Source organism: Streptomyces caatingaensis, from assembly GCF_001187435.1.
Lineage (GTDB): Bacteria > Actinomycetota > Actinomycetes > Streptomycetales > Streptomycetaceae > Streptomyces > Streptomyces caatingaensis.
The window spans coordinates 57672-172776 of record NZ_LFXA01000013.1 but is presented as its reverse complement, the minus strand read 5'-3'; the positions used below and the strand labels follow the sequence as shown (position 1 = coordinate 172776).

92 protein-coding genes and 4 pseudogenes (2 of these 96 only partly in view) are annotated in these 115105 nt (G+C 74.5%); 59 read left to right on the top strand and 37 right to left on the bottom strand.

Annotated elements, in window-relative coordinates; all coding sequences use genetic code 11:
- On the bottom strand, positions 1–1961 hold the 5' portion of the coding sequence (locus AC230_RS20110; RefSeq protein ID WP_078871421.1) for an MMPL family transporter. It extends 313 nt beyond the left edge of the window; the window shows 1961 of its 2274 coding nt (coding positions 1–1961); its start codon is at positions 1959–1961; the stop codon falls past the left edge of the window.
- Between the two features lie 117 nt (positions 1962–2078).
- Complete coding sequence (locus AC230_RS20105) at positions 2079–2708, bottom strand: TetR/AcrR family transcriptional regulator (RefSeq protein ID WP_078871419.1); 630 nt, start codon at positions 2706–2708, stop codon at positions 2079–2081.
- A gap of 81 nt (positions 2709–2789) precedes the next feature.
- On the opposite strand from AC230_RS20105, the gene AC230_RS20100 reads away from it, so the two are divergent.
- Both AC230_RS20100 and AC230_RS32670 read left to right on the top strand, forming a co-directional pair.
- Positions 2790–4004 carry an MFS transporter gene (locus AC230_RS20100; protein WP_049717688.1) on the top strand — a complete coding sequence of 405 codons (1215 nt, stop codon included), beginning with the start codon at positions 2790–2792 and terminating at the stop codon, positions 4002–4004.
- Positions 4001–5041, top strand: a complete 1041-nt coding sequence (locus AC230_RS32670) for a hypothetical protein (protein ID WP_049717687.1) — start codon at positions 4001–4003, stop codon at positions 5039–5041. The genes AC230_RS20100 and AC230_RS32670 overlap by 4 nt, the downstream gene beginning before the upstream one ends.
- A 9-nt stretch (positions 5042–5050) precedes the next feature.
- Here the strand turns inward: AC230_RS32670 and AC230_RS20090 are convergent, their stop codons facing one another.
- The 4 genes from AC230_RS20090 to AC230_RS20075 all read right to left on the bottom strand — a co-directional run bounded on the left by AC230_RS20090 (position 5051) and on the right by AC230_RS20075 (position 11907).
- Positions 5051–6331: an acyl-CoA dehydrogenase family protein gene (locus AC230_RS20090; protein ID WP_078871418.1), complete on the bottom strand. Its 1281-nt coding sequence runs from the start codon at positions 6329–6331 to the stop codon at positions 5051–5053.
- 87 nt (positions 6332–6418) lie between these two features.
- Positions 6419–8062 carry a class I adenylate-forming enzyme family protein gene (locus AC230_RS20085; protein WP_049717686.1) on the bottom strand — a complete coding sequence of 548 codons (1644 nt, stop codon included), beginning with the start codon at positions 8060–8062 and terminating at the stop codon, positions 6419–6421.
- Positions 8059–9906, bottom strand: a complete 1848-nt coding sequence (locus AC230_RS20080; RefSeq protein WP_053161289.1) for a CoA transferase — start codon at positions 9904–9906, stop codon at positions 8059–8061. Before AC230_RS20080 ends, AC230_RS20085 begins: the two co-directional genes overlap by 4 nt.
- A 294-nt stretch (positions 9907–10200) precedes the next feature.
- The gene (locus AC230_RS20075) at positions 10201–11907 is read right to left on the bottom strand and encodes an AMP-binding protein (RefSeq protein WP_049717685.1); all 1707 of its coding nucleotides are present in this window, start codon (positions 11905–11907) and stop codon (positions 10201–10203) included.
- Between the two features lie 381 nt (positions 11908–12288).
- Here AC230_RS20075 and AC230_RS20070 point away from each other — a divergent pair, with 381 nt between their 5' ends.
- The gene (locus AC230_RS20070) at positions 12289–13749 is read left to right on the top strand and encodes an MFS transporter (RefSeq protein WP_078871415.1); all 1461 of its coding nucleotides are present in this window, start codon (positions 12289–12291) and stop codon (positions 13747–13749) included.
- A 139-nt stretch (positions 13750–13888) separates the two neighbouring features.
- On the opposite strand, the gene AC230_RS20065 is transcribed toward AC230_RS20070, so the two are convergent.
- Both AC230_RS20065 and AC230_RS20060 read right to left on the bottom strand, forming a co-directional pair.
- A complete protein-coding gene (locus tag AC230_RS20065) occupies positions 13889–14638 on the bottom strand; it encodes a nucleotidyltransferase domain-containing protein (RefSeq protein WP_049717684.1) in 750 nt (249 codons plus the stop codon).
- Positions 14635–14865 carry a hypothetical protein gene (locus AC230_RS20060; protein WP_157868614.1) on the bottom strand — a complete coding sequence of 77 codons (231 nt, stop codon included), beginning with the start codon at positions 14863–14865 and terminating at the stop codon, positions 14635–14637. Before AC230_RS20060 ends, AC230_RS20065 begins: the two co-directional genes overlap by 4 nt.
- A gap of 72 nt (positions 14866–14937) precedes the next feature.
- Between AC230_RS20060 and AC230_RS20055 the strand changes: the two genes are divergently transcribed.
- Complete coding sequence (locus AC230_RS20055) at positions 14938–15396, top strand: phosphatase domain-containing protein (protein WP_049717682.1); 459 nt, start codon at positions 14938–14940, stop codon at positions 15394–15396.
- A gap of 202 nt (positions 15397–15598) precedes the next feature.
- Here AC230_RS20055 and AC230_RS20050 read toward each other — a convergent pair whose 3' ends face one another.
- Positions 15599–15937 (bottom strand): DUF6193 family natural product biosynthesis protein, encoded by a 339-nt coding sequence (locus AC230_RS20050; protein ID WP_078871414.1) that lies wholly within the window; start codon positions 15935–15937, stop codon positions 15599–15601.
- 61 nt (positions 15938–15998) lie between these two features.
- On the opposite strand from AC230_RS20050, the pseudogene AC230_RS20045 reads away from it, so the two are divergent.
- Positions 15999–17136 (top strand): annotated as a pseudogene (locus AC230_RS20045) (NADAR family protein).
- Positions 17137–17236: 100 nt separating this feature from the next.
- Here the strand turns inward: AC230_RS20045 and AC230_RS20040 are convergent.
- Positions 17237–18437 (bottom strand): annotated as a pseudogene (locus tag AC230_RS20040) (IS3 family transposase).
- A 40-nt stretch (positions 18438–18477) separates the two neighbouring features.
- Between AC230_RS20040 and AC230_RS20030 the strand changes: the two are divergent.
- A complete protein-coding gene (locus AC230_RS20030) occupies positions 18478–19116 on the top strand; it encodes a Tn3 family transposase (RefSeq protein ID WP_157868613.1) in 639 nt (212 codons plus the stop codon).
- A 75-nt stretch (positions 19117–19191) separates the two neighbouring features.
- Here AC230_RS20030 and AC230_RS20025 read toward each other — a convergent pair whose 3' ends face one another.
- Genes AC230_RS20025 through AC230_RS20005 form a run of 5 tightly spaced genes read right to left on the bottom strand, consistent with a single transcriptional unit; the run spans position 19192 to position 23719 of the window.
- Positions 19192–19713 (bottom strand): P-loop nucleotide/nucleoside kinase family protein, encoded by a 522-nt coding sequence (locus AC230_RS20025; RefSeq protein WP_241833297.1) that lies wholly within the window; start codon positions 19711–19713, stop codon positions 19192–19194.
- A gap of 58 nt (positions 19714–19771) precedes the next feature.
- Positions 19772–20638, bottom strand: a complete 867-nt coding sequence (locus AC230_RS20020; protein ID WP_049717680.1) for a hypothetical protein — start codon at positions 20636–20638, stop codon at positions 19772–19774.
- A complete protein-coding gene (locus AC230_RS20015; protein WP_049717679.1) occupies positions 20635–21864 on the bottom strand; it encodes a glycosyltransferase family protein in 1230 nt (409 codons plus the stop codon). Before AC230_RS20015 ends, AC230_RS20020 begins: the two co-directional genes overlap by 4 nt.
- The gene (locus AC230_RS20010; RefSeq protein ID WP_049717678.1) at positions 21861–22568 is read right to left on the bottom strand and encodes a hypothetical protein; all 708 of its coding nucleotides are present in this window, start codon (positions 22566–22568) and stop codon (positions 21861–21863) included. Before AC230_RS20010 ends, AC230_RS20015 begins: the two co-directional genes overlap by 4 nt.
- On the bottom strand, positions 22565–23719 hold the full coding sequence (locus AC230_RS20005; protein WP_049717677.1) for a glycosyltransferase: 1155 nt from the start codon (positions 23717–23719) through the stop codon (positions 22565–22567). The genes AC230_RS20010 and AC230_RS20005 overlap by 4 nt, the downstream gene beginning before the upstream one ends.
- A gap of 169 nt (positions 23720–23888) precedes the next feature.
- Between AC230_RS20005 and AC230_RS20000 the strand changes: the two genes are divergently transcribed.
- Complete coding sequence (locus AC230_RS20000; protein ID WP_241833296.1) at positions 23889–24839, top strand: helix-turn-helix domain-containing protein; 951 nt, start codon at positions 23889–23891, stop codon at positions 24837–24839.
- Positions 24836–25405, top strand: coding sequence for a peptide deformylase (locus tag AC230_RS19995; RefSeq protein ID WP_049717675.1), 570 nt, complete (start codon positions 24836–24838; stop codon positions 25403–25405). Before AC230_RS20000 ends, AC230_RS19995 begins: the two co-directional genes overlap by 4 nt.
- Before the next feature lie 541 nt (positions 25406–25946).
- Here AC230_RS19995 and AC230_RS19990 read toward each other — a convergent pair.
- A complete protein-coding gene (locus AC230_RS19990; protein ID WP_241833295.1) occupies positions 25947–26792 on the bottom strand; it encodes a recombinase family protein in 846 nt (281 codons plus the stop codon).
- Positions 26793–27108: 316 nt separating this feature from the next.
- Between AC230_RS19990 and AC230_RS19985 the strand changes: the two genes are divergently transcribed.
- The 6 genes from AC230_RS19985 (at position 27109) to AC230_RS19965 (ending at position 30763) form a co-directional block, all read left to right on the top strand.
- Positions 27109–27525 carry a hypothetical protein gene (locus AC230_RS19985; protein ID WP_053161287.1) on the top strand — a complete coding sequence of 139 codons (417 nt, stop codon included), beginning with the start codon at positions 27109–27111 and terminating at the stop codon, positions 27523–27525.
- A complete protein-coding gene (locus AC230_RS32665) occupies positions 27522–27743 on the top strand; it encodes a hypothetical protein (protein ID WP_157868612.1) in 222 nt (73 codons plus the stop codon). The genes AC230_RS19985 and AC230_RS32665 overlap by 4 nt, the downstream gene beginning before the upstream one ends.
- Positions 27744–28000: 257 nt before the next feature.
- Positions 28001–28549 carry a DJ-1/PfpI family protein gene (locus AC230_RS19980; protein WP_049717674.1) on the top strand — a complete coding sequence of 183 codons (549 nt, stop codon included), beginning with the start codon at positions 28001–28003 and terminating at the stop codon, positions 28547–28549.
- A 165-nt stretch (positions 28550–28714) separates the two neighbouring features.
- Positions 28715–29512: an aldo/keto reductase gene (locus AC230_RS19975; RefSeq protein ID WP_198535581.1), complete on the top strand. Its 798-nt coding sequence runs from the start codon at positions 28715–28717 to the stop codon at positions 29510–29512.
- Positions 29513–29549: 37 nt separating this feature from the next.
- Positions 29550–29882: a putative quinol monooxygenase gene (locus AC230_RS19970; protein WP_049717672.1), complete on the top strand. Its 333-nt coding sequence runs from the start codon at positions 29550–29552 to the stop codon at positions 29880–29882.
- 122 nt (positions 29883–30004) lie between these two features.
- Positions 30005–30763 (top strand): IclR family transcriptional regulator, encoded by a 759-nt coding sequence (locus AC230_RS19965; RefSeq protein WP_049717671.1) that lies wholly within the window; start codon positions 30005–30007, stop codon positions 30761–30763.
- A 41-nt stretch (positions 30764–30804) separates the two neighbouring features.
- Here AC230_RS19965 and AC230_RS19960 read toward each other — a convergent pair whose 3' ends face one another.
- Entirely contained in the window at positions 30805–32031 is a 1227-nt protein-coding gene (locus tag AC230_RS19960) for an MFS transporter (protein ID WP_049717670.1), read from the bottom strand.
- 150 nt (positions 32032–32181) lie between these two features.
- Between AC230_RS19960 and AC230_RS19955 the strand changes: the two genes are divergently transcribed.
- Complete coding sequence (locus AC230_RS19955) at positions 32182–32748, top strand: CGNR zinc finger domain-containing protein (RefSeq protein ID WP_049717669.1); 567 nt, start codon at positions 32182–32184, stop codon at positions 32746–32748.
- A gap of 47 nt (positions 32749–32795) precedes the next feature.
- On the opposite strand, the gene AC230_RS19950 is transcribed toward AC230_RS19955, so the two are convergent.
- Complete coding sequence (locus AC230_RS19950) at positions 32796–33098, bottom strand: hypothetical protein (protein ID WP_049717668.1); 303 nt, start codon at positions 33096–33098, stop codon at positions 32796–32798.
- Between the two features lie 374 nt (positions 33099–33472).
- Here AC230_RS19950 and argC point away from each other — a divergent pair, with 374 nt between their 5' ends.
- From argC to AC230_RS19875, 15 genes are all read left to right on the top strand, one after another.
- On the top strand, positions 33473–34498 hold the full coding sequence (argC, locus tag AC230_RS19945) for an N-acetyl-gamma-glutamyl-phosphate reductase (RefSeq protein WP_049717667.1): 1026 nt from the start codon (positions 33473–33475) through the stop codon (positions 34496–34498).
- On the top strand, positions 34495–35646 hold the full coding sequence (argJ, locus tag AC230_RS19940) for a bifunctional glutamate N-acetyltransferase/amino-acid acetyltransferase ArgJ (RefSeq protein WP_049717666.1): 1152 nt from the start codon (positions 34495–34497) through the stop codon (positions 35644–35646). The genes argC and argJ overlap by 4 nt, the downstream gene beginning before the upstream one ends.
- Positions 35643–36656 (top strand): acetylglutamate kinase, encoded by a 1014-nt coding sequence (argB, locus tag AC230_RS19935; protein ID WP_078871410.1) that lies wholly within the window; start codon positions 35643–35645, stop codon positions 36654–36656. Before argJ ends, argB begins: the two co-directional genes overlap by 4 nt.
- Positions 36653–37837 (top strand): acetylornithine transaminase, encoded by a 1185-nt coding sequence (locus AC230_RS19930; RefSeq protein WP_078871409.1) that lies wholly within the window; start codon positions 36653–36655, stop codon positions 37835–37837. The genes argB and AC230_RS19930 overlap by 4 nt, the downstream gene beginning before the upstream one ends.
- A 349-nt stretch (positions 37838–38186) precedes the next feature.
- Positions 38187–39545, top strand: a complete 1359-nt coding sequence (locus AC230_RS19925; RefSeq protein ID WP_049717665.1) for a lysine N(6)-hydroxylase/L-ornithine N(5)-oxygenase family protein — start codon at positions 38187–38189, stop codon at positions 39543–39545.
- Positions 39546–39580: 35 nt separating this feature from the next.
- A complete protein-coding gene (locus AC230_RS19920; protein ID WP_049717664.1) occupies positions 39581–39808 on the top strand; it encodes a phosphopantetheine-binding protein in 228 nt (75 codons plus the stop codon).
- Between the two features lie 33 nt (positions 39809–39841).
- A complete protein-coding gene (locus AC230_RS19915; protein ID WP_049717663.1) occupies positions 39842–40801 on the top strand; it encodes an ABC transporter substrate-binding protein in 960 nt (319 codons plus the stop codon).
- Between the two features lie 149 nt (positions 40802–40950).
- Positions 40951–53460 (top strand): non-ribosomal peptide synthetase, encoded by a 12510-nt coding sequence (locus tag AC230_RS19910; protein ID WP_198535572.1) that lies wholly within the window; start codon positions 40951–40953, stop codon positions 53458–53460.
- On the top strand, positions 53457–63197 hold the full coding sequence (locus tag AC230_RS19905) for a non-ribosomal peptide synthetase (RefSeq protein WP_049717661.1): 9741 nt from the start codon (positions 53457–53459) through the stop codon (positions 63195–63197). The genes AC230_RS19910 and AC230_RS19905 overlap by 4 nt, the downstream gene beginning before the upstream one ends.
- Before the next feature lie 71 nt (positions 63198–63268).
- On the top strand, positions 63269–63478 hold the full coding sequence (locus AC230_RS19900; protein WP_049717660.1) for an MbtH family protein: 210 nt from the start codon (positions 63269–63271) through the stop codon (positions 63476–63478).
- Between the two features lie 96 nt (positions 63479–63574).
- Positions 63575–65410 carry an ABC transporter ATP-binding protein gene (locus AC230_RS19895; RefSeq protein WP_053161283.1) on the top strand — a complete coding sequence of 612 codons (1836 nt, stop codon included), beginning with the start codon at positions 63575–63577 and terminating at the stop codon, positions 65408–65410.
- Complete coding sequence (locus AC230_RS19890) at positions 65403–67112, top strand: ABC transporter ATP-binding protein (protein ID WP_049717659.1); 1710 nt, start codon at positions 65403–65405, stop codon at positions 67110–67112. The genes AC230_RS19895 and AC230_RS19890 overlap by 8 nt, the downstream gene beginning before the upstream one ends.
- Before the next feature lie 150 nt (positions 67113–67262).
- On the top strand, positions 67263–68096 hold the full coding sequence (locus tag AC230_RS19885; RefSeq protein WP_049717658.1) for a siderophore-interacting protein: 834 nt from the start codon (positions 67263–67265) through the stop codon (positions 68094–68096).
- Positions 68093–69160: a FecCD family ABC transporter permease gene (locus AC230_RS19880; protein ID WP_049717657.1), complete on the top strand. Its 1068-nt coding sequence runs from the start codon at positions 68093–68095 to the stop codon at positions 69158–69160. The genes AC230_RS19885 and AC230_RS19880 overlap by 4 nt, the downstream gene beginning before the upstream one ends.
- On the top strand, positions 69157–70278 hold the full coding sequence (locus AC230_RS19875) for a FecCD family ABC transporter permease (RefSeq protein WP_422125609.1): 1122 nt from the start codon (positions 69157–69159) through the stop codon (positions 70276–70278). Before AC230_RS19880 ends, AC230_RS19875 begins: the two co-directional genes overlap by 4 nt.
- A gap of 174 nt (positions 70279–70452) precedes the next feature.
- On the opposite strand, the gene AC230_RS19870 is transcribed toward AC230_RS19875, so the two are convergent.
- Positions 70453–70962, bottom strand: a complete 510-nt coding sequence (locus AC230_RS19870) for a GNAT family N-acetyltransferase (RefSeq protein WP_049717656.1) — start codon at positions 70960–70962, stop codon at positions 70453–70455.
- Positions 70963–71104: 142 nt separating this feature from the next.
- On the opposite strand from AC230_RS19870, the gene AC230_RS19865 reads away from it, so the two are divergent.
- Positions 71105–72334 (top strand): GNAT family N-acetyltransferase, encoded by a 1230-nt coding sequence (locus AC230_RS19865; RefSeq protein WP_049717655.1) that lies wholly within the window; start codon positions 71105–71107, stop codon positions 72332–72334.
- Between the two features lie 74 nt (positions 72335–72408).
- On the opposite strand, the gene AC230_RS19860 is transcribed toward AC230_RS19865, so the two are convergent.
- Positions 72409–72627 (bottom strand): hypothetical protein, encoded by a 219-nt coding sequence (locus tag AC230_RS19860; protein WP_049717654.1) that lies wholly within the window; start codon positions 72625–72627, stop codon positions 72409–72411.
- A 179-nt stretch (positions 72628–72806) separates the two neighbouring features.
- Here AC230_RS19860 and AC230_RS19855 point away from each other — a divergent pair, with 179 nt between their 5' ends.
- Together AC230_RS19855 and AC230_RS19850 are read left to right on the top strand one after the other, a co-directional pair.
- On the top strand, positions 72807–74381 hold the full coding sequence (locus AC230_RS19855; RefSeq protein WP_078871405.1) for a mycolysin: 1575 nt from the start codon (positions 72807–72809) through the stop codon (positions 74379–74381).
- 110 nt (positions 74382–74491) lie between these two features.
- Positions 74492–75430, top strand: coding sequence for an aminoglycoside phosphotransferase family protein (locus AC230_RS19850; RefSeq protein WP_049717652.1), 939 nt, complete (start codon positions 74492–74494; stop codon positions 75428–75430).
- A 107-nt stretch (positions 75431–75537) separates the two neighbouring features.
- Here the strand turns inward: AC230_RS19850 and AC230_RS19845 are convergent, their stop codons facing one another.
- The 3 genes from AC230_RS19845 to AC230_RS19835 form a co-directional block, all read right to left on the bottom strand.
- Positions 75538–76404: an SAM-dependent methyltransferase gene (locus AC230_RS19845; RefSeq protein ID WP_049717651.1), complete on the bottom strand. Its 867-nt coding sequence runs from the start codon at positions 76402–76404 to the stop codon at positions 75538–75540.
- Positions 76405–76517: 113 nt separating this feature from the next.
- The gene (locus AC230_RS19840; protein WP_049717650.1) at positions 76518–77582 is read right to left on the bottom strand and encodes a chitinase; all 1065 of its coding nucleotides are present in this window, start codon (positions 77580–77582) and stop codon (positions 76518–76520) included.
- A 66-nt stretch (positions 77583–77648) separates the two neighbouring features.
- Positions 77649–78491, bottom strand: coding sequence for a helix-turn-helix transcriptional regulator (locus tag AC230_RS19835; RefSeq protein WP_049717649.1), 843 nt, complete (start codon positions 78489–78491; stop codon positions 77649–77651).
- A gap of 237 nt (positions 78492–78728) precedes the next feature.
- On the opposite strand from AC230_RS19835, the gene AC230_RS19830 reads away from it, so the two are divergent.
- The 3 genes from AC230_RS19830 to AC230_RS30395 all read left to right on the top strand — a co-directional run bounded on the left by AC230_RS19830 (position 78729) and on the right by AC230_RS30395 (position 81220).
- Entirely contained in the window at positions 78729–79700 is a 972-nt protein-coding gene (locus AC230_RS19830; RefSeq protein ID WP_198535571.1) for an MFS transporter, read from the top strand.
- The gene (locus tag AC230_RS33105) at positions 79679–80101 is read left to right on the top strand and encodes a hypothetical protein (protein ID WP_198535570.1); all 423 of its coding nucleotides are present in this window, start codon (positions 79679–79681) and stop codon (positions 80099–80101) included. Before AC230_RS19830 ends, AC230_RS33105 begins: the two co-directional genes overlap by 22 nt.
- A gap of 288 nt (positions 80102–80389) precedes the next feature.
- Positions 80390–81220 carry a helix-turn-helix transcriptional regulator gene (locus AC230_RS30395; RefSeq protein WP_206743351.1) on the top strand — a complete coding sequence of 277 codons (831 nt, stop codon included), beginning with the start codon at positions 80390–80392 and terminating at the stop codon, positions 81218–81220.
- A gap of 420 nt (positions 81221–81640) precedes the next feature.
- Here the strand turns inward: AC230_RS30395 and AC230_RS19820 are convergent, their stop codons facing one another.
- Together AC230_RS19820 and AC230_RS19815 are read right to left on the bottom strand one after the other, a co-directional pair.
- Positions 81641–81937: a DUF1330 domain-containing protein gene (locus AC230_RS19820; RefSeq protein WP_049717648.1), complete on the bottom strand. Its 297-nt coding sequence runs from the start codon at positions 81935–81937 to the stop codon at positions 81641–81643.
- A 150-nt stretch (positions 81938–82087) separates the two neighbouring features.
- Positions 82088–83103: pseudogene (locus tag AC230_RS19815) on the bottom strand (ABC transporter permease).
- 68 nt (positions 83104–83171) lie between these two features.
- Here AC230_RS19815 and AC230_RS19810 point away from each other — a divergent pair.
- Positions 83172–83978 carry an SDR family oxidoreductase gene (locus AC230_RS19810; protein ID WP_049717647.1) on the top strand — a complete coding sequence of 269 codons (807 nt, stop codon included), beginning with the start codon at positions 83172–83174 and terminating at the stop codon, positions 83976–83978.
- 27 nt (positions 83979–84005) lie between these two features.
- Here the strand turns inward: AC230_RS19810 and AC230_RS19805 are convergent, their stop codons facing one another.
- Complete coding sequence (locus AC230_RS19805) at positions 84006–84485, bottom strand: DUF5709 domain-containing protein (protein ID WP_049717646.1); 480 nt, start codon at positions 84483–84485, stop codon at positions 84006–84008.
- Positions 84486–84669: 184 nt separating this feature from the next.
- Between AC230_RS19805 and AC230_RS34700 the strand changes: the two genes are divergently transcribed.
- The 3 genes from AC230_RS34700 (at position 84670) to AC230_RS19790 (ending at position 88370) form a co-directional block, all read left to right on the top strand.
- Positions 84670–84972 (top strand): hypothetical protein, encoded by a 303-nt coding sequence (locus tag AC230_RS34700; protein ID WP_049717645.1) that lies wholly within the window; start codon positions 84670–84672, stop codon positions 84970–84972.
- Positions 84973–85011: 39 nt separating this feature from the next.
- On the top strand, positions 85012–85797 hold the full coding sequence (locus AC230_RS19795) for a 3-hydroxybutyrate dehydrogenase (RefSeq protein WP_049717644.1): 786 nt from the start codon (positions 85012–85014) through the stop codon (positions 85795–85797).
- 227 nt (positions 85798–86024) lie between these two features.
- Entirely contained in the window at positions 86025–88370 is a 2346-nt protein-coding gene (locus AC230_RS19790; protein WP_049717643.1) for a transketolase-like TK C-terminal-containing protein, read from the top strand.
- Positions 88371–88376: 6 nt separating this feature from the next.
- Here the strand turns inward: AC230_RS19790 and AC230_RS19785 are convergent, their stop codons facing one another.
- Entirely contained in the window at positions 88377–88871 is a 495-nt protein-coding gene (locus tag AC230_RS19785; RefSeq protein WP_049717642.1) for a DUF6314 family protein, read from the bottom strand.
- 81 nt (positions 88872–88952) lie between these two features.
- On the opposite strand from AC230_RS19785, the gene AC230_RS19780 reads away from it, so the two are divergent.
- Positions 88953–90053 carry a calcium:cation antiporter gene (locus tag AC230_RS19780; protein ID WP_049717641.1) on the top strand — a complete coding sequence of 367 codons (1101 nt, stop codon included), beginning with the start codon at positions 88953–88955 and terminating at the stop codon, positions 90051–90053.
- A gap of 144 nt (positions 90054–90197) precedes the next feature.
- Here the strand turns inward: AC230_RS19780 and AC230_RS19775 are convergent, their stop codons facing one another.
- Positions 90198–90671: an RrF2 family transcriptional regulator gene (locus tag AC230_RS19775; RefSeq protein ID WP_049717640.1), complete on the bottom strand. Its 474-nt coding sequence runs from the start codon at positions 90669–90671 to the stop codon at positions 90198–90200.
- Positions 90672–90782: 111 nt separating this feature from the next.
- Between AC230_RS19775 and AC230_RS19770 the strand changes: the two genes are divergently transcribed.
- Positions 90783–91526 carry an SDR family oxidoreductase gene (locus AC230_RS19770; RefSeq protein ID WP_049717639.1) on the top strand — a complete coding sequence of 248 codons (744 nt, stop codon included), beginning with the start codon at positions 90783–90785 and terminating at the stop codon, positions 91524–91526.
- Positions 91527–91533: 7 nt separating this feature from the next.
- Here the strand turns inward: AC230_RS19770 and AC230_RS19765 are convergent, their stop codons facing one another.
- The 4 genes from AC230_RS19765 to AC230_RS19750 all read right to left on the bottom strand — a co-directional run bounded on the left by AC230_RS19765 (position 91534) and on the right by AC230_RS19750 (position 94396).
- On the bottom strand, positions 91534–92718 hold the full coding sequence (locus AC230_RS19765) for a serine hydrolase domain-containing protein (RefSeq protein ID WP_338399814.1): 1185 nt from the start codon (positions 92716–92718) through the stop codon (positions 91534–91536).
- A 122-nt stretch (positions 92719–92840) separates the two neighbouring features.
- Positions 92841–93107, bottom strand: coding sequence for a GlsB/YeaQ/YmgE family stress response membrane protein (locus AC230_RS19760; protein ID WP_049717637.1), 267 nt, complete (start codon positions 93105–93107; stop codon positions 92841–92843).
- Positions 93108–93193: 86 nt separating this feature from the next.
- Positions 93194–93775, bottom strand: a complete 582-nt coding sequence (locus tag AC230_RS19755; protein ID WP_049717636.1) for a TerD family protein — start codon at positions 93773–93775, stop codon at positions 93194–93196.
- Positions 93776–93820: 45 nt separating this feature from the next.
- Positions 93821–94396: a TerD family protein gene (locus tag AC230_RS19750; protein ID WP_049717802.1), complete on the bottom strand. Its 576-nt coding sequence runs from the start codon at positions 94394–94396 to the stop codon at positions 93821–93823.
- A 179-nt stretch (positions 94397–94575) separates the two neighbouring features.
- Here AC230_RS19750 and AC230_RS19745 point away from each other — a divergent pair, with 179 nt between their 5' ends.
- The 7 genes from AC230_RS19745 (at position 94576) to AC230_RS19715 (ending at position 99755) form a co-directional block, all read left to right on the top strand.
- Positions 94576–94806 carry a hypothetical protein gene (locus AC230_RS19745; protein ID WP_049717635.1) on the top strand — a complete coding sequence of 77 codons (231 nt, stop codon included), beginning with the start codon at positions 94576–94578 and terminating at the stop codon, positions 94804–94806.
- A gap of 80 nt (positions 94807–94886) precedes the next feature.
- Positions 94887–96383 carry an LCP family protein gene (locus AC230_RS19740; RefSeq protein WP_049717634.1) on the top strand — a complete coding sequence of 499 codons (1497 nt, stop codon included), beginning with the start codon at positions 94887–94889 and terminating at the stop codon, positions 96381–96383.
- Between the two features lie 56 nt (positions 96384–96439).
- On the top strand, positions 96440–96787 hold the full coding sequence (locus tag AC230_RS19735; protein ID WP_049717633.1) for an ArsR/SmtB family transcription factor: 348 nt from the start codon (positions 96440–96442) through the stop codon (positions 96785–96787).
- A 328-nt stretch (positions 96788–97115) separates the two neighbouring features.
- Positions 97116–97982, top strand: a complete 867-nt coding sequence (locus tag AC230_RS32100; RefSeq protein WP_049717632.1) for a hypothetical protein — start codon at positions 97116–97118, stop codon at positions 97980–97982.
- Between the two features lie 65 nt (positions 97983–98047).
- Positions 98048–98854, top strand: a complete 807-nt coding sequence (locus AC230_RS19725) for an alpha/beta fold hydrolase (protein ID WP_049717631.1) — start codon at positions 98048–98050, stop codon at positions 98852–98854.
- A gap of 259 nt (positions 98855–99113) precedes the next feature.
- Entirely contained in the window at positions 99114–99389 is a 276-nt protein-coding gene (locus AC230_RS19720; protein WP_049717630.1) for a GlsB/YeaQ/YmgE family stress response membrane protein, read from the top strand.
- 114 nt (positions 99390–99503) lie between these two features.
- The gene (locus AC230_RS19715) at positions 99504–99755 is read left to right on the top strand and encodes a DUF5133 domain-containing protein (RefSeq protein ID WP_049717629.1); all 252 of its coding nucleotides are present in this window, start codon (positions 99504–99506) and stop codon (positions 99753–99755) included.
- A 235-nt stretch (positions 99756–99990) separates the two neighbouring features.
- On the opposite strand, the gene AC230_RS34350 is transcribed toward AC230_RS19715, so the two are convergent.
- Positions 99991–100116, bottom strand: coding sequence for a hypothetical protein (locus AC230_RS34350; RefSeq protein ID WP_277816920.1), 126 nt, complete (start codon positions 100114–100116; stop codon positions 99991–99993).
- Here AC230_RS34350 and AC230_RS19710 point away from each other — a divergent pair.
- Positions 100115–100873 carry a transglycosylase SLT domain-containing protein gene (locus AC230_RS19710; RefSeq protein ID WP_049717801.1) on the top strand — a complete coding sequence of 253 codons (759 nt, stop codon included), beginning with the start codon at positions 100115–100117 and terminating at the stop codon, positions 100871–100873. The two genes, AC230_RS34350 and AC230_RS19710, sit on opposite strands and share 2 nt — an antisense overlap.
- 198 nt (positions 100874–101071) lie before the next feature.
- Complete coding sequence (locus AC230_RS19705) at positions 101072–102544, top strand: NAD(P)/FAD-dependent oxidoreductase (RefSeq protein WP_107082190.1); 1473 nt, start codon at positions 101072–101074, stop codon at positions 102542–102544.
- A 10-nt stretch (positions 102545–102554) separates the two neighbouring features.
- Here the strand turns inward: AC230_RS19705 and AC230_RS19700 are convergent, their stop codons facing one another.
- From AC230_RS19700 to AC230_RS19690, 3 genes are all read right to left on the bottom strand, one after another.
- The gene (locus AC230_RS19700; RefSeq protein WP_241833294.1) at positions 102555–103574 is read right to left on the bottom strand and encodes an alpha/beta fold hydrolase; all 1020 of its coding nucleotides are present in this window, start codon (positions 103572–103574) and stop codon (positions 102555–102557) included.
- A gap of 86 nt (positions 103575–103660) precedes the next feature.
- On the bottom strand, positions 103661–105967 hold the full coding sequence (locus tag AC230_RS19695) for a collagenase (protein ID WP_049717627.1): 2307 nt from the start codon (positions 105965–105967) through the stop codon (positions 103661–103663).
- A 197-nt stretch (positions 105968–106164) separates the two neighbouring features.
- Positions 106165–106701 carry a hypothetical protein gene (locus AC230_RS19690; RefSeq protein WP_049717626.1) on the bottom strand — a complete coding sequence of 179 codons (537 nt, stop codon included), beginning with the start codon at positions 106699–106701 and terminating at the stop codon, positions 106165–106167.
- Positions 106702–106908: 207 nt separating this feature from the next.
- Between AC230_RS19690 and AC230_RS19685 the strand changes: the two genes are divergently transcribed.
- Genes AC230_RS19685 through AC230_RS19660 form a run of 7 tightly spaced genes read left to right on the top strand, consistent with a single transcriptional unit; the run spans position 106909 to position 113752 of the window.
- A complete protein-coding gene (locus AC230_RS19685) occupies positions 106909–108093 on the top strand; it encodes an NAD(P)/FAD-dependent oxidoreductase (protein ID WP_241833293.1) in 1185 nt (394 codons plus the stop codon).
- Positions 108068–108373, top strand: a complete 306-nt coding sequence (locus tag AC230_RS31270; protein ID WP_078871444.1) for a (2Fe-2S)-binding protein — start codon at positions 108068–108070, stop codon at positions 108371–108373. The genes AC230_RS19685 and AC230_RS31270 overlap by 26 nt, the downstream gene beginning before the upstream one ends.
- Positions 108354–109760 (top strand): NAD(P)/FAD-dependent oxidoreductase, encoded by a 1407-nt coding sequence (locus AC230_RS19680; protein ID WP_049717624.1) that lies wholly within the window; start codon positions 108354–108356, stop codon positions 109758–109760. The genes AC230_RS31270 and AC230_RS19680 overlap by 20 nt, the downstream gene beginning before the upstream one ends.
- Positions 109757–110665, top strand: a complete 909-nt coding sequence (locus tag AC230_RS19675; protein ID WP_049717623.1) for a dihydrodipicolinate synthase family protein — start codon at positions 109757–109759, stop codon at positions 110663–110665. The genes AC230_RS19680 and AC230_RS19675 overlap by 4 nt, the downstream gene beginning before the upstream one ends.
- Before the next feature lie 11 nt (positions 110666–110676).
- The gene (locus tag AC230_RS19670; RefSeq protein WP_049717622.1) at positions 110677–111678 is read left to right on the top strand and encodes a proline racemase family protein; all 1002 of its coding nucleotides are present in this window, start codon (positions 110677–110679) and stop codon (positions 111676–111678) included.
- A complete protein-coding gene (locus AC230_RS19665) occupies positions 111675–113048 on the top strand; it encodes an aldehyde dehydrogenase family protein (protein WP_049717621.1) in 1374 nt (457 codons plus the stop codon). The genes AC230_RS19670 and AC230_RS19665 overlap by 4 nt, the downstream gene beginning before the upstream one ends.
- A gap of 41 nt (positions 113049–113089) precedes the next feature.
- Entirely contained in the window at positions 113090–113752 is a 663-nt protein-coding gene (locus tag AC230_RS19660) for a GntR family transcriptional regulator (protein ID WP_049717620.1), read from the top strand.
- An 83-nt stretch (positions 113753–113835) separates the two neighbouring features.
- On the opposite strand, the pseudogene AC230_RS33845 reads toward AC230_RS19660, so the two are convergent.
- Positions 113836–113940: pseudogene (locus AC230_RS33845) on the bottom strand (nuclear transport factor 2 family protein); the annotation flags it as partial.
- A gap of 343 nt (positions 113941–114283) precedes the next feature.
- Here AC230_RS33845 and AC230_RS19655 point away from each other — a divergent pair.
- Positions 114284–115105 carry the start of an AfsR/SARP family transcriptional regulator gene (locus tag AC230_RS19655; protein WP_049717619.1) on the top strand. The gene runs 2103 nt beyond the window's last position, so only the first 822 of its 2925 coding nucleotides appear in the window; it begins with the start codon at positions 114284–114286; its stop codon lies off the right edge, out of view.

Sequence of the window (115105 nt, the reverse complement as noted above, 5' to 3'; positions counted from 1 at the left end):
AGCAGGAAGACGGTGTAGTCCATGGAGAGCCCGAAGGCCACGCAGAACATCAGCACCGGGACGGTGACCTCCAGCTGGCCGGTGTGGATGAAGTCCCCCACCAGCCACTTGAGATGACCGTCCTGGAAGACGTACACCATCGCCCCGAAGGAGGCCGTGAGACTGAGCGTGTTGAGCAGCAGCGCCTGGAACGGCACCACGAGGCTGCCGGTGAACAGGAACAGCAGCACCAGCAGGCTCAGGGCGATGACGGCGGCGGCGTAGGGGATGCGGTCCTTGAGGACGTCCTTGGTGTCCGCCAGCGCGGCCGCCTCACCGCCCACCAGCGCCGGGGCGGGCGGCGGGACGGCCCGGACCTGCTGCGCGTAGCGTTCCCCGGCGGGGGAGTTGGGGTTGACGTCGGAGACGACGTTCAGCCAGGCGCCCCGGGCGTCGGAGAAGGCCGCGGCCGCCGCCCCCGGCGGGGCCACCTGCCTGCCGCCGGCCCAGCTGCCGAGCGGTCCGTCGACCCGCACCGTGCCGTCGACCGCCGACAACCCGGCCATGTAGGAGCCCAGTTCCGTCGTGCGGCTCTTCGCCGGGAGGTCGGGCAGGACGACCGTCAGCGGGTCCGTGCCGGCCCCGGAGAAGTCCTTACGGATGGTGTCCGCGGCGGTCTGCGCCGGGGCGCCGGGCGGCAGGATGCGGTCGTCGGTCAGCCCGAAGCGGGCGTGCGCGAAGGGCAGCGCGAGGGCGACCAGCAGCACGGCGACACCGGCTCCGGCCAGGGCGGGCCGGCGCATCACCCGGGTCGCCAGCGTGTGCCAGGCGCCGCCCCGTTCGGGATCGGAGCCCGGTGTCCGGCGCCGCAGCCGCGCGAAGACGTCCAGCCGGTCGATCCGCCGTCCGATGACGGCCAGGACCGGTGGCAGGATCACCAGCGAGGTGACGGCCGCCAGGGTGACCACCGCGATGCCGGCGTACGCCAGCGACTCCAGGAACATCATCGGGAAGGCCAGCAGGGCGGCCAGCGAGAGGACGACGGTGAGCGCCGAGAACAGCACCGTCCGGCCGGCCGTGCGCAGCGCCTGCGCGATGGCCGCCGCGACGTCGAGGCCGCGCGCCAGCTCCTCGCGGTACCGGGTCACGATGAACAGGCTGTAGTCGACGGCGAGTCCGAAGCCCAGGGCCGTGGTGACGTTCATCGCGAAGAGCGACACGTCGGTGAAGGCGGCGAGCAGCCGCAGCACCGCGAGGGTGCACACGACCGAGACGATGCCCACGAGCAGCGGCAGCAGGGCGGCGACCAGGGAGCCGAAGGCGGCCAGCAGGATGACGAGGGTGAGCGGGGCGCCGATCAGCTCGGCCTTGGTCAGGTCCTCGTCGCTCTGCTTCTCGATCTGGTCGTTGATGACGGCCGTTCCCGTCGCCGTGACCCGGAACGGGCCCTGTGCGCCCCCGAGTTCGTCGACGAGCGTCCCGGAGCGGCGGTTGGCGGTGCTGTCGTCGCCGGAGAGCCGGACGAGGATCAGGGCGGAGCGGCCGTCCTTCGAGCGCAGGGCGGGATCCCGGCTCGTCCAGTACGACTCGGCGTGGCCCACCCCGGACAAGTGGCCGATGCGCTCGGTGAGTTCGCGCCCGGCCCGCGCGGCGGCCGCGTCGTCCACCGGCTGCCGCCCGGCGGCCAGGAGGACCATGTTCGGCGGGCCCGCGCCGAACCGCTCGTCGAGGATCTTCTCGGCGCGCGCCGAGTCGGAGCCGCGCGCCGTGTAACCGCCGCTCGACAGATCGCCGCCGGCCCCGGCCCCGAAGACGGCCGCCGCCGCGGTGATCACGGCGATGACCGCGAAGAGCGGGATCCGGCGGCGTATCAGGCGCCGGGCCAGGCCGGCGAGTCCGCGCGCGGGCGGCCCGGCCGCGGCCGGCGGGCCCGTGGCCGCGCCGTCGGCCGTGCGCGTGGGCTGCTGCGACTGGTTGGTCAAGGGTGCCCCCAAGAGTGTGGGTGGGGTGGGCGACCGGCCCCGGCCCGCCGTCCGGCGTCCGGGCGGTCCTCGTCGATTGTCCTCGGCGCCCGCTTCCCGCCGGCCGCGGCCCGTGGGTCACGCCTCGCCGAGCAGGTGGCGGCGGAGCCCCGCGTGGGTCCAGTCGGCCCACTCGTCCGGACTCCAGCCGCGCTCGCCGACCAGGAGCTGGTGGACCTCCGGGCCGAGCAGGGAGTAACTGATGTCGGTGGCCCGCTCGACGGTCAGGCCGGCCGGCAAGGAGCACTTCCCGGCGAGGGACGTGATCAACTGCCGCTGGACCTCGTAGCGCTGGGCCTTGTTCCGCTCCCACAGCGGGGCGATCTCCTCGTTGCCCTGCGCCGCGTTGCGCAGGACCTCCAGCAGCTCGCCCACCCGGCCGTAGATCTCCCGCGCGCCGTCCACCTGGTGGCGCAGGTGGACGCGCGGGTCCTCGGCGGCGACGGCGTCGCGGAACCACTGGCGCTCCACGGTCGGCACCGGCTCGTCGTCGCCCGCGACCCGGACGTCCAGCAGCTCCTTGAGGATGGTGACCTTGGTGCCGAACTTGAAGTACACGGTCTGCACCGCGACTTCGGCCTCGCGGGCTATCGCCTCGATCGTCGTCCCGTCGTAGCCGTGCGTGACGAAGAGCCGCAGCGAGGCGTCGAGCAGGCGCATGCGGGTCTCGTGCGAGCGTTGCCGGCGGACGCCAGTTTTTCCAGCCATGTATAGGACTACCGTTTCAATTACTAGAGTTGGCATCTAGAGTTTAGCAACACCTAGCGTTCTTCGGTGAGGAAGGCAAGCGTGGACACACAGGATCGTGCCGAGGCCGTCCGGCCGGACGGGGAGAAGGCGGGCGGGAAGAACGGGACGCGGGGACTGCTGCCGCTGGTCACCACGAGCATGGGCCTGTCGATGTTCGTGCTCTACGCCGTCGGCGCCCTGGGGCCCACGCTCCTGGCCGACCTCGGCATCTCGCGGTCCCAGCTCGGCTCGCTGACCGCCGTGGCGTTCGGCACCGCGTCCCTGCTCTCCCTGGTCAGCGGCCACCTCGCCGACGTCGTCGGCGGCCGCCGCGCGCTGCTGGCCCTGCTGCTGACGGTGGCACTGGCCTTCGCCGTGCTCGCGCTGGGCGACGGCTACGGCTGGCTCCTTGCGGGACTCGTCCTGGCCGGCGTCGCCCAGGCGTTCGCCAACCCCGCGACCAACCGCCTCATCGCGGCCCACCTCCCGCCCGAGCGGCGCGCGGCCGCCATCGGCGTCAAACAGTCCGGCGTGCAGCTCGGCGCCTTCGCCGCGGGGGCGCTCGTGCCCTCGCTGGCCGGGGCCACCTCCTGGCGCGTCACCCTCGCCCTGGTCGTCCCCGTGGCCCTCGCCACCGCCGTGCCCGCCCTGCTGCTGCCGCGCGAACGGCCCGCCGCGCCGGGCCCGTCGGGCCGGATCCTCCCCAAGCCCCCCGGCGCCGCCGCCCGTTGGCTCATCCTCTACTCGCTCGGCATCGGCACCGGCCTCGCCGCCCTCAACACCTACCTCCCGCTGTACGCCCACGAGGAACTCGGCATGGGGGAGCGGGTGTCGGGCACCCTGATCGCGGCCATCGGCGTCGCGGGCATCCTCGCCCGCGTGATGTGGACCCGGATGAGCGGCAGGCTGTCCGACATCGGCGTCCCCCTGATCGTCCTCGCGGCCGCCGCGGCCGCCTTCCTCGCCCTCGTCCCCGCCGCCACCGCGCTGCCCCCGCTGGTCTGGCCCGCCGCCATCGGCCTCGGCGGCTCCGCCGTGGCGGCGAACGCCGTCTCGATGGTCGCCGTCGTCCGCAGCCCCGCCTTCGGCGCCACCGGCCACGCCTCCGCCCTGGTCTCCATGGGCTTCTTCGGCGGCTTCGTCCTGGGCCCCCTCGGCTTCGGCCTGCTGGCCGACACGTCCGCCGGCTACACCGGGGGCTGGGCCCTCGCCGGAGCGGCCTTCCTGGTCTCGGTCGCGAGCGGCTGCCGGGTGCGCCGGGCGGTGGCGCGATGACGGAGGCGGCCGCCCCCGGCTTCGCGCGGGCCCGCGAAGCGGTGCTCGGACGGGTCGACGCCACCGCCGCCGCGGTGGGCGACCGCTTCCCGCTCCACGCCGGCCCCGCGGACGGACGCTGGACGACCACCCGCCGCGGCTCCTGGACCGGCGGCTTCTGGGCCGGACTCCTGTGGATCGCCGCGGAGGCGAGCGGGCACCCGGCGGACCTGCGACGCGCCCGGACCGTCACCGCCCGGCTCCTCGAACGGGCCCACGACGACACCGACACCCGCGCCATGACCTTCTGGTACGGAGCCGCCCAGGGCCGGCTGCGGTGCGGCGACCTCGACGCGGCGCGCGTCGCCCGCGCCGGAGCGGAGGCCCTCGCCGCGGCCGCCCACCCCCGCCACGGCGTCGTCCCCGCCGGTACGGCACTCGGACGCGGCGCCCGGGGCGCCAACGAGCTCACCGTCGACGCGGCCGCCGCCCTCGTCGCCCTGCTCGCCTGGGCCGGCCGGGAACAACTCGCCCGCCGCCAGGCCGACATGGTCCGCGACCGCTGCCTGGACCCCGGCGGCCGCGTCCGCGCCGCCGTGCCCCTCGACGGGCCGGCCCGGGACACGCCGCCGGGGGAGTGGGCGCGCGGCCAGGCGTGGGGCGTCCTCGCCCTCGCCACCGCCGCCCGCACCCTGCCCGGCGGCGACTACCGGCAGGCCGCCCTGCTCGCCGCGGACCACTGGCTCGACCGCACCGGCGAGGCCGTACCCCCCTGGAGCTTCCGCGACCCCGACGGCCCCCGCGACACCTCCGCCGCGGCCATCGCCGCCCAGGCCCTCCTCGACCTCGCCGGCATCACACCCGGGCCGCGGGGCGACTCCCTCGCCGGAGCGGCCACCGGCCTGCTGCACCGGCTGGTCTCCGGTCACCTGACCACGACCGGCAGGCTGCTGGACGGCTGCTACGACATGGCGTCCGGCACGGCCGTCGCCCACGAGCTCGTCTGGGGCGACCACTTCCTGCTCTCGGCCCTCCAGAGCCTCGCCGCGCGCCGGTGACCGGACGGCTCAGAAGACGTCCGCCTCCGCCTCCGGATCCCCCGCGTACCGCTTGAGCAGCCGCTTCGCCACCGTGTGGACGTGCAGCTCGTCCGGCCCGTCGTAGATCCGCGTGGCCCGGGCCCGCAGGTACATGCGGCTGAGCGGCGTGTCGTCCGTCAGCCCCTCGGCGCCGTGGATCTGCACGGCCCGGTCCAGCACCCGGCACAGGGCCCGCGACGCCAGCACCTTGGCCGTGGCGGCCTCCACGTACGCGCCCCGGCCGGCCCGCACGGCCGCCGCGGCCCGCAGCACCTGGCACCGGGCCGCCTGGATGTCCGTGTACGCGTCGAAGACGTGCTGTTGCAGCAACTGCTTGGCCGCGAGCGGCTCCTGGAACGCCGTGCGCCCGTGCAGCCGCCGGCACATCAAGCCGAACGCCCGCCGCGCCTGCCCCAGCCACTGCACGGCACGCAGCGTACGGCCGAGGTCCAGCCGCTCGCCCGCGACGGCGAACCCGGCACCCCGCCCGCCGATCATGTGGTCCTCCGGAACGCGTACGTCCTCGAAGCGGACCTCCCGGTGCCCGTCCTCCACGCCCAGCACCGGCAGCTCGCGCACCTGCCGGTACCCCGGCGTGCCCACCGGCACCACGAACATCGTGAACGCCTGGGAGTTGGGCACGCCCAGCGGTTCCGTACGGCACATGACCGTGATGAAGTCCGCCCGCGCGGCCCGCATGAACCACTTGCTCCCGCGGATCGTCCACCCGTCGCACGCCGGCCGGGCCCGGGTCGTCATCAGCGAGGGGTCCGAGCCCGCGCGGCCCGGCTCGGACATCCCGTAGCAGGGCGTGACCCGCCCCTCCAGGAGGCCGGGCAGATAGCGGTCGCGGACCGCGGGCCGCGCGTGCCGGTGCAGCATCAGGGCGTCCAGCAGGTGCTCCGACCCCAGGACGGCGGGGCCGAACTCGGACTCCCCCTCCGCCTCGCCGAGCGGGACGTAATCGGTCAACGGCAGCCCGCGCCCGCCGATCTCGGCCGGATGGGCCAGGCCCCACAGCCCCTCCGAGCGCGCCCGTTCGCGCAGCCGGCCGAGGGCCAGGCGCCCGGTATCGCCGCCGGCGAGCAGCACGGGCTCGGCGGGGATCACCTCGCGCCGCACGAACTCCCGCACGCGGTCGCGCAGGAGGCGCAGGTGTTCCGGCAGGCCGAAGGGGTCGGCGGCCGACTCCTGCGGCGGACCTGCCTGTTGGGGTGTGCGGGTCGTGCCGGCGGTCTCATGGGGCAGTCCGACGGGGAACGGTGTCATCGTGAACGCGTCCTTAGGGCGTGGGACAGGGGCTGGGGGAGGGAAGGTGCCGGGCCCCGGCGGGGGAATCCAGGGCCCGGCACCGGCTCAGGGCGTGCCGGCCGGCGCGGCGACCGAGGCACGCAGGGCGTGCTTGTCGACCTTGCCCGCCGGGCTGATCGGCAGCTCGTCGACGACCCGGAGCAGCTCGGGCAGCTTCGCCCGCTCCAGACCGCGCTCCTCGTAGAGATAGCGCCGCAACTCCTCCAGGTCCGGGGCCTGTTGTCCCGGAGTCCCGACCACCCACACGCAGACGCGTTCCCCGAGCGAGGGATCCGGGACCCCCAGGCAGACGGCGCTCTTGACGCCGGGATGGGTGTTGACGAGCTGCTCCACCTCGGCGGGGCTGATGTTCAGCCCGGCCCGGATGATGATCTCCTTCTTGCGGCCGGTGATGTTCAGCCGCCCGGCCGCGTCGATCCGCCCGAGGTCGCCGGTGCGCACCCAGCCGTCGGCGGTGCGGTAACGGCCGTCCAGCTCCGGCGCGTTGACGTAGCAGAGGGGACTCATCGGGCCCCTGGACCAGATCTCGCCCGTCTCCCCGGGCGCGGCCTCCCCGCCGTCCTCCCGCGTGATCCGGATGGTGGTCACGGCGGGGTTCGGGCGGCCCGCCGTCGTCTGCGCCGTCACCAGGTCGTCCTCCACCTGCGTATGGCAGTTGACGCCGTCCGCGGAGCCGTAGAGGTTGACGAACGCGCAGCCGAAGGCGCGGACGCAGTCCTCGACGGTCCGCGGGTCCACCCCGGCGCCGCCGCAGACGACCGCGGTCAGCGAGGACGTGTCCACACCGCCGTCCCGCAGCCGCGGATCGGCCAGCATCTCCTGGAACATCGTCGGCACGCCCATGATGTGGGTGGGCCGGTGCCGCCCGACCGCGGTGACCGCGGCGGCCGCGTCGAACCGCGGCAGCACCACCAGCGTGCCGCCGAGCACCGTGAGGGTCACGGACGTGCCGGTGGAGCCGAAGGACGACGCCAGCGGCACCAGGAACATGACGCGGGGCGGCTCCTGCCCGCGCACCAGCGAGCGCAGGAAGGCCCCGCGCCCGCCGGCCAGGGCGTTGTGCGAGTACGCCACCATCTTCGGCTCGGCCTCCGAACCGGAGGAGACGAGGACGCGGGCCGCCGCGTCGGGGTCGGGACGGAACGACGGGGCGAACGACGCGGGCGGATCCGCCGGCACGGCGTCCAGCGGACGCATGCCGGGCAGCGGCTCGCCGAGGACGAACACCTCGCGCAGGTCCGGGAGTTCGGGCCGCAGCCCGTCGAGCATGGCCCCGTAGTCGGTGCCGCCGGTGTGCCGGGTGACCACCGCGACGGCCGCCCGGGAACGGCGCAGCATGGCGAGGGTGTCCTGGCGGCGCCGGCCGACCGGGTACGGCAGGCACACCGCGCCGAGCGCGGCCACGGCCAGGTCGGTGGCGCAGGCCAGCCGCCCGTTGGCCAGGTTGACGGCCACCACGTCACCGGGCCGCGTGCCCGCCTCGGCCAGGGCGTGGGCCAGCGCCAGCGCCCGGCGGCGCAGTCCGGCGTACGTGACGACGCCCTCGCCGTCGATGACCGCCGGCCGGCCGGGGTGCGCGGCCACCCGCTCCTCGAACAGCTCGAAGAGGGTCTTCCCGGGATAGTTGCCCTCCCGCGTCCAGCGGGCGCGCAGGGCGGCGGGGACCAGATCGCGGAACGCGGAGCTCATGCCTCGAACCTCCAGGGAGCGGTGACGAAGACGCATTCGGCGCGGGTGAGCGCGGGGCGGGCGACGGCCGAGCGCTCCAGGTCGCGCACGTCGGTGACGACCTCGGTGGCCGTCACGCCGGCGGCCGCGAGCGTGCCGGCCCAGGACCTGGCGGAACGTTCCAGCAGGCGGGCGGCCACGGCGGCGCCCAGCGCGTCCGCCGGCAGCCCGGGGTCCAGGCCGAGCGCCCGGCACAGCCGGCCGACCGCGGTGTGCGAGGCGGCCGACACGGCCAGCCGGCCGTCCGCCGTGCGCCACGGCCCCGTCAGATCCGGAACGGCGGGCTTCGCGCACCCGGACCGCCCGTGCCGCGGACCCCCTTCCAGGGCCGCGTACTGGAGCACGGTCGTGGCGGACAGCAGCGAGGAGTCGACCCGCGCCCCGCGCCCGGTGCGCTCGCGCAGCAGCAGCCCCGCGAGCATGCCCTCGGCGGCCACCAGCCCGCCCAGGACGTCGATCAGGGTCATCAGCGACGGCCGGGGAGCCGCCTCACCGCCCATCGTGTGCGCGAGCCCGGAGTGCGCCTGGGCCATGAAGTCGGTGCCCAGCGGCGGGCGGGGGCCCAGCGCGTCCCCCCAGCCGGACGCGTGGGCGAACACCAGGCGGGGGTTGACGGCGGACAGCGCGTCGGAGTCCAGACCGAAGACGGCGGCCTTGCCCGGCGCCCAGTTGTGCAGGAAGGCGTCGGCCCCCCGCAGCAGGTCCACCACGGCCGCCCGGCCCTCCACCGCCTTGAGGTCGGCGTGCAGGACCCCCTTGCCCTTGTTCAGCGCGAGGAAGCGCGCCGAACAGTCCCCGGCCATCGGCGGCATGCCCCGCAGCGGGTCGCCGTCCGGCGGTTCCACCCGGATCACCTCCGCCCCGAGCAGGTGCAGGACGTGCGCGGCGAGCGGGGCCTGGACACGGCGCCCCGCCTCCACGACGGTGAGCCCCTCCAACGGCCGCTCGACGGAGGGCGGCCGGCCGCCGGCGGCGGTGCCGGTCCCGGCCGGGGAGACGGCGTACGGGGTGATCCGCCACGGGCCGGCCACCGCGCCGTCGGTGAACAGCCCCGGATCCAGGCGGCGTTCGGCCAGGGTGCGGATCCGGCACAGGCTCACCCCCGTGGCCTCCGCCGTGGCGGCGAGGTCAGCGAAATCGCGTGCGGCCACCGCCGCCGCCAGCGAACGCGGCAGCGGCGACACGGCCTTGGAGAAGCGCAGCATGAACGGCCGCCAGCCACGGCTGACATCCGCCGGCGGCACGCCCAGCGCGGACCAGAACGCCCGCCAGGGACCGGCGTCCAGCGTCTCGGCCTCGAACCACACACCGTCCCGGCTGCGGAACGGCGGACCGGCCGCCGGGTCGTCCGGGGGCAGCACCTCCTCCTCGTCACCCGTGGCCGCGGCCAGGTACTGGGAGACCGCCAGCAGCGCCGCGTGGACGACCGACGTCCCGACGCGCCGTACCTGGCCGCCGCGCTCGCGGGCGACGAGCGCGGCCAGCACCCCCTGGACGGCCAGGACCCCGGCGCACGCCGAGGCGTAGTCGAGCGGCAGCCGCACCGGCCCGCCCACGCGCCGGCCGTGCACCGCCATCACCCCGGTGGCGGCCTGGACGGACGTCTCGTCGTCCGGTCCTCCCGGCGCGGCGCCGCACGACCAGTCGACCCGGCAGCCCACCTCCGGGACGGAACCGCCGGGGAGGACCACCTCCAGCGTGGCCGGAGCGTCGCCGCCGCCCGGGCGCGCCTGCGCCCGGGCGCCCAGACAGGACAGGTGCCGCAGGGCCACGTCCAGCGCCCGCGACCGGCCAGCGTACAGCACCGTACAGCCGTCCAGAGGCCCGGATACGGGCCCGGTACCGGAGCACGCGTCCTTCGCCATAACCGCTTCTGCAAATACTTCGGAATGCGCTGTGCCGGTGTGCAAGGAAAACCCTCCGAAGGAATGGGACGGATACATGTCTTCGTTCGGAAAGAAATGCGGAAGCCGCAGCCCGCCGATGGCAGCCCTATGCCATGGAGTGCTGTCACCGGTGACACCGTGATGGCCGGTACGAAGAGCCGGCAAAGAGCCGTTCGGGGAAATCCCGGCCGCGGTGGCGGGCCGGCGCGGCGGTCAGCCGCGTGGCGGGCCGCCGGCCAGTTCCAGCGAGCCGTCCATGCGCAGCCGGCCGAGCCGGCCGGAGCGCAGGGGACCGTCCACGGCGCCGCGCACCCCGCCGCCCGCGCGCCGCGGCAGCGCGTGCGGGAGGGCGGCGCCCTCGGCGCACACCTCGCCGACCAGGCCGGGGGGCAGCGAGCGCCCCGCCGGATCGAGGACGCGCACACGGACGTTGGGGGAGGGCGGCCCGGCGTTCCACAGGGCGCGGCCCGCGTCCGCGGGGCCCACCTCCCGGGCGGCCCACGGCAGCGGACCGCCGTCCCCGCTGAACTCGGCGAACAGCCGGCTCCCCGGCCACCGGGCGAAGTGCCGCCCCACCAGATCGGCGGAGCAGGGCTCGCCGCAGAGGACCACGGATCCCGGGCCGCCCCCGGCCGCCGGCGGGAGGCCGTCGAGCAGCCGCCGGTACCGGCCCGGGGAGAGGACGGCGGCGGTCGTCCCCGTCCCCCCGCCCTCCGGCGCTCCGCCGGGCGGGGCGAGCGGCCGGCGGGGGCCGGCCCACCGCAGCTCCGCGCCGCAGGTGAACGCCCACCACAGCGCGGTCAGCGCGGCGGCGTCGGAGAGGTCGCCGGCGGTGACGACCCCGGCCGGCGGGTGGCCGGCGCGTGCGGTGCGCGAGGCCAGCGCCGAGGTCCACGCCGTGTGGGCCGACAGGGCCGCCCGGCCGTGACGGCCGCCGCCGGGGCCCACCAGCAGATACGCGGGCGCGGTGAAGTCGGGGGCGGGGAGCGCCGCTTCGGCGGGCGGGGCGCCGGGCGGCTCCGTCACGTCCAGGACGCGGCAGTGGCGCTCCCAGACCTCACGGCTCGCCGCCGCGCACAACGCCCGCCGCGCACCGGCGACTTCGGCGATCTCCCCGGCCTCCCCGGCGGTGACCCGGCCCACGGGGACGCACACCGCGCCCGCCTTGAGCACCGCCACGTGCCCGACGACGGCGCGCTCCACGTCGTCGCAGGCGACGACGACCGCCTCACCGGGCCGCACGCCGGAACCGGCCAGCCGCCGCGCCAGGCGCACGGCCTCCGCCTCGATCCGGCCGTAGGCCAGGCGGCGTTCCGCCGGGACGCCGCCCGTCCCCGCGGGCAGGACGAGGGCGGTCCGGCCGGGCGCCGCCCGCGCGATCCCGCCGCACGCCTGGTCCAGCGTGACGGACGGGATGGGGGCCAGGGTCCGCGCCCATAAGTCCAGGTCCGCCTCGTCCGTGGGGCAGGCCACCGGGACGTCCCCGACGGTGGCGTCCGGCCCGTAGGCATGCCGCAGCGCGTGCAGGAGCCGCTCGGCCTGGCGAGGGGAGCAGGAGGCGCGGAGCGTGAGGCCGCCCGCGCCGTCCCCGGTGACCTCCAGGCGTACCGTGGCGGGGAGTTCGGACGCCGGGGCCGGCGTGGCCACGGTGACGGGGCCCGCTCCGGTGGCCAGGCGGGCGCGGACGCGCAGCGCCGCCTCGCGCAGCGGGAGCCCGGCGGGGAACGCCCAGCGGACCGGGGCCCCGCCCCCGCGGCCGGCCTCCACCGTGGCGTCGGCGGTCTGACGGGACAGAGCGGCGAGCATCACCGCGAGGGCGATGTGCGACGGTTCGACGTCCCACTGCTCGGCGAGTGCGGCGAGGCGCCGCGCACCGTCGCCGGGCAGCTTCCTACAGTCCGTTTCGGCATCCCGCCTCATCGCGCGACCCCCCGGTATGTCGCTCTGCATGACGTTTGGTGCCTGCACGCGCTGTTCTTCGGTGTTTTACGCGGATAGTGGTACGTACCAAAAAGACCGTGCCCCCATGCGGATAACTGAATCCTCACTCCGGCGTTCGAAACAGTCAAGAAATTTACAAGTGCGAATAAAATAAGTCCGATTCCGGTTGACGCGCGTCGGCGCGCCCCGTCGGCCGGTGCCGTAGCCCTCGGCGCGGTCCCCCGGTGCGGCCCCCGGCGCTTGAATAGTGGCTCACTCTAGTGACAGACTCTAGACCCTGACTCGGACAAGTCCCGGACGGGTACCGGGACGCGTCCCGGTACCGTCCCGGGTACTCCCGGGCGAGGGGAGGGTGGGGCCGTGGCGGCCGTGCTGCGGGGCAGAAGAGGTGTGCTGTTGCTGCTCACCTCGGTGGAGCTCGTGGTGTTCCTGGACGTGTCGATCGTCAACGTCGCGCTGCCCGCCATCGGCGCGGGCCTGGGGCTCACCGTCGTCGGGCTCGCCTGGGTGGGCACCGCCTACCAAGTGACCTTCGGCGGCTTCCAGTTGGGGGCCGGGCGGGCGACCGACATCCTCGGACGCCGCCGCCTCTTCCGGGCGGGACTCACCGTCTTCACCCTGGGATCCCTGCTCGCCGGGCTCGCCGGATGGGCGTGGCTGCTCATCGCCGCGCGCGCCCTGCAGGGCGTCGGCGCGGCGATCCTCGTCCCCGCCGAACTCTCCCTGCTCGCCGCCTCCTTCACCGAACCCGCCGCCTACCGCAGGGCCTTCGGCTGGTGGAGCGCGATGGGGGCCGTCGGCGCGGCCGGCGGTGTCGTCCTCGGCGGACTCATCGTCCAACTGCTCAGCTGGCACTGGATCTTCCTGATCAACGTGCCGATCGGCGTCGCCGGACTGCTGTTCAGCGGGCGGCTGCTGCCCGCCGACGCGCCGGCGACCACGCCCGCCGCCCGGCTCGACCTGCCCGGCATCGTCACCGGCACCGGCTCCCTCCTGCTGCTGGTGTACGTCGTCACGGTCGCCGCCGAGGGGGACCTCGGCCCCGTCACGGCCGGGCTCGGCGCGGCCGGAGTCGTCCTCGGCGCGGCCTTCCTCTGGATCGAGACGCGCTCCCGTGACCCGCTGCTGCCCTTCCGGTTCTTCCGCGACCTCGACGTCACCGGATCCACGCTGGCCAGTGTCATCGTCGGCGCGGCCCACGTCCCGGCCTTCGTCTTCCTCGCCCTCTACTTCCAGGAGGTCCAGGGCTACAGCGCCCTCAAGAGCGGGCTCGCCGTCCTGCCCATCGCCGCCGTGAACCTGGCGGTGTCACGCCTGGCCGTGCCCGCCGCGCTCGCCAAGTGGGGCCCGCGCGTGGTCCTCACGGCCGGGATGGCGCTGCTCGCCACCGGCTTGGTGCTCTTCGGGATGCTCCCGGCCGGCGGCTCCTTCGTGACCGACTACCTTCCCGGCGCCCTGATCTTCGCCGTCGGACTCCCGGCGGTCTTCGTCGGATCCACCATGCCCGCGGTGAAGGCCGTGGCCGACCACGAGACCGGCGTCGTCTCCGCCGTCGTCAACACCGCCCAGCGCGTGGGCGCCGGCCTCGGGGTCGCCCTCCTCGCCGCCCTCGCCGACGAACGCGCCGACGCCGTCGGCGGACCCCGCCGCGGCGCCCTCAACGAGGGCTACCACCTCGCCTTCCTCGGCGCCGCCGCCCTCGCGGCCCTCGGCGTCCTCATCGGCCTGTGGCTCGTCCTCCGGGGGCGCTCTGAGGGGGCGGTGGCGGAGGGGGAGGAGGGGGAGGACCGGGAGGGGGCGGTCGACGCGACGTCGGCGTGAGGGGACGGGGGCGGGGGACGGGGACGGGCCGAACGGCCGGCTCTTCAGGTACCGAACGGCCGGTGCCTCGGGCGCCGGAAGGCCGGCTCCTCAGCTACTTGAACGGCCCGTGCCTCGGGCGCCGGAAGTCCGGCGCTCCTCAGACCGCGCCCGCGAAGAGCTCCTCCGCCGCGTCCAGGGCCCGGTCCAGCGACGACACCTCGGCCCGCATCCCGGTCACGATCGCGTCGAGGCCACGCAACCCCGCCCGCTCCAGCAGCCGCTTCTCGTTGGTGACCCACTCACCCCGCCCGGCGAGCACCGCGTGGGCCGTCTCCGCCGCCGCGACGGCCAACGCCCCGGCGAGCTCGGTGACGAGGCCGCGCGCGGCATAGGCGGCCCGCGCGTACCGCAGCGTCAGCGTCGCCCGCTCGCGCCACACCGGCGGCGCGGCGGCGCGCAACGCCTCGGGGAACCCGGGCCGGGGGAGGGAACCGCGCAGCACCTCGTTGAGCGCGAGCTCCGCGACGACCAAGTAGCTGGGAATACCGGCGAGATGGAACATCAGGGGCTCCCAGTGGAAGCGCCCCTCCCGCGCCTCGGCGAGCTCGTGCTCGACGACGTCCAGGTCACGGTAGTGGACGTCGAGCCGCCGCCCGTCGACGGTGAACCAGCCGCCCCCGTTGAAGACGCCCCCGCCCCAGCCGCCGATCTCCGACGCCTCGCCCTCCCAGCCGACGGCGCGCAGGTCGTCCGGGTCGAAGCCGCCCCGGTAGTACAGGGCCACGTCCCAGTCGCTGGCCGCGGTGTGCGTGCCCTGGGCGCGCGACCCGCCGAGGGCCACGGCCTGGACGGACGGCAGGCCGGCGAGCCGGCCGGCGACGTGGCCGAGAAATTCCGCGTCGTTCATGCGAGGACCAATCGGTACGGAAACAAGCTGAGTCCGGGGCGCGGGAAGAGCCGCTTGCCGGGCTCGGCCGCCAGGTCCTCGTCCTCCATGCGTTCGAGTCCGCGGTGGATCCGCTGCGGACCGGCCGTCCAGAAGCCGGCGACCGGCGCCCCGAACTGCTCGGCGAGGTCGCATCCGGAGGCCCCGCCCTCCAGGAGCGCGACCATGACCGCGTCACGAAGAGCCATGCGCTCCAACGTAGCACTGCGCCGATCAGCAGAGCGGGGCGGCGGGGAACGGCGTTCGACTACGGTGGGCGCATGACCGTCACCTGGGACGAGGGCGCCCCCGGCGTCATGCAACTGCCCTCCGGCCGGCGCGTCCGCGGCCGCGCCCTGAGCCGCCCGCTGCCCGCCGGCCCCGAACCCGCCTTCGCCCTCCACCTCCTCGGCAAGCAGCCACCCCAAGTCCCCTGGGACGCCCGCTGGTTGCGCTGGCCCGACTTCCGGCTGCCCGCCGACGGCCGGCAGGCCCGCGCGCTCCTGCACGAGGCCTGGCGACGGGCCGCGACCGAACGCGTCGAACTCGCCTGCGGCGGCGGGCGCGGCAGGACGGGAACAGCACTCGCCTGCCTCGCCGTCCTGGACGGCGTCCCGGCCGCGGAGGCCGTCGCCTACGTCCGCCGGCACTACGACCGGCGCGCGGTCGAGACGCCCTGGCAGAAGCGGTACGTCCGCCGGTTCCCGGCCGACGGGTCGGTCGCCGGTCCCCGGCCCTAGGATCACCCGCGCCCGGGACCGGTCACGGCACACTCCCGCCCCCCGCCCGGGAGCGGGGCACCTCGGAGCGCCCACGCCGGACGGGACGGTGTTCCGCCCCGGCGCCATGGCGGCGGGCGCGGTGGCGGTGCGCTGCCGCTCAGCCCTTCGCCCTTTCATAGGCGGCCAGTTCGTGGGCGTTGCCCACGAAGAGCGGGCCGCTCTACGCGGGCAGCCGTTCGACGACCACGGCGACAGCGGCCTGGGCGCTGTCCGTCTCGGCGATCCGCGGGCAGACCCGCGTCGGTCCCTCGACCCAGTAACCGCCGGACGCCCCCGGGCAGATGTAGGGGAGGTCCCAGGTCGGAGGGAATTCCGTGCACCTGCTGAAGTGCAGCTCCCACATGCCTGTCCACGGACGGAGCCGACGCAACCGCGGCTCGGCGTATGCCACCCGTGCCAACTCGGCTAACCGGTCGCGGAACGGGATCCCCTTCGGCCCGACGGGCTGGTCGGCGAGGGTCAGGATCTTCTGCCAGGCGGCTTCGACACTGCTGTTCATTCTGTGATGATGCCGGGGAGGGGAGGTGGGAGGCCAGGGACGACCGGGGCACAATCACGGAATGATCAACAACCGGATCACCTACCGGACGGCGGATGGCACCCGCATACCCGGAACCTGGCGGCACGCCTTCATCCGCAACGGTGGGACGTTCTTCCTCACCGACCTCGTCATGTACGCCGACGGCCTGATCGACTGCTGGGGCCTGGTCACCCTCGAGGAATTCGAGCGGAAGCTGCGCTGCGGCTGGGTGGCCACCGAAATCCCCGAGGGCGCCCGGGCGTCGGCCGGTAACCTGGCCGCCTGGAAGTTCGGTGAGCCGAGCACACGGCTCACCCCCGAGCTGATGATCGCCGAGGTGCGGGACACCATCGAGCGGCTGAACGGCCGTCCCGATTCGGCCGCGCGGTGCCGGGCCGCCGTCGACGTGTTCCTCGCCGACCGGACCGAAGAGAACCGCGCCGCCGTACGTGCCGCCTACCTGGCCGTCCCGGAGACCCGGCGCCGGTACGTGCTGAGCGACATGGACCGCAAGGACTGGCCGCTCAAGGTGCTGGTCGCCGGGCCGGGGGCGGTGGTCGAGGGCTGGTGGACGGGGAAGCCCGTCTCGCAGGAGGACTACGACCAGGCCGTCGCGTACTTCGAGAAGCGGGCCCGGTCGGCCGCCGAGGCGTCCTCGCGGGTCCCTGCCGACGGGCCCGCGACACCGTACGCACCGGCGATCCACCTATACCAGTCGTATCCGCAGGAGCGTCGGGACGACCCGGGCACGGTGGGCCTGCGCAACGACTACCCTGCCCCCGTCGACTTCGACGGCAGCACCTACACGTCAGTGGCCCACGCCTATTGGGCCCTGTCGGTCACCGATCCCGCCGTGCGGGCCGCCGTCGCCGCGGCGGACACCTCGTCCGATGCCTGCGCACTTGCCGCCGGGGCCACCCGGCGCGAAGGCTGGGAACAGGCCCGCACGGCCGTCATGACCGCTCTCCTGCGCGCCAAGTACACGCAGCACCCCGACTTGGCGGAGATCCTGCTACGGCACCGGTGACGCGACTCTCGTCTACGACGACGCCGACTCCGCCTTCTGGGGCGACAAGGCTGGCCGGGGCCGCAACTGGACCGGGCGGCTGCTCGAACTCGTCCGCTCCGAACTGCACGCCCGGCGGGCCGGTGTTGGGTCGCATGCGGCATTTCAGTAGGCAACGGCTTGACCTGGGCACTGAAGCGCAGCGTTTTGTTCAGTTGGACAGACTTGTCTCGTCCGGGGTTTGGTCCCTGGCCCTTGATCGTGGACACGGGTTATGCGGCTGAGGCCAGCGTAGTTGATGGTGTGTCGAGTGTGTGTTCGTAGGTGATGGGGCTGCGGTGTCCGAGGGCGGTGTGGCGCCGGACGGTGTTGTAGCGGTGCAGCCACCGGAACAGGGTGAGCCGGGCTTCGCGCTCGTCGGCGAAAGCCCGCCGTCCTTGCAGGGTCTCGTGTTTGCAGGTCGCGTTGAAGGACTCCGCGAGGGCGTTGTCCGCGCTGCTGCCGACCGCGCTCATGGACTGGATCACGCCGGCCTGGCGGCAGGCCGCGGCGAAGGACCGGGCCGTGTACTGGGCTCCGTGATCGGTATGCAGCACCGCGTCGCGCAGGGTGCGGCGGGTCCGCCGGGCGGCGGCCAGGGCGTCGGTGACGAGTTCGGTGCGGATGTGGTCGGCCAGGGCCCAGCCGGCCGGGCGACGGGATGCCAGGTCGATGACGGTCGCGAGGTAGAGGAACTTTCCGCTGGTCAGAGGGATGTGGGTGATGTCCCCGACGTACTTCGTGTTCGGCGATCTGGCGGTGAAGTCCCGGCCGATCAGGTCCGGGGCCTTCGCGGCGGCCGGGTCGGGGACGGTGGTGCGATGACGGCGCCGCAGGCGCAGGCCCGCCAGGCCGATGGACCGCATCACACGGGCGACACGCTTGTGGTTCACGCGCCCGCCGCCGTCCTCACGCAGTTCAGCGGTGCTCCTCGGGACGCCGTGGGTGCCGTCGGAATCCCGGTGGGCCCGGCGTATTCGCGCCGCGAGCTGGGCGTCCGCGGTCTGCCGGGCGGCCCGGGCGGGAGCGGTGGAGCGCCAGTAGTAGAAGCTCGAACGGGCGATGCCCAGGATCCGGCACAACCGCTTGACGCCGTATCGGCGCTGGTGGTCCTCAACGAACTGGCAGCGGTTCACCAGCGCGTCTCCCCGGCGAAATACTTCGCGGCCCTCCGCAGGATCTCGCGTTCCTCCTCCAGCTCACGGATCCGCTTGCGCGCGGCGGCGAGCTCGGCCTCGAGCGGGGACTGCGGCACCGGGGCCGTCTCGCCCCGTCCCCGGGGCCGGCCCGCGCCGGCCGCCCGGATCCAGTTCCGCAGCGTCCCGGGTTGATGCCCAGGTCAGCGGCGACCTGCTTGATCGTTGCCCCGGGACGGGACCGGAAGAGCTCGACCGCGTCCCGCTTGAACTCGGCCGGATAGTGCTTCATGACCACGACATGTCCGTTCTCAGACCCTCAAGATCTACTGTCTCGAGTGTCCGAGATCCGGGGTCAAGGCCCCTTCGACATGAGCGCGGACTACGGGCCGCTGGAGCCGGTCTCCCGGCACCGGGTGCAGGCCGAGCGGATCCGGGCGCACTGGGAGGACATGCTCCGTGTCGCCGGGTCGTTGCAGACCGGGAAGGTGCGGGCGTACGACCTGCTGCGGATGATGATGGCCAGCGGCGACCGCATGACCGGCCTGGGGGACGCGTTCGCCCGCTACGGGCGCATCTTCAAGACCCTCCACCTGCTCCAGTTCCTCGACTCCGAGGCATACCGGCGCATGATCGGCGTCCAGCTCAACATCGGCGAAGGCCGCCACTCACTGGGCCGGCGGATCTTCTTCGGACGGCTCGGCGAGCTCCGCCACGGCTACCGCGACGGCATGGAAGACCAGCTCGGCGCCCACGGCCTTGCCCTCAACGCCGTGGTCTGGTGGAACACGCTCTACATCGACGCGGCGGTCAAGAAGCTGGAGGCCGGGGGCGTCACCATCTCTCCCGAGATCCGCTCACGCCTGTCCCCGCTGGTCCACGAGCACATCAACTTCCACGGCCGCTACCCCATCATCCGTTTCCACAGCAACGGGGCCCTGCGGCCCCTGCGGGAGCCGGGCGAGGCCGAGGAGTAAGGGGACGGGTACACCCTGGGCGGGGGCCGTCGCACTCCCCGTCCATGGCACCGGCAGCGTACGGACAGTGGCCCGTCAGGCGACGGCCGGGAGCACGGCGCCGGGGTCGCCGGTGTAGACGACGGCGTGCTCGTCGGGCGCCGGGGGTTCGAAGCGGGCGAAGAAGTCGTCCAGCGCCTCGGGACTGACGGTGAGGGCGTTGGCGTCTTCACGCTGGTTGCGGTCGGCCAGGCGCCGCAGGAGCTCGTCCCGGTCGACTGGCAGGTAGATCAGCCGCCACCGGCCACCGGCGGCCTCGACGAGCTTCTTCCAGGCGTCGCGGTCTTCGCGCAGCCACAGGCCGTGGTCCAGGACGACGTCGCCCCCGGCGGCCAGGTGCTCGGCGAGCCGGCGGCGGATCGCCTCGACGACGGGGCGTTCGCGCTCGAAGTAGGTGTCCTCGGGGTAGTCGATGCCGTAGCGGCCGTGGAGGCGGTGGACCTCCTCGTCCACGGACAGCCGGACCATCCCCCGGTCGGCGAGGGCGCGGGCGAGCATGGTCTTGCCGGAGCCGGTGATGCCCACCAGCAGCACCGCCGTCGGCGCGCGCTCCGTCACGTCCGCCTCTCCCTTCCCAGCTGGTCCCACGGTGTCCATTCTTGCCGACCGGGACCGGCTACCGGTGGCTGTTCGCGGCGGGTGGCCGCCATCGGGTGACGATGGTCCGGGCCTCAGCCGCCCACCCGGCCGGCGGGCCGTCGAGGGTGACGCGGCGGAAGCCGAGGCGGGGGTCGGCGACGTCGATCCGGCCGTGGTGCCGGCCGGTGTGCTCCAGCAGCCGTCCGGCCTCGTCCCGTACGGCCGGGGTGTGCTCGGCCCAGGCGCCGGAGGTGAAGTTCTCGACCCGGCGGCGGAGGTCGTCCAGGACGCCCGCGCGCCATTTGAAGTGGTGCACGCAGGCCAGCGTGCCGTGGTCGGGCCTGTGGCCGGGGGCCCGGTGGTTGCCGGACGCCACGGAAACCTCGGACCGGGCGAGGACAATCTTGCGGGGGTCGCCGTGCAGGAGCCGGTGGGTGAGGTGCCCGCCGAGGGGAAACGCGCGGTCCAGCCCGGTCTCCGCCTGCCAGTGGGCAAGGCGGCCGTCGGGGGCGACGCGGTCGAGCATCAGCCCGCCCACCACCGGCCGACCTGCCGTCTCCGCCGCGGCGATCACCTCTGTGAGTGGGGCGGGGTAGGTGTGGAGCTCGTCGGAGTCGGCGAGCAGGTGCCAGCCGGGCCCGGCCTGCTCGCGCAGGGTGTCCCGGAGCTGGGTGTTGGTGTGCTCGTGCCACGGACCGGTGCTGACCGTCGCAGGGGGGACGCCGAGCCCTGCGGCGGTGGCCAGCAGCTGGTCCCGCCAAGGGGCGGGGGTGTGGTCGGGGAAGTGGAAGGCGAGGCGGAAGTCGGTGATGCCGAGCGCGCGGTAGTGGGCGGTCCAGGCGGTCAGCAGGGCCGGTTCCACGGGGCCGATCACCGCGACCAGCACGGGCGGGGCGGGTGTCATCGCGACTCCTCGATGAGGCGGGTGTAGGTGGTGGTGAGGAAGACGGCCTGCTCGGCCGCCGTGGCCATGCCCACCGCCTCCGGGGCCCCCGGCCCGGGCCGCTCGGGCGGCCCGGAGGCGAGGCTGTCGAGGATGGTGGCGAGGGCGGCGGGGTCGCCGGCCGGGAACAGCCGGGCCCACGGCTGCCCGGCGATCCTGCTGGTGAGGGCGGGGTCGTGGTCGGAGACGAGAAGGGGGACGCCGAGGCGGGCGGCGTCCATGACCAGCCCGGACTCCTTGCCGACCCCGGGGCGGCGGGTGACCAGGGCCGCGTCGGCAGCGGCGTAGACCAGGCGGAGAACCTGCTCGCCGACCGGTCCGGGCACGGTGTGGAGGCGGACCCGCGGGAGCTGGTGCCAGCGGGCCAGCACCTTCTCGTCGAGCGGGGTGCCGGTGACCAGCAGGTGCAGCGGCCGGGTGAGCCGGGCGAGGGCGGCGTCGACGGTGGCGATGTCCTTGTAGGGCCACCAGCCGCCGACCAGGCACACCGCCGCAGCGTCGGCCGGGATGCCAAAGGCGGTACGGGCGCCGTCCCGCTCGGCCCCGGTGAGCCGGCGGCCGTCGTCGACCGCGAACGCCCGTGCCTCCCGGGCAACGCACGGGAAGGCGTCGGTGAACTGGTCCCGGACGGCCTCCGTCGGGTACAGCGCGATCACCCGCCGCTCGCCGCGGCGGGCGAGTCGCCCGAGGAGCCGCACGGGGGCGTCCTCGGTGGTGATGGCTTCGTGGATGAACCGCAGGTGGGGCTGTCCGCCGAGGAGAGCGGCGGCGCCGTGCAGGGCCTCGCTCGCGCTGAGCACCACCACTGCCCCCGGCTCCTGGACCAGGTGCCGGGCCGTCCGCAGACAGGCGGCCTCGGTCAGGCACCGGGCGATCAGCGTGACCTGGTGCGGAGATCGTCGCACCGCTAGCGGCCACCGGCGAGAAGCGAACGCCTTCTGCCCGGCCGCCGAGACGGCGGTCGCCCACTGGGCGGCGGCCAGCAGCACGGCCGCGGCCGGTCCCCGGGCGCCGGTGACCAGGTGGGCGCCGGCCTGGCGGAGCGGGGCGGGGTCGGCGGCGCCGTACGGGGCGATGACCACGCTGCCGGGCCTGGCGGCGACGAGCGCGGCGAGGGTGCGCGGGTGGTGCCCGCCGAGCCGGTGGGCACCCGGCTCGATGACCACCAGCGGACGATCGGCGGTCATCCGGCGACCGCCTGCTCGCCGTGCGCGGCCGTGAACCGGTCCTTCAGCCACGCGGGATCGTTGAGCGCGTCGAACCGGGCCGTGTCCCGTGCGGCCTGGCGGGCAAAGGCGATGCCGTCGCAGGCGCCGGCCGCCGCGTAGGTGGCGAAGTCGCCCTCGCGGCTGGCCGTCCAGGCGTCGAGGCGGGCCTGGGCGTCGGCATCGGCCATGCCGTACTCGCTGCCGCGTGCAAGCATCGCGCACTCCCGGAAACCGGCCTTCCAGGCGTGGTACGGGCTCTGGTTGAACTGGGTCGTCCCGGCCGTGACCTCGCAGAACTCCACCTTGCCCGGGAGGGCTGCGAGGACGTCGACGGCCTCGCCCATCTCCCGCAAGGCCGACCGCCGGATGAGCTTGAGCCCGCCGTAGCCGTAGGTCAGGCCGTTGACCGGGTTGACCGCCCGCCATACCCGCATCGAGATGCCGTCGGCCAGCGGCTGCACGTCGGCGGTGGGGAAGCGGGTGTCGATGGAGAAGTCGCCGTCGGCGAGGAAGAACTGCTCGGTGTCGGCCAGCTCGGCGCACAGCCGGTAGGCCCGGCGCATGCCCCGCACGCCGTGCAGACGCTTGACCGTGCCGCCCAGCACGCGGCCCAGGCGTCGGTGCAGGGCGTTGGCCATCGGCTCGTCGTAGGACAGCAGCACGGCGTCGAACGCGCTGGTCATGCGATGGCCTCCAGGTAGCGGGCGGCCACGGCGGCCGGGGCGAAGTCGGCGGTGGAGGCGTGGGCGCGCTTGGCGTGCACCCGGTAGAACTCCGCGTCGGTGGCCAGCCGGCAGGCGATCTGGACGGCCTGGTCGTCGGTGTCGAAGAGCAGGTCGTCGTCGATGTGCTCGGCCAGCCATCCGGTGCGCGGGGCGATGACCGGCAGGCCCATCCCCTGGCAGTCCACCACCGACATCGACCACGGGCACCCGGGCCGGAAGGGCGCGATGCCGAAGTGGGCGCCGGCCAGCAGGTTCCGGTAGCGCACCCGGTCGCCGCGGTCCGAGGCGATGGTGACGCCGTCGAGGGTGGCGAGTTCGTCGCGGTGGCGTTCGGGGCTGGGGTCGAGGCGGACGCGCTCGGGGCTGCGGGTGCCGAAGAGGTCCATCACCGTCAGCTCCACCGGCGCCTCGGCGACCAAGTGCTGGGCGAGCTGGGTGAAGCGGGCGGTGCCGTAGTGCGCGTAGAGGCGGTGGTTGTAGACCGCCGTCGCGCGGCCGTCCGGCGGCAGGTTGTCGGCGGGGTCGCGGACCAGGCGCTCGTCCCTGGGGGCGGGCACGACGTGCAGCTTCTCGGCGAGTTCCACGCCCGTACGGTCGGCGGCCGCCGTGGTCCAGGACGCGGCCGTGGCGGAGTGGACGAGGACGCGGTCGCAGGCGGCGAGGCCGGCGGCGAAGGACAGCAGAACACTCCGGCCGAGGCCACCGTCGTCGAGGGACGGGTCGAGCTCCAGGTCGCCGTCGTCGGTGAAGGAGAAGGGAAGGTAGTGGCAGTACCCGGCGATCCGTGCGTCCGTCCCGGCTTCGAGGAGGGCGGCGCGGATCGCGGGGGCGGCCTCGATCTGGTTGGCCACCACCACCTCCGGCCGGACCCGGCGCACGAGCGCCACGAGCTCGTCGAGGCCGGGGTCGAGGCGGGCCCGGTACTTCGTGGACGGCGAGACCGTCGGCGCGAAGCCCACCCGCTCATCCCCGGCGGGGGCCGGGGCAGCCACGGTCACGTCCACCCCGGCGTCAGCCAGGGCCGGGCTGAGGAGGTCGGCGAAGGTGAAGCCGGAGTCGGCCGAGAGCCGTCCGGGGTTGGAGATGTTCAGCAGATACAGCAGCCGCACGGCGGTCTCCCTCCCGCCGGGCCCGCGGTCGTCCGGGCCGGTTGAAGGGAAGAAAACCGGGGCCGGGAACGGTGACGGGATGGTGAACTGACCTCACTCACGGTTCACTCACGTTCGTCATCAACCAGCCAGCCGGGCGGGGGCCTTGATGGAGGAACAGCACGATGCGATGACCACGGAGCAGGCGGCCGAGGCGTTCGCGGCCGAGACCGCCTACTGGCGCGAAGTGAGGGGCCTGTCGAAACGGGCGCTCGCGGCGGCGATGAGCTTCGATCCGTCGTACGTCAGCCACGTGGAGTCCGGACGGCACAAGCCGACCGAGGACTTCGCGCGGCGGGCGGACGAGGCCCTCGGTGCCGGCAAGGCCATCTGGAAGCGGTGGTGCGACTACGAAGCGGCCAAAACCCGCAACGGGCGGATGGCGCCGAGGGCCCCGCAGGCAGTGGCCGAGCAGCCGTACGCGTCGGGCTCCGCGCTCGTAGTCGAGCACGACGCCGCCCGGCTCGACTACGACGGGCGCCTGTACCGCCTGACGATGCGCCGGCTGCTGCGGAACACCGGCACCGAGCCGGTCACCCGCTACCTCATCCGCATCAGCGTCGACCGCTACCCCGGCGAGCCGGAGCGGTCCAACGCGCACTACCGCACCCACCCGCTGACCTGGGAGGAGCTCGAGCTGAGCGCGACGTGCCGGGGCGAGGCGATGCGGTGGGAGGCCAAGCACGACCGCGACGCCTTCAAGGAGGTCTGGCTACTGTTCGAGAACGGCCAGGGCCGCTTCCCCCTCTACCCCGGCGAGTCCGTGTGGATCGAGTACGCGTACGCGGTCGGGGACGAGAAATGGGGCCGGTGGTTCCAGCGGGCCGTCCGCCTGCCGACCGAGCACCTGGAGGTCCAGCTCGCCTTCCCCGCCGCCCTCGACCCGGTGGTCTGGGGCACCGAGACGTCGATGACCGCCGAGGCGTCCCCGCTGCGGACCGCCCCCGTCCGCAGGGACGAGAACGGCACCAGGCTGTTCTCCTGGACGACCTCCACACCGCCCCTGCACGCCCGGTACCGTCTGGAGTGGCGATTCCGCGCGAACGGCGAACGCGACGCGACTCACGAGGAGTTCAGGTGACCACGGTGCGGCCCAGCGAGCAGATGCGTGACCTCGGCGTCGTGCAGTACGGTGCCCCCGTCCTCGCCGAGGCCGCCCACCCCTTCGACCTGCCGGACGAGAAGGACACCGCCGAGCAAACCGTCGAGACGCTCTTCGCGGCGATGGAGCGGATCGCGCGCGTGCACCCCTTCGCCAAGGGCATGGGGATCGCGGCCCCGCAGATCGGCATCGACCGGGCGGCGGCCGTCGTCCAGCCCGCCGGCCCCGCCGCCGCGGCGATCGTCCTGCTCAACCCGCGCATCACCGCGCGCTCCGAGGAGATGGACGAGCAGTTCGAGGGGTGCCTGTCGTTCTTCGACGTCCGCGGCATGGTCCCGCGCCCCCTGGTGATCACGGTGGTGGCCACCGAGCTGGACGGCACCGAGGTCACCACGGTGTACGAACGCGGGCTCGCCCGGCTCGTCGCCCACGAGATCGACCACCTCGACGGCCTCCTCTACACGGCCCGCATGCGCCCCGGTGTCGAGCCGATCCCGGTGGAGGAGTACCGGCAGACCGGCCGCGAGTGGGCGTACGACCAGTAGCCCCCGGTCCCAGGCATGATCGTGCGCAGGGACGTGACGAACTGGGTCGAGACGGGCGTATACGGGCTCCAGGCCCGCCACGGCGAGGACGGCCTGGTGCACACCCCCACGAGCGGCGGCGTACGAACCATCGACCTGTACCGCCTCCGGCAACTGGCCCAAGGAGTCGGCCGCAGCAGCGGGCCGGACTCCCATGGACACCCGGCCTCGCGCGGGCCGTCCTGCACGCGCTCGGCGTCGCGTGACGTCAACGCGTCGCACCCGCCGGTACGACCCCTTTTCCCGACGCCTGGACGTCACGCAACGCCCAGCGCCTCCGGCGGCGGAAAGCACTGTCACGGCACTTCGCGGAACTGTATGTACTGTCCCGGCGCCGGGAGCCGGCCGCGTGGGTCATGTGCCCGCAGACCGGGCACAGCAGGCGCTTGTTGTCGGTGGCCACGGCCTGGAGGTAGATCCGGCCGAGTGCGGCGAGCCGCTCGATGCGAACCGAGGTCCGCCCCGGCCGCGCAGGGTGGCGCCGGCATCCTGCTGGAAGCGGTCAGCGCGCGCTGGCGGGGTCTGGTACTGCGGCCGGGCGGGGGCCGGGGACGTCGGCATCTGCCTGCCTGGCGTTTTGCATGACGGCGAAGTCGGCGCGGGCCTGGGCGACAGCCTCCGGGTACGCCTCGCGCTTGGCGTGCTCGGCGAGCGCCCGGTAGATGCTGGCGACGGAGGGGTTGGCTCCCTTGCGTTTGCCGGTGGGGATGATCAGGTCGGGCTGGATCTGCTCGACGGACTCGCCGCCCGCGCGGCGCCGCAGCACGGTGTGGAGCATGTCGTCGGTGATGACCGGTGGCCGGCCGCCGTGCTTGCCCTTGCGGGCTGCGGCATCGAGCCCCTCCAGCGTCGACTCGCGGATGTTCTCCCGCTCGGTCTCCGCCATCGCCGCGAAGAACGCGAACAGCAGCCGCCCCGGTCCGCTCGGGCCGTACATCCCCGGCAGCGGTCCGGCGAGCATCTCCAAGACCAGGCCGTGGGCGGTGAGGTGGTCGGCGAGCGCGGTGAGCTCGGCGGCGTCGCGGCCCAGCCGCTTCATCTCGTCCACCGTGAAGATCACCCGGCAGTGCGGTGCGTGGGCCTTGATCTCCCGCGCGGTCTTCAGCGCCTTCTCGAAGGCGGGGCGGACCCGCACCCGGGTGCTGATCTTCTCGCTGAAGATCTTGTCCCTGGGGATGCCGTGCTTGGTGAGCGCGTCCAGCTGCGAGTCGAGTTCCTGGCCGAGCGTCGAGCAGCGGGCGTAGCCGATCCGGATGTCGGCACTCACCACGTCGGGGTCGACCGGCGCCGGGGGCGGGGTGCCGGGCCGCCACGGCTGTCCCGGCCCCCGGTCGGCGGGGGTCGGCACGCGCAGCAGCTTCGCGAGCCGGGGCACCTTGGTGAACCGGCCGGTGTGGTACGTGCCGGCGACCGCGCCGCCGCGCGGGCGGCACGGTGAGCCGGGCTCGGCGCCGCACCGTGGACAGGGGTGCGCTCGACATCGTCCGCATCCGACAGAGGTGCGGTTTGAGGGCCCGTCATGCCCGCACGGACCTTGTCACAAACATTTCTCAGAAGGGGGTGGGTTCCACTTTTGAGTGAGAACGGGTTGTGCGAACCGAATTGCGGCCCGGAGCGTTCTTCCGCCTCTCGGATGATCTTGTACGAACAAAGGACCCCCGTTTATGAGAACCGGCAGAAGTGCCGCCCGAGCCCGGCGATGTCCCCGAGGACGTCTTCAACGACGTCTGCCCCGACGCCGACCCGCCCGCCAGGAGACTGTCCTCCACCTCGAAGCCGCCGCGGACGCCGAGCCGGAGGCGAACGAGCCGCTGCTGTCGGCGATCGCCGCCGCCCGCCGGCGCCGCGACGCCGCCGAAGCCGAGATCCGCCGCCTCGCCGCGTACGGACGCGAGTTCACCCGGCCCCGCCCCTACAAACTCGCCGACCTCGCCGCGGCGGCCGGCATGTCCATCTACGGCGTCCGCACCGCGTACGACCACGAAGAGGTCGCCGACGTCCAGCACGCCACCGGCCTCAAGCCCCGCGAGTGGCGGGCCACCAGCCCCGACGACCCCACCGAAGACGGGAGCACCGCATGACCGCACCGGCTGACGACGCGTTACCGAACGCCTGCACCTGCCCAACGCCGTGGGAGAAGCTCGTCGCCATCGTCGAGGGCCAGCCCCTGCACGCCCGGCCCGCCGACTCCCTCGGACCGGCCGGCGCCCTCTACCGGGTCCACTGCGCGACCTGCGGCGTCGAATACCCCGGCCACCGAACTGGCGACTCACCCCCCGGCCAACGCCGCACCTTCTGACCAGCAGCGACTTCCTTGGCGTTCAATCCTGGAGCAATACCGGCGGGACCCCGAAACCGAAGCACTGCATGAGAACCGACAGCCGGGATCGGACGGGCTTCCGATCCGTCGGCGGGCTGATTCCGGCAGGGCCGGAATGGGGCGGGCCGGGGTTTCCGGTGCGGGGGCGGGGTGGGGCACGGTGAGGGGGCCGGCTCGGACGGGGCGGTGGTGTGGGGCAGGAGGGACGAGGGGATGACGTGCCGAGGGTTTTGATCATGACCGGTGACGCCGGTGAGGTGCTGGAGGTCCTCCATCCGTACTGGCGGCTCCGGGAGGAGGGCCACGAGGTGCACATCGCCGCGCCGGCGCGCAAGCGGCTTCAGCTCGTCGCCCACGACGGCGTCGCCGGCTTCGACACGTTCACCGAGAAGCCGGCCCACACCTGGCCGGCCGACCTCGCCTTCCGCGAGACCGACCCGGCCGGCTACGCGGGGCTGGTGCTCCCCGGCGGCCGCGCGCCGGAGTACCTCCGGCTCGACGGGGACTTCCGCCGCGTCGTGCGGCACTTCTTCGACGAGGGGAAGCCCGTCGCGCACATCTCCCACGCGGCCGTCGCGCTCGCGCCCCTCGGCGTCCTGGCGGGGCGGCGCACCACCTGCTGGCCCGCCTGCGCGCCGGACGTGGCGGCGGGGGCCGGGACGTTCGTGGACGAGCCCGTCGTCCTCGACGGCCGGATGGTCTCCGCCCAGGCGTGGCACGCCCAGGCGGGCTGGATGCGCCACTTCGTGGAGCTCCTGCGCGACAGCGCCGCCGCCCCCGCCTGAACCAGCCCGGTCCCGACGCGCCCGGCGAGCCGCCACCACCGCCGTCGCCGCCCACGGAACGATCCACTTCGCACGGCGGCGAGAACGACCACGACCACGACGAGTGAGAAAGAGGAATCCCCTGTGACCGGAATTCCGTCCGTCACCCTGAACAACGGCGTCACCATGCCGCAGCTCGGCTACGGCGTCTTCCAGATCCCCGACGAGGGCGCGGCCACCGCCGTCTCCACCGCCCTGCGCGAGGGCTACCGCAGCGTGGACACCGCCGCCGTCTACGCGAACGAGAAGGGCACCGGCGCCGCCCTGGCCGCGAGCGACGTCCCCCGTGACGAGCTGTTCGTGACGACCAAGCTGTGGAACGGCGCGTCCACGACCTGGACCCGCGACCTGGTCCTGCGCGAGTTCGACGCCTCCCTGGAGCGCCTCGGCCTGGAGTACGTGGACCTGTACCTGATCCACTGGCCGCACCCGATGCGCGACGAGTACCTCACCATCTGGCGCGCCTTCGAGGAGATCGCCCGCAGCGGCCGCGCCCGCGCGATCGGTGTCAGCAACTTCCAGCCGGCGCACCTGCGCAGGCTGGTCGCCGAGACCGACACCGTCCCGGCCGTCAACCAGATCGAGCTGCACCCCTGGCTCCAGCAGGCCGAGCTGCGGTCCCTGCACGCCGAACTCGGCATCGCCACCGAGGCGTGGTCGCCCCTCGGCCAGGGCAAGCTGCTCGACGCCCCGGCCCTCGCCCGGATCGCGGACAAGCACGGCCGGACCCCCGCCCAGATCGTCCTGCGCTGGCACCTCCAGCTCGGCAACGTCGTCATCCCCAAGTCGGCCACGCCCTCCCGCATCCGCGAGAACATCGACGTCCTCGGCTTCGCACTGGACGAGGAGGACCTCGCCGCGCTGGCCGCGCTCGACAACGGCACCCGGCTGGGCCCCGACCCGGACACCTTCGACGCCAACTGACTCCACCCCGCCCGCACCCCAGCACGAAAGACAGCTCATGATCTTCATCACCGTCAAGTTCCCCGTCCGCCCCGAGCGCAGCGAGGAGTGGCTCGACATCGTCCGCGACTTCACCGAGGCCACCCGCGCCGAGCCGGGCAACCTCTTCTACGAGTGGTCCCGCAGCGTCGACGACCCCAACGAGTACGTCCTGGTGGAGGGCTTCCGCGACGCCGAGGCGGGCCGCGAGCACGTGGAGTCCGCGCACTTCCGGCAGGCCATGGAGGACCTCTCCTACGCCATCGCCGCAAAGCCCAAGATCATCAGCGTCGAGCTGCCCGACCGCCACGGCTGGGACCTGATGGGCGAGCTCTCCCCGCGCGAGGCCTGACGCCACCCGCCGCGGGGGCCGGCACCCGGGACCGGCCCCCGCCCACCGGGGCCGGTGACCGGCCCGATCCGGGCCCAGGCACACTGGAACCGGACGGTGAAGAACGAAAAGGAGCAGGCGTCATGCCAGGTCAGACCGGACCCCGGGCAGCGGACCGCACCCTCGAGGTGCTGGACATCGTCGGCCGCGCGGCCGCTCCCGTATCGGCCAAGGCCCTGGCCCGCAGCCTCGGCTGCGCCCTCTCCACCGTCTACACCCTGCTCACCCCGCTCACCGAGCGCGGCTACCTCGTCCGCCGCGACGGCGGGTACATCCTCGGCTACCGGATCTCCGCCCTCCACCGCTCCTTCCAGCACCAGATGGGCCTGGACGACGGCATCCACGGGCTGCTGGCGCGGCTGCGGCACGCCACCCGCGCCTCGGCCAACTACGTCGCCTACCAGGGCGACGGCCTGCTGATCGCGGACATCAGGACCGCCGCCGTCGACGGCGACGACGGGCCCGACCTCGCCGTCGGCGTCGACCCGCGCAGCCACGCCTGGGCCCACGGCAAGATCGCACTGGCCTCCGCCGCGCCGGCCGCCCGCCGCCGCTACCTCGAGGAGCCCGGACTGCGCCGGTTCACCCCGAACACCATCGCCTCCGCCGAGCGGCTCGACGGGGAACTGCGGCAGATCCGCAGGACCGGCGTCGCCCTCGACCTGGAGGAGGCCCAGGAGGGACTGGCCTGCCTGGCCTCGCCGGTCCTCGGCGCGGACGGGACCGTGATCGGTTCCGTCTCCCTGTGCGTCAGCCCGGACGACCTGCGCACCCGCCGGCAGCAACTGATCACCACCGTCCGGCAGGCGGCCCAGGAGGCCACACAGGCCCACCAGCGCTGAGCACACCGGGCCATGGCCGGGAGACCGCGGCCGCCCGGACCTCACGTCGCCTCCCGCACCGCCTCGACCGTCACCGTCCGCCAGAAGACCGGCACGGTCGCGAGGACCCCTCCCGCGAAGAAGAGGAACGCGACCCGGTCGCCGAGCCACTGCGCCAGCACCCCGACGAGCCCCGCCCCGACCGGCATGGCGCCCCAACTCAGCAGTCGGTACGCGCCGTTGTAACGGCCGGCCATGTCCTCCGGGACGAGGTTCTGGCCGATCAGGCGGGCGTTGACGGTCCACAGCGTGCCCCCCGCGCCGCCGAGGAACGCCGCGGCCGCGACCGCCCACAGGCTCGACGTGAGGGCCGGGACGGCCAGCATCGCGAACGTGGTGACGAGGTCGGCCAGCAGCGCCCGGCGGCGGCCGAGCAGCCGGTTGACGGCGCCGGCCGCGAACGCGCCCGCGAGCCCGCCGCACCCCAGGGCGCTGACGACGACGCCGTACTCCCGGGCGGACAGTCCCATGCGTCCCGTCGCCACGAGGGGCATCAGGGCCGTCCAGGCGCCCCAGCCGGCGCACAGCACCGTCAGGGTCAGGGACATCACCCTCAGCAGCGGGTGCCGCCACAGATGGCGCAGCCCTTCGCCGATCTGCCCGTGCACACCGGGCGCGCCGCCGGGGACGTGCCGGGGGACGGCGCGGAAGCGGCCGACGAGCAGGAGGAGCAGACAGGTCGCTCCGAGGTAGGCCGTCCACGCGGCACCGAGGGCGACCGCCGCCCCGGCCGCGAAGAGCAGCCCGCCGAGGAAGGGCCCGCCGAACTCGTTGGCGGCCGTCTCGGCCCCGGCGATCCAGGCGTTGACGCGGGCGCGCCGGTCCCGGGGGACGAGCGCGGGCACCAGGGCCGCCGCCGAGGTGAGCGCGACGACCTCGGCGACGCCGAGCGCCAGGGCGGCGAGGACGAGGGCCGTGATACCGCCGCGCCCCGCGGCGGTCAGCACGCCCAGCACGCCGACGGCGAGCAGGCGTACGCCGTCGGCGAGCCACAGGAGGCGGCGCCGGTCCGCGCGGTCGACGAGCGCGCCGATGTGCAGGGCGGTCAGCAGCCAGGGCAGCGTCAGGGCGAGCGAGACGGCCGAGACCGCCAACGGCGACGAGGTCAGCCTGGTGGCCAGCAGCGGCAGTGCGATCTTGGTGATGCCGTCGGCGAGATTGGTGACCGCGGTGAACACCAACAGGACGACGGAGTTCCGGGACCCGTCGGCGACGGATACCGCCCGCACACTGCTCACGCTAACCCCCTAAATGCGTTGACCGGTTACGAGGCGGCAGCGTGTCACCCCGCGCGGACACCCGTCAACCGGTTATCGCGATAGGCGGTTAGACTTCGGAGGGAGAGGAGAGAGAGAAGGCGAAGGGGGAGGGGATACGAGATGCGTGACGCACCGCCGGCCGCCCGTCTCGTCGAGTCGTTCGTCAACACGGTGGACGTGGAACTGGGTACGGACGGGATCGACAGCGCCGAGCGTCTGTCCGCCTGGCTCACGGATCAGGGCCTGCTGCCCGCTGGCGAGGGCGTCTCCGACGCCGACCACCGGCTCGGCCTGGCCCTGCGGGCGGGAATCCGCGAGGAGTTGGGCGCCCATGCCGGCGGTGCCCCCGACGCCGCCGTCGTCGCCGAGGCCGAAAGCGCCCTGGAATCGCTCCCGTTGAGAGCCGCCCTGCGTCGCTCCGGGCCGGAGGGTCCTGTCGTCCTCGGCCCGGACCCGCGCCTCCCGGCGGCGCGGCGGGCCCTGGCGACCCTGGCCGCCGTGTGGAGCGAGCTGCTCGTCACGGGGGAGTCGACCCGCCTGAAACGCTGTGCGGAGCACGCGTGCGCCTGGGTCTTCTGGGACGTGTCCAAGAACCGCAGCCGGCGCTGGTGTTCCATGCGTGTCTGCGGGAATCGCGCGAAGGCGCGGCGGTTCGCGGCGCGGCAGGAGACCGCAGCGGCCGATTGACCTCGTCAGGGCGGCGGGCGCGCGCCGGGCCGGAGGGGCGGGAGGCGTCAGCCGTCGGGGTTGGCCTCCAGGCAGGTCAGTTCGATCTCGTCGACGAGCGCCTCGTACGTCTTGCCCGTGAGCTGGGCGACGTTCTCCATGCCGACGGCGGCCCAGCCGGCGAGGCTCATCACGAGTGACCGCAGTCCGTCCGTGCCGTGCTTGGCCAGGATGTCGTCGGCGACGTACATGGCCTCCTCCGGCACCCGCTCGGCGGGCTCCAGGCCGACCACCGTCCGCAGCAGACCGACCGTCCGCCGGCTGATCTCGGGGGCGATCGCGCGCAGGCGGCGGTCCTCTTCCTCGTCCATGCTTCCCTCTCGGTCGGGCGACGGGGAGCTGTCTACCAGAAGCCGGTCGGGGGCTACCAGGCGTACGGCGGGTGCGAGTTGGGGCAGCGGGAGAGCGGAATTGACGCCTCCTGGCCCTGTCCTGCGGAGCGTCCCGCATGGGCTCGCCCTGGAGGGTGAATCCGAGTCCAGGGCGGCGGGGGCTCGTCCGGCGGGTGGGGCGGGAGGGGCCGGGGTGTACCCGATCGGTAAGGTTAGCCTAAGCTAAGCCTGGTCCGGGTGGTGGGAACGCCCGGCGGAACCGCCCGCACCCGTTCGAGGACGACGGACCTGCCGGAGGTCCCGGCCGCCATGACCGGGCCGGCGCCAGGCAAGGAACGAACCGAGGACGGGACATGGTGCGCATAGCTGTGGCGGGCGCGAGCGGATACGCGGGCGGTGAGGTGCTACGGCTGTTGCTGGGGCACCCCCACGCCGAGATCGGCGCGCTCACCGCCGACTCCAACGCCGGCCGGACGGTGGGGGAGGTGCAGCCCCACCTCGCCCCGCTCGCCGGACGCGTCTTCGAGAAGACGACCCCGGAGGTGCTGGCCGGGCATGACGTCGTCTTCCTGGCGTTGCCGCACGGTGCTTCGGCGGCGCTCGCGGCCGAGCTGGGTCCGGATGTGCTGGTCGTGGACTGTGGGGCGGATTTCCGGTTGGTGGACGCGGGGGAGTGGGAGCGGTTCTACGGGTCCGCGCATGCGGGGACGTGGCCGTACGGTCTGCCGGAACTGCCGGGTGGGCGTGAGGCGTTGAGGGGGGCGCGGCGGATCGCGGTCCCGGGGTGTTATCCGACGGCGGTGTCGCTGGCGTTGTGGCCGTTGTACGCGGCGGGGCTGGTGGAGCCGGAGGCGGTGGTCGTCGCGGCGTCGGGGACGTCGGGGGCGGGCAGGGCGCTCAAGCCGCATCTGCTGGGCAGTGAGGTGATGGGGTCGATGACTCCGTACGGTGTGGGGGGCGTGCACCGGCATGTCCCGGAGATCGTGCAGAACTTGTCGGCCGTGGCCGGGGAGCGGGTGAGTGTCTCCTTCACGCCCGTCCTCGCTCCGATGCCGCGGGGGATTCTCGCCACGTGCAGTGCCAGGGCGAAGTCCGGGGTCACCGCGCAGGCCGTGCGCGGTGCGTTGGAGAAGGTGTATGGCGGTGAGGAGTTCGTGCGGGTGCTGCCGGAGGGGCGGTGGCCGTCGACGGGGGCGGTGGTGGGGTCGAACGCGGTGCAGGTGCAGGCCGCGTACGACGAGGCCGCGGGGCGGGTCGTGGTGGTGAGCGCGATCGACAACCTGACCAAGGGCACCGCGGGTGGCGCGGTGCAGAGCATGAACATCGCCCTCGGGTTGCCCGAGGGGCTGGGACTTTCCACCACGGGAGTGGCGCCATGAGTGTGACGGCAGCACAGGGTTTCACGGCGGCGGGCATCGCCGCGGGGATCAAGGACAGCGGGGCCCCGGACCTGGCCCTGGTCGTCAACCAGGGGCCGCGCCTGGCGGCGGCCGGGGTCTTCACGGCCAATCGTGTCAAGGCCGCTCCCGTCCTGTGGTCGCGGCAGGTGCTCAGGGGCGGGCGGGTGGCCGCGGTGGTGCTCAACTCCGGTGGCGCGAATGCCTGTACCGGGCCGGAGGGGTTCCAGGACACGCATGCCACCGCGGAGAAGGCCGCCGGGGTCCTGGGGGTGAGTGCGGGGGAGGTCGCCGTCGCGTCCACCGGTCTGATCGGGGTCCGCCTGCCGATGGACCGGGTGCTGGCGGGGATTGAGAAGGCGGCTGCGGAACTGTCCCCGCACAGTGGGGAGAAGGCGGCCATCGCCATCAAGACCACGGACACCGTGCACAAGACGGCCGTGGCGAAGGGTGAGGGGTGGACGGTCGGGGGGATGGCCAAGGGTGCGGGGATGCTCGCGCCGGGGCTGGCCACGATGCTGGTGGTGCTGACCACCGATGCCGATGTGGATGCGGCGGGGCTGGAGGGGGCGTTGCGGGCGGCGACGCGTACGACGTTCGACCGGGTCGATTCCGACGGGTGTATGTCGACCAATGACACGGTGTTGTTGCTGGCTTCGGGTGCGTCGGGGGTCGTGCCGGACGAGGCCGGGTTCGCCGAGGCGGTGCGGGTGGTGTGTGACGACCTGGCCCGGCAGTTGATCGGGGATGCGGAGGGGGCGAGCAAGGACATCCGTATCGAGGTGGTCAACGCGGCGAGTGAGGACGACGCGGTCGAGGTCGGCCGTTCCATCGCCCGCAACAATCTTCTCAAGTGCGCGATCCATGGCGAGGATCCGAACTGGGGGCGGGTGTTGTCCGCGATCGGTACGACGTCCGCCGCGTTCGACCCGGACCGTCTCAACGTCGCGATCAACGACGTGTGGGTCTGCCGCAACGGCTCCGTCGGCGACGACCGCGACCTCGTCGACATGCGGGACCGCCTCGTCCGTATCACCGCCGATCTGGCCGAGGGCGACGCCTCCGCCGTCATCTGGGCCAACGACCTCACCGCCGACTACGTCCACGAGAACAGCGCCTACTCCTCATGAACTCCACACTCACTCCCAAGGCCCGCACCGTCATCGAGGCACTGCCCTGGCTGCGGCGCTTCCACGGCAAGACGGTCGTCATCAAGTTCGGCGGCAACGCCATGGTGGACGAGGACCTGAAGGCCGCCTTCGCCGAGGACATGGTGTCCTTGCGGTACGCGGGGCTGCGCCCGGTCGTCGTCCACGGCGGCGGCCCGCAGATCAGCGCGGAGCTCGACCGCCACGGCATCGCCTCCGAGTTCAAGGCCGGGCTGCGGGTCACCACGCCCGAGGCGATGGACGTCGTCCGCATGGTCCTCGCCGGACAGGTGCAGCGCGAGCTGGTCGGGCTCATCAACCGGCACGGGCCGTTCGCCGTCGGGCTGACGGGCGAGGACGCCCACACGATGACCGCGACGAAGCGCTACGCGCACATCGACGGCGAGCGCGTGGACATCGGGATGGTCGGGGAGATCGTCTCCGTCGACACCTCCACCGTCGAGGCCCTCCTCGCCTGCGGCCGCATCCCCGTGGTCTCGCCCGTCGCGCGCGGCGCCGACGGAGAGATCTACAACATCAACGCCGACCTCGCCGCGGCGGCCCTCGCGGGGGCGCTGGGGGCGGAGAAGCTGGTCGTCCTCACGGACGTCGAGGGGCTGTACGCGGACTGGCCGCACAGCGACGAGGTCATCCGGCGGCTGACCGTGAGCGAACTGGAAGCAATGCTTCCGGGGTTGGCGAGCGGCATGGTGCCGAAGATGGAGGGCTGCCTCCGGGCGGTCAGGGGCGGAGTGGGCATGGCCCATGTCCTGGACGGCCGCGTTCCGCATTCGCTGCTGCTGGAGGTGTTCACGGACGAGACGGTGGGGACGGCGGTCGTGCCCGATCCGCTGCCGCCCGGAGCCGTTCCGGCCGCCGGCGCACCCGTCGTGGGTTCACCGGCCGCGTCCGGCCCCGGCACGTCCGCCGTGGCCGTGCCCGCCGTCACCCCCACCGCCGCGGCGCCGGCCCCCGCCGAGGTGACCGCATGAGCACGCGCACGCGGGACAACACGCGGCGGATGAGCGCCCGTTGGCGCGGCGCCGTCATGGACACCTACGGCACCCCGCCGCTCGCGCTGGTGAGCGGTTCGGGGGCGACCGTGCGGGACGCGGACGGGCGGGAGTACACCGACTTCCTCGCCGGGATCGCGGTCAACTCCCTCGGGCACGCCCATCCCGCCGTGGTCGCGGCCGTGAGCGAACAGGTCGCGCGCCTCGGTCACGTCTCCAACCTGTATATGGCGGAGCCGCCGGTGGCGCTCGCCGAGCGGCTGTTGGGGCTGGCGGGCCGGGAGGGCAGGGTGTTCCTGTCCAATTCCGGTGCGGAGGCCGTGGAGGCGGCCTTCAAGATCGCTCGTCGTACCGGGCGGCCGCACATCGTCGCGGCGCAGGGCGGTTTCCACGGGCGCACGATGGGGGCCCTCGCGCTGACCGGGCAGCCCGCGAAGCAGGAACCGTTCCTGCCGCTGCCCGGCGAGGTGACGCACGTCCCGTACGGGGACGTGGACGCGCTGCGGGCCGCGGTGACCGGGCGGACGGCGGCCGTCGTCCTGGAGCCCGTCCAGGGGGAGAACGGCGTGGTGCCGGCGCCGCCCGGCTACCTCCGCGCCGCCCGCGCGATCACCGCCGAGGCCGGGGCGCTCCTCGTGCTGGACGAGGTCCAGACCGGCATCGGGCGTACCGGGCACTGGTTCGCCCACCAGGCCGCGGGCGTGGAGCCGGATGTGATGACGCTGGCGAAGGGGCTGGGCGGCGGTCTGCCGATCGGGGCGACGGTCGCCTTCGGTGCGGCGGCCGGGCTGCTGACGCCGGGTCAGCACGGCTCGACCTTCGGCGGCAACCCCGTCTCCTGCGCCGCCGCCCTCGCCGTCCTCGACACGATCGAGAGGGAGGGGCTGCTCGCCCACGTCGGGCGCGTGGGGGAGCGGCTGCGGGCCGGGGCCGCCGCGTGCGGGCACCCGTTGCTGCGCGAGGTGCGCGGCGCCGGGCTGCTGGTCGGGCTCGTGCTGGCCCGGCCCGTGGCGCGGGAGGCGCAGCGGGCGGCGCTGGAGGCCGGGTTCCTGGTGAACGCGGCGGCCCCGGACGTGATCCGCCTGGCGCCCCCGCTCGTCGTCACGGAGGAGCAAGTGGACGCGCTCGTGCGGGCGTTGCCGGGCGTCCTGGACGTCTGAGCGGCGGCCGGGGGATGGAGCAGGGCGTCCCCCGCCCGTCCCGCAGCACCACCCCGGAAACATCCGGGCCGAGCCGGTGAACAGGGCCGGGCCGTGTGCGCACCAGTGCACCGCCCGGCCCTCGGCGTATCCGGCGCGGCATGCCGTCGTGGCGTCAGAAGCGTCCCGTGGGGCGGAAACCGACTCCCCGGACTTGCCACTGACCTGGCGAGATAGTTAGGTTAGGCATACCTAAGCATCGTGGTCCTGGGTCGCCTCACCGGCCCAAGGCCCGGCCAACAGGTTCCCATGGCCCGGCCAAGAGAGGGAAGGGCCCCTCGGGACCGAGCGGCACAACGAGAGGACGAGCATGGCGGCACGGCGCGGGGAGACCGCGAACACGGCGGGTGGACCCATCGAGGATCTGGTCGGCATAGGCTTCGGCCCCGCCAACCTCGCCCTCGCCATCGCGATCGAGGACCACAACCGCCGCAATCCCGGCAGCGCGATCCAGGCCCGCTTCCTGGAGCGCCAGGAGACCTTCGGCTGGCACCGGGGCATGCTCCTCGAAGGCGCCACCATGCAGGTGTCGTTCCTCAAGGACCTGGTCACCATGCGGGACCCGAGCAGCCGCTTCTCGTTCCTACGCTACCTCCAGGACCGCGGCCGGCTCGCCGACTTCATCAACCAGAAGACGTTCTTCCCGACGCGCGTCGAGTTCCACGACTACTTCGAGTGGTGCGCCGCCGAGTTCGCCTCCGTCGTCGACTACGGCCGCACCGCCGTCACCGTCCGCCCGGAGGCCGGCGACGGCCCGGTCGAGAGCGTCGAGGTCGTCTCCCGGCCGGCGGACGGCCCGGGCGGCGAGACCGTGCGCCGCGCCCGCAACCTCTCCCTGGGCACGGGCCTCACGCCCAGCGTCCCGGACGGCGTCCGCCTCGGCGAGCGCGTCTGGCACAACCGCGACCTGCTCTTCCGCGCCGGCGGCCTGACCGTCCGGCCGCACCGGCGGTTCGTCGTGGTGGGCGCGGGCCAGTCCGCCGCCGAGTGCGCCGAGTACCTGCACCGCACCTTCCCCGACGCCGAGGTCTGCGCCGTCTTCTCCCGCTACGGCTACAGCCCCGCCGACGACAGCCCCTTCGCCAACCGCATCTTCGACCCCGCCGCGGTCGACCACTACTTCGACGCCCCCGACGACGTCAAGCGGGAACTGCTCGCCTACCACGCCAACACCAACTACTCCGTGGTGGACGGCGAGCTGATCGAACAGCTCTACCGCACCACCTACCAGGAGAAGGTCCGCGGCCGCGAGCGGCTGCGCATCCTCAACACCACCCGGCTGAGCGCCGTCGAGGACATCCCGGGCGGCGCCCGCGCCGTCGTCCGCTCCCTGACCTCCGGAGAAACCTTCACCCTCGACTGCGACGCCGTCGTCCTCGCCACCGGCTACCGCTCCGCCGACCCCCGCGAACTCCTCGGCGACCTCGCCGCCGAGTGCCTCACCGACGAGCACGGCCGGCTGCGCGTGGACCGCGACCACCGGGTGATGACCACCGACCGCGTCCGCGTCGGCCTCTACGTCCAGGGCAGCACCGAGCACACCCACGGCATCACCTCCTCGCTCCTGTCCACCCTGGCCGTCCGCTCCGGCGAGATCTGCGACTCGCTGCTGCTGCGCCGCACCGAGCGGGACGTCCTCGCCGGCCGCGACGTGGCCGCGACGGCCTGAACCCCCCGCCCGCCCGCGCCCGCGAAGGAACCCCCATGGCCACCGCCACCCTCGACGACCTGCGCGCCGACGTCGCCGACGTCCTCGGCGAGGACCCCGCCGACCTCCCCTGCGACGAGGACCTGCGCGACCTCGGCCTCGACTCGATCCGGCTGATGACCCTCGTGGAGCGCTGGCGCGCCCGCGGGCTCTCCGCCGACTTCACCGAACTCGCCGAGGCCGAGCCCACCTTGACCGGCTGGCACGCCCTGCTCACCGCCTGACGCCCCTCCCACCCGTACCGCTCTAGGAGAACCATGAACACCCGCGCCGTCGCGGCCGTCCTCGCCGCCGCCGCTCTGCTGACCGTCACCGCGTGCGGCAGCGAAAAGTCCGACGACGCCAAGCCCGCGGCCGACGGCGGCAAGGAGCGGGTGATCGAGGCGACCAACGGCAAGATCACCGTCCCCGCGCACGCCAAGCGCATCGTCAGCCTCTCCTACGCCACCGGCGCCCTGCTGGACCTCGGCGTGGAGCCGGTCGGCACCAGCGCCATCGACGAGAACAACCCGATGGAGCTGCTGCCCTCGCAGGTCGACAAGGGCAAGAAGATCACCTCGATCGGCTCGGGCATCGAGACCAACATCGAGAAGGTCGCCTCCCTCAGGCCCGACCTCATCATCGTCGAGGGCGCCAGCGCCTTCGACTGGAACATCAAGCGGCTCCAGGGCATCGCCCCCACCCTCTACTTCGGCATCAAGACCCCCGGCGACCTCTACGCCGCCCAGGAGAAGATCGCCAAGGCCGTCGGCAAGGAGGACGCCTTCGAGAAGCTGAAGGCGGAGTACACCAACAAGGCCCGGAAGATCAAGGCCACTTACGGGGACAAGCTCACGTCGAAGAAGTGGGCCATCGCCTCCTCCTACGGCAACGGCGAGTTCCTCGTCGACACCCGCACCTCCTGGGTCGGCCGCATCCTCGCCGACGTCGGCGTCACCTTCGCCAAGGCCGCCGACGAGGGCAAGGAGCACGAGGTGACGTACTCCCAGGAGAAGATCAACGTCCTGGACGACGCGGACGTGATCCTCGTCCCGAGGATGTTCGCCACCGGCGAGGTCCCCAAGGAGACCAAGGAGCTCCAGGAGAAGCCCTCCTGGAAGCTCCTCAAGGCCGCCAAGGACAACCACGTCCTGCCCGTCACCTACGCCACCAGCGACCGCTACGGCACGTCCATCGACGTCCTCGACCAGATCGAGAAGATCGCCAAGGGCCTCTAGGACCCCCTGGGCCCCCACGGCCGCCCCGGCCCGCCGGAACCCCCGCCGGGCGGGCCGGGGCCGCACCACCCCCGCTTCCTCCCCGCCGCGCGCACCGCGCCCGGCGGTCTCCCCGCACCACGAACGACCCGGAAGGCGCCATGCCAGAGGTGACCAGCGACGCAGGACGGACCCTGGAGCTCACGCGAGCCCAGGAGGGTGTGCTGTCGGCGCAACGGATCGACCCCGAGAACCCCGGCTACAACGTCGGCCAGTACGTGGAACTCAAGGGCGACCTCGACGTCCCCGCCCTGGAGGAAGCCCTCCGCCGCACCCTCGCCGAGGCCGACGGCCTGCACATCCGCCTCGCCGAGCAGGACGGCCGCACCGTCCAGGTGCCCGTCCCCTTCGACGCCGCCGCCTGGCACCTGCCCCGCCTCGACACCACCGGCGCCGCCTCCCCCGTCGACGCCGCCGTCGAACTCGTCCGCGCCCAACTCGCCTGCCCCCCGCGGCTCGACGCCGCCGGCGGCGAGGCCCCCGCCCTCACCGGCTCGCTGCTGGTCACCGTCGCCCCCGGCCACCACCTGTGGTTCCAGTACTTCCACCACCTCGTCGTCGACGGCTACGGCGTCACCCTCTTCACCCGCCGCGTCGCCGCCGTCTACACCGCCCTCGTGCGCGGCGAGGACGTCCCCGCCTCCCCCTTCGAGCCCGTCGCCACCCTCGTCGAGGCCGACCGCGCCTACCTCGCCTCCGACCGGCCGGACACCGACCGCGCCTACTGGACCGCCCGGCACGCCGGCCGGGCGCGCGTCACGGGCCTCACCGAGCAGACCGCCCAGGCCTCCTGGACGTTCCTGCGCCACCGCACCAGCCTGGACGCCGAGCGCTCCGCCGCCGTCCTGGCCGCCGCCGCATCCGTCCGCTGCACCTGGGCCGAGGCCGCCACCGCCGCCGTCGCCGGCTACCTGCACCGCATGACCGGCACCACCGACGCCGTCCTCGGCATGCACTTCATGGCCCGCGGCGCCCGCGGCACCCTCCGCGTCCCCGGCATGGCCGTCAACGTCCTGCCCGTCCGCCTCGCCGTCCACGGCACCGACACCCTCCCCGAACTCATCCGGCGCGCCGCCGGCGAACTCAAGGACGCCCGCCGCCACCAGCACTACCGCGGCGAGGACATCCGCCGCGACCTCGGCCTCGTCGGCAGCGACGAGCGGCTGTACGGGCCGATGCTCAACCTCAAGCCCTTCGACCTCGACCTCGACTTCGCGGGCATCCCCGGGCACACCGTCAACCTCGCCTCCGGGCCCGTCGAGGACCTGTCGGTCTCCGTCAGCAAGAGCCCCGACGGCATCCTCCACCTGGAGTTCGACGCCAACCCCGCCCTCTACGACGCCGCTTCCCTCGCCGGGCACGCCGAGCGCTGCGCCGACCTGCTGGCCCGCCTCGCCGCCGACCCCGCCCTCACCCTCGACGCGGCCGAACTCCTCGCCGACGCCGAGCGCGAGACGGTCCTGCGCACCTGGAACGCCACCGACCGGCCGCTCGCCCCGGCCACCCTCGTCGAGCACATCGCCGCCCGCACCGCCGCCACCCCCGACGCCACCGCCGTCGTCTTCGAGGGCACCACCCTCACCTACCGCGAACTCGACGCCCGCGCCGGGGCGCTGGCCCGTACGCTCACCGCCGCCGGGGCCGGCCGCGACACCGTCGTCGCCGTCGCCGTGCCGCGCTCCGCCGAGCTGATGGTGGCCCTGCTGGGCGTGCTCAAGTCCGGCGCCGCCTACCTCCCGCTCGACACCGACTACCCCGCCGACCGGCTCGCCGCCATGGCCGAGGACGCCGCGCCCGTACGCGTCGTCACCGTCGCCTCCGTCGCCGGCGGGCTCCCGGCCATCGCCCGCGAACGCGCCCTGCTCGTCGAGGACGTGGCGGACGCGGCGGACGCGGACGCCGCACCCGCCGCCCCCCGGCCCGACGACGCCGCCTACGTCATCTACACCTCCGGCTCCACCGGCCGCCCCAAGGGCGTCGTCGTCACCCACCGCGCCATCGTCAACCGCCTGGCCTGGATGCAGCACGCCTACCGGCTGCGCCACGACGACCGCGTCCTGCAGAAGACCCCCGCCAGCTTCGACGTCTCCGTCTGGGAGTTCTTCTGGGCCCTGTGCGAGGGCGCCACCGTCGTCCTCGCCCGCCCCGAGGGCCACAAGGACCCCGCCTATCTGGCCCGGCTGATCGCCCAGCAGAAGATCACCACCGTCCACTTCGTGCCGTCGATGCTCCGCGCCTTCCTGGAGGAGCCCGCCACCGCCGGCTCCTGCTCCGGACTGCGCCGCGCCTTCTGCTCCGGCGAGGCCCTGCCGGGCGACGTCGTCGAGCGCTGGCACCGAACGCTGCCCGGCGTCCCGCTGCACAACCTCTACGGCCCGACCGAGGCCGCCGTCGACGTCACCCACCACCGCACCCGGCCCGGCACCGGCGCCGTCCCCATCGGGCGGCCCGTGTGGAACACCCGGCTGTACGTGCTCGACGCGGCCCTGCGGCCGGTGCCCGTCGGCGTCCCCGGCGAGCTCTACCTCGCCGGCGTCCAGCTCGCCCGCGGCTACCTCAACCGGCCCGGCCTGACCGCCTCCCGCTTCGTCGCCGACCCCTTCGGCGGCGACGGCGAGCGCCTCTACCGCACCGGCGACCTCGTCCGCTGGGCCCCGGACGGCTCCCTCGAATACCTCGGCCGCACCGACGACCAGGTCAAGGTCCGCGGCTTCCGCATCGAACTCGGCGAGATCGAGGCCGCGCTGGAGGCCCTGCCCGGCGTCGCGCAGGCCGCCGTCACCGCCCGCGAGATCACCCCCGGCGGCGCCCGCCGCCTCGTCGGCTACGCCGTGCCCGCCGCCGGCGCCGCCCCCGACCCCGAGGAGCTGCGCACCGCCCTGGCCGCCACCCTGCCCGAGCACATGGTGCCGCCCGCCCTCCTCGTCCTCGACAGCCTCCCGCTCAGCCTCAACGGCAAGCTCGACCGCAAGGCCCTGCCCGACCCCGGGCCCGCCACGGCCGCCGCGGCCCGCGCCCCGCGCACCGAGGCCGAGCGCGTCCTCGCCGGGATCGCCGCCGAGGTCCTCGGCCTGGACGCCGTCGGCGCCGACGACAACTTCTTCTCCCTCGGCGGCGACAGCATCTCCGCCATCCAGCTCGGCAGCCGCGCCCGCCAGGCAGGCTGGGGCATCACGCCCCGCGTCGTCTTCGAGCGCAAGACCATCGCCGCCGTCGCGGCCGTCGCCGAACGCCTCGACGGCGGCGCCGCCCACGACACCCGCGAGGACGCCGACGGGCCGGTGCCCGCCACGCCCATCACCGAGTGGCTGCGCGAACGCGGCGGCCCCGTGCGGCGGTTCGCCCAGACGACCGTCGTCACCGTCCCGGCCGGACTCGACGCCGAACGCCTGACCACCGCCCTCACGGCCCTGACGGAGCGGCACGACGCGCTGCGGCTGCGGCTGGTGACGGGGAACCCCTCCGGCGGCTACGGCGCGACGGCGGACGGCACCGGCGCCGCCTCCTGGTCCACCGAGATCCGCCCCGCCGCCACCGTCCCCGCCCCCGCCCTCCACCGCGCCGACCTCACCGGCCTCACGGGCGACGCCCTCGACGCCGCCCTCGGGCGCGAGCGCGCCGCCGCCGCCGACCGGCTCGACCCCGCCGCCGGCACCGTCCTCGCTGCCACCTGGTGCGACCTCGGCCCCGGCACCCCCGGCCGGCTCGTCCTCGCCGTCCACCACCTCGCCGTCGACGGCGTCTCCTGGCGCATCCTCCTGCCCGACCTGCGCGCCGCCTACGAAGGACACGACCTCGCCCCCGCGAGCACCCCGCTGCGCCGCTGGGCCCGCGGCCTCCACGACGCCGTCACCGACGACGCCGTCCAGGCCCAACTCCCGCTCTGGCGCGCCATCCTGGCCCCAGGCACCGGGCCGCTGCTTGGCGAGCGCGCCGTCGACCCGGCCCGCGACACCGCCGCCACCTCCCGCACCCTGCGGCTGACCCTGCCCGCCGACCGCACCGCCCCCCTCCTCACCGACGTGCCCGCCCTGCGCCGCGCCGGCGTGGACCACGTCCTGCTCACCGGCCTCGCCCTGGCCGTCGCCGGCCGCCGCCGCGACCGGCAGGGCCCCGCCGCCCGCACCGACCTGCTGCTGCGCCTGGAGGGCCACGGCCGCCAGGACCACCTCGTGCCCGGCGCCGACACCGCCCGCACCGTCGGCTGGCTCACCAGCGAATTCCCCGTCCGCCTCGACCTGGACGGCATCGACCTCGACTCCGCCGCCACCGGCGGCGACGCCGCGGGCCGCGCCCTCGGCCTGGTCAAGGAGCAGCTGCGCGCCCTGCCCGACGACGGCACCGGCTACGGCCTCCTCCGCTACCTCGACCCCGCGGCCCGCGCCGAACTGTCCCGGCTCCCCGCGCCCGAGCTGCTGTTCAACTACCTCGGCCGGTTCACCGCCGACGACGCCGAGTGGACGCCCGCCGGCGACGCCTTCGGCGCCGCCCACGACCCGGAACAGCCCGCGCTGCACGCCCTGGAGATCGGCGCGTTCGTCCACGAGCGGCCCGCCGGACCGGAGCTGACCGTCCTGCTCACCTGGCCGGACGGCGTCCTCGGCGAAGAGGCCGTACGCGACCTCGCCGACCGCTGGTTCACCGCCCTCGACGCCCTGGCCGCCCACGCCGCCGGACCGGGCACCGCCCGCCCCACCCCCTCCGACGTGCCCCTCGCCGGCCTCGGCGCCGACGCGCTCGACCGCGTCCTCGACGCCCGCCCGGACACCGAGGACGTCCTGCCGCTCTCCCCGCTCCAGGAGGGCCTGCTCTTCCACGCCCTCTACGAGACCGGCGCCGACGACCTCTACACCTCCCTCACCGGCCTCGACCTCACCGGCCCCCTCGACGAACAGGCGCTGCGCCGCGCCGTCGACGCCGTCGTCGCCCGCCACCCCGCCCTGCGCGCCGGCTTCGACCACACCGCCGCCGGCCGGCCCGTCCAGACCGTCGCGGCCCGGGTCACCGTCCCCTGGACGCTCCACGACCTGACCGGCACCCCCGAGGACGCCCTCGCCGAGGCCGTCGACGCGATCGAAACGGCCGAGGCCACCCGGCCGTTCGACCTCACCCGCCCGCCGCTGCTGCGCTGCGCCCTGCTGCGCCTCGCCGACGCGCGCCACCGCCTCGTCCTGACCCGCCACCACATCGTCATGGACGGCTGGTCCACCCCGGTCCTGCTGCGCGAGATCCTCGCCGCCTACGCGGCCGGGGGCGACGCCTCCGCGCTGCCGCCCGCCGCCTCCTACGCCGACCACCTCGCCTGGCTGGCCCGCCAGGACGCCGACGCCCACACCGCCGCCTGGAACGAGGCCCTCGACGGCCTGACCGCCCCGACCCTGCTCGCCGACGCCCTCCCCGGCGCCGGGCAGGGCGGAACCCGCGCCGGCGAGGTGGACCTCCCGCTGCCCCGGGCGACCGCCGACGCCCTCACGGCGCTGGCCCGCGGCCACGGCCTCACCCTCAACACCCTCGTCCAGGGCGCCTGGGCGATCCTGCTCGGCCGCCTGACCGGCCGCACCGACGTCGTCTTCGGCGCCACCGTCTCCGGCCGCCCGGCCGACATCCCCGGCGTCGAGTCCATCGTCGGCCTGTTCAGCAACACCATCCCCGTCCGCTTCACCGTGGACGAGGACGAGACCGTCGCCGACGCCCTCGTCCGCCTCCAGGACCACCAGTCCCGGCTGCTCGACCACCAGTACGCCTCGCTCGCCGACATCCAGGCCCGCGCCGGGCACGGCACCCTCTTCGACACCCTCCTCGTCTTCGAGAACTACCCCATGGACGCCGACGAGCTGACCGCCGGCGGCCTGCGCGTCACCGGCATCGGCCACCGCGGCGCCACCCACTACCCGCTCACCGTCCTCACCCTGCCCGGCGACGCCCCGCAGATCACCGTCGAGTACCGGCCCGACTCCTTCACCGCCGAGCGCGCCGCCGACCTCGGCGACCGCCTGCTGCGCCTGCTCACCGCCATGGCCGAGCGGCCCCGGGCCACCGTCGGCTCCCTCGACATCCTCGCCCCCGCCGAGCGCGACACCCTGCTGCACGCCTGGAACGCCACCGACCGCCCGGTCCCGGACGGCACCGTCGTCGACGCCTTCGAGCGGCAGGCGGCCGCCACCCCCGACGCCACCGCCGTCGTCTGCGGCACCGAGCGCCTGACCTACGCCGAACTCGACGCCCGCGCCGACGCGATGGCCGCCCGCCTCGCCGGGCGCGGCGCCCGCCCCGGCGCGACCGTCGCCCTGGCCCTGCCCCGCTCCGCCGACCTCGTCGCCGCCGTGCTGGGCACCCTGAAGTCCGGCGCCGCCTACCTGCCGGTGGACCTCGACCACCCGGCCGAGCGCGTCGCCCCCATGCTGGAGGACGCCGCACCCGCCGTCTGCCTGACGACCCGTCAGGCGGCCGGACGGCTGCCGCTGACCGACGTGCTGCTCCTGGAGGACGTACCGCAGGCCGCCGCCCGCCCCCGCGGCCTCCGCCGCCCCGCGCCCGACGACCTCGCCTACGTCATCCACACCTCCGGCTCCACCGGCCGCCCCAAGGGCGTCCAGGTGCCGCACCGCGGCCTGGTCAACATGCTCGACCACCACCGCTCCACCGTCTTCGCCCGCGCCGTCGAGGCGGCCGGCGGCCGCCGCCTGCGCGCCGCCCACACCGCCTCCTTCTCCTTCGACTCCTCCTGGGAACAGCTCCTCTGGCTCATCTGCGGCCACGAACTCCACGTCTACACCGAGGAGTTGCGCCGCGACCCGCAGGCCCTCGCCGCCCGGCTGCGCGCCGACCGCATCGACACCCTCGACGTCACCCCGTCCTTCGGCCGGCAGCTCGTCGAGTGGGGCCTGCTCGACGGCGACGGCCACCGGCCCGTCCTGTTCCTCCTCGGCGGCGAGGCCGTGGACGAGGCCCTGTGGACCCGCGTCCGCGAGACCGAGGGCGTCATCGGCCACAACTTCTACGGCCCCACCGAGTACACCGTCGACACCCTCGGCGCCGCCCTCGACGACAGCCCCACCCCCTTCGTCGGCCGCCCCATCGCCAACACCCGCGTCTACGTGCTCGATGCACGCCTGCGGCCGGTGCCGGCCGGGGTCGCCGGCGAGCTGTACATCGCCGGACCCGGCCTCGCCCGCGGCTACGGCAACCGCCCCGGCCTGACCGCCTCCCGCTTCGTCGCCGACCCCCACGGCCCCGCGGGCAGCCGCATGTACCGCACCGGCGACATCGTCCGCCGGCGCCCCGACGGCACCCTCGACTACCTCGGCCGCGACGACGACCAGGTCAAGATCCGCGGCTTCCGCGTCGAGACCGGCGAGATCGAGGCCGCCCTGGCCGCCCTGCCGGGCGTCGCCCAGGCCGCCGTCCTCGCCCGCACCGCCGCGGCCGGCGTCAAGCGCCTGATCGCCTACGCCGCCCCCACGCCCGGCACGGCCCTCGAACCGGCCGCGCTGCGCACGGCCCTGGCCGGACGGCTGCCCGAGTACATGGTCCCCTCCGCGGTCGTCGTCCTGGACGCCCTGCCGCTGAACGTCAACGGCAAGCTCGACCGCCAGGCCCTCCCCGAGCCCGACGCCGCCCACTTCGCCACCACCGGCGGCCGCGCCCCGCGCGACGACCGCGAGGCCCTCGTCTGCGGCGTCTTCGCCGACATCCTCGGCCTGCCCGGCGTCGGCCCCGACGACGACTTCTTCGCCCTCGGCGGCCACTCGCTGCTCGCCACCCGCCTCGTCGGCCGCGTCCGCACCGCCCTCGGCACCCCCGTCACCGTCCGCGACCTCTTCGAGGCCCGCACCCCCGCCGCCGTCGCCCGCCGCCTCGACGCCGCCGGCACCGACCGGCCCGGCCCCACGGCCCGCCCGCGCCCCGACGAGGTACCGCTCTCGCCCGCCCAGGCCCGCCTGTGGTTCCTCCACCAACTCGGCGGCCCCAGCACCGCCTACACCATCCCCTGCTCCCTGCGCATCGAGGGCGGCGGCCTCGACACCGCCGCGCTGCGCGCCGCGTTCGCCGACGTCGTCGCCCGCCACGAGGCGCTGCGCACCGTCTTCCCCGACCGCGACGGCCGCCCGCACCAGAAGATCCTCGGCCCCGACGAGGCCCGCGTCCCCTTCGAGGAGCGGCACGTCGCCCCCGAGCACCTGGACGCGGCCGTCGCCGAGGCCGGCGCCCGCGCCTTCGACCTGGCCGCCGCGCCCCCCGTCCACGCCACCCTCCTCGGCACCGGCGGCGACGTCCACGTCCTGGTGGTGGCCCTGCACCACATCGTCGGCGACGAATGGTCCGAAGGCGTGCTGCTGCGCGACCTCGACACCGCCTACGCCGCCCGCCGCCGCGGCGAGGCCCCCGACTGGGCCGCACCGCCCGTGCAGTTCGCCGACCACACCCTGTGGCAGCGCGAACTCCTCGACGCCGGCTCCGCCGAGGGCGGCCGCCTGACCGCCTACTGGACCGAGCGCCTCGCCGGCCTGCCCGGCGAACTCGCCCTGCCCACCGACCGGCCGCGCCCCGCCGAGCCCACCGGCCGCGGCGGCGCCGTCCGGCTGACCCTGCCCGCCGGCCTGCACACCGCGCTGCGCGACTACGCGCACCGCACCGGCGTCACCCCGTTCATGGTCACCCAGGCCGCCGGCGCCCTGCTGCTCGGCTCCCTCGCCGGGGCGCGGGACGTCGCCCTCGGCACCCCGGTCGCCGGACGGGCCGACGAGGCCGTGGAGAACGTCGTCGGCTTCTTCGTCAACACCCTCGTCCTGCGGCACGACCTGAGCGCCCCCGAGGGCGCCGCCGCCCCCACCTTCGACCAGCTCGTCGCCCGCTCCCGCGACACCGTCCTCGGCGCGCTCGCCCACCAGGACCTGCCCTTCGACCGCCTCGTGGAGATCGTCAGCCCCGAGCGCTCGCTCGGCCGCCACCCGCTCTTCCAGGTCATGGTCCAGCACCGCAAGGAGGCCGCCGGACTCGACGCCCTGCTGGGCGCCCGCACCGAGCTGCTGCCCGACCCCCTGCACGCCGCCCGCTTCGACCTGGCCTTCACCTTCGTCGAGTCCGCCGACGGCGACCGCACCGACCTCACCGTCATCCACTCCGCCGACCTCTACGACCGCGCCACCGCCGAACTCCTCGCCGACCGGCTCCTGCACGTCCTCTCCCAGGCCCTCGCCGCCCCCGCCCGCACCGTCGACCGGATCGACATCCTCAGCCCGCGCGAGAGCCGGGCCCTGGCGGGGGAGTGGAACGCCACCGCGCACCCCGTGGCCGAGGGCACGCTCGTCACCCGCTTCGCCGAGCGGCTGGCCGCCACCCCCGACGCGACCGCCGTCGTCCACGAGGGCGTCGAGCTGACGTACCGTCAACTCGACCGGCGCGCCGGTGCCCTGGCCGCCCGCCTCGCCGCCGAGGGCGCCGGTCCCGACCGGATCGTCGCCGTCGCCGTGCCGCGCTCGGCCGAGCTGATGGTGGCCCTGCTGGGCGTGCTCAAGTCCGGCGCCGCCTACCTGCCGCTCGACCTCGACTACCCCGCCGACCGCCTGGCCGGCATGGTGGAGGACGCCGCACCCGTGTGCGTCGTCACCGTGGCGGACGAACGCGGGCGACTGCCGCGCACGGACGGCGTGCCCGTCGTCCTCGCCGACGCGCCGGCCCCGGCCGCCGGCACCCCGCTGCCCGCCGCCCGGCCGCACCACGCCGCCTACGTCATCTACACCTCCGGCTCCACCGGCCGCCCCAAGGGCGTCGTGGTGACCCACGAGGCGATCGTCAACCGCCTCGACTGGATGCGCGAGCAGTACGGCATCCGGCCCGAGGACCGCATCCTGCAGAAGACCCCGGCCAGCTTCGACGTCTCCGTCTGGGAGTTCTTCCTGCCGCTGGTCAGCGGCGCCGCCGTGGTCCTCGCCAGGCCCGGCGGGCACCGCGAGCCCGACCACATCGCCGCCCTGGCCGCCCGAACGGGCGTCACCACCGCCCACTTCGTCCCGTCCATGCTCACCGCCTTCACCGCCGCGGCCGAACAGGACGAGGCCCTGCGCACCGGCTTCGCGGGCGTGCGCCGCGTCTTCTGCTCCGGCGAGGCCCTGCCCGCCGCCGCCGTGGACCGCTTCGCCGCCCTGTGGCCGCACATCGCACTGCACAACCTCTACGGCCCCACCGAGGCCGCCGTCGACGTGACGTACCACCGGGCCGAGCCCGGCGCGGGCGTCGTGCCCATCGGGCGGCCCGTGTGGAACACCCGCCTCCACGTCCTGGACGCGGCCCTGCGGCCGGTGCCCGTCGGCGTCCCCGGCGAGCTCTACCTCGCCGGCGTCCAGCTCGCCCGCGGCTACCTCGACCGGCCCGGCCTGACCGCCTCCCGCTTCGTCGCCGACCCCTTCGGCCCCGCGGGCAGCCGCATGTACCGCACCGGCGACCTCGTCCGCCGCCGCGCCGACGGCACCGTCGAGTACCTCGGCCGCACCGACGACCAGGTCAAGATCCGCGGCTTCCGCATCGAACTCGGCGAGATCGAGGCCGCGTTGACCGCACTGCCGACCGTCGCGCAGGCCGCCGTCACCGCCCGGCCGCTGGCCCCCGGCGGCGCCCCCCAGCTCGTCGCCTACGCCGTCCCGGCCACCGGCGCCGCGCCCGGGCCGCAGGAGCTGCGCGACGCCCTCGCCGGCCGCCTGCCCGAGCACATGGTGCCCGCCGTCGTCGTCCCGCTGGACGCGCTGCCGCTGAGCGTCAACGGCAAGCTCGACCGCAAGGCCCTGCCCGACCCCGCCCGCCCCGCCCGCCCGGCGGAGCCGGCGAGCGAGCGGCAGCACAGCCCGGCCGCCGCCATGGCCGCCGTCTTCGCCCGGGTCCTCGGCCTGCCGCGGGTCGGCGAGGACGAGAACTTCTTCGCCCTCGGCGGCGACAGCATCGTCTCCATCCAGCTCGTCAGCGCCGCCCGCAAGGCCGGCTTCACCGTCGCCGCCAAGGACGTCTTCCAGCACCCCACCCCCGCCGCCCTCGCCGCCGCCGGCGCCACCCCCGCACCGCGGCCCGAGGAGCCCGCCGCCCCCGCCCCGGACGCCGACGGCGACCTGCCGCCGCTGCCCGTCGTCCACTGGCTGCGCGAACGCGGCGGCCCCGTCGACCGGTTCAACCAGTCGGTCCTCCTCACCGTCCCCGCCGGCCTGCGCACCGACGCCCTCCGCGCCGCCCTCGCCGACCTCGCCCGCAACCACCCCGCCCTGCGCCTGCGCCTGGACCGCACCGACGGTCTGTGGACGCAGGAGATCCTGCCCGCCGGCCAGGCACCGGCCGTCACCGACCCGGCCACCGTCCGCCGCACCGACATCACCGGACTCGACGCGGCCGCCCGCGCCGAACTCCTCACCAAGGAGGCCGACGCCTCCGCCGCCGCCCTCGACCCCGGCCACGGCACCGTCCTGCGCGCCGTCCACCTCGACGCCGGACCCCGCACCGACGGCCGCCTCCTGCTGACCATCCACCACCTCGCCGTCGACGGCGTCTCCTGGCGCGTCCTGCTCCCCGAACTCGCCGACGCCTACACCGCCCGCGCCGCGGGCTGCACCCCCGCCCTCGAACCCGAGGCCACATCCCTGCGCGCCTGGGCCACGACCCTCCTGGACCACGCCCACAGCCGCACCCGCACCGCCGAAACCGGCCACTGGCGCACCGCCCTCGCCGGACCGCGGGCACCCCTGTCCCGCACCCCCGCCGACCCGCGCCGCGACACCACCGCCACCCTGCGCACCCTGCGCCTGACCCTGCCCGCCGACCGCACGGCACCCCTCCTCGACACCGTGCCGCAGGCGTACTCCGCCGGCGTGGACGACGTCCTCCTCACCGCACTCGCCCTCGCGGCCGCCGACTGGCGCCGCACCGCCGACCCCGCCCTGCCCGCCGCCTGCGCCGGCGCCCTCCAGATCGACCTGGAAGGCCACGGCCGCGGCGGCAGCGACACCGCGGGCCTCACCCCCGACCTGTCCCGCACCGTCGGCTGGTTCACCACCGTCCACCCCGTCCGCCTGGACGTCTCCACCCTCGACGTCGCCGGCGCCCTCGCCGGCGGACGCCCCGCCGGGGACGCCCTCAAGCTCGTCAAGGAACAACTGCGCGCCGCCCCCGACCGGGGCCTCGGCCACGGCCTGCTGCGCCACCTCAACGCCCAGACCGCCCCGCTGCTCGCCGCCCTGCCCGCCTCCCAGCTCCTCTTCAACTACCGCGGCCGCACCGACCACAAGGGCGCCGTCACCGGCTGGCCCTTCGCCCCCGACGCCGAACGCGCCGCCGTCACCGAGGGCGCCGCCCCCGACGCCGGCATGCCCGTGCCCTACCCGCTGGAGCTCGACGCGGTCGTCCGCGCCGGCGCCGACGGACGGCCCGAGCTCGCCGTCGAATGGAGCTGGCCCGCCGCCCTGTTCACCGAGGAACAGGTCACCGCCCTCGCCCGGCGCCTCTTCGACGCGCTCGACGCCCTCGCCCGGCACGCCGCCGCCCCCGACGCCGGCGGCATCACCCCCTCCGACGTGCGCCTGGTCGCCATGGACCAGAAGCGCATCGACCGCCTCGAAGCCCGCCTGCGCAGGCGCCGATGACCGACCACCACGGCCCCGCGCCGACCCCGCAGACCCCGCAGACCTCCGCCACCCGCGACCCCGAGAGCGCCCCCATGACTGACACCCCCGACCTGATCCCGGCCGACGACCCTGCCGCGGGGTCCGCGCTCGAGGACGTCTACCCCCTGTCGTCCCTCCAGGAGGGCCTCCTCTTCCACGCCGTCTACGACGAGGACGCCCGCGACGTCTACGTCGTCCAGTCCTACGTGGACCTCGAAGGCCCCCTGGCCACCGAGGACCTGGCGTGCGCCACCGACGCCCTGCTGCGCCGCCACGCCAACCTGCGGGCCGGCTTCTGGTACGACGACGGCGAGGAGCCCGTCCAGTTCGTCCCCCGCCACACCGACACCCCGCTGCGCGAACTCGACCTCACCGCCCACGCCGACGACGCCGCCGCCCGCGACGCGGCCGTCCGCGCCGCCATGGACGAGGACTGGAACCACCGCTTCGACCTCGCCGAACCCCCGCTGCTGCGCGTCACGGTGCTGCGCCTGGGCCCCGGCACCGCCCGACTCGTCGTCACCTGCCACCACCTGCTCCTCGACGGCTGGTCCATGCCGATCGTGATGCGGGAGCTCCTCGGCCTCGTCGGCTGGCGCGGCGACCTCGCCGGCCTGCCGCCCGTCCGCCCCTACCGCGACCACCTCGAACTCCTCGCCACCCGGGACACCGAGGCGGCCCGCCGGGCCTGGGCCGCCGCCCTCGACGGCGTCACCGAGGCCCATCCGGTCGCCCCCGGGGCCGCCCTCGGCGCCCCCGTCGAGCCCGCCACGGTCGAGGCCGAGGCCGACGCCGCGCTGACCGCCGCCGTCACCGCCGCCGCCCGCAGCCGCGGACTGACCCTCGGCAACGTCGCCCACACCCTCTGGGGCGTCCTCGTCGGCTCCCTGACCGGCGCCACCGATGTCATCAGCGGCACCACCGTCTCCGGCCGCCCCGCCGACCTCGCCGGCGCCGAGACCATGGTCGGCCTCTTCATCAACACCCTCCCCGTCCGCGTCCGCCTCGCCCCCGGCGCGACCCTCGCCGCCACCGCCGCCGCCGTCCAGGCCGAACAGGCCGCCCTCATGGACCACCAGCACCTCGGCCTCGCCGGCATCCAGCGGCTCACCCCCGTGGACGGCCCCCTCTTCGACACCCTGCTCGTCGTCGAGAACTACACAGGCAGCAACGACGTGGACGACATGCTCGCCCTCGCCGCCGGCGGCGCCGGACTCGCCGTCACCGGCCTCGGCGCCCGCGACGCCACCCACTACCCGCTGACCATGTCCGTCCTGCCGGGCACCACCCTGCGCCTCGAACTCGGCTACCGCCCCGACCTGTTCGACCACGCCACCGCCCGGCGCGTCACCGACCGCTTCCTGCGCCTGCTCGCCCTCTTCGCCGAGCACCCCGACACCCCCCTCGCCCGCCTCGACCTCCTCCTGCCCGGCGAGCGCGAGCAGCTGACCGCCGCCGCCGACGGCGGCGACCACCCCGTCCCCGACGGCACCGTCCTCGACCTGTTCGCCGCCCGCGCCGCGCGCACCCCCGACGCCACCGCCGTCACCGGCCCCGCCCTCGACGGCCGGACGGACACCGTCACCTTCGCCGCGCTCGACCAGCGCGCCGACCGGCTCGCCCGCCTCCTCGCCGCCCACGGCCTCGGCGCCGAGCGCACCGCCGCCCTCGCCCTGCCCCGCTCCACCGACTCCGTCACCGCGATCCTCGCGGTCCTCAAGTCCGGCGGCGCCTACCTGCCGATGGACCTCGACCACCCCGACGAGCGCCTCGCCCTGCTCCTGGACGACGCCCGGCCCGCCCTGCTCCTCACCACCCGCGAGGTCGCCGGCCGCCTGACCGCCGGACCCGGCACCACCGTCCTCCTCCTGGACGACCCCGCCCTGCGGGAGGACCTGGCGGCCCTGCCCGCCGGGCCGCTCACCGACGACGAGCGCGGCGGCCCCGTCCTGCCCGCCCACCCCGCCTACCTCATCCACACCTCCGGCTCCACCGGCCGCCCCAAGGGCGTCGTCATCGAGCACCGCGGCCTCGCCGCCCTCGCCCACGACCACCTCGACACCGTCTTCGCCGACGCCGTCCGCGCCACCGGCCGCACAACCCTGCGCGCCCTGCACACCGCCTCGTTCTCCTTCGACTCCTCCTGGGAACAGCTCATCTGGCTCCTCGGCGGCCACGAACTGCACATCCTCGGCGAGCACGAGCGCCGCGACGCCGAGGCCGTCGTCGCCTACGCCGCCGAGCACCGCATCGACACCCTCGACGTCACCCCCACCTACGCCCAGCAACTCCTCGACAGCGGACTGCTCGACGGCGACGCCCGGCCGCGCGTCCTCCTCCTCGGCGGCGAGGCCGTGCCCGAACCCCTGTGGACCCGCCTCCGCGAGGAGCGCGACCTCGTCCGCGTCAACTACTACGGCCCCACCGAGTTCACCGTCGACGCCCTCGTCGCCGACCTCGCCGACAGCACCACCCCCACCGTCGGCCGCCCCCTGCGCAACACCCGCGCCCACGTCCTGGACGCGATGCTCCGCCCGGTGCCCGTCGGCGTCCCCGGCGAGCTCTACCTCGCCGGCGTCCAGCTCGCCCGCGGCTACCTCGACCGGCCGGGCCTGACCGCCTCCCGCTTCGTCGCCGCCCCCTTCGGCCCCGCGGGCAGCCGCATGTACCGCACCGGCGACCTCGTCCGCCGCCGCGCCGACGGCACCCTCGACTTCCTCGGCCGCACCGACGACCAGGTCAAGATCCGCGGCTACCGCATCGAACTCGGCGAGATCGAGGCCGTACTGGCCGCACAGCCCGACGTCGGCCACGCCGCCGTCCTCGTCCGCACCACCGCCGCCGGCATCAAGCGCGTCGTCGCCTACGTCGTCCCCGCCCCCGGCACCACCCCCGACGCCGCCGGACTCCGCGCCGCCTGCGAGGCACGGCTGCCCGAGTACATGGTCCCCTCGGCCTTCGCCGTCCTCGACGCCCTCCCGCTCAACGTCAACGGCAAGATCGACCGCACCGCGCTGCCCGACGACGCCCTCCAGTACGCCTCCGGCACCGAGGACCGCGCCCCGGCCGACGCCACCGAGACCCTGCTCTGCACACTCTTCGCCGACGTCCTCGAACTGCCCCGGGCCGGCGTCCACGACGACTTCTTCCGCCTCGGCGGCGACAGCATCACCTCCATCCGCCTCGTCGGCGCCGCCCGCAACGCCGGACTCTCCCTCAGCCCCCGCGACGTCTTCGAGGGCCGCACCCCAGCCGGAGTCGCCGCCCGCACCGGCCGCGACTCCGCGCCGGACACCCCCCTCGAACTGCCCGCCCCCAGCGAGGAGGCCCGCGCCGCCGCCCCCGCCGGCGCCGAGATCTGGCCGCTCTCCCCGCTCCAGCAGGGCCTGCTCTTCGAAGCCCTCTACGACGAGGACGCCCTCGACGTCTACACCTCCCGCGACGTCGTCACCCTGCGCCGGCCCGTCCCCCTGGTCACCCTGCGCACCGCCGTCACCGCCGTCCTCGACCGCCACCCCAACCTGCGCGCCGGCTTCCTCCACGACGGACTCGACCAGCCCGTCCAGTTCGTCCCCGCCGCCGTCGACGTCCCCGTCACCGAGGCCGACCTGCGGCACCTCGCCCCCGAGGCCGCCGACGCCGAACTGCGCCGCCTCCAGGACGCCGAGGCCCGCACCCGCTTCGACCTCGCGCACCCGCCACTGCTGCGCCTGGTCTCCGCCCTCACCCCCGACGGCCGCCAGCACATCCTGGTCACCAACCACACACTGCTGTGGGACGGCTGGTCCTCCGGCCTCTTCCTCCAGGAACTCCTGGCCTGCTGCCACGGCCTGGTGACCGGCGCCGGCCTCCCGGCGACGGACGCGGACGAACAACCGCTGGCCTACCGGGACTTCCTCGCCTGGCTGCACGGCCAGGACACCGCCGCCGGCGAGGAGGCGTGGCGCGCGGCCCTGGCCGGCGTCGAGGAACCCACCCTCATCGCCCCGCACGCCCGCGAGCGCGCCTCCCTCCTGCCCGAGGAACACAGCACCGAGCTCACCGCCGGCCTCAGCGCCCGCCTCGCCGACTGGGCCCGCACCCACGGCCTCACCCTCAACACCGTCCTCTCCGGCGTCTGGGGCCTGCTGCTGGCCGGACTCACCGGGCGCCAGGACGTGGTCTTCGGCACCACCGTCTCCGGCCGCCCCGCCGACCTCCCCGGCATCGACCGGACCATCGGCATGTTCCTCAACACCGTCCCCGTCCGCGTCCGCCTGGACCGCGACGAGACGGCCGCCGCCTTCCTCACCCGCCTCCAGGCCGAACAGGCCGCCCTGCTGCCCCACCACCAGCTCAGCCTGGGCGCCATCCAGCGCACCACCGGCCTCGGCCGCCTCTTCGACACCCTCCAGGTCCTCCGGAACACCCCCGTGGACCAGGACGAACGCGACCGGATCGGAGAAGCGCTCGGCGTGACGGGCGTCACCGACGTCGACGCCACCCACTTCCCGCTCATCTTCACCACCAACCCCGGCGAACGCCTCGTCCTGGAATGGAAGTTCCGCCCCGACGCCTTCGACCGCGCCACGGTCGAGGAACACGCCGGACGCCTCGTCTCCCTGCTGGAACGCATCACGGCCGAGGACGCCACCATCCGCTCCCTCGACGTCCTCACCGAGCGGGAGCGCACCCTCGTGCTGGGGGAGTGGGCCGACACGGCGCACGACCTGCCCGAGGCATCGGTCGCCCACCTGCTGGCGGAGCGTGCTGCGTTGATGCCGGATGTGGTGGCGTTGGTGGATGGTGAGCGGGTGTGGTCGTTCGCGGAGCTGGATGCTCAGGTGAATCGGCTGGCGCGGTTGTTCCTGGCGCGGGGTGCCGGTCCGGATCGTGTGGTGGCGTTGGGGTTGCCGCGGTCGTTGGAGATGGTGGCGGCGTTGTTCGCGGTGTTGCGGGCGGGGGCGGCGTATCTGCCGCTGGAGCTCGACTACCCGGTGGACCGCCTGGCGTTCATGGTCGAGGAGACCGGGCCCGTCGTCCTGGTGACGCACTCGTCCGTCCGCGACCGGATGCCGGCGGGCGTGCCCGTCGTGGAGCTGGACGATCCGGTGGTGGCTGCCGAACTGGCGTCGTTGTCGGGTGAGTCGGTGGATGCGGTGGTGGATCTGGATGCGGCGGCGTATGTGATCTTCACGTCGGGTTCGACGGGTCGTCCGAAGGGTGTGGTGACGCCGTACCGGGGTCTGACCAATATGCAGCTCAATCACCGGGAGGCGATTTTCGGCCCGGTGGTGGAGTCGGTGGGTGGGTGCCGGCTGCGGATCGCGCACACGGTCTCGTTCTCCTTCGACATGTCGTGGGAGGAACTGCTGTGGCTGGTCGAGGGCCACGAGGTGCATGTCATGGACGAGTCGCTGCGCCGCGATGCCGAGGGGCTGGCCGCGTACTGCGCCGAGCACAGGATCGATGTCATCAATGTGACGCCGTCGTATGCGCAGGCGCTGGTGGAGTGTGGTCTGTTGGACGAGGGGCGGCATCGGCCGGCGTTGGTGCTGCTCGGTGGTGAGGCGGTGTCCGAGTCGCTGTGGACGCGGTTGTGCGGGACGCCGGGGGTGATGGGTTACAACCTGTACGGTCCGACCGAGTACACGATCAACACGCTGGGTGGCGGCACGCTGGACAGTGACACGGCCACGGTCGGGCGTCCGATCTGGAACACCCGCGCTCACGTCCTCGACGCCTGGCTGCGGCCCGTACCGGTCGGCGTCCCGGGCGAGTTGTATGTGTCGGGTGTCGGTCTGGCGCGCGGCTACCTGGACCGTCCGGGGCTGACGGCCGGCCGGTTCGTGGCCGATCCCTTCGGTGCGCCGGGTGACCGGATGTACCGGACGGGCGATGTGGTGCGGTGGCGTCGGGATGGTCTGCTGGACTTCCTGGGGCGGGTGGACGACCAGGTGAAGATCCGGGGTTACCGGGTCGAGCCGGGGGAGATCGAGGACGCGCTGACGCGGCTCGTCTCCGTGGCGCAGGCGGCGGTGGTGGTCCGTGAGGACACGCCGGGCGTCAAGCGGCTCGCGGCCTACCTCGTCCCGGCCGGGCCGGAGGCGATCGACGTCGCCGCCGTCCGCTCCGTCCTCGCGGGCGAGCTGCCGGAGTACATGGTCCCGTCCGCGTTCGTCGTCCTCGACGCCCTCCCGCTGACCGTCAACGGCAAGCTCGACCGTGCCGCCCTCCCCGCCCCCGAGCACTCCGGCACGGGCGGCCGCGAGCCCCGCACCGAGCGTGAGGCCCTGCTCTGCACCCTCTTCGGCGAGGTGCTCGGCCTCGAAGCCGTCGGCCCCGACGACCACTTCCTCGACCTGGGGGGCCACTCGCTGCTGGCCACCCGGCTGGTGAGCCGGATCCGTACGGCGCTCGACACCGACCTCTCCATCCGCGACCTCTTCGAGGCCCCGACCCCGGCCGCGCTCGCCGAGCGCACCGCCCGCACCGACGACGCACGCCCCGCGCTGGTCCGCCGCGACCGGCCGGCCGCGCTGCCGCTGTCCCACGCCCAGCGCCGGATGTGGTACCTCCAGAACCTCGACGCGTCGGGCGCCACGTACAACGTCCCGCTCGTCGTCCGCGTCACCGGCGTGCTGGACCTCGACGCGCTGCGGCACGCCGTGGCCGACGTGACCCGGCGCCACGAGAGCCTGCGGACGGTCGTCGGCCGGTACGAGGGACAGGACGTCCAGGTCGTCCTCGACCCGCCCGCCCCCGCCGACGCGCTCCACACCGCTCCCACCACGGAAGCGACGCTCGACGCGGACATCGAGGCGGCCGTCCGGTACGGCTTCGACCTCGCGCACGAACTGCCGCTGCGCGTCACGGTGCTGGAGGCCGGACCCGAGGACCACGTCCTCGTCCTCCTCTTCCACCACATCGCCGGCGACGAGTGGTCGATGCTGCCCTTCATCGACGACCTCACCACCGCCTACACCAGCCGCGCCGCCGGTGCCGCGCCCGCCTGGGAGCCGCTGCCGGTGCAGTACGCGGACTACACCCTGTGGCAGCGCGAGCTCCTCGGCGACCCCGCCGACGAACACAGCCTGCACAGCCGCCAAGTGGCCTACTGGAAGCGGGCGCTGGCCGGGCTGCCGGAGGAACTGCCCCTGCCGTCGGACCGGCCGCGCACCCAGGCCACGAGCCACCGCGGCGACACCGTGCGCGCCCAGGTGCCCCCGGCCGTCTACCGCGGGCTGCGCGCCGCCGCCGCGGCCACCGGCACCACGACCTTCATGGTGCTCCAGGCCGCCGTCGCAACCCTGCTGCACCGCATGGGCGCCGGGAACGACATCCCCCTCGGCGCACCCGTCGCCGGCCGCTCCGACGCGGCGCTCGACGGGCTCGTGGGCTTCTTCGTCAACACCCTCGTGCTGCGCAACGACCTCTCCGGCGACCCGACGTTCACCGAACTGCTGGGCCGCGTCCGGGAGAACGACCTCGCGGCCTTCGCCCAGCAGGACCTGCCCTTCGACAGCCTCGTCGAGGCGATCAACCCGGCGCGGGTGCCCGGGCGGCACCCGCTGTTCCAGGTGATGCTCGGCTACCAGAACAACGACGGCCGCGGCGGCCGCCTCCTGGGGCTGGAGAGCCGGATCCTGCCGTTCGAGCTGGGCGCCGCCAAGTTCGAGCTGGACTTCAACTTCGAGGAGACGCCGAGCGACGAAGAGATCGACATCGCCTTCGAGTACCGGACCGACCTCTACGACCGCTCCACCGCCGAGGCCCTGGTCGAACGCCTGCTGTCCGTCCTCGCCCAGGTCGCCGAGGACCCGTCCCGCCGCATCGGCGCGCTGGACGTCCTGACCGAGTGGGAGCGCACCCTCGTGCTGGGGGAGTGGGCCGACACGGCGCACGACCTGCCCGAGGCGTCCGTGGCGCACCTGCTGGCGGAGCGTGCTGCGTTGATGCCGGATGTGGTGGCGTTGGTGGATGGTGAGCGGGTGTGGTCGTTCGCGGAGCTGGATGCTCAGGTGAATCGGCTGGCGCGGTTGTTCCTGGCGCGGGGTGCCGGTCCGGATCGTGTGGTGGCGTTGGGGTTGCCGCGGTCGTTGGAGATGGTGGCGGCGTTGTTCGCGGTGTTGCGGGCGGGGGCGGCGTATCTGCCGCTGGAGCTCGACTACCCGGTGGACCGCCTGGCGTTCATGGTCGAGGAGACCGGGCCCGTCGTCCTGGTGACGCACTCGTCCGTCCGCGACCGGATGCCGGCGGGCGTGCCCGTCGTGGAGCTGGACGATCCGGTGGTGGCTGCCGAACTGGCGTCGTTGTCGGGTGAGTCGGTGGATGCGGTGGTGGATCTGGATGCGGCGGCGTATGTGATCTTCACGTCGGGTTCGACGGGTCGTCCGAAGGGTGTGGTGACGCCGTACCGGGGTCTGACCAATATGCAGCTCAATCACCGGGAGGCGATTTTCGGCCCGGTGGTGGAGTCGGTGGGTGGGCGCCGGCTGCGGATCGCGCACACGGTCTCGTTCTCCTTCGACATGTCGTGGGAGGAACTGCTGTGGCTGGTCGAGGGCCACGAGGTGCATGTCATGGACGAGTCGCTGCGCCGCGATGCCGAGGGGCTGGCCGCGTACTGCGCCGAGCACAGGATCGATGTCATCAATGTGACGCCGTCGTATGCGCAGGCGCTGGTGGAGTGTGGTCTGTTGGACGAGGGGCGGCATCGGCCGGCGTTGGTGCTGCTCGGTGGTGAGGCGGTGTCCGAGTCGCTGTGGACGCGGTTGTGCGGGACGCCGGGGGTGATGGGTTACAACCTGTACGGTCCGACCGAGTACACGATCAACACGCTGGGTGGCGGCACGCTGGACAGTGACACGGCCACGGTCGGGCGTCCGATCTGGAACACCCGCGCTCACGTCCTCGACGCCTGGCTGCGGCCCGTACCGGTCGGCGTCCCGGGCGAGTTGTATGTGTCGGGTGTCGGTCTGGCGCGCGGCTACCTGGACCGTCCGGGGCTGACGGCCGGCCGGTTCGTGGCCGATCCCTTCGGTGCGCCGGGTGACCGGATGTACCGGACGGGCGATGTGGTGCGGTGGCGTCGGGATGGTCTGCTGGACTTCCTGGGGCGGGTGGACGACCAGGTGAAGATCCGGGGTTACCGGGTCGAGCCGGGGGAGATCGAGGACGCGCTGACGCGGCTCGTCTCCGTGGCGCAGGCGGCGGTGGTGGTCCGTGAGGACACGCCGGGCGTCAAGCGGCTCGCGGCCTACCTCGTCCCGGCCGGGCCGGAGGCGATCGACGTCGCCGCCGTCCGCTCCGTCCTCGCGGGCGAGCTGCCGGAGTACATGGTCCCGTCCGCGTTCGTCGTCCTCGACGCCCTCCCGCTGACCGTCAACGGCAAGCTCGACCGCAAGGCGCTGCCGGTGCCCACCGCGGCGGACATGGCCGTCGGCCGTGCCGGCCGGGCCCCGCGCGACCTGACCGAGAAGACGCTGTGTAACGTCTTCGCCGATGTCCTCGGACTGCCCGATGTCGGCATCGACGACAGCTTCTTCGACCTCGGCGGGCACTCCCTGCTGGTCATGTCGCTGCTGCACGGGGTCCGCGAGGCGTTCGGCCCGGACCTGGGCGTCGCCGACCTGCTGGCCCGGCCGACCGTGGCCGACCTCGCGGCGTTCCTCGCCGCGCGGCCGGGCACCGGGACCGGCTCCGGTCCGGGGGAGGCGACGACGGATCCCTCCTGACACGGCCGGCCGAGACAACCCACAATCCTCCTGACCCACTTCCGCACCACCTTTCACAAAGGAGCACCACCATGAGCGCCACCAACCCGTTCGAGGACGCCGACGGCCGCTACTTCGTCCTGGTCAACGCCGAGAACCAGCACTCGCTGTGGCCGGCGTTCGCCGAGGTCCCGGCGGGCTGGACGGTCGTCCACGGCGAGGACAGCCTCCAGGGCTGCACCGACTACGTGGACGCCAACTGGACCGACATGCGCCCGGCCAGCCTCGTGGCCCGGTCCTGACCGGACCCCGCACCCCCGCACCGCGCGGTCCGGACCGGGACACCCGGTCCGGACCGCGCGGCCGAACCGACCTGCTGAGAGCGGAAACCTGACGTCGTGAGCACCCAACCCGCCAAGCCGGAGCAGCATCCCGGCCCCGCCGACCGGCCACCGGGCACCGAGCCCTCGAAGGAACGGGAGGTCACGGCCCCCGCACCGGACGACGAACGGCTCGACGACGAGGACCTGAGCCCCAAGGAGCTCTCCGCCGAGCGCCGGGCCCGCGCCCGCGGGCTGCTGCGCGGCGCCCTGCGCCCGCACCGCGGCACCGTCGCCCTGGCCATGGCCGCCGCGTGCCTGCGGCAGCTCTCGCTGCTCGCCGTCCCGTGGTGCGTCAAGAACGCGCTCGACCACGGGATCCAGCACGAGGACCACCGGGCCCTGCTGCTCTGGGCGGGGGCCACGGCCCTCGCCGCCGGTCTGCAGTTCGCCGGGCTCTACGGCTGGCAGTTCTGGTCCGGTTCGGCCGACGCCAAGGTGGGCGCCGACCTGCGCGCGCGGCTCCTGGAGCACCTGTCGGTGCTGGACCGGGCCGCGCTCGCCTCGCGCGGCCACGGCGACCTGGCCATGCGCGCCACCCGGGACACGGACCTCGTACGGGAATGGGTGCACGGACTGGCGGTGTGGGTGGTGCTCGCCACGACCTTCGTCGTCGTCCTGCCCGGGCTCGCCGTCCTCGACCCGATGCTGCTGCTGGTGACCGTGGGCATGCTGCCGTTCCTGGTCTGGGTCAACCTCTACTTTCCCCGCCGCTTCGGCGCGGCCAGCGACGAACTGGCGCGGGCGCACGGCGAACGCGCCGAGGCCGTCACCGACCTCCTCCAGCTCGGCACCGGGCTGCGCGGCACCGGCGGCCACCGCCCGCTGGTGGCGCGGCACGAGCGGACCAGCGCGGAGGTCACGGACCGGACCGTCGTCGCAGCCCGCATCGAGGCGTCCTGGGCGGCCGTCGCCCCCTTCGTGCCGCGGGTGGCCGTCGCGGTCGGTGTGGGCGTGGGCGGGCTCGCCGTCCTCCACGACCGGCTGACCATCGGCGGACTCGTCAACTTCACGTCCTGGATGGCCTACATCACCCTGGCCACGACCGTCCTGGTCGACCGGCTGCGCGAGCTGGGGCAGGCCGACGTGGCCGCCGCCCGCATCGACGAGGCGCTGACCATCCCCGCGACCGTCACCGACCCGGAGCGGCCCGTCGCGCTGTCCCCGGGCGGGGACCTGGAGCTGTCGGGGGTCAGCGCCGAGCGCGACGGCGTCACCGTCCTGGCGCCCGTCGATCTGACCGTGCGGCGCGGCGAGTTCGTGGCCGTGCGCGGGGCCACCGGCTCGGGCAAGAGCACCCTGCTGCGGCTGCCGGCGCGGCTGGACGACCCGGCGACCGGCGCCGTCCGCTACGGCGGCGTCGACCTGCGCGACGCGGCGCTGGACGACGTCCGCCGCCGCATCGGCTACGTGGCCCAGCGGCCGCTGCTGCTGTCCGGGACGGTGGCGGAGAACCTGCGGCTGGGCCGCGACCTGTCGGACGACGCGCTGCGGGCGGCCTGCGAGACGGCGTGCATCCACGACCAGATCGCCGCCATGCCCGACGGCTACGACACCCCGCTCGGCGAGAGCGGAACGGCCCTTTCCGGCGGGCAGATCCAGCGCCTGGCCATCGCCCGGGGGCTGCTCGGCGACCCGGAGGTGCTGGTGCTGGACGACTCGACGTCCGCCCTGGACACCACGACCGAGAAGCTGGTGCTGGAGCGGCTGCGGGCCTGGGCCGACGGCCGCACCGTGATCTTCGCCACGCACCGGACGGCCGTCCTGGAGGCCGCCGACCGCGTGGTCCGGCTGCCGGACCGTTCCGGTGACGCCGTCCTGTCCCTCGCGAGCTCGGAGGCCGACCGTGGCTGAACCGGTCCTTCTCGACGACCAGCCCGACGAGCGCCGTGTGCTCCGCCGGGCCGCCCCCTATCTGCGTCCCCACCGCTGGGGCCTCGCCGTCGCCGTCGCCGTCGGACTCGCCGACTCCGCCGCCCTGGTGGCCGTGGCCCCGCTCGTGGGACGTGCCACCGACGCCCTGCTCGCCAAGGACCGCGGGGGCCTGCTGGTGGCCGCCGGCGCCCTGCTGGCGCTGGCCGTCGTCCAGCTCGGGCTGGCCCGCGCCGGTGAACTCCTGCTCGCCAAGGCGGGCGAGAACGTGGTGCGCACGCTGCGCGAGCGGTGCGTGGAGAACCTGGCCTCGGCGCCGCTGCGCTTCCTGGAGTCGCACCGCACGGGCGAGTTGCTGCGCCGCACCACCGGCGAGGTCGCCGCGCTGGCGTCGTTCGTGCGCATGCACCTGCGCAACATCATCTCGGCCGTGGCCACGCTGGTGTTCACGCTGGTCGTGCTGTTCGGGTACTCGTGGCAGATGGCGCTGGTGCAACTGGCGGTGTTCGTGCCGCCCGCGCTGCTGGTGATGCGCTGGTTCCGGCGGGACGCGCCCGGCGCGTTCGGCGGGAAGGCGGCGGCCGAGGCGACGGTGGCGGCCACGTTCACCGAGACCCTCACCGTCCGCGAGGCGCTGCAGACCGGGCGCGGACTGCCGGGCTGGATGCGGCGGTTCGACCGGGAGAACGCCCTCGCGGTGCGCGCCGCGCGGCGGGCGATCCGGGTGGAGAACCGCATCGACCTGGTCAGCCTCATCGAGGGGCTGGCGATGGTGGTGCTGCTGCTCGTGGGCGGCTGGTCGGTCTCCCGCGGCGCGATCGGCGTCGGCACGGTCGTCGTGTTCATCCTGGCCAGCCGCAACCTCTTCGACTCGTTCTCCGACATCTCCCAGCTCGTCGGGCACGTGCAGACGGCGCGCACGGGCCTGGCCCGGCTGCTGGACCTGCTCGCCGCGACCGACCGCGCCCTGGCCTCCCAGGAGCCGGCGGCGGGGGCCCGGGAGGTGCCGCTGCGCGCCGAGTTGAGCTGCGAGGGCGTGGGCTACTCCTACCGGGACGGCACCGAGGTGCTCGGCGGCGTCACGCTGTCCTTCCCCGTGGGCGACCGCGTCGGCGTCGTCGGCGAGACCGGCTCCGGCAAGACGACGCTGTCGAAGCTGCTGTGCGGGCTCTACACGCCCGACCGGGGCAGCGTGCGGTTCGGCGGGGTGGACCTGAGGGAGATACCCGAGCCCGAACTGCGGCGCCGCGTGGTGCTGGTGCCGCAGGAGGTGCGCATGGTGACCGGCACGGTGGCCGACAACCTGGAGCTGGTGCGCACCACGCCCTCCCGTGCCGACATGGAACGGGCCGTGGCCGAGCTGGGTCTGGAGGACTGGATCCGCGACCTGGGCGGCCTGGACGCCGAGGTGGGGGTGCGCGGCGGGCGGCTGTCGGCGGGGGAGCGGCAGATCGTCGGGCTGCTGCGGGCGGCGTTGGCCGACCCGGCGGTGCTCGTCCTGGACGAGGCCACCGCCGACATCGACCCGGTGACGGCCGAGCGGCTGGAGCACGCCCTGGACGGGATGAGCGCGGACCGGACGCTGATCGTCATCGCCCACCGGCCGGCCACCATCGCGCGGTTGCCCCGGGTCGTCGCCCTGGAGAACGGACGGGTGGTCAAGCGGATGGCGCATGCACGATGATGTAGGTTAGGGTTGCCTAACCTTGGTTGGGGGTCCGCCTCCGACCTGTCATGACGAGCCGTCGGCGACCCCGCGCACCCCCTTCGCGAGGGGCCGCCGACGGAACGGCGCCGGCCCCGGGCCGCGCGCCCGGCCGGATTGGGATGATCGATGACCGTCGACACGCTGCCGCCCCGCATGCGGATCGTCCGCCACCCCCTCAAGTACCGCCTCCTGGAGGTCCGGAAGGTCGACCGGATCACCCCCTCCACGGTACGGGTCACCTTCGGCGGCGAGGAGCTGGAGGGCTTCTGCGAGCAGGCCCCCACCGACCACGTGAAGCTCTGCTTCGCCGAGGACGGCGCCGAACTGCCCGTCGAGCCGGTCGTCGTCAACGACACCTGGATGGACGCCCCGGTCGAGCCCATCACCCGCGACTACACCGTCCGCCACTACCGGCGCGACACCCGCGAACTGGACGTCGACATGGTCCTGCACGGCCGCGGCGTCGCCTCCTCCTGGGCCGAGCGCGCCGAACCCGGCATGCGCCTCGGCGTCCTCGGCCCGCGCGGCTCCGAGGTGCTGCCCATGGTCCACGACTGGTACCTGCTGGCCGCCGAGGAGACGGCCCTGCCCGCCCTCGCCCGCTGGCTGGAGAAGCTCCCCGCCGGTGTGCGCGTCATCGCCTTCGCCGAGGTCGCCGGCCCCGAGGACGAGCAGGAGTTCCGCACCGCCACCGACCTCACCATGACCTGGCTGCACCGCGGTTCCGCCCCGGCCGGCACCACCGACCTCCTCGAGCGCGCCATCCGCGCCGCCGAACTGCCCGCCGACGGGCTCGGGTTCGCCTGGGTCGCCGGCGAGGCCACCAGCCTCAAGCCCGTCCGCCGCTACCTGCGCCGTGAACTGGGCCTGGCCAAGGAGCAGGTGGACGTGGACGGCTACTGGAAGCGCGGCGTGGAGAACCACGACCACCACGAGGACGAAGAGCACGAGCACGCGTGAGCACCACAGTCGCGGCCACCACCGGCGCCCCGGCCCCCGCCCCCGCGCGGCCCGCCGGGCGCGCCCCCCACGCCCGGCGGGCCGCCGGGCTGCTGGCCCTCCTCGCCCTCGTCGCCGTCCTCGCCGTCCTCGGCATCGGCATCGGCGCCAAGACCATCGCCCCCGGCGACGTCGTCCACGCCCTCCTCCACCGCGAGCCCGGCAACGACGACTGGATCGTCGTCCGTACCTCCCGGCTGCCCCGCAGCCTGCTCGGCATCACCGTCGGCGCCGCCCTCGGCCTCTCCGGCGCCCTGATGCAGGCCCTGACCCGCAACCCGCTCGCCGACCCCGGCCTGCTCGGCGTCAACGCCGGCGCGGCCGCCGCCGTCGCGGGCGCCACCTCCCTGCTCGACCTCTCCGGCTTCACCGGCTACGTCTGGGCCGCCCTGCTCGGCGCCGCCGTCGCCTCCGCCGCCGTCTACCTGCTGGGCACCCGCGGCCGCCAGAAAGCCACCCCCGTACGCCTCGCCCTGGCCGGCACCGCCGTCACGGCCGTCCTCACCGCCGTCGTCAACGGGCTGATCCTGCTCGACCCGCTCACCCTCAACAAGTTCCGCTTCTGGCAGATCGGCACCCTCGCCGGCGTCGACGCCTCGCTCCTGGGCCAGGTCATGCCCTTCCTCGGCGCCGGACTCGTCCTCGCCCTGCTCCTCGCCCGGCCGCTCAACGCCCTGGCCCTCGGCGACGACACGGCCCGCGCCCTCGGCGCCCACCCCGGCCGCACCCAGCTCGCCACCATGGTCGCCGTCACCCTGCTGTGCGGCGCCGCCACGGCCGCCGTCGGCCCGATCGCCTTCGTGGGACTGGCCGTTCCGCACCTCGCCCGCCTCCTGGTCGGCCCCGACCAGCGCTGGCTCATGCCCTACAGCGCCGTCCTCGCCGCCGCCCTGCTGCTCGCCGCCGACATCCTCGGCCGCGTGGTGCTCACCCACGGCGAGATGGAGGCCGGCGTCGTCACCGCGTTCCTCGGAGCGCCCCTGTTCATCGCCCTCGTCCGCCGCAAGAGGATCGCCGAACTGTGACCAGCCGCACCCCGCTCGCGCCCGCCGCCGGGCGCGTCCCCGGGCCGGCGGAGGACCCGTCCTCCGGCCCGGCCGCCGGGCTCCGCCTGCACGCGCTGCGCCTGCCGGGCCCCGGCCTGTCGGTGCGCTGGCACCCGCGCGCCACCGCCGTCGGCCTCGCCCTCGCCGCCGCCGCCCTCGCCGTCGGCCTGTGGACCCTGACCACCGGCGACTTCCCCCTCCCGGTCACCGACGTCCTCGCCGTCCTCACCGGCGGCGGCACGCCCGGCGACGCCTACATCGTCAACGAACTGCGCCTGCCGAGGCTGTTGACCGCCCTGCTCGTCGGCGCCGCCATGGGCCTGCCCGGAGCCCTCTTCCAGACCCTCGCCCGCAATCCCCTCGGCAGCCCCGACGTCATCGGCTTCACCGTCGGCTCCGCCACCGGCGCCCTCGTCGCCATCCTCGTCCTGAGCGCCGGCGCCGCCTCCGTCGCCGTCGGCTCCGTCATCGGCTGCGCCCTGACCAGCGCCGCCGTCCACCTGCTCGCCCGGCGGCGCGGCGCGGCCGGCTACCGGCTCGTCCTCGTCGGCATCGGCGTCAGCGCCCTGCTCTCCTCCGCCAACGCCTACCTCATCGCCCGCGCCTCCTTCACCGACGCGCAGAGCGCCCAGGTCTGGCTCACCGGCAGCCTCAACGGCCGCGGCTGGGAACACGTGTGGACGATGACGGCCTCGCTCGCCGTCCTCGCCCCCGCCGCCCTCGTCCTCGGACGGCCGCTGCGCATGCTGGAGATGGGCGAGGACGCGGCCGCCGCGCTCGGCGTCGCCGTCGAACGCGCCCGGGGCCGGGCGCTCCTGGTCGGCGTGGCGCTCACCGCCCTGTCCACGGCCGTCGCCGGCCCCGTACCGTTCGTCTCCCTGGTCGCCCCCCAGGTCGTCCGCCGCCTCACCCGGGCCACCGGCCCCAACCTGCTCGCCTCGGCCGTCATGGGCGCCCTGCTCCTCGCCGTCAGCGACATCGCCGCCCAACGGGTCCTGGCCCCCACCCAGTTGCCGGTCGGCGTCCTCACGGGCGTGGTCGGCGGCTGCTACCTGGTGTGGGTGCTGGCGCGCCAGTGGCGGGCGGGGCGGGGCTGATCCGCGCGGCGCGGCCCGCCCGCGACGCGTCCGTACGGAGGGGCGCGCCGCGGGCGGGCCGTCGGTGTGTCCACCCGGCGGGAGGGGGCGGCGGGTGCGCGGTGCGGACCATACGTCCCCGCGACGGTGTCCCTGCGGTTCCGTCCGTCGTGGACGAGCCGCGCCGGACGCCCCTCACACCACGCGGACGAAGATCCGTGAACCGCGCGCCGGGTCCAGCGCCGCCGCCCAGGCGCGTGGCGCCCGCGCGGCCCCCGTCTCCCGGAACCCGGCGCGGACGAACGACTCGCCGCCGCCCGTCGTCGCCGCGAAGACCTCGGTCACCGAGCGCGCGGCGGCGTCCGCCAGGAGGGCGGACAGCAGCCGGGAGCCCACGCCGCGCCGCTGGCGGTCGGGCCGGACGCAGAAGTTGTGCAGCACCGCCGGCAGTGCGCCCGGCGCCCCCTCGCCGGGATGGACCCGCAGGGCCACACAGCCTTCCATCACCCCATCGGCGTCCTCGGCGACGAAGAACTGCGCGGCCGCCGCCACGTACAGCCCGGGGGAGCGGCGGCGCAGCGCGCCCGAGCGCATGAACGGCTCGGACAGCGCGTGGAGCGCGGCGGCGTCGGCCGGCGAGGCCGTCCGCACCCCGTCGAACGCCCGGGCGGGGCAGGGCCGTTGCCGGGGGAGCGCCGTGGTCATGGGGCACCTTTCCTCGCGGGACCCGGGAGGACACCCGGAGCGACAATAAGGTTAGCCTAGCCTAAGTTGACCTTGGGATTGCGGGGTGCCCCGGCCCCAAAAGCGCATGACGCCACCCCACTTGGCGGTCTAGCGTCCACTTATGACCACCGTGGAGTTCCGCACCCTCCCCAAGGCCCACCTCGACCGCGCCCTCGACCTCGCCGACATCGTCTTCCACGAGACCCCCGAGGACGAGTGGCGCGCGGCCCACCGCGAGTACCTCCTGCGCTGCGACCGCATCGGTGCCTACGACGGGGACGAACTCGTCGGCATGCTCGGCGCCTACCCCCTCACCCTCTCCGTCCCCGGCGGCGAACTGCCCTGCGCCGGCGCCACGTTCGCCGCCGTCGCCCCCACCCACCGCCGCCGCGGCATCCTCAGCGGCATGCTCGCCGAACTCTGGCGCCGCTGCGCCGACCACGACCGCCCGCTCGCCGCCCTGTGGGCCTCCCAGGCCGCCATCTACGGACGCTTCGGCTGCGGCCCCGCCACCCACGGCTGCACGGTCGAGATCGACACCGGCCGCCCCCTCGCCCTGCGCATCGCCCCCGCCGACGACCTCCCCCTGCGCCTCGTCGCCCCCGAGAAGGCCCCCGGCGTCGTCGGCCCCCTCCACGCCGCCCAGCGCGCCCGCCGCGCCGGCCGCGTCGCGCGCGACGACTACTGGTGGCGCACCCGGGTCCTCCCCGAGACCGACGAGGACGACGACGACCTCGGCCCGCCCCGCGTCGTCACCATCGGCGCCCCGCCCGTCGGCTACGCCGTCTACCGCACCGAATCCGGCGACGACGAGCCCGGCGCCCCCGGCGGCGTCGTCCACCTCGTCGAACTCGAGGCCGAGACCCCCGGCGCCGCCGCCGCGCTGTGGCAGTACCTCGCCTCCATCGACCTCACCTCCAAGGTGCGGGCCTGGGGCCGCCCCCTGGACGACCCGCTGCTCCTCCTGGCCGCCGACCGCGACCAGGTCCGCGTCACCCAGGAGTTCCCCGCCCTCTGGCTGCGCCTCGTCGACGTCGCCGCCGCGCTGGAGGCCCGCTCCTGGGCCGCCCCCTGCGACCTCGTCCTCGACCTCACCGACGCCACCCTGCCCGCCAACGCCGGCCGCCGCCGCCTCACCGCCGGACCCGCCGGCGCCACCCTCACCCCCACCGACGCCGCCCCCGACCTCGCCCTCGACGTCCGCGAACTCGCCGCCTGCTACCTCGGCGGCACCGAACTGCGCCACCTCGTCCGCGCCGGCCTGGCCGCCGAACACACCCCCGGCGCCGCGGCGGCCCTCGACGAGGCGCTGCGCACGGCGTATCTGCCGCACACGACGGACGAGTTCTGAGCCCGCGCCCATCGCGCGCGACAGCCCGTGGACCGGCCACCGGCCGGCCCACGGGCAGGGCGGGAACCGCCTCGTCAGCCCTTCTCGTACTGGGCCAGCGCCAGCCCCAGACCGAAGAACGTGGGCGCCCACTCGCCGACGAAGATGCCCCACCGGTCGGCCCGGTCCGTCCCGGCCGACTCGGCCTTCATCGACGCCGTCCACGACAGGAACGACAGGCCGATCGAGGCAACGGCGGCCGTGTACGCGTGGTCACTGCGCACACCCGCCTCGTGCAGTTTCTTGATGATCATGAACAACTCCTCTGACGGAGGTCTGCAGACACTGCCACCGTCTCCTCACCCCGGGGCGTCCGCCCCCCACGTGCGGCCGATCGGGTGACCCGCCGCCCCGGGGCCCGGCGATCACGGAGCGGGCGACTCTGCTCCGGACCGCAGCTGACGCGCACGGCATGCCCATGCTCCGAATACGGATGCCGAGACCCGCCGCCACCCTGCTCGCCGCCGGCGGCATCGGCGCCTGCATCGCCGGCGTCACCGCGCCCGCCGCCCTGCCCGCCGTCGGCGAGCGCGGCACCCTCACCGTCACCGTCACCGCGCGGACCGCCGTCCCGCACGCCGGACTCTCCCTCCAGCTCCCGCCCGCCCTGCGCATCACCGACAGGGCCGCCGCCCTCGCCGCACCCACCGCCGACGCCTTCGGCCAGCGCACCGGCCGCACCCTCGCCCTCACCCCGGGCACCCGCAGCATCACACTCGGGGTCCGGGCCGTCGCCGCCGGACCCGCCCAGATCCAGGCCGACGTCAGCGACCTCGACCGCCCCGACCCCCGCCGCGCCGGCCACGCCTCGCTGGAACTGACCATCGGCACGGCCAAGGGCTCCACCCGCAAGGGCGTCTCCGTCACCCGCGCCCCCGCCACCCCCGTCAGCGGCCCCACCCGGCACGACCGCCCCGTCCGCCCGGGCGCCGCCGGCCCGGCCGCCCCGGCCACACGCCCGCAGACCGCCGCCCCCGCCGGCCGCTACGCCCCGGTCTGCGTCAGCGGCACCCTGCGCAACCGCTTCCAGTCCTCCGAAGGCGGCACCTGGAACGGGAAGGCCGACCGCGACCTGCCCGTCAGCAACGCCACCATCACCCTCTGGGGCCGCCCCACCGCCGGCTCCGCCACCCAGCGCCTCGCCACCGGCATGACCGGCAACGGCGACGGACGCTTCACCCTCTGCTACACCCCCACCACCGCCGTCACCGCCAAGGTCTGGGCCGAGTTCCAGTCGCAGGCCGGCGCCATGTGGTCGGTCGTCGACGGGTCCGGCCGCCGCTACGCGACGACCTCGTACGCGCTCGACGCCGTCTCCGGCCACCGGAGCCTGGGCGACGTCTACGCCAACACCGCCCAGAGCCGCGCCTGGCACGCCTTCGACACCCTCAACAAGCTCTGGTGGGACCGAGGTTCCACCACCGACTGCTGGACGGGCAACCAGCGCGAGGGCCGCTGCACCCCCATCACCGTCCGGTGGTACCCCGGCTCGCAGGACGGCACCTACTGGACGGGCAGCGACGACAGCGTCCACCTCGCCGACAACGACCCCGACTCCGGCCACACCACCGTCCACGAGGCCGGCCACTCCCTCATGGGCAAGCTCTACGCCGGCTGGTGGCCGTACGTCACCAACTGCTCGCCCCACTACGTCGACCGCACCTCCTCCACCACCTGCGGCTGGACCGAGGGCTACGCGGACGCGGTGGCGTTCCACACCTTCAAGGACACCACCATGACGTGGGGCAACGGCAGTTCGGTGAACCTCGCCAACGACCGCACCACCCGCGGCATGGACTGGGGCGACGCCTGCGAGGCCCGCGTCGCCACCGCCCTGACCGACCTGTGGGCGCAGGTCGACGGCGGCTGGACGCGGAGCAACACCATGATGTCCCGCGAGCGTTCGTCCACCCTCCGCGAGTACTTCCTCACCGACCGGCCCGCCCACGGCCTGGACAGCGGGGCCAAGGCCCGGACGATCCTCTACCACCACACCATCCAGTACTGACGCGGTGTGCCCGCCCGTGCCGCACGGCCCACGCCGTGCGGCACGCCCCTTTCCTCCGCCCGCCCCATATCCGCTCGACAGCGTGCCGCCCACCATCCAAGATCGTTTCCATGACGAATCCGCTCAGCCCCCGTGCCGAACGCGCCGTCGCCCTGGCCACCCGGGCCGGCCGCCGCCTCGGACTGCGTGCCGGCGAACCCCGCGTCCTCCACGACGTCTTCAGCGTCCTCGTCCACCTCGCGCCCGACCCCGTCGTCGTCCGCGTCCCCACGGTGGCCCTGACGCCCCCGGCCGAACTGGCGGCCAAGCAACGGCGCGAACTGGCCGTCGCCGGCTGGCTCGCCGACACCGGCGTCCCCGTCGTCGGTCCCAGCCCCCTCGTGCCCCGCGAGCCGGCCGAGGTGGACGGCGTCTCCATGACCTTCTGGGAGTACGTCGACGAGACCGATCCCCTGCGCGACCTCCCCCAGGACGACCCGCAGGCCCTGGAGGACCGCTTCACCGAACAGACCGGCTGGACCGCCCGGTTGCACGCCGCCCTGGCCGACTACCCCGGCGCCGCCGGCCTCCCCCTCCTCGCCCCCCTCGTCCCCGCCATCGGCCAGGCCCTCACCGCCCTGCGCCGCGACCCGCAGTCCCTCACCCCCGCCGACCTCGACCGGGCCGAACGCGAATACGCCGCCCTCGAAACCCTCCTCGCCGACCTCCCCGCCCGCTTCCCCCACGCCCGCCTCCAGCCCCTCCACGGCGACGCCCCCGCCTACAACCTGCTGCGCACCGCCACGGGTCACCGCTTCGCCGACTTCGAGGACGTCACCCTCGGACCCGTCGAATGGGACCTCGCCTTCACCGGCCCGCGCGCCGTCGAGGCGTACGAACGCGCCGGCGGCACCCGCGTCGACCGCGACCTCCTCGCCCTCATGGAAGGCGCCGGACTCCTCCGCGGCGTCTCGGCCCTCGTGGCCGTCCCCGAGGTCCCCGAACTCGGGCCCATGCTCGCCCCGTTGATCGACCGGTGGCGGGCGCGCGAGCCCCTCGCCCCGAGGTAGGGCCGGCCCCGCCGGGGGAGGGAGGGGACGACGGGCATCGGGCAACGCCCGCACGGCGCTTGCGGCGGGGTACACGGGACGGACCGTGCCCCGCCGCCGGCGTACGCCTACGCCCGCTCGGCGAAGACGTACTCGACGCGCCCGCGGAACGAGTCGCTCAGCGCGCGCCCGTACCCCGCGGCCGCCTCCTCGGCCGGGACGGTGCGCGTCCGCCACCCCAGCTCCGACAGGCGGTCCGCGGGGTGGGGCCGGGGCTCGGTGTGGATGAGGCCGGTGATGTCGACACCGAGGGTCTGCACGCTGCCGGCCGTCGCGGACTCGTCCATCCCCTCCGGCGGGAAGGCGATCGCCTCCACCCCGAGCCGGCTGCCCGGCGCGGAGAGCCGGTGGACCTCCCGGAAGAGCCTCTCCTCGGCGTCGGCCGGCAGATAGGGCAGGAGCCCCTCGGCGAGCCAGGCCGTCGGCCGCGACCGGTCGAAGCCCGCCTTCTCCAGGGCCGCGGGCCAGTCCTCCCGCAGGTCCACGCCCACCGGCCGGTGCTCGCAGGGCGCGGCCGCCCCCGCCCCGCGCAGGACGCGGAGCTTGAACTCCAGCACCAGCGGCTGGTCCACCTCGTACACGACCGAGCCGTCCGGCCACGGCAGCCGGAAGGCGCGGGCGTCCAGCCCCGAGGCCAGCACCACCGCCTGCGTGACGCCCGCCGCCGCGGCTTCCTGGTAGTAGTCGTCGAACGCCTTGGTGCGCACCGCGAGGTACGTCGCCGCGCCCGGCCAGTAGCCGTGCGGATCGGCGTCCGCCTGCGCCGCCGTCGTCGGCATCCGCCCGGCGGGCAGGGCCTCCTCGACGAACCGGACCGCGTACGGATCCTGGATCAGCGCGTCCGCCCGGCTGGTCTCGACGGCTCTGGCCGCCGCCACCGCCAGGGCCGTGACGCCGACCCCCGTGACGATGTCCCACTGCTGGTCCGAGCCCACGATGGCCTCCCCTGCCCGATCAACGTGCTGTGGACACGGACATGCTAGTGACTCGTCCCGCACCCCCGGCCGGCCGGGTCGGCAGGGACGAGCCACCGGTCACACGCCGATGTTCACCGTCCCTGGAGGGAGCGGACGTTGTCGCCGAACGTCCAGCCCCTGGCGCCGTCCCAGTTGACCGACCAGGTCATCAGCCCCTTCAGCGAACCGCCGTAGTGGTTCCAGGACCGGCCGACGAGGGAGGCGTCCATGTACCCGCCACCGGCCCCCGGTTGCGCCGGCAGTCCCGGCACCTGCCGGTCGTACGGCACCCGGATCGTCGTCCCCTGCACGACCAGCCCCTTGTCAAGGCAGTCCGTCTGCGCGACGAACCCCTCGACCGTGCCCGCCGCGTACGAATCCCCCGAGCAGCCGTACATGTTCCCGTTGTAGTACTGCATGTTGAGCCACCACAGCCGGCCGTTGTCCGCGTACCTCTTCACGATCGGCAGGTACGCGCCCCAGATCGACCCGTACGTCACACTGCCCCCGGTCACGTACGCCGTCTCCGGCGCCATCGTCAGCCCGAACCCCGCGGGCATGCGCGCCAGCACCCCGTCGATGATGCGGACGAGATTCGCCTGCGACGTGGACAGCGTCCCGATGCTGCCGCCGCCCGTCAGACCGGTCTCCAGATCGATGTCGATCCCGTCGAAGTTGTACTTGGTGAGGATCGGCACCACCGTCTCCACGAACCGGTCCGCCACCGCCGCGGAGCCGAGGTCGATCCCCGCCGCCGCACCCCCGATCGACAACAGGATCGTCGCCCCCGCCGCCTTCGCCCGGCACATCTCGGCCGGCGACGCCACCTTCACGGTCGCGTCCATCCCGTCCTCCCACAGCACCGTCCCGTCCGAACGGATCACCGGGAACGCCGCGTTGAGCACGTTGTACCCGTGCCCCGCGATACGCCCGTCCGTGATCGGCGTCCAGCCGAACGGCGGATGCACCCCGTTGGCCGCCCCGTCCCAGTTCTCCCAGTACCCCTGGAGCACCTTGCCCGTGGGTCGCGGCTTGACCGGACACACGTCGTCCCGCGGCGCCGGCCGCGCGACGGAGGCGAGCGCGAGCGTCAGCACCAGGGCGAGGAGGGAGACCAGAGCGCGGCGGAGGAGCGGGGGCGATATTCGGCCGGTCATGGGACGGACGGTAGGGAGGGGTGGGGGAGGCGTCAATAGGTCTGGACCAACTGCCCGGTCAGCGCGTCAACGGGCTGTGGCCACCACGTCGCCCAGCCGCTCCCGTGTGTCCGTCCCCGGCCGGGGCAGCAGCAGCGTGATGCGAAGATCCGGATGATCGGCGACGCGGAACGCCGTCCGCTCGAAGTGCAGAGGGCCGGCCGACGGGTGTGTGACGGACTTCGTCCCCAGGGCCGTGTCCCTCACCTCCTGCCGCGCCCAGAGCCGGGCGAACTCCGCGCTCCGCCGCGACAGATGCGTCACGGTCCGGGCGAACCCGGGATCGTCCGGGTGACGAGCGGCGTCCGCGCGGAACTCCGCGACGAGGGACGCGGCCATCCCGTCCCACCCGGACAGCCCGTGGAACGTCTCGCCCTCCTCCCGCAGAAAGCCGTCCAGACAGCTCTCCCCCCTGCCGACCTCGCCGAAGACGGCGTGCACGGCCCGGTTCCCGCAGAGGAAGCGCCAGTGGCGGTCGAGGACGTAGGCCGGGTTCGGCAACCACTCCTCCACCAGGCGCAGGAGCTCCGCCGGCACATCCTGCCGTTGCGCGGAGGGCTCACCGGGGACATGCCCGGCCAGCCGGTAGAGGTGGGCCCGGTCCGTCGCGTCCAGCCGCAGCGCCCTGCCCACGGCGTCGAGGACGGCCGTCGTCACCGAGATCCGGCGGCCCTGCTCCAGCCAGGTGTACCACGTCAGGCCGATACCGGCCAGAGAGGCCACCTCCTCGCGCCGAAGCCCCGGAGTGCGCCGCCGCTCACCGGCCGGCAGACCGACCTCCTGCGGAGTCAGCCGGGCCCGGCGACTGCGCAGGAAGTCCCGTAGCTCCACACGCCGTTGCTCACGGCGGGCTCCTGTCGTGGTGGTCACGGCAACAGCATAAACGGCAACTTGGCCCGCACGAGGGGGCGGATGAGACTGACGCCGGCACGCAAGGACATCACCCCTCCATGTGACTCGGTATCGCGAGGTGCGACTTTGTCGACGAACGAAGAAATGCGGCAGGAAGCGGGACGGAATACGGCACGACGCGCCAACGATTCCGTCACCCCCGCAACGAGCAGATCCCAATGGGCGGCGCTGTGGATCCTGTTGCTCGGTGCCTTCATGGGATTCCTCGACATCTTCATCGTCAACGTCGCCGGTCCCTCCATCCAGAGCGGGATGAACGCATCGTTCGCCGACATCCAACTGGTGCCCGCCGCCTACACCCTTGCCTACGGCGCCGGACTCGTGACGGGCGGCCGACTCGGCGACCTCTTCGGACGCCGGCGCGTCTTCGTCCTCGGTACCGTCGCGTTCGCCCTGGCCTCGGTGGCGTGCGCGGCGGCCCCCGACCCGGGCCTCCTCGTCGCGGCACGGGTCCTCCAGGGACTGGCCGCGGCACTCATGCTGCCGCAGGTCCTGGCGCTGATACAGCTCACCTTCCCGCGCCCGGCGGAGCGGTCCCGCGCCATCGGCCTCTACGGCGCCGTCATCGGCTCCGGCGCGGTCGCAGGCCAGATCGCCGGCGGCCTGCTCGTCAGGTGGGACGTGGCGGGGCTGGGCTGGCGCGCCGTCTTCCTGGTGAACGTTCCCCTCTGCCTCCTCACGCTCGTCGGCGCGACGACCGTCGTCAAGGAACGAGGGGAGCGGTCGCCGGCCAGGCCGGACCTCGGCGGAGTCCTCCTGCTCGCCCCCGGTCTGTTCGGCCTGCTGCACCCCGTCGTCGTCGGCGGCGAACGGGGCTGGAACGCGCCGCTCATCGCCGAACTCTTCGCCGCGGCCCTGCTTCTGGCCCTCTTCGCCCTATGGGAACGCCGGGTGTCGAGGACCGGGGGCGCGCCGCTGCTCCCGCCCCGTCTCTTCAGGCAGCGCGGATTCTCCGTCGGACTGCCCACGGCACTGTTCTTCTACGGAACGAACGGCGCGTTCGTCTTCCTGCTGGCCTTCCACCTGCAACGGGCGGGGGGATTCACGCCGTTGGCGTCGGCCCTGGAATTCCTCCCATGGCCGTCGCGACTTCCGTCTCGTCGATGCTCCACCGACGCCTGGAATCGCGATTCGGTCCCGCGATCGTGCCGTGGGGCGGTGCCCTGACCGGCATCGGCCTCCTGGCCACCTGCCTTGCCGCCGGGACGACCGCCCCCGCCGACCAGGCCGTCCCCCTCCTGCCCGGCCTCCTGCTCTACGGATTCGGCGGTGGCATCGTCGCCACCTCGCTGACCGGGCTGACCCTTGCCGGGGTGAGCCCCGCCGACACCGGCGCCGCCTCCGGCGGCCTCCTGACGGCCGTCCAGTCCTCGGAGGCGATCGGCGTCGCCGGCATCGGCGCGTTCTACGGCGCCTCGGCGGCCTCGGGCGGTTACGCCCACGGCTTCCTGGTGTCCGTGGCCGTGCTGGCGGGACTGTCGGTGCCTGTGACGGTTCTGCTGCGGGTGCTCCGGCCGCGGGTGCGGGAGCGGTCGGGGGGCGGGGAGGCGGGCGGGCGCCGGCGGTAGACGGCCGCCCGGCGCGGCCGCATGCCGACTTCAGGACGACGACGTACCGGGGTTCTCCATGGACGCCTGCGCCTTCGAACCGGTGAAGGCGGGCCTCGTCGCGCTCTGGACGAGGGAAGAGGGACGGGGACACGGCATCGGGCATCTGTAGGATTTGCGGTGAGCGAACGGTGTGTTCCGTGCTTCCGAGGGAGCGATGTGGGCGGGCGGTCGTCTGTGGGCAGTGTTCGGAAAGCCGGTTCGGGGGAGTTGGCCTTTTGCGCACCGCATCCGCGGCTGGCGGGGCTGGTGCTCGACTACACGGGGCAGGACTGGACGCTCACACGGCCGCTCGTACGGCAGGTGATGGCGCTGGAGACCGTGCTGTGCGTCATCGACTTCGAGCCGCACGTGCGCAGGGTGGACACCGACAGCCGGGCGGGGCGGTGGAGTTCGGTGGGCTCGCCGGTGACGGGGGTGAGGGACCGGCCCATGGCGATCGAGCAGGACGGGCGCATGTACGGCCTGACGGTGCGGCTGACCGCACCGGGGGCGCGGGCCCTGTTCGGGCTCCCGTTGTCCGAGATCGCCAACAAGTGCGTGGGGCTGGGTGATCTCCTCGGGCCGGGTGCCCGGCGGTGGGCCGAACGGCTGGCCGAGGCTCCCGACTGGCCCGCGCGTTTCCGGATGGTCGACAGCTTCCTGAGCGCCCGCATTTGCGCCGGTCCGGAACTGCCGCCGCCGGTCCGGCGGGCGTGGCAGCGGTTGACGGACCGGTCGGGGGACGTGCGGATCGGCGCCCTCGCGGACGAAGTGGGCTGGTCGCGGCAGCACTTGAACACCCGCTTCCGGAGCGAGGTCGGGCTGTCCCCCAAGACCGTGGCACGCATCGCCCGCTTACAGAGGGCCATGTTCCTGATGCGCGACACCGCGTCGTCCTCGTGGGCGGACGCGGCCGCGGCGTCCGGCTACACCGATCAGCCGCACTTCAACCGCGACTTCCGCCTCCTGACGGGCTGCACCCCGACCACCTTCCGGGCCCTCACCTCCGAGTGGACCGACCCATGGGAGACCGACCGCCCCCGGACCTCCGTCCACCCCGGGCAGTTGATCGGCGCGCCGTGGTGGAGCTGGCAGTGATCAGCCGCCCTCAGGACGTACGGACGATCAGCCGGGCATTGGGCGACGTGCCCGCGATCGGGGAGTACCGGCAGCTGCTCGAGTAAGAGCTCTGCCGGATCGGCCAGCCGCCCGGCGGGTACGTGGAGGCACAGGCGTTGACCTGGGTACCGACCGGCAGGCCCGTCAACTCCTTGATCTGCCCGGAGTCGGGCCCGCTCCCGCCACAGCCGCCCGCGGTCCACCACTGCGTGCCCACCCATCCGGCAGGCGTACGCACCGAGGCGCAGACATTATGCGTGTCGCGCTCCGCCGCCCCTGCTGTTCCAAAGCCCTCTTCTCCGCGACCTCTGTCCGGTCTGCTGTGTCCTCGGTCGGAGCGCATGGTCAGGCCGAGGCCGCTCCTGCATCGGGCGGGCCCCAGGTGCGCGGACCGTCACGCTACCCAGACACCCCCTCAACGAGAAGAAGCCGCCGCTCCATGGCTGCCTTCCGGATCTCGAGTGCCTCCGCGTACTCGGCAGAGGCGTACCACTCCTTGGCCCGCTCCGCGTCAGGGAACTCGACGATTACCACCCGCTGGGACGAGGGCCAGGTGCCCTCCACGGCTTCGGGTACGGCACCGCGGACGATATAGCGACCGTCGTAACGACGGATGGAAGCTTCCGCCAATGCCCGGTAGGTGTCGGCCAGTTCCTCGTCCAGCACATCGACCTCGGAGATCACGTAAGCAGACATGCCGGCATTGTGCCAGGCGCGTCAAACGGCGGCCCCGGCCACGGCCGGCGGCTGGCCGGAGCGAGCGTCCCCAGCCCGGCAACCGTCACGAGCCCGGTGAGTTCGAGGAGTCGTTCAGCCGGGGGCGGTGGACGGCGAGACGAGTGGCTGTCAGGGGGTCGGAGGGCGCCCGCCGGGATGCCGGTGCCGCCACACCCAGAAGACCGTCGTGGAGACCGAGGCCCAGACCGCGAGGACCGCGAAGGGGAAGAGGTGCTGGTGGCCGCGGAAGTAGACGGCGGTGTGCTGGGCGTTGACGGAGGCGCCGGGAGGGAGCCAGCGGCCGACGACGCCGAGGGGGGAGGGGAGGAGGGGCCAGGAGACGGCGCCGCCGGAGGAGGGGTTGCCGAGGAGGACCATCAGGCCCCAGGTGGGGATCATCGCCCAGCGGCCGAAGAGGGTGTTGAACATGGTGTAGACCATGCCGGTGGTGAACATGGTCAGGCCGAGGATCAGCCAGGACTCGGCGAAGGGCAGGCGCAGGGCGCCCAGGCCCCAGTCGACGATGGCGCAGATGGCGAAGCCGCCGAGGACGGAGTACAGGACGTGAAGGCGATGCGCTCGGCGGGGTTGAGGGCGCGGGCGTTGACGCCGAGCTGGGTGGCGCCGACGAAGCCGACGATCACGGCGGCGAGGGTGATGTAGAAGAGGGCGAGGCCGCGCGGGTCGCCGCGCTGGAGCGGGTTGATGTCGGTGACGGTGACGGGCACGCCGATCCTGGCGCCGACCTTCGGGGCCGTCTCCGCGAGGAGTTGGGCGACGGTGGCGCCCGAGGCGCCCGAGATGTCCAGCGCCGCGCCGTTGCGCCCGGGGTGGAGGATGGCGTACACCTCCTGCTGTTCCACGGCCTCGCGGGCGGCCGCGTAGCTGTCGTAGTGGCGCAGTGCGAGGGAGGTGTCCAGGGCCCGTTCCATGCCCTGGACGAACGCGACCCGTTTCACCTCGGAGGTCGGTACTCCGGAGATCGCGGTGGGGATGCGGTGCGGGGTCGGGTTGGCCATCGCGTAGGTGTAGGAACCGGCGAACAGCCCGGCCGCCGCCGTGGCGATGAGGACGATGACCGTCGCCGGCAGGAACGGGGAGCGGAGGAACCGGTTCCAAGGGCCGTCGTGCTCCTCCGTCGCCATGCGGCCACCGTAAGCGCGCCGGGCGCGCGGCGCGGCATGGGACCGGCCGACGGGGGTACGAGGGAGGCATGACCGAACGCACTTCCGCCACCCGCGTCGCCGTGGTCACCGGGGCGGACTCCGGCATCGGCCGTGCCACCGCCGCCCGGCTCGCCACCCAGGGCATGGACGTCGGCATCACCTGGCACAGCGACCGCGAGGGCGCCGAACGCACGGCCGTGGAGGTGCGCGCCCACGGACGGCGGGCGGCCGTCGAGCGGCTGGACCTCACCGAGCTGCCGGAGGCCGCCGGGGTCGTCGACCGGTTCGCGGACGAACTCGGCCGGATCGACGTGCTCGTCAACAACGCCGGCGTCGGCTCGGCCACCCCCTTCCTCGACCTCGACCTGGACACCGTGCGGCAGGTTCTCGACGTCGATCTGGTCGGGCCGTTCCTGCTGGCGCAGCGCGCCGCCCGCCGCATGATCGCGCAGGGCGACGGCGGGCGGATCGTCAACGTCACGAGCGTCCACGAGCACCAGCCGCGCGTCGGCAGCGCGCCCTACTGCGCGGCCAAGGGCGGTCTCGGGCTGCTCACCCAGGTCATGGCCCTCGAACTCGCCGAGCACGGGATCAACGTCAACGCCGTCGCCCCCGGCGAGATCGCCACGCCGATGACCGGGCAGGTGGACGTCGACGTCCACGAGGCCCGCAGGCCCGGCGTCCCGCTGGGCCGGCCGGGGGACGCCCGCGAGGTCGCGGCCGTCATCGCCTTCCTCAGCGGGCCGGACGCCGCCTATGTGACCGGGGCGTCCTGGGTGGTGGACGGGGGCATGCTGCGGATGGGGCCGCACGCGGGGTCGCACCTGCGGGACGACGACTGGCGCCGGCTCTGAGGGGCCGGCCTCAGCGGTCCTCGTCCCTCAGCGGTCCTCGTCGTAGCCGGTCTCCGGCTCCTCCGGGACGATGTGCATCGCCGCCTCCTCGGCCGAGGCCGCGCCGCCGTTGATCCCCACGTCGCGGGCGAAGACGTCGTTGCGCCGGGGCGGCAGGACGTCGAGGGTCGCGGTGAGCCGGCCGGCGCGTTCGTCGCCGACCTCCTCGTCCATCGGCTCGCCCTCGCCGCCCGGCTGGTCGCCGATGCCGTCCCCGTCGGGCACGGCGATGTCGGGGAGCTCCTTCGCCAGCCGCTGGTCGAGGCTCTCGCGCTCCAGCTGTTCACGGGCGGTCGTGCCGTGGCGGCCGACGGCCAGCGGCCTCTCCGGGGGCGAGTAGCCCTCGTCGAGCACCTCGTCGAGGACGTCGCCGTCGAGCGCGTTCTCCAGGTCCAGGTCGGCGACGTTGTCCCGGCGGTCGGTGCGGGCCGGCTGGTAGACCTCGTCGCCCATCGCGTCGTCGGACATGCTGCGCTCTCCTTCCTCGCGCGCGTCCGCGCGGCGACCGCACACCTCCAGTCTCCTCCGTACGCCTGCCCCGCGCTCCTCGGGATCCACGGATGGTGGAAGGTTCAAGCACCTCCCCGGCGGGGAGTCCGTTCGCGGGCCGTCCCTTGACCTCGCGCGCACTCCAACTCCTAGCCTCGCGATCATGAGCACAGACCATCCCCGCCCCGCCCCCGGGGCCCGCAGCACCGCCGCCGACGTCCTCGCCGGCACCGACCTGACCGGACGGACGGCCCTGGTCACCGGCGGAGCCTCCGGCATCGGGCTCCCCGGGACAGAGGCCGTCGGCCTTGACCTCGGCGACCAGGACTGCGCCGTCGCCCGGCCCGCCGCCACCGACGACATGCTCGTCGGCGGCGTCAAGCCCTGGGCCACCGACCCGGCCGCGGCGGCGCGGCTCTGGGAGCTGTCCGCAGGGCTCACGGGGCTCGACGCCTTCACCCCGTGACGCCCGCGCCCCCGGCAACGCCGGTACTACGCTGCCGGCATGACCTCACCAGGCATACCTCCCGTCCCCGGACTCCACGGCCGCACCGCCCTCGTCACCGGCGCGGCGAGCGGCATCGGTGCCGCCTGTGCCCTGCGGCTCGCCGCCGCCGGGGCGCGGGTGCGGGCGCTGGACCGGGACGGCGACGGGCTCGCGGAAGTCGCCGGACGGGCGCGGGGATTGCCGGGGGCGGTCGAGGCGGAGGTCCTCGACCTCGTGGATCCCGACGCGGCCGAACGGGCGGCGGCCGGCGCCGACATCCTCGTGAACAACGCGGGTGTCCAACTCGTCCGGCCCATCGAGGAGTTCCCGCCCGAGGCGTTCCACGCCATGCTGACCGTCATGCTGGAGGCGCCGTTCCGGCTGATCCGGGGAGCGCTGCCGGGGATGTACGCGCGGGGGTGGGGACGGATCGTCAACGTCTCGTCCGTGCACGGGCTGCGGGCGTCGGCCTTCAAGTCCGCCTACGTCACGGCGAAGCACGGGCTGGAGGGACTCTCCAAGGTCACCGCGCTCGAAGGGGCACCGCACGGCGTCACCTCCAACTGCGTGAGCCCCGGCTACGTCCGCACCCCGCTCGTCGAGAAGCAGCTCGCCGACCAGGCGGCCGCGCACGGCATACCGGCCGAACGCGTCCTGGCGGACGTCCTGCTGGCGGACTCCGCGGTCAAACGGCTCGTCGAGCCGGAGGAGGTCGCCGAGGCCGTCGCGTACCTCTGCGGACCCCACGCCACCTCCGTCACCGGCACCACGATGGTGCTCGACGGCGGCTGGACCGCCCACTGACCACCCCCGACCGGCGCGGCCCCGGGGACCGCCCCCGCGGGCCGGCCGCCCGCATCATGGAGCCCGGGTGCGGCACCGCCCGGGAGGGGCTGGAGCATCGCGCCGTCCTGATGGAAGATCATGATCAGGCGTTCGCCGCCCGCCGTCGCCCACCCGTCGACGGCCGGTGCCCGGCGCCCGCAGGACCACGGCTCTACCGCAACCGCCGCTCAGGAGAGGTCAGTCTGATGCATCACGACACGCACACCCCGCACGGGACCGGCGCGGAGGCGTACGACACCGCCACCCTGCGCGAGATCTCGCGGCGCGTCCTGTGGCTCGCCACCGCGATCGTCGACGCGGCCAACCGCGGCCGCCCCAACGACACCGGCGTCAAGGTGGGCGGACACCAGGCCTCGTCCGCCTCGATGGCCGACATCATGGTCTCGCTGTGGTTCCACGAACTGAACGCCCGGGACCGCGTCTCCGTCAAACCGCACGCCTCGCCCGTCCTGCACGCCATCAACTACCTGCTCGGCGACCTGGATCCGGCCTATCTCACCACCCTCCGGGCCAAGGGCGGCCTGCAGAGCTACCCGAGCCGGCTCAAGGACCCCGACACCGTCGACTTCTCCACCGGCTCCGTCGGCATCGGCGCCACCGCCACCGTCTGGGCCGCGACCGCCCACCGCTACCTGCGCTCGCACTTCGACGCGACGCCGCCCGCGGGCCGGTTCGTCGGCCTGATCGGCGACGCCGAGCTGGACGAGGGCGCGATCTGGGAGGCCGTCGCCGACCCGGCGGTCGCCTCGCTCGGCGAACTCCTGTGGATCGTCGACCTCAACCGCCAGTCCCTGGACCGCGTCGTGCCGGACGTCCAGACCGGCCGCCTCCAGGGCATGTTCGAGGCCGCCGGCTGGCAGGTCCTCACGCTCAAGTGGGGCCGCGAGACCGAGAAGGTCTTCGAGCGCCCCGGCGGGCAGGCGCTGCGCCGCCGGCTGGAGGAGATGCCCAACGAGGAGTACCAGCGGCTCCTGCGCGCCGACGACGCCGAACTGCCCGCGCGCATAACCGGGGACGCCGCCGACCCGGCCCTGCGCGCCCTCGTCGACGACCTCGGGCCCGCCCGGCTCGCCCACGTCCTGCGCGACCTCGGCGGCCACGACATCGGGCTGCTGCTGGACACCTACCGCACCGTCGACCCCGACCGGCCCACCGTCGTCTTCGCCTACACCGTCAAGGGCCGCGGCCTGCCGACCGAGGGCCACCCGAGCAACCACTCCGCCCTGCTGACCGGCGAGCAGATGACCGCCCTCGCCGCGGCCTGCGGCACCGACGAGGCCGACCCCTGGCGGGCGTTCGACCCCGGCACCCCGGCGGCCGAGCTGTGCGCCCGCCGCGGCGAGCTGCTGCGCCGCACCCCGGTCGTCCCCCAGGGGCCCACCGCCCTGCCCACCTCCTTCGGCCGCGCGCACAAGGCGCCGATCTCCACCCAGGCCGCCCTCGGCCGGTTCCTCACCGACCTCACCCGCCAGGCCCCCGACACCGCCGCCCGCGTCGTCACCTGCAGCCCCGACGTCGCCTCCTCCACCAACCTCGGCGGCTGGATCAACAAGACCGGCGTCTGGTCGGCGACCGAGCGCCGCGACTGGTTCGCCGACGACGCCGAGCGGCTGCTCAAGTGGTCCGAGGGCAGCGGCGGCCGGCACATCGAGCTGGGCATCGCCGAGGTCAACCTCGTGAGCCTGCTCGGCGAACTGGGCGCCACCTGGAGCCGCTGGGGCCAGCGGCTCATCCCCATCGGCACGCTCTACGACCCGTTCGTCCCGCGCGCCCTGGAACCCTGGTCGTACGGCATCTACGCCGGCGGACAGTCCATCCTCGTCGGCACGCCGTCCGGCGTGACCCTCTCCTCCGAGGGCGGCGCGCACCAGTCCGTCACCACGCCCTCGATCGGGCTGGAGCAGCCCGGCTGCACCGCCTGGGAGCCGGCGTTCGCCCAGGACCTGGAGTGGTGTCTGCTGGAGGCCATGGGACAGGTCGGCGTCCCCGGCGGCACCTCCGCGTACTTCCGCCTCTCGACCCGGCCCGTCGACCCGGCGCTGGCCAGCCCGCCCGCCGACGACGCGCTCCTCGAACGGCGCCGCCGCCAGGCCGTCGCCGGCGGCTACCGGATCACCGCCCACGACCCCGCCGACGAGCAGGTCACCCTCGTCGGCGTCGGCGCGATCATGCCCGAGGTCGTCCGGGCCGCCGAACTCCTCGCCGGCCAGGGCGTCACCGCCGGCGTCGTCTGCCTCACCAGCCCCGACCTCGTCTTCCGCTCCCTCCAGCACCGCGGCCGGCTCTCCGGCGGGGACGGCGGCGGCATCGTCGACGTCCTCTTCCCGGCCGCCCACCCCGCGCCCCTGGTCACCGTCCTCGACGGGCACCCGCACACGCTGGCGTTCCTCGCGGGCGCGCGCGGCGACCGGATCCGCTGCCTGGGCGTCACCGACTTCGGCCAGTCCAGCGACCTGCACGACGCCTACGCCCTGCACGGCATCGACACCGTGTCCCTCGTGGACGCCGCGCTCACGCTCCTCGGGCGCTGAGCTCCGTCAGCGGCCGCCGCCGGGTTCCGGCGGCAGCCGCCGGTAGACCGAGCTCTGCAGATGGTCCTTGGCCGGGCCGGTGGTCCGCCAGCGCACGTGCCACTCATCCGCCGAGACGACCGTGAACGCGCCGTCGTAGCGGTCGGCCGCGCACGGGTGCCGGACCGTCCACCGGCCGGTGCGCAGGTCCAGGCCGTGGAACGGACGGCCGTCGGCGAACGTCACCTCGGCCGTGCCGTCCGGCGCCGGGGCCAGCCCGAGCATGCGGCCCGCGCGGACCGGCGGGGCGCCGTCCCAGCGCAGCTCCCCATCCTCGACGTGCCGGACGCGGCCGCCGTCCCCGTCGCGTTCGAAGCGGGCCGTGCCGCGGAACGAGCCGGCGGTCCCCGTCCGCAGGTCGAACAGCTCGCGCTCGACGGCCCACCGGCCGGTCAGATACGCGACGGCGTCGGGGACGGGACGGCCGGGACGGGCGGGACGGAGCGGGGCGGCGGGGCTCATGACCCCATTGTCCCCGCCGCACGACCCCGCCCCGCGCCGTCCGCAATGGCCGGATGATCGACATCTGCGAAGCTTGTCCGTATGAAGACTCGGTTGCGCTCGTTCGCCGTGCGGTGGCCCGCCGTCGTGCCGGTCGTCGCGTTCGTCGTCCTCGTCCTCACCTGGGGGAGTTCGCTGGGCGCGGGGCTGGTGGCACTGGTCGGCTGCTGTCTGGCCGGGGCGGTGCTCGCCGCCGTCCACCACGCGGAGGTGATCGCGCACCGGGTCGGCGAACCCTTCGGCTCCCTCGTCCTGGCGCTCGCGGTGACCGTCATCGAAGTGGCCCTCATCGTGACCCTGATGGCCGACGGCGGCGACAAGAGCAGCTCGCTCGCGCGCGACACGGTCTTCGCCGCCGTGATGATCACCTGCAACGGGATCGTCGGCCTGTCCCTGCTGGTCTGCGCGGCGCGGCGCCGGGTCGCCGTCTTCAACCCCGAGGGCACGGCGGCGGCCTTCGGGACGGTGGCGACGCTGGCCGGACTGAGCCTGGCCCTCCCCACGTTCACCACCAGCACCCCCGGACCCCGCTTCTCCCCGCCCCAGCTCGTCTTCGCCGCCCTGGCCGCGCTCGTCCTCTACGGCCTCTTCGTCGCGACGCAGACCGTCCGGCACCGCGACTACTTCCTGCCGGTGACCGCCGAGGGCGCGGTCATCGACACCGACGACCACGCCCACCCGCCGTCCACCCGCACGGCCCTCGTCAGCCTCGGCCTGCTGGCCCTCGCCCTGGTCTCCGTCGTCGGCCTCGCCAAGGGCGTCTCGCCCACCATCGAGTCCGCCGTCGCCGCCGCCGGCCTGCCCGCCTCCGTCGTCGGCGTCGTCATCGCCCTGCTCGTCCTCCTCCCCGAGACCATCGCCGCCGTCCGCGCCGCCCGCCGCGACCGCGTCCAGACCAGCCTCAACCTCGGCCTGGGCTCCGCCATGGCCAGCATCGGCCTGACCATTCCCGCGGTGGCCGTGGCGTCGGTCTGGATGGAGGGGCCCCTCGTCCTGGGCCTGGGTGCCTCGCACATGGTGCTGCTCGCGCTGACACTTGTGGTCGGGACGCTGACGGTGATCCCGGGCCGGGCCACGCTGTTGCAGGGCGGGGTGCATCTGGCGTTGCTGGGGGCGTATGTGGTGCTGGCCGTGAGTCCTTGAGCCTGTGAGCCCTTGAGTCCGTGAGTCCCCCTGGGGGTCCGGGATGTCCGGGGGCTGACGTGCCGGGGCCGTCCCGGGCGGCCGGGCCGAAGGGGGAGCGGGGGAGGATGCGACGGCGCCGTCCCGGACCCCGGGTGGTGACGGTCAGCGCGTGCCGGCGAGGCGGCTGCGGGTGCGGGCCGGGGCCGAGGGCGGTATCTCGGCGAGGAGGTCGGCGATCGAGACCCCGGCGAGGCTGCGCCGCCACGCCTCGTGCGCGGCGGCCATCTTGGTGGCGATGAGGCAGGGCGTGCGGCACTCCTCGGGGGCGAACGCGCCCCGCCCCTGCCGGCGGATCTCACGGCACTCGTACGGCGAGGCGGCGCCGTCGACCGCCTCGACGATGTCGAGGAAGGTGATCGCGGAGGCCTGCCGCGCGAGCCGGAAGCCGCCCCGCGGGCCCGTGGTGGCGCTGAGCAGGCCGGCCCTGACGAGCGCCTGGAGCTGCTTGGCGAGGTAGGGCGCCGGCAGGTCGTAGTACTGCGCGAGTTGAGCCGCGGACGCGGTCGTTCCCGGTTCGAGCTGGGCCAGCGTCGCCACGCTGTGCAACAGCCATTCGGTACTCACGGGGAGCTTCATGGCCCCGAGTCTAGCCCGGACGTCCCACATCACCGTCATTGCGGATCTGAGAAGTCCGAGATAGCGTCAGGAGCGACAGCAGGCCGCCACACGGGAGTTGGGGAGAGCGTCATGCGTATTGCCGTCGCCGGTGCCACCGGGAACATCGGGGCCCTCACCGTCGCCGCCCTCGAGAGGGACGGGCACGACGTCGTCCGCATCAGCCGTTCGCTCGGCGTCGACCTGACGACCGGTGAGGGGCTCGACGCGGCCCTCGCCGGTGTCGAGGCGGTCGTCGACGCCACGAACGGCCCGTCGGCCGACGCCGAGGAGGCGGTGGCGTTCTTCGGCACCGCCACCCGCCACCTGCTCGCCGCCGAGGAGCGGGCGGGCGTCCGCCACCACGTCCTGCTCTCGATCGTCGGGATGGAGCGCCCCTTCGAGGGCAACGCCCACTACGCGGGCAAGCGCGAGCAGGAGCGCCTGGTGAGCGAGGGCCCGGTGCCGTGGACGATCGTCCCGGCCACGCAGTTCCACGACTTCGCGGAGCTGGTGGCCGGCTGGACCGAGAAGGACGGGACCGCCGCCGTCGCCCCCGTGGTCGTGCAGCCGGTCGCGCCCGCGGACGTCGCCGAAGTCCTCGCCGAGGTGGTCACGGGCGCACCGCAGGGGCGCTACCCGGATCTCGCCGGGCCCGACCGCCATGACCTGGTGGACATGGCCCGGCGCACCCTCGCGGCGCGGGGCAGCACCGTCGAGGTGGTGCCGAGCACGTCGGCGCCGCTCGGCGCCGTGCCGGCCGGCGGGCTGCTGCCCGGCGAGCGCGCCCGCATCGCGCCGACGACCTTCGACGCGTGGCTCGCCGGGCTGCGCTAGCGCGGGGTCAGCGCAGCGCCGCCAGCCGTGTGAGTCCGGGGTCCGGAGTCCCCGCCGTGCCGCAGTACTCGGCCTCGATCAGCGCCGCCGAGTTCTCGTCCCAGTCGCCGTTCAGGTTGAACGCGGCGGTGTGGCCCGCGTCGCGGGTGGTGGCGACGAGGGACGTCGAGCCGTGGATGCCGCCGCCGTGGAACCAGACGGTCGTGCCGCACGAGAGCCGGGCCCGGGCGATGCCGAGGCCGTAGGAGCCGATCCCCGCCTGCCCGGCCGGCACGGTGGTCAGCAACTCCCGCTGCTGGTGCGGGGGGAGCAGCCTGCCGCCCAGCAACGCCTCGTAGAAGCGGGTGAGGTCACCGGTGGTGGAGATCATCTCGCCCGCGGCCCAGCCCCAGGACGGGTTGAGCTCGGTCGTGTCGTGGATCCTCGCGTCCCGGCCGTCGGTCCGCAGCTTGCTGTAGCCGCGGCCGTGGGGGTCGGGCATGCGGGGCGAGGTGCCCGGGAGCGTGGTGTTGCGCAGGTCCAGCGGGCGCAGCACGCGCCGTCGGATCTCGTCGGCGTAGGAGTGGCCGGTCACCTTCTCGACGACCATGCCGGCGAGGACGTAGTTGGTGTTGGAGTAGTGCCAGCCCTTGCCCGGCTCGAAGTACGGGCGGTGCCCGACCGCCGTGGCCACCAGCTCGGCGGGCTTCCTCGTGTCGTAGCGGTGGCGCGGGAAGTCCGTCGTGAGCTGCCGCCAGAGCCCGGGATCCTCCGTGTAGTTGAAGACGCCGCTGGTGTGGTTCAGGAGCTGGCGGACCGTCACGCGGCGGCCGTCGTGGCCGTTGCCCCGGAGCACGCCCGGGAGGCGGCGCTCCACGGTGTCGTCGAGGCTCAGCCGGCCCTCGGACTCCAGCTGGAGGAGGACCACCGAGGTGAACACCTTGCTGATGCTGCCGATGCGGAAGCGGTCCAGGGAGAGCCGCGGGCGGTGCGTGGTCAGGTCGGCGACCCCCGCGCTGCCGTGCCAGGAGCCGTGCCGGTCGTGGGCGCGGCCCAGCACGCCGGGCACGCCGTCGGGCCCGGCCGTCCGCGCCTCCATGGCCGCCTGCGTGGCGGCGTGTCCGCCGGCGCCCCCGCCCGCCGGTGCGGCCGACGCGGCGGGGGCCAGGGCCGTCGCCCCCAGCGCCGCCGCGGCGACTACGGCCGTCAGCACTCCCCGTAACGTCCTCGCGGTCATCCGTCTCTCCGTTCACAGGTGACAATGCGGCCTGTACGAAAGGGAGGACTCCGCAAAGCGCCGTTCCGTTGAGCCGGATCCGGCCATGAAGGAGGCGCTCAGTCGCGGGAGTTGCCGAAGAGGATCCGGTAGGCGACCAGCAGCACGAGGGAGCCCACGATCGCCGCGCCCCACGTCGGCGCGTCGAAGAAGTGCTTGGCGATGGGCTTGTGCAGGAACTTGGCGGAGAGCCAGCCGCCGAGGAACGCCCCGGCGATACCGATCGCGGTCGTGCCGATCAGCCCGCCCGGATCGCGTCCGGGCAGCAGGACCTTGGCGATCGCCCCGGCCAGCAGGCCGAGGACGATCCAGCTGATGATGCCCATGGTGGTGTCAGTCCTTCCGGGTGCGTGCGTACGGAAGGACGTCCGGCCGCCGCACGGCGGTTGCCGCGCGGCGGCCGGGCGCCCGGCTAGTCGAGGGTGACGCCGTAGTCGGCGGCGATGCCGGCCAGCCCGCTGTCGTACCCCTGGCCGATGGCCCGGAACTTCCACGCGCCGTCGCGGCGGTAGAGCGCGCCGAAGACCATCGCCGTCTCGGACGCGGCGTCGTAGGACAGCTCGTAGCGGCACATCTCGCGGCCGGTGGCGTTGTCCACGACGCGGATGTACGCGTCGCGGACCTTGCCGAAGTCCTGGCCGCGGGCGGCCGCGTCGTGGATGGAGACGGTGAAGACCACCTGCTCCACGCCGCCCTCCGCGTCCAGCCCGTCGAGGTCGACGGTGATGCGCTCGTCGTCCCCCTCGCCCTGCCCGGTGGTGTTGTCGCCGAGGTGGCGCACCGCGCCGCCGGGGAGGGCGAGGTTGTTGTAGAAGACGAAGTGCGCGTCGGAGAGCACCTTGTTGCCCGGGCCGCAGACCAGGGCGGCGGCGTCCAGGTCGAAGGCGGCGTCGCCCTCCCCGGCGTCCCAGCCCAGACCGACGGTGACGTCGGCGAGCGGGGTGCCGTCCTGGGTCAGGCTGGTGTTCTGGCCCTTGCTGAGACTGGTGCTCACGGTGATCGGGGAATCCTTTCCGTACGAGGTCGCTGCCGGCCCGGATCAGACCCGGACGCCGAAGTCCTGGGCGATGCCGTGCAGCCCCGAAGCGTAACCCTGGCCGATCGCGCGGAACTTCCACTCCCCGCCGTGCCGGTAGAGCTCGCCGAAGACCATCGCCGTCTCCGTGGACGCGTCCTCCGTCAGGTCGTAGCGCGCCAGCTCGCGGCCGTCCGCCCGGTTCACCACGCGGATGAAGGCGTTGCGCACCTGGCCGAAGCTCTGGCCGCGGACGGCGGCGTCGTAGATGGAGACGGGGAACACCACCCTGTCCACCTCGGCCGGCACCGCGGCCAGGTCGACCTGGATCTGCTCGTCGTCGCCGTCGCCCCCGCCGGTGAGGTTGTCCCCGGAGTGCACCACCGAACCCTCGGGGCTGCTCAGGTTGTTGAAGAAGACGAAGTGCCGGTCGGAGACGACCTTGCCGTCGGCCGCGCACAACAGGGCGGAGGCGTCCAGGTCGTAGTCGGCACCGGTGGTGGTCCGCACGTCCCAGCCGAGGCCCACCGTGACGGCCGTCAGGCCCGGGGCCTCCTTGCTCAGCGAGACGTTGCCGCCCTTGGCCAGGGTCACTGCCATGAACATCCTCCGGGGAAAACACGTGGAACACGGGTCACGACCTGCCGGTATGACACGCCGTGACCTGAAGAACGCGGGACAGGGGCGGAAGGTTCCCGGGTTGCGCAAGCACTGAAGTGGATCGCTCGCGGCGGCACCCGTGGTCGTTCCGCCGGTTGCGCAACACCTAAAGTATCCCCATGACAGAAGCCGAGACGTTCATGCCGGAGAAGGCCCGCCTGGAGGGCGGCCCCGCCGACGGGGTCCGGGTGCGGGTGACCGGGCGGCCGGGAGTGCTCCAAGTCGCCTACCCCTGCCCGACGGTGGGCCCGGCCGGCGGCGCGCAGGTGGAGGCGCTGTACCTCTACCGCCGCGACCTCACCGTCACCGAGGAGCCCCTGCGCTACGGGTACGACGCCGCCAGTCCCTGACCGGCCGTCCCGCCCCGCGGATCACACCCTCCCCAACAGTTGCTATATTGCGCAACCGAGCAAGGAACGAGTGGGGTGGGATGACACGCACACCAGTGGCCGAACGCCGCGACGGGCGACGGGCCGCCCGCATCAGACGACGACGGCGCGGCCGCGCCCGCCTCATCGGCGCGATAGCCGGCTCCTGCGCCCTCCTCCTCGTGGGCGGCGCCGCCTGGCTCTACTGCGAACTCGACGGCAGCATCGACAGCTTCGACGCCAAGGGCCTCGCCAAGGACCGCCCCGCCGAAGGCTCCGGCGGTCAGAACGTCCTCGTCATCGGCTCCGACTCCCGCGCCGGCGCCAACAGTTCGCTCGGCGGCGGGGAAGGCGAAGCCGGCCGCTCCGACACCGCCTTCCTCCTCCACGTCCACGGCGACCGCAAACACGCCGTCGCCGTCTCGATCCCCCGCGACACCCTCGTCGACATCCCGCCCTGCCGCCTCCCCGACGGCCGCTGGACCGAGCCGCGCACCGGCGCCATGTTCAACTCGGCCTTCTCCGTGGGGCTCACCCCCCAGGGCAATCCCGCCTGCACCCAGAACACCGTCGAGAAACTCACCGGACTCCGCGTCGACCACACCGTCGTCGTCGACTTCGCCGGCTTCTCCGCGATGACCTCCGCCGTCGGCGGCGTCCGGGTGTGCCTGCCCCACGACGTCCACGAGGGCGACCTCAACCCCCACCGCGGATCCCGCGGCGCCCGCATCTTCGCCAAGGGCCCCCAGACCGTCTCCGGCCAGAAGGCACTCGACTACGTGCGGCTGCGCCACGGCATCGGCGACGGCTCCGACATCGGCCGCATCAAACGCCAACAGGCCTTCGTCTCCAGCCTCGTCAAGAAGATCAAGGACGAGGGCTTCGACCCCGCCACCCTGCTCCCGCTCGCCCAGGCCGCCACCAAGTCCATGACCGTCGACCCCGGACTCGGCTCCGCCCGCAAACTCCTCTCCTTCGCCATGTCCCTCAAGGACGTGGACCTGCACGACACCAAGTTCGTCACCCTGCCCTGGCGTTACCAGGGCAACCGGGTCGCCGTCGTCCACCCCGACGCCGACGCCCTCTGGGAGGCGCTGCGCAACGACCGCACCATCGACGGCCACGACGCCGGCGGCAGGCGGCCGGCCACCCCCGGCACCGAGCCCGCCCCCACGCCCCCCTCCGGCGCCGGCATCAGCGTCGCCGTCCACAACGGCACCACCGTCGAGGGACTCGCCGCCCGCGCCGCCGAGACGCTCCGGAAGGACGGCTTCACCGTCACCGCCACCACCACCGTCCCCGCCACCGGCCACTCCGCCACCCTCGTCACCTATGGCCCCGGCCTCAGGAGCCGGGCGGAGACGGTCGCCCGCCGCTTCCCCGGCGCCGAACTCCGGCAGACCGCGGCCGGCGGCATCGGCGTCACCCTCGGCACGGCGTACGCCGCCGGCCCCTCGCCCGCCCCGTCCTCCCCGGCGCCCACGGCCGTCCCGTCCCGCGTCGCCGAGCAGGCCCGCTCGGCCGACGACGACGTCTGCTCCGACCTCTCCTACGGGTGACCGGGCCCCTCCCGCGTACGCTGGGACCGCCGGACCGGACGGACGGGGAGGCGGGGATGGCGTCGCCGAGCAGCGGCACGGAGGACCCCTCGCCCGAGGAACTCCGGCGCGCCGCCGCCGTCTTCGCCCTGCTGGCCTCGCCGGTCCGCCTCCACGTGCTGTGGCTCCTCTCCCGGGGCGAGCACAACGTGACCGGCCTCGCCGAACGCGTCGGACAGTCCCTGCCCGCCGTCAGCCAGCACCTGGCCAAACTCCGGCTGGCCGGTCTCGTCGACGCCCGCAGGTCCGGACGGCACACCGTCTACCTGGCCGGCGACCCGGCCGTCGGCGCCGTCGTGGAGCGGGTCCTCCGGCACCTGACGGACCGGCGGGACACGGCCCCTCCGGGCACCCGCGCCCGCTGACGCGGAATCCGCCGGGGGCGGACGCCCAACTCCCGCGCGCCCGGCGGCGCGTGCCCCGGCGCGCGGCCCCGCCCCGTGCAACGGCCGGACCACGCACCCGCCGGCGGACCACCGCCACCACCCGTACGCACCGCCGACGCCAGGACGCCGCGCCCGGCCCCGTCCCGGGCGGCACGGCGCGGCACGGGGGCGCCGCCGCGCCGCGGGCGGAAGCGGGTGCTCACCACGACGACGGGGAAAAATCGGCCAGTTGACCCCATGGGCCCGCGCTCCCGCGGGTCCGCCGCCCCGCCGGGCCGACGGGGGGTCCTTCCCGGAAGGGGGATCGATGGACGGCTATGTGATGACGTGTGGTCGGTCACGCGGAGACGCGGAGGAGGACCTCGGCGTCCTGGGCGAGGAACCCCCGCGGGCCTGGTGGCACTCCTACGCGGGGACCACCGACCCCGGCCGGCCGACCCTCCTCGTCGAGGCGGACGCCGACGGCTGGCGCGCGTACCTCGGCGGCATACCCACGGGCCCCGCCGGCCCCGACGGCGGCGGCGAGGACGGCGCGGACGACGGCGGGGGCGCCGCGTCCGGCTTCGCCCTGGCCTTCGCCGGCGGACCGGGGGAGGAGGCGTCCGGCGGCGTCGTCCGGCTCGTCGCCCGCTGGCTCGAGGACCTCGCCGAAGGCCGGCCGGACGGACCCGTCAGCGCCTGCCTGCGACGGCACTTCCCCGCCGGCACGCTCGAACGGCTCCGGCACGCGGACCCGCGGGAGGCGGCCGAGGAGACCCGCCGGCTGCTCGCCCGCACCCTCGCGGACGTGGCCTGGCTGCCCGCCCCCGGCGACGCCGCCGGCCCCGGCCGGCCGGCCGCCGGCGGCGAACCCCCGGCCTGGATCGGCACGGTGCACCACCGCTCCTCCCGCGAACGCTTCGTCCTGCGCGTCGAGGAACTGCTCTCCGGCGCCGAGGGCCGCGCCCTGCTCCTCAACCGCGTCGGCGGCCCCGCACAGGCGCCCCCCGGACGCCCCGGCGAACGGCTCAGCGTGCTCACCGACCGCCCCGCCCCTGCCCTCGACGCCGGCCCGGTGGCCCTCGCCGGCGGCGGCCCCTCCTTCGGCACCCTCTCCGCGAGGGCGCTGATCGTGGCGGGCGCCGTGGTCGCGGTCGGCTGCGTGGTGTGGGTCCTGTGGATGGCCACGGCCTGAGCGGACGGCCGGGGCACCGGCCCCGCGGCCCGGCGGCCGCCGCCCCCCGGCCATCATGGACCACCATGACCGCGAAACCCCAGGAATCCTTCATCACCCTGCGCGGACGCCGCTTCGCCTACCGGGACTTCGGCGGCTCCGGCCCCGCAGTCCTGGCGCTGCACGGGCACTTCGGCCGCGGCCGCGCCTTCGCGCCCCTGGCCGCCGCGCTCGCGCCCCGCCACCGCGTGGTCGCCCTCGACCAGCGCGGCCACGGACTCTCCGACGACGGCGGCGAGTTGACACCCGACGCCTACGTGGCCGACGCCGCCGCCTTCCTCACGGCCCTGGACCTGGCACCGGCCGCCGTGGTCGGCCACTCCATGGGCGGACACGTCGCCCTCCTCCTCGCCCGCCGCCACCCCGGACTCGTCCGCTCCCTGGTGATCGTGGACACCACCGTCCTCAACCGGGAACCCGAGACCCGGCCCGTCCTCGACGTCTCCGACTGGCCCCGGCACGCGCCCACGCGCCAGGCCCTCGCCGCCGCCGTCGAGGCCCGCGTCGGCCCGTACGCCGTCCACTTCCTCGACAGCGCCGCCGAGACGGACGACGGCTGGTCGCTGCTCTTCGACCCCGCCGCGCTGACGGCCTCCCAGCGCGCCTTCGCCGGCGACTTCTCCGCCGACTGGGCCGCCTCCCGGCAGCCCGCGCTGCTGCTGAGGGGCGGCGACAGCTTCCTGCTCAGCTCCGCGACGGCCCGGCGCATGGCACGGGAGCGGCCCGGCACACGGCTGCGCGAGTTCCCCGGCTGCGGGCACTGGCTCCACGAGGACGACCCGGACGGGTTCGCCCGGGAAGTGGGCGCCTTCCTCGACGAGGGCCACGGCTGAGGCGACGGGGCAGGGCTGAGGCGACGGGGGACAGGGCTGAGGCGACGAGGGGTACGGCTGAGACCCGCCGTCGCGCCGGAGCCGACGGCCCCGCCCCACGGAGCCGTCGGCTCCGGCGCGACGGGCCGGGGCCCGTCCGCTCCCCGGGAATCCGTGCGCGCGCGCATTCCCGCGCTTCCGGTCGCGTTCCGGGTTTGACGGGGGCGTCCCCGGTCATTCGTGTCGTGACGGCCGGCAACGGGCAGAAAGGCGAACGGACATGGGAATCATCGCGTGGATCGTCATAGGGCTGATCGCGGGCGCGGCGGCCAAGGCCATCATGCCGGGCCGGGATCCCGGCGGAATCTTCGTGACCATGCTCATCGGAATCGCCGGCGGTCTCCTCGGCGGATTCCTCGGCAAGGTGATTTTCGGGATCCATTCCCTCACCGGGTTCTTCCACCTGTCGACCTGGATCGCCGCGATCGTCGGCTCGCTGCTCATCCTCGCGCTGTACCGGGTCTTCGCCGGGCGCCGCTCGTCCTCCCGCGGATGACGACGGGCCCGGCCCGGGCGGAGGGGCGGGTGAGAGACGAGGAATGAAGCGCCCCTTCCGGGGAAGGCGCGTGGCGGTCATCACATCCGTCGCACGTTCCGCCGGGAGGATTCCATGCTGCTCGCCCACCCCGCCGTTCTCCGTGACCTCGTCGAGCGCCATGCCGCCCTCGAGCGCGCCGCGGCCCCGGGGGCGGCGGACCCGGCGATACGGCAGGAGCTGGCGGACGTCACCTACACGCTGTGCGTCTCGACCGGTACCCGGGACCTCGCCGCCGCGCTGCGCGTCGCCCGCCACCGCCTCGCGGAGGCCGCCGACGGCCACGAGGAGGCGCCCCTCACGGCCGGGACCGACCGCGATCGGTGACCCGCCGGGGAAGCGCCCGGCCCCTCCCGCCCCGGGAGGGACCGGGCGCTTCCCCGTGCGCGAGGCGTGAGGGAGACGTCGCGCTGAGTGGCGCCGGCGGTCCCCCGGTGTGAGGCCGGGCATAGGGCGCGCGTCACATACTGCGGTCTTTAGTGAAAAGCGGCGGTGAATTCCCGGGCCGGGGTGTCGTGTTGATCTCCTGGGTGCGGTGCCGGGTAGTAGGTCCCCGTCCTTGTCAGGGGTTTTCGGCGCCGCTAACAATTGCGGGGTCGCTGGGCGCCGTCGGTTTACGGCGCTTCTTTCGTGCCGGGTTTCCGGTGCGGTGCGGCTCCGCGATCGGGAAGGTGTTCTTCTTCGTCATGCGTTCCACTCACTCCGGCTATACCCGTCTGTCCAAGGTCCACAAGATGTCCGCCGCCGGTCTCGGTGCCGCGGGTGCGGCCGCCGTGGTGTTCGCGGTGGTCTCCGGTGGGCCGGCCGCCGCGCAGCCGGTGGCCGTGAAGCCGGTGGCGTTCGACGCCACGGCCTTCACCTCGGACGAGCAGGGCCGCGGCGAGCTGGCGCGGCAGGCGGACGGCGCGGCCGAGCAGGCGCGCACCGAGGCCGCCGCGAAGGTCAAGTCCGTCGCCGACGCGAAGGCCGCCCGGGCGAAGGCCGACGCGAAGGCCGCCAAGGACGCCAAGGCGAAGGCCGACCGCCAGGCCAAGGAGCGCGCCGGGAAGGAGGCCGCGAGCCGGTCCACCGACCGCAAGCCGCTGAAGGCCGCCGAGGCCCCGGCCGCGGCGCCGAAGGCGTACGGCAACGACCTGGACGGGTGGATCAACCAGGCGCTGGACATCATGCGGGCCAAGGGGATCCCGGGTTCGTACGAGGGCATCAAGCGCAACATCATGCGGGAGTCGACGGGCAACCCGCAGGCGGTCAACGACTGGGATGTCAACGCGGTCAACGGTGTGCCGTCGAAGGGTCTGCTGCAGATCATCGACCCGACGTTCAAGGCGTTCCACGTGGACGGTACGTCCTGGGACATCTACGACCCGGTCGCCAACATCGTCGCGTCGTGCAACTACGCCGCCAAGACCTACGGCTCCATGGACAACGTCAACTCCGCCTACTGACCGTCCCGTCGCGGAACCTCCCCACGCGGCCGCCGCCCGGCACTCCCGGGCGGCGGCCGCGTCGCGTCGTCCACCCCGGAGTCCCGCCCGGCCGAACTCGTCCCCGCCCCACGGCGGTTGGTGACCGCCGAGTAGGCTGATCATGGCCGGACCGGACGACAGCCGCGGCGCGGCGCCGGCCCGGCGGAGGGGAGCACCATGCGGAGCGGATCACGGCACGCGGTCGTCATCGGGGGAAGCATCGCCGGACTCCTGGCGGCCCACGTGCTCAAGGACCATGCGGATTCGGTGACCGTCGTCGAGCGCGACCGCTATCCCGACGGACCCCGGCACCGCGCGGGCGTGCCCCAGGACCGGCACGCCCACATCTTCCTCGAGGGCGGCGTGCGGGCCCTGGAGGACCTGCTGCCCGGCCTGCCGGACGAGTTGGTGGAGCACGGCTCCCCGCGCCTGGGCATGCCGGCCGACTTCGTGCAGTGGCAGGGCGGCCAGTGGTTCCGGCGCACCCCCGCCAGCACGCACGTCCTCACCGGCTCCCGGCCGCTGACCGACTGGCTCGTACGCCGCCGGGTCCTCGCCGACGCGCGCGTCACCGTCCTGGAGGAGACCGAGGTGACGGGTCTCACCGGCGACGCCGCGCGCGTCCGCGGCGTCCGGGTGCGCCGCCGCGGCGCCCGCCAGGAGACCCGCACCCTGGACGCCGGCCTCGTCGTCGATGCGTCCGGCCGCTCCACGCGCGCCCCCGCCTGGCTGCGGGCGATCGGCGCCGAGCCGCCGCGCGAGGAGACCATCGACTCGGGCCTCGCCTACGCCACCCGCTTCTGGGCCGCAGGCACCAACACCGACCTGTCCTTCCGGGCCGTCTACCTGGCGATCGACGGGCGGCACCCGCGCGGCGGCCTGCTGCTGCCCGTGGAAGGGGACCGGTGGATCGCCCTCCTCTCGGGCTTCAGGGGGCACGAACCGCCCACGGACGAGCAGGGCTACCTCGACTTCGCCGCGACCCTGCCCGACCCGGTCATGCGGGAGTGGCTCGACAGGGCCGAACCCCTCACGGCCATACACGGCTTCCGCGGACTGGCCAACGTCCGCCGCCGCTACGACCGTCCGGGCCGGCGCCCGGCCGGCTTCCTCGCCACCGGGGAGGCGCTGTGCGCCTTCAACCCCGCCTACGGACAGGGCATGTCGGTCGCGGCCCTGTGCGCCGTCGCCCTGCGCGACGCCCTGGACGACGGCCGCCGCACCCCCACCACGCGGCGCGTGCAGCGCGCCCTGGCCGACGCCACGCGGCAGGCGTGGGACATCTCCTCCGGCGCCGACCGCGTGGTGCCCGGCGTCACCGGCAACGCCGTGCGGCCCCGCGTGATCGACCGGCCCGCCGCCTGGTACCTGAACCGGGTCCTGGAACGGCTGCCCCGCAACCCCCTCGTCGGCGACACCTTCCGGAAGGTCGGCTCGCTCGCCGCGCCGGCCACGGCCTTCTTCGCCCCGCGGGTCGCCAGGGAGGTCCTCTTCACGCCGGTGCCCGCCTCGCCCTCCGCGCCGCCGCTCCTGCCGGAGAGCGCCGAGAGCGCCGAGAGCGCGGAGAGCGCCGGGAGGACGCGGCGTGCCGGGAGGACGGGGCGTGCGGGGAAGACGGGGAGCGCCGGGAGCACGGAGGCGCGGCGCTGACCGGCGCGCCCTAGGCCGCCGTCCCCTTCTCCACCGCCGCCAGGAAGTCCAGCAGCGCCGCGTTGACCTCCTCCGGGCGCTCCTGCTGTGTCCAGTGGCCGCAGCCGGGCAGCTCCACGGCGGCGTGCAGCAGCGGGGCGACCCGGCGCAGCGAGGAGCGCAGGGCGTCCACCCCGGCCAGGGACGTCACCATGTCGCGGTCGCCCACCACGTACAGGGCGGGCACCTCGACGCGGCGGCCGGAGAAGGGGATGAGCAGCCGCTGGTTGAGCGCGATGTTGCGGTACCAGTTCAGCGGGCCGGTGAAGGCGCGGTCGCCGTGGCCGGCGTAGTCGTGGACGAACGCCGCGATGTCGTCCTCCGTCAGCCAGGCGGGCAGCCGCTCGGGGTCCGGCATGAGGTCGAGCACGCCCCTGCCCTCGGGGACGACCCACGGGCGGGGGCGGGCGTTGGCCGGGTTGTCGCCGGAACCGCCGTACAGGACGCGGCGGAACGTCGTGGCGGGATCGCGGGCCAACTCGGCGTCCGCGACGCCCGGTTCCTGGAAGTAGACCTGGTAGAAGCCGTCCCCGTACAGGGCCCGGGTGGCCTCCGGCGGGGCCATCCCCGCCGGGGGCGGGGTCGGCGGGACGCTCAGCCCGGCGACGCCGCGCACGAGGTCCGGGCGGAGCAGCGCCGTCGTCCAGGCGACCGGCGCGCCCCAGTCGTGGCCGACGACGACGGCCTGCCGCTCGCCGAGCGCGGCGATGAGCTCGGTGACGTCGCCGACGAGGTGCAGCAGGGTGTACGCGTCGGGGCGCCCGGGCCGCTCGCTGCGGGCGTAGCCGCGCTGGTCGGGGGCGACGACCCGGTAGCCGGCCGCCGCGAGCGGGCCGAACTGGTGGCGCCAGGAGTACCAGCTCTCGGGGAAGCCGTGCAGCAGCAGGACCAGCGGGCCCTCGCCCTGCTCGGCGACGTGCAGGCGCACGCCGTTCACCTCGACGGAACGGTGCGTGACGGACGGGTTCACATCGGCTCCTTCGGTGGACACGGACCCATGGTCGCCCCGATCGTCCCCCGGGTGAACACCGGCGTCCGGCACCCGCGCGGGCGCCGGACGCCGGGGGCCGTGCCGCGTCAGCGGCGCAGCGGTCCCTCGCAGGTGTAGTCGGTGGTGCCGGCGGTGCCGTCGGGCCAGATGTCGACGGTGCCGAAGTGGCAGTTCATGTCGGCCAGGTTGGGGGAGGCGGGGCGGGCCCGCTCCAGGACGAAGGCGTCGACCGTGCGGGAGACGTCCTGGAACACCCGGTCCGGGTCGCCGGAGGCGTCGAGGCGCGCCGTGATGCGGCCGGTGCAGACGAAGCGCCGCATCGCCGGGTCGGGGCCGGCCGCGCAGGCGGGGTCCAGGTAGGTCGCCGCGGCGAAGGAGGCGCGGACGGCGTCGGCGGAGGACTCGCGCAGCCGGTCGTTGGGGGTGAAGTCCGTGCTGGGCACGTGGAGTCCGTCCACCTGCGCGATCTGCCGGTCGAGGAAGGCGTCGTAGGCGCGCTGGAGCGAGGTGTCGCGGCCGGCGCGGTCGCGCCAGGCGTCGAAGCCCCCGGGGTCGTTCGCCCGCAGCAGGCCGTACATCTCCCGCAGCATCGAGGGGTGTTCGGTCCACAGGAACTCGAAGAACGTGCCCGCGTAGTCGTAGAAGCGGAAGTGGTCGCCGTCGTACGTGGCGTGCAGCAGCCGGTTCACGCTCATGCGCGGGCCGCCGCCGGAGGTGTCCTTGATGACGCCCTTGACCAGGGACTTGCGGACCTTGACGCCCGCGTCGCGGGTGGAGCCGGCGAAGAACTCGGCGGTGCCCTCGTCCATCGCGGTGGTGCGGTCGGCCTCGTACCAGGGGCCGGAGCCGAACAGGCCCGGCACCGCCCAGCGGCCGTTGAGGTAGTGGGTGTACTCGTGCCGGAAGAGCTCCTCGAGGGTGAGCGAGGAGTCCTGCGGGACGCGCCGCTGGTAGGTGTAGAAGGTGGCGCCGTCCTCGATGTACATGCCGCCGTTCTCGGTGGACAGCCCGGTCAGCAGCGTCTGGAACGCCGCGTAGTGGGCGCGGGAGTCGTACAGGACGATGTGGAGGGTGGAGTTGGTGTCGTCGGCCAGCGGCCGGTCGGTGCCCAGGACGCGGAAGAACTGCTCCTTGACCTGCTTGCTCGCGTAGTAGAGGTGGTCCACGGTGTCCCGGTCCAGCGCGGTGCGGACGGTGATGCCGCCGCCGTCGTAGGAATAGGCGCGCGGGAACAGCCGCTGCTCGAGGTCCGGTTCGCACACGTGGTAGGCGGAGCACCGCCGGTAGTCGACGAGCCAGGCGACGGCCTTGGCCCAGGGGTCGCCGAGGGCGCCGAAGTTGGCTTCGGTGACGGGCAGCAGCGCCCCGAGCCCGTTCACGGTCTCGTCGCGCAGTTCGGCGATCTCGCCGAAGCGGCCGTACTCGCCGATCGCGTCGCGCACCACCCACTCGTTGGGCGTGCCCTTGAGGTGGGTGTGGCGGGCGAACGCGCGGAAGGCGTCGCGGTACGCCGCGTTGCGTGCGGCGACGGTGCGGAAGGCGGTGTCGTTGTTGCCGGGGTAGAGGCCCAGGTAGTTGACGGAGAGTCCGGCGAGGGCGGCGCCGCCCCAGGACGGGTCCTTGAAGGTGGTGTGGTACGGGTCCATGGTGGCCAGTACCTTGCGGATCAGCGGGAGTTGGGACTGGCGCAGCCCCTGGCCGCTGCCCGCGTACAGGGCCTCGCGCAGGCTCTCGGCGTTCTCGCGCGTCACGTCGAAGCTGTGGCGCGCGGTGCCGAAGGCGTTGACCGCCCGGCGCATCGCCTCGGTGGTCGCCGGGTCGGTGACGTCGATCTCCGAGTGGGAGAAGTCCTGGTAGACCACGGCGTGGAGGTAGGTGAGCAGCTCCAGCAGGTGGCTGCCGTCGCGGCCGTCGTGGGCGGGGGAGAGGGCGGATATCCGGCGGGAGACCGCCTGGACGTGGGGCCGTGACATGACGGGCGCGAGGCGCGGATCCCAGGTCCAGATCAGCTGTCTCAGACAGCCGTCGGCGGTGACGGCCGGGTCGGTGAGGAAGTCGGCGAACCGCTCGGGGCCGAGGCCGGTCACGCCGTCGAGGGTGCAGGGCGCCGTGGCCGGCCGTCCGAGGTCCTTCGGCGGGACGGCGGGGGGACGCGGGCCGGGTATGCGGCCCTCGGGCAGCCCGCCGGGGGCGGGCACCGAACGGTGCCCGGTTTTCGGCGCCTTGGCCAGGTGCGGGACTTGGTCACGGGGGCCGCGAGGGTCGTCGGCGGTGGCCGCGGGGCGCTCGTGCGGGGCTGCCGCCGCCGTGGCGAGCAGGTTCGCCGGAACGAGGAGCGCGGCGGCGGCCGCGGCCGCGAGCAGGGTGCGGTGAACGGGTCTCCAATGGGACACGCTGGTCTCCAGAGTGGGGGGACGTGCGGACAACGTCCGTGAGAAAGGGGCCACTTGGGCCGGACGGCGCGGAGGCGCCGTGCGAGGGGTACCGTAGTTATGTGACATTGCACTGACAAGGTGTCTGCGGCTCCTTTGCCGACTCGTGGTCGGGCGGGGTGCGGCCGGACGCCGTTCCGTCCGGCCGCGTCCGGCCGCTAGCGCGCGGGCTGTCCGAGGCCGTCGCTCTGGTGGATCCACAGGGTGGCGCGCGGGTCCGCGTAGGGCGCCCGGGTGCGGGTGCTGTCGTGTCCGCACCGCAGGCTGACGGTCGTCGGGCCCGTGCCGGAGAAGGCGCCCTGGACGGTGACGGAGGCCGCGTAGACCCCGCTGCCCGCGCCCGTGGCGGAGTTGCCGATCATCGTGGTGGCCCCGCCGATGACGGTCTCGCCCGCGTAGAGGGTGCAGCGGGTGTAGTCGCTCGGTTCCCAGCTGACGAGCGTCGCGGTGGCGGAGACCACCCACGAACCGCCGGACACCGTCTCGGAGACGACCGTCGTGGGCACTCCGCCCGTGGCGCTCAGCAGGACCGTGGACGGGGTCTGTCTCACCACGTCCTGCGAGGACACCAGGTGCGGCCGCGCCACCGCGGAGGTGCCGCCGGCGCCCGCCGACGCCGTCGAGGCCGTCAGGAGACCGCCGGCCACCAGGCCGCCGGCCGCCACCGCCGCCATCAGCCGGGAGGACTTCCTCATGGCTTCCGTTCCCTTCGCTCGGAGGAGGGTACGCGTGCCGTGCGCGCCGCAGGATGCTGGGCGGGGGAGCGGGGGGACAGGCGCAGTCAGGCCGATCGCCGGCGCGGACAATTACGGTGGGAAGCGCCGAACTCGCCTGCCGGTGGGAGGACTTCGCGGGGTCGGCCCCCTTGGCAGCCGGCAGTGCCATGTGAAATGGTACTGGCCGTGTCCCCGACAAGACCCCCGGACGTCATCGTCGTCGGCGCGGGAGCGGTCGGCGCGGCCTGCGCCTACCACGCGGCCCGGGCCGGGCTCTCCGTCACCGTCGTCGACCGCGGCCCCGTGGCCGGCGGCACCACCGGCGCCGGTGAGGGCAACCTCCTGGTGTCCGACAAGGAACCCGGCCCCGAACTCCACCTAGCCCTTCTCTCCACGGACTTGTGGCGTGAACTGGCGGACGCGCTGCCGCCGGACATCGAGTACGAGGCCAAGGGCGGCCTCGTCGTCGCCCCCGACGCCGGCCGCCTCGACGCCCTGCGCGCCCTCGCCGCCGCCCAGTCCGCCGCCGGAGCGGAGGCCCGCCCCGTACCGGCCGCGGCCCTGCGCGACCTGGAACCGCACCTCGCCCCCGGACTCGCCGGCGGCGTCCACTACCCCCAGGACGCCCAGGTCATGCCCGCCCTCGCCGCGGCCCGCCTGCTGCGGGCCTCCGGCGCCGCCCTGCGCCTCGGCGAGGAGGTCACCGCCCTGCTCACCACCGCGGCGGGCCGGGTCCGCGGCGTCCGCACGACCCGCGGCGACCTCCACGCCCCCTGTGTCGTCAACGCCGCCGGGGCGTGGGCCGGTTCGCTCGGCCGCGCCGCCGGCGCCGGGCTTCCCGTCCGGCCCCGGCGCGGCTTCGTCCTCGTCACCGAACCGCTGCCGCGCGTCGTCCGCCACAAGGTGTACACCGCCGACTACGTCGCCGACGTGGCCGCCGACACGGCCGCCCTGCGCACCTCCACCGTGGTCGAGGGCACCGCCGCCGGCCCCGTCCTCGTCGGCGCCAGCCGCGAACTCACCGGCTACGACCGTACATTGTCGCTCCCCGCCCTGCGCCGCCTCGCCGCCGGGGCCGTCGCCCTGTTCCCCGTACTCGCCGGGGTGCGCGCCCTGCGGACCTACGCCGGCTTCCGTCCCTGCCTCCCCGACCGCCTGCCCGCCATCGGCCCCGACCCCCGCCTGCCCGGCCTCGTCCACGCCTGCGGACACGAAGGCGCGGGCATCGGCCTCGCCCCCGCCACCGGCCTGCTCGTCACCCGCGCCCTCACCGGCGGCGAACTCCCCGCCTGGGCCCGGGCGTTCCGCCCCGAGCGCTTCGCCACCGCACCGAAGGAGCCCCGCCCTGAAACGCCGACCCCACCGCGCTGAACCGCCCGCCCCCTTCACCGTCACCTTCGACGGCCGCCCCCTGCCCGCCCTGCCCGGACAGTCGCTCGCCGCCGCCCTGCGCTCCGCCGGCGTCCTCGCCTGGCGCACCACCCGCACCGGCGGCGCCCCGCGCGGCGCCTTCTGCGGCATCGGCCACTGCTTCGAATGCCTCGCCACCGTCAACGGACGACCCAACCGCCGCCTGTGCCTGCTGCCCGCCCGCCCCGGCGACGCCGTCACCACCCAGGAGGGAACCGGCCGTGCCGACCTCGCCGTCTGACGCGCGCGACCTCGCGATCGTCGGCGCCGGACCCGCCGGACTGTCCGCCGCCGCCACCGCGGCCCGCCTCGGACTGACCGTCACCCTGCTCGACGCCGCCCCGCGCCCCGGCGGCCAGATCCGCCGCCACCCCGCACCCGGACTGCGCACCGGACCACCGGACCCGTCCCTCCGCCGCGCCCAACTCCACCCGCTCGTACGCCACTTGCCCCGCCACCACGTGTGGAGCGCCGCCCGCGGGGAAACGGGACTGTGGACCGTCCACGCCGTCACCGGCGACGACGGGGACGGCGAACGACCGGTACGCGTCACCGCACGCGCCCTGCTCCTCGCCACCGGCGCCCACGAACGCCACCTCCCCTTCCCCGGCTGGACCCTGCCCGGGGTCGTCGGCGCGGGCGGCGCCCAGGCCATGCTCAAGAGCGACCTCGTCCTGCCCGGCCGGCGCGTGGTCGTCGCCGGCAGCGGACCGCTGCTCCTCGCCGTGGCCTCCTCGCTCGCCGCCGCCGGCGCCCGCGTCCCCGCCGTCGTCGAGGCCGCCGGCTACCTCCGCTACGCCCGCCGGCCCGCCGCCCTCGCCGCCGACCCCCGCAAACTCGCCGAGGGCGCCGCCCACCTGGCCGCCCTGCTGCGCCACCACGTCCGCCTCCTCACCCGCAGCGCCGTCACCGCCGCCCACGGCACCGACCGCGTCGAGGCCGTCACCGTCACCCGCCTCGGCCCCGACTGGCGCCCGCTGCCCGGCACCGCGCGCCGCCTGCCCTGCGACGCCCTCGCCGTCGGCCACGGACTCGTCCCGCAGACCGACCTGGCCACCACCCTCGGCTGCGCCACCCGCCGCACCGCCGACGGCACCTTCGCCCTCCTGCTCGACGACGACCTGGAGACCACCGTGCGCGGCGTCTGGGCGGCGGGCGAGAGCGCCGGCGTCGCGGGCGAACGCGCCGCGCTCGCCGAGGGCGAACTCGCCGCCCGCGCCGTCGCCCGCCGCCTCGGCCGCCCCGCCGCCCTCAGCCCCGCCCTGCGCCGCCGCCGCGCCCGGCTGCGCGCCTTCGCCGACGCCATGACCGCCGTCCACGCCCCCGGCCCCGGCTGGACCGGCTGGCTCCCCGACGCCACCGAGGTGTGCCGCTGCGAGGAGGTCACCGCCGGCCGCGTCCGCGCGGCCGTCCGCGACCTCGGCGCCCGCGACGCACGCACCGTCAAACTCCTCACCCGGGCCGGCATGGGCTGGTGCCAGGGACGCACCTGCGGACAGGCCGTCGCCCGGCTCACCGCCCCCGACGGGCGGCCCGCCGCCCCCGAACGCCGCCCGTTCGCCGTCCCCGTCACCCTCGGGACGCTCGCCGCCCTCGACGACACACCCCACGGGAAGGAACCGCGATGAGCACCACCTCCTGGACCCGGCAGCATCCCTGGCGCGGCGTCATGGTCGCCACCGCCCTGCCGCTGCGCGACGACCTCTCCGTCGACCACGACGCCTACGCCGCCCACGTGCGCCACCTCCTCGACCAGGGCTGCGACGGCGTCGTCCCCAACGGCTCGCTGGGGGAGTACCAGTCCCTCACCGCCGACGAACGCGCCCGCGTGGTGCGCACCGCCGTCGAGGCGGCCGGCGACGGCGCCCGCGTCATGCCGGGCGTCTCCGCGTACGGCGCCGCCGAGGCCCGCCGCTGGGCCGAGCACGCCGCCGAGGCGGGCTGCGGCTCCGTCCTGCTGCTGCCGCCCACCGCCTACCGGGCCGACGACCGCGCCGTGCTCGCCCACTACGCCGCCGTCGCCGCCGCCGGACTGCCCGTCGTCGCCTACAACAACCCCACCGACACCCGCACCGACCTCACCCCCGCCCTCCTCGCCCGCCTCCACGACGCGGGTCACATCACCGCCGTCAAGGACTTCAGCGGCGACGTCCGCCGCGCCTGGGAACTGGCCGAACAGGCCCCCGGGCTCGACCTGCTGGCCGGCGCCGACGACGTCCTGCTCGAACTGGCCCTCGCCGGCGCCAAGGGCTGGATCGCCGGATACGCCAACGCCTTCCCCGCCGACTGCGCCGCCCTCTACCGCGCCGCCGTCGCCGGTGACCTGGAGACGGCCCGGCCGCTGTACGCCGCGCTGCACCCGCTGCTGCGCTGGGACTCCCGCACCGAGTTCGTCCAGGCCGTCAAGCTGTCCATGGACCTCACCGGCCGGCCCGGCGGGCCCGTACGGCCCCCGCGCCTGCCGCTCACCGCCGAGGCGGCGGCCGCCGTGCGCGCCGCCACCAAGAAGGCCGTCGCCGACGGCCGCCGCTGAACGGGGGGACGATGCGCAGCCGTCACGTCCTCCACGCCGTCGACTCCCACACCGAGGGCATGCCCACCCGCGTCGTCACCGGCGGCGTCGGCACGATCCCCGGCGCCACCATGGCCGAACGCCGGCTCCACTTCATCGAGCACCTGGACCACCTGCGCACCCTGCTCATGTACGAGCCGCGCGGCCACGCCGCCATGAGCGGCGCGATCCTGCAACCGCCCACCCGGCCCGACGCCGACTGGGGCGTGCTCTACATCGAGGTCTCCGGGGTCCTCCCGATGTGCGGACACGGCACCATCGGCGTCGCCACCGTCCTCGTCGAGACCGGCATGGTGCCCGTCACCGAACCCGTCACCACCGTCCGCCTCGACACCCCCGCCGGACTCGTCACCGTGGACGTCCGCGTCCAGGACGGTGCCGCCCGCGCCGCCACCTTCACCAACGTCCCCGCCTACTGCGCCGCCCTCGACCGCACCGTCGACGTCCCCGGATACGGCACCGTCCCCTACGACCTCGCCTACGGCGGCAACTTCTACGCCTTCGTCGAACTCGACGCCCTCGGGCTGCCGTTCGACCGCAAGCGCAAGGACGACCTGCTCGCCGCCGGGCTCGCCGTCATGGACGCCGTCAACGCCGCCGACCGGCCCGTCCACCCCGAACAGCCCGAGATCAACGGCCTCAAACACGTCTACCTCGCCGCCCCCGGCTCCGACGCCCGCCACTCGCGGCACGCCATGGCCATCCACCCCGGCTGGTTCGACCGCTCCCCGTGCGGCACCGGCACCTCCGCCCGCATGGCCCAGCTGCACGCGCGCCACCTCCTGCCGCTGGGCCGCGACTTCGTCAACGAGTCCTTCACCGGCACCCGCTTCACCGGCCGCCTCGTCGCCGGCACCACCACCGGCGGGCTCCCCGCCGTCGTCCCCACCGTCACCGGGCGCGCCTGGATCACCGCCACCGCCCAGTACCTCCTCGACCCGGACGACCCCTTCCCCGGAGGCTTCCTGCTGTGACCACCGTCGTCTCCCACAACCCGGCCGACCCCGGCGACCGCGTCGTCACCACGGCCGCCGCCGGGGCCGCCGCCACCGCCCGTGCCGTGGAACGCGCCCGCACCGCCCAGGCCGCCTGGGCCGCCGGCGGCGCCACCGCCCGCAGCGCCGCGCTCGCCCGCGCCGCCACCGCGATCGAGGACGCCGCCGACGACCTCGCCGCCCTCACCGTCCGCGAGGTCGGCAAACCCCTCACCGAGGCCCGCGCCGAGGCCGCCCGCACCGCCGCCATCTGGCGCTACTACGCCCAGTTCCCCTACGGGCCCGCCGGCGCCGTCCACGAGAGCGCCGACGGCGCCGGCCTGCTGCTCACCCGCCGCCGCCCGCACGGCGTCGCCGGCCTCGTCACGCCCTGGAACTTCCCGCTGGCCATCCCCGGCTGGAAGGCCGCCCCCGCGCTCGCCGCCGGCAACGCCGTCGTCCTCAAACCCGCCCCGCAGGCCACGGCCTGCGCCCTGCTCCTCGCCGAAACCCTCCGACGGGCCCTGCCCGACGGGCTGTTCACCGTCGTCCCCGGCGGCGTAGAGGAGGGCAGCGCCCTGACCGGCACCGCCGACGCCGTCTCCTTCACCGGCTCGACCGCCGCCGGCGCCGCGGTCGTCGCCGCCGCCACCGCGCGCGGCGTCCCCGTCCAGGCGGAGACCGGCGGGCTCAACGCGGCGATCGTCCTCCCGGACGCCGACATCGCCCGCGCCGCCGCCCACATCGCGACCGCCCTCGCCGGGTACGCCGGCCAGAAGTGCACCGCCACCGGCCGCGTCATCGCCGTCGGCACGGCGCTGGAACCCCTGCGCGCCGCGCTCGCCGAGGAGCTGGGGAAGCTCCCCGTCGGCGACCCGGCCGACCCGGCGACCGTCTGCGGACCGCTGATCTCCCGCGACGCCCGCGACCGCGTCCGCGAGGCCGCCGCCGGCCTGCCCGTCGTCGCCGCCGGCACCGCGCCCGGCGGGCCCGGCTGGTACACCGCCCCCGTCCTGGTCGAGGCGCCGGACGGCCACCGGCTGCTGCGCGAGGAGGTGTTCGGGCCCGTCGCCGCCCTGCTGCCCGCCCGCGACCTCGACGAGGCCGTCCGCCTCGGCAACGCGGTGCCCCACGGGCTCGTCACCTCCGTCCACACCGCCGGGCTGGACAGCGTGCTGCACGCCCTCGACCGGCTCGACACCGGCATGATCCGCGTCAACGCCCCTTCCACGGGCGTCGACTTCCACCTGCCCTTCGGCGGGACCAAGACCTCCGGCCACGGACCGCGCGAACAGGGCCGCACCGCCCTGGAGTTCTACACCGCGAGCCGCACCTACACCCTCGCCCCGGCGGCCGGAAGGACAACGTGACATTGTACGCTGGGACTTCGCCGGCACACGGAGGGAAGTCCATGGGGCGACTGCAGCGCCGCGCACCGATCACCGCCACGGAACGCCTGCGCGACCAGGTGGCGCACGCCCTGCGGGCCGCCCTGATCTCCGGTGAACTCCGGCCGGGCGAGGTCTACTCGGCGCCCGGCCTCGCCGAGGACTTCGGCATCTCCGCCACCCCCGTGCGCGAGGCGATGCTCGACCTGGCGCGCGAGGGCCTCGTCGAGCCCGTCCGCAACAAGGGCTTCCGCGTCACCGAGGTCGACGAGCGCGACCTCGACCAGTACACCGAGATCCGGCTGCTCATCGAGGTCCCGATGACCGGCCGGATCACCCGCACCGCGGCCCGCGCGGACCTGGAGGCCCTCCGCCCCGTCGCCGAGGAGATCGTGCGCGCCGCCCGCGACCACGACCTCATCGGCTACCTGGAGGCCGACCGCCGCTTCCACCTCACCCTCCTCGGCCTCGCCGGCAACGAACGCCTGGTGGAAACCGTCGGCGACCTGCGCAAGCGCTCCCGCCTCTACGGCCTGACCGGCCTGGACGAGCGCGGCGAACTCATCCCCTCCGCCGAGGAACACCTCGAACTCCTGGAGCTGATGCTCGCGGGCGACGCGCAGGCCGCCGAGGCGTGCATGACCCGGCACCTGGGGCATGTGCGCTCGCTGTGGGCGCGGGACTGAGGGGCGCCGACGTCCCGCCGGCGCGACGGGGGTTCAGCGCATGGCGTCGCGCACCTTCGCGGTGTCCACGAACTGCTCTCCACGAGCGGGAAGCCGGCCATCTCGGTCCACTCCACGTCCGGGGCGAGGGTGGCCCGCAGGGCGTCGAGGTCGCCGGCGGCCGAGGCGAGGTACTGGCGGCGCACCACGTCGGCCGGGGCGGGGGGCGTCGGCGGTCCACACGTGCTCGTGCGGGAAGAGCAGGACGCCGCCGAGGGTCGCCCGGTGTCCGGCCTGCCACAGGTAATGGCGGTCGGGCAGGGCCTCGGGGCCGCCCCTGACCTCGAAGCGGCGGCCCTCCAGCTCCAGAAAAGCGCATCACCTGAGTCAGGGGCCCGGCCCTGCGCCCTCCGCGCGCCGGGCGGCGGCGCACAAGAGGAGGGAGTCGCACCGGACAGACCCTAAGGTTGTCGTCCTGACCATTGTTCCGAATCACGAACGGCAGTGCGCGCACGACCGCTCTCGTGAGGCCAGCAGAAAGGCGGTCCTGCGGTGGAGGCTCCGCGCGTCCGGTTCAAGGTGCTCGGGCCCCTGGAGGTCGTCGCCGACGGCCGTGCCCTGCCGCTCGGCGGATCGAAGCAGCGGACCCTGCTGGCCACCCTGCTCCTGCACGCCAACACCCCCGTCCCCGGGGAGCGCCTGTGCGACGCCCTGTGGGGCGAGCACCCCCCGGCGTCCGCCCAGGCCAACATCCGCAACTACGTCGCCGCGCTGCGCAGGGTGCTCAACCGGGCAGCCGGGGAGGAGCGGTTGAGCATGGGGCACCGCGGCTACGAACTCCGCGTCCACCCCGGCGAATTGGACCTCGACACCTTCGAGGACCTGACCGGACGCGGCCGCGAGGCCCTCGCCGCCGGCGAACACCGCGCCGCCGCCGCCCGGCTGGGACAGGCCCTGGACCTCTGGCGCGGCGACGCCTTCGACCGCGTCGCCCACCACGAGGCCCTCCACATCGAGGCCGCCCGCCTGGAGGAAGCCCGGCTCGTCGCCTTCGAGGGCCACGCCGAGGCCCGCCTCGCGCTCGGCCAGCACCTCGAAGCCGTCGCCCCCCTCCAGGCCCAGACGGCCCGTCACCCGCTGCGCGAGTCCCTGTGGGCCAAGCTGATGCTCGCCCAGTACCGCTGCGGCCGCCCCGGCGACGCCCTCGCCTCCTACACCCGCGCCCGCACCGCCCTCCGCGACGAGCTCGGCCTGGAACCCGGCACCGAACTGCGCCGCCTGCACCGCGCCATCCTCACCCGCGACCCCGCCCTCGGCCGCACCCCCGCCCCCGTACCCCCCGCCCGCACCGCCCCCGCCTGGCGCACCGTCAGC

What these genes read in the sequence shown, in the direction of transcription:
- AC230_RS20105 (WP_078871419.1), bottom strand. Translation starts at nt 2,708, where the DNA reads ATGGCTGGAAAAACTGGCGTCCGCCGGCAACGCTCGCACGAGACCCGC.
- AC230_RS32670 (WP_049717687.1), top strand. Translation starts at nt 4,001, where the DNA reads ATGACGGAGGCGGCCGCCCCCGGCTTCGCGCGGGCCCGCGAAGCGGTG.
- AC230_RS20090 (WP_078871418.1), bottom strand. Translation starts at nt 6,331, where the DNA reads ATGACACCGTTCCCCGTCGGACTGCCCCATGAGACCGCCGGCACGACC.
- AC230_RS20085 (WP_049717686.1), bottom strand. Translation starts at nt 8,062, where the DNA reads ATGAGCTCCGCGTTCCGCGATCTGGTCCCCGCCGCCCTGCGCGCCCGC.
- AC230_RS20075 (WP_049717685.1), bottom strand. Translation starts at nt 11,907, where the DNA reads ATGAGGCGGGATGCCGAAACGGACTGTAGGAAGCTGCCCGGCGACGGT.
- AC230_RS20065 (WP_049717684.1), bottom strand. Translation starts at nt 14,638, where the DNA reads ATGAACGACGCGGAATTTCTCGGCCACGTCGCCGGCCGGCTCGCCGGC.
- AC230_RS20060 (WP_157868614.1), bottom strand. Translation starts at nt 14,865, where the DNA reads ATGGCTCTTCGTGACGCGGTCATGGTCGCGCTCCTGGAGGGCGGGGCC.
- AC230_RS20055 (WP_049717682.1), top strand. Translation starts at nt 14,938, where the DNA reads ATGACCGTCACCTGGGACGAGGGCGCCCCCGGCGTCATGCAACTGCCC.
- AC230_RS20050 (WP_078871414.1), bottom strand. Translation starts at nt 15,937, where the DNA reads ATGAACAGCAGTGTCGAAGCCGCCTGGCAGAAGATCCTGACCCTCGCC.
- AC230_RS20020 (WP_049717680.1), bottom strand. Translation starts at nt 20,638, where the DNA reads ATGACACCCGCCCCGCCCGTGCTGGTCGCGGTGATCGGCCCCGTGGAA.
- AC230_RS20015 (WP_049717679.1), bottom strand. Translation starts at nt 21,864, where the DNA reads ATGACCGCCGATCGTCCGCTGGTGGTCATCGAGCCGGGTGCCCACCGG.
- AC230_RS20010 (WP_049717678.1), bottom strand. Translation starts at nt 22,568, where the DNA reads ATGACCAGCGCGTTCGACGCCGTGCTGCTGTCCTACGACGAGCCGATG.
- AC230_RS20000 (WP_241833296.1), top strand. Translation starts at nt 23,889, where the DNA reads ATGACCACGGAGCAGGCGGCCGAGGCGTTCGCGGCCGAGACCGCCTAC.
- AC230_RS19985 (WP_053161287.1), top strand. Translation starts at nt 27,109, where the DNA reads ATGAGAACCGGCAGAAGTGCCGCCCGAGCCCGGCGATGTCCCCGAGGA.
- AC230_RS32665 (WP_157868612.1), top strand. Translation starts at nt 27,522, where the DNA reads ATGACCGCACCGGCTGACGACGCGTTACCGAACGCCTGCACCTGCCCA.
- AC230_RS19980 (WP_049717674.1), top strand. Translation starts at nt 28,001, where the DNA reads ATGACCGGTGACGCCGGTGAGGTGCTGGAGGTCCTCCATCCGTACTGG.
- AC230_RS19975 (WP_198535581.1), top strand. Translation starts at nt 28,715, where the DNA reads ATGCCGCAGCTCGGCTACGGCGTCTTCCAGATCCCCGACGAGGGCGCG.
- AC230_RS19970 (WP_049717672.1), top strand. Translation starts at nt 29,550, where the DNA reads ATGATCTTCATCACCGTCAAGTTCCCCGTCCGCCCCGAGCGCAGCGAG.
- AC230_RS19965 (WP_049717671.1), top strand. Translation starts at nt 30,005, where the DNA reads ATGCCAGGTCAGACCGGACCCCGGGCAGCGGACCGCACCCTCGAGGTG.
- AC230_RS19955 (WP_049717669.1), top strand. Translation starts at nt 32,182, where the DNA reads ATGCGTGACGCACCGCCGGCCGCCCGTCTCGTCGAGTCGTTCGTCAAC.
- AC230_RS19950 (WP_049717668.1), bottom strand. Translation starts at nt 33,098, where the DNA reads ATGGACGAGGAAGAGGACCGCCGCCTGCGCGCGATCGCCCCCGAGATC.
- argC (WP_049717667.1), top strand. Translation starts at nt 33,473, where the DNA reads ATGGTGCGCATAGCTGTGGCGGGCGCGAGCGGATACGCGGGCGGTGAG.
- argJ (WP_049717666.1), top strand. Translation starts at nt 34,495, where the DNA reads ATGAGTGTGACGGCAGCACAGGGTTTCACGGCGGCGGGCATCGCCGCG.
- argB (WP_078871410.1), top strand. Translation starts at nt 35,643, where the DNA reads ATGAACTCCACACTCACTCCCAAGGCCCGCACCGTCATCGAGGCACTG.
- AC230_RS19930 (WP_078871409.1), top strand. Translation starts at nt 36,653, where the DNA reads ATGAGCACGCGCACGCGGGACAACACGCGGCGGATGAGCGCCCGTTGG.
- AC230_RS19925 (WP_049717665.1), top strand. Translation starts at nt 38,187, where the DNA reads ATGGCGGCACGGCGCGGGGAGACCGCGAACACGGCGGGTGGACCCATC.
- AC230_RS19920 (WP_049717664.1), top strand. Translation starts at nt 39,581, where the DNA reads ATGGCCACCGCCACCCTCGACGACCTGCGCGCCGACGTCGCCGACGTC.
- AC230_RS19915 (WP_049717663.1), top strand. Translation starts at nt 39,842, where the DNA reads ATGAACACCCGCGCCGTCGCGGCCGTCCTCGCCGCCGCCGCTCTGCTG.
- AC230_RS19905 (WP_049717661.1), top strand. Translation starts at nt 53,457, where the DNA reads ATGACCGACCACCACGGCCCCGCGCCGACCCCGCAGACCCCGCAGACC.
- AC230_RS19900 (WP_049717660.1), top strand. Translation starts at nt 63,269, where the DNA reads ATGAGCGCCACCAACCCGTTCGAGGACGCCGACGGCCGCTACTTCGTC.
- AC230_RS19885 (WP_049717658.1), top strand. Translation starts at nt 67,263, where the DNA reads ATGACCGTCGACACGCTGCCGCCCCGCATGCGGATCGTCCGCCACCCC.
- AC230_RS19870 (WP_049717656.1), bottom strand. Translation starts at nt 70,962, where the DNA reads ATGACCACGGCGCTCCCCCGGCAACGGCCCTGCCCCGCCCGGGCGTTC.
- AC230_RS19865 (WP_049717655.1), top strand. Translation starts at nt 71,105, where the DNA reads ATGACCACCGTGGAGTTCCGCACCCTCCCCAAGGCCCACCTCGACCGC.
- AC230_RS19860 (WP_049717654.1), bottom strand. Translation starts at nt 72,627, where the DNA reads ATGATCATCAAGAAACTGCACGAGGCGGGTGTGCGCAGTGACCACGCG.
- AC230_RS19855 (WP_078871405.1), top strand. Translation starts at nt 72,807, where the DNA reads ATGCCGAGACCCGCCGCCACCCTGCTCGCCGCCGGCGGCATCGGCGCC.
- AC230_RS19850 (WP_049717652.1), top strand. Translation starts at nt 74,492, where the DNA reads ATGACGAATCCGCTCAGCCCCCGTGCCGAACGCGCCGTCGCCCTGGCC.
- AC230_RS19840 (WP_049717650.1), bottom strand. Translation starts at nt 77,582, where the DNA reads ATGACCGGCCGAATATCGCCCCCGCTCCTCCGCCGCGCTCTGGTCTCC.
- AC230_RS19830 (WP_198535571.1), top strand. Translation starts at nt 78,729, where the DNA reads ATGGGATTCCTCGACATCTTCATCGTCAACGTCGCCGGTCCCTCCATC.
- AC230_RS19820 (WP_049717648.1), bottom strand. Translation starts at nt 81,937, where the DNA reads ATGTCTGCTTACGTGATCTCCGAGGTCGATGTGCTGGACGAGGAACTG.
- AC230_RS19810 (WP_049717647.1), top strand. Translation starts at nt 83,172, where the DNA reads ATGACCGAACGCACTTCCGCCACCCGCGTCGCCGTGGTCACCGGGGCG.
- AC230_RS19805 (WP_049717646.1), bottom strand. Translation starts at nt 84,485, where the DNA reads ATGTCCGACGACGCGATGGGCGACGAGGTCTACCAGCCGGCCCGCACC.
- AC230_RS34700 (WP_049717645.1), top strand. Translation starts at nt 84,670, where the DNA reads ATGAGCACAGACCATCCCCGCCCCGCCCCCGGGGCCCGCAGCACCGCC.
- AC230_RS19795 (WP_049717644.1), top strand. Translation starts at nt 85,012, where the DNA reads ATGACCTCACCAGGCATACCTCCCGTCCCCGGACTCCACGGCCGCACC.
- AC230_RS19790 (WP_049717643.1), top strand. Translation starts at nt 86,025, where the DNA reads ATGCATCACGACACGCACACCCCGCACGGGACCGGCGCGGAGGCGTAC.
- AC230_RS19785 (WP_049717642.1), bottom strand. Translation starts at nt 88,871, where the DNA reads ATGAGCCCCGCCGCCCCGCTCCGTCCCGCCCGTCCCGGCCGTCCCGTC.
- AC230_RS19780 (WP_049717641.1), top strand. Translation starts at nt 88,953, where the DNA reads ATGAAGACTCGGTTGCGCTCGTTCGCCGTGCGGTGGCCCGCCGTCGTG.
- AC230_RS19775 (WP_049717640.1), bottom strand. Translation starts at nt 90,671, where the DNA reads ATGAAGCTCCCCGTGAGTACCGAATGGCTGTTGCACAGCGTGGCGACG.
- AC230_RS19770 (WP_049717639.1), top strand. Translation starts at nt 90,783, where the DNA reads ATGCGTATTGCCGTCGCCGGTGCCACCGGGAACATCGGGGCCCTCACC.
- AC230_RS19760 (WP_049717637.1), bottom strand. Translation starts at nt 93,107, where the DNA reads ATGGGCATCATCAGCTGGATCGTCCTCGGCCTGCTGGCCGGGGCGATC.
- AC230_RS19750 (WP_049717802.1), bottom strand. Translation starts at nt 94,396, where the DNA reads ATGGCAGTGACCCTGGCCAAGGGCGGCAACGTCTCGCTGAGCAAGGAG.
- AC230_RS19745 (WP_049717635.1), top strand. Translation starts at nt 94,576, where the DNA reads ATGACAGAAGCCGAGACGTTCATGCCGGAGAAGGCCCGCCTGGAGGGC.
- AC230_RS19740 (WP_049717634.1), top strand. Translation starts at nt 94,887, where the DNA reads ATGACACGCACACCAGTGGCCGAACGCCGCGACGGGCGACGGGCCGCC.
- AC230_RS19735 (WP_049717633.1), top strand. Translation starts at nt 96,440, where the DNA reads ATGGCGTCGCCGAGCAGCGGCACGGAGGACCCCTCGCCCGAGGAACTC.
- AC230_RS32100 (WP_049717632.1), top strand. Translation starts at nt 97,116, where the DNA reads ATGGACGGCTATGTGATGACGTGTGGTCGGTCACGCGGAGACGCGGAG.
- AC230_RS19725 (WP_049717631.1), top strand. Translation starts at nt 98,048, where the DNA reads ATGACCGCGAAACCCCAGGAATCCTTCATCACCCTGCGCGGACGCCGC.
- AC230_RS19720 (WP_049717630.1), top strand. Translation starts at nt 99,114, where the DNA reads ATGGGAATCATCGCGTGGATCGTCATAGGGCTGATCGCGGGCGCGGCG.
- AC230_RS19715 (WP_049717629.1), top strand. Translation starts at nt 99,504, where the DNA reads ATGCTGCTCGCCCACCCCGCCGTTCTCCGTGACCTCGTCGAGCGCCAT.
- AC230_RS19710 (WP_049717801.1), top strand. Translation starts at nt 100,115, where the DNA reads ATGCGTTCCACTCACTCCGGCTATACCCGTCTGTCCAAGGTCCACAAG.
- AC230_RS34350 (WP_277816920.1), bottom strand. Translation starts at nt 100,116, where the DNA reads ATGACGAAGAAGAACACCTTCCCGATCGCGGAGCCGCACCGCACCGGA.
- AC230_RS19705 (WP_107082190.1), top strand. Translation starts at nt 101,072, where the DNA reads ATGCGGAGCGGATCACGGCACGCGGTCGTCATCGGGGGAAGCATCGCC.
- AC230_RS19690 (WP_049717626.1), bottom strand. Translation starts at nt 106,701, where the DNA reads ATGAGGAAGTCCTCCCGGCTGATGGCGGCGGTGGCGGCCGGCGGCCTG.
- AC230_RS19675 (WP_049717623.1), top strand. Translation starts at nt 109,757, where the DNA reads ATGAGCACCACCTCCTGGACCCGGCAGCATCCCTGGCGCGGCGTCATG.
- AC230_RS19670 (WP_049717622.1), top strand. Translation starts at nt 110,677, where the DNA reads ATGCGCAGCCGTCACGTCCTCCACGCCGTCGACTCCCACACCGAGGGC.
- AC230_RS19660 (WP_049717620.1), top strand. Translation starts at nt 113,090, where the DNA reads ATGGGGCGACTGCAGCGCCGCGCACCGATCACCGCCACGGAACGCCTG.